The organism is Streptomyces sp. ALB3 (assembly GCF_044385685.1).
GTDB lineage: Bacteria > Actinomycetota > Actinomycetes > Streptomycetales > Streptomycetaceae > Streptomyces.
Map to the genome: position 1 here is coordinate 572,779 of NZ_JBISCE010000008.1, position 111,942 is coordinate 684,720.

The 111,942-nt window shown below is 72.1% G+C and carries 107 protein-coding genes, 1 tRNA gene and 1 pseudogene (2 of these 109 cut by a window edge); 72 read left to right on the forward strand and 37 right to left on the reverse strand.

The window, feature by feature from the left end; genetic code table 11:
* Together ACHFIV_RS09310 and ACHFIV_RS09315 are read left to right on the forward strand one after the other, a co-directional pair.
* Positions 1-291, forward strand: partial view of a QsdR family transcriptional regulator gene (locus ACHFIV_RS09310; RefSeq protein WP_398965466.1) — the 3' portion only. The gene continues 282 nt to the left of window position 1, outside the view; the window shows 291 of its 573 coding nt (coding positions 283-573); its start codon lies off the left edge, out of view; it ends in the stop codon at positions 289-291.
* A gap of 112 nt (positions 292-403) precedes the next feature.
* Complete coding sequence (locus ACHFIV_RS09315) at positions 404-1,753, forward strand: alpha/beta fold hydrolase (protein ID WP_398965467.1); 1,350 nt, start codon at positions 404-406, stop codon at positions 1,751-1,753.
* A 77-nt stretch (positions 1,754-1,830) separates the two neighbouring features.
* On the opposite strand, the gene ACHFIV_RS09320 is transcribed toward ACHFIV_RS09315, so the two are convergent.
* On the reverse strand, positions 1,831-2,496 hold the full coding sequence (locus ACHFIV_RS09320; protein WP_398965468.1) for a lysophospholipid acyltransferase family protein: 666 nt from the start codon (positions 2,494-2,496) through the stop codon (positions 1,831-1,833).
* A 432-nt stretch (positions 2,497-2,928) separates the two neighbouring features.
* Here ACHFIV_RS09320 and ACHFIV_RS09325 point away from each other — a divergent pair, with 432 nt between their 5' ends.
* A complete protein-coding gene (locus tag ACHFIV_RS09325; protein ID WP_398965470.1) occupies positions 2,929-3,843 on the forward strand; it encodes a hypothetical protein in 915 nt (304 codons plus the stop codon).
* A 120-nt stretch (positions 3,844-3,963) separates the two neighbouring features.
* Here the strand turns inward: ACHFIV_RS09325 and ACHFIV_RS09330 are convergent, their stop codons facing one another.
* Together ACHFIV_RS09330 and ACHFIV_RS09335 are read right to left on the reverse strand one after the other, a co-directional pair.
* Positions 3,964-4,380 carry a hypothetical protein gene (locus tag ACHFIV_RS09330; RefSeq protein ID WP_398965472.1) on the reverse strand — a complete coding sequence of 139 codons (417 nt, stop codon included), beginning with the start codon at positions 4,378-4,380 and terminating at the stop codon, positions 3,964-3,966.
* A gap of 127 nt (positions 4,381-4,507) precedes the next feature.
* Positions 4,508-5,227, reverse strand: a complete 720-nt coding sequence (locus ACHFIV_RS09335) for a DinB family protein (RefSeq protein ID WP_398965474.1) — start codon at positions 5,225-5,227, stop codon at positions 4,508-4,510.
* 322 nt (positions 5,228-5,549) lie between these two features.
* Here ACHFIV_RS09335 and ACHFIV_RS09340 point away from each other — a divergent pair, with 322 nt between their 5' ends.
* Positions 5,550-5,795 (forward strand): hypothetical protein, encoded by a 246-nt coding sequence (locus tag ACHFIV_RS09340; RefSeq protein WP_398965476.1) that lies wholly within the window; start codon positions 5,550-5,552, stop codon positions 5,793-5,795.
* Between the two features lie 45 nt (positions 5,796-5,840).
* Here the strand turns inward: ACHFIV_RS09340 and aceB are convergent, their stop codons facing one another.
* Both aceB and ACHFIV_RS09350 read right to left on the reverse strand, forming a co-directional pair.
* On the reverse strand, positions 5,841-7,460 hold the full coding sequence (gene aceB, locus ACHFIV_RS09345) for a malate synthase A (protein WP_398965478.1): 1,620 nt from the start codon (positions 7,458-7,460) through the stop codon (positions 5,841-5,843).
* Between the two features lie 254 nt (positions 7,461-7,714).
* Positions 7,715-8,320 (reverse strand): nucleotidyltransferase family protein, encoded by a 606-nt coding sequence (locus tag ACHFIV_RS09350; protein ID WP_398965479.1) that lies wholly within the window; start codon positions 8,318-8,320, stop codon positions 7,715-7,717.
* Positions 8,321-8,522: 202 nt separating this feature from the next.
* Here ACHFIV_RS09350 and ACHFIV_RS09355 point away from each other — a divergent pair, with 202 nt between their 5' ends.
* Entirely contained in the window at positions 8,523-8,831 is a 309-nt protein-coding gene (locus tag ACHFIV_RS09355) for a DUF5955 family protein (protein ID WP_398965986.1), read from the forward strand.
* Between the two features lie 208 nt (positions 8,832-9,039).
* Here the strand turns inward: ACHFIV_RS09355 and ACHFIV_RS09360 are convergent, their stop codons facing one another.
* A complete protein-coding gene (locus tag ACHFIV_RS09360) occupies positions 9,040-9,843 on the reverse strand; it encodes an IclR family transcriptional regulator (RefSeq protein ID WP_398965481.1) in 804 nt (267 codons plus the stop codon).
* Between the two features lie 347 nt (positions 9,844-10,190).
* Here ACHFIV_RS09360 and allB point away from each other — a divergent pair, with 347 nt between their 5' ends.
* The 3 genes from allB (at position 10,191) to ACHFIV_RS09375 (ending at position 13,074) form a co-directional block, all read left to right on the forward strand.
* On the forward strand, positions 10,191-11,519 hold the full coding sequence (gene allB, locus ACHFIV_RS09365; RefSeq protein WP_398965483.1) for an allantoinase AllB: 1,329 nt from the start codon (positions 10,191-10,193) through the stop codon (positions 11,517-11,519).
* 2 nt (positions 11,520-11,521) lie between these two features.
* Positions 11,522-12,637, forward strand: coding sequence for an allantoicase (alc, locus tag ACHFIV_RS09370; RefSeq protein ID WP_398965485.1), 1,116 nt, complete (start codon positions 11,522-11,524; stop codon positions 12,635-12,637).
* A 107-nt stretch (positions 12,638-12,744) separates the two neighbouring features.
* Positions 12,745-13,074, forward strand: coding sequence for a putative quinol monooxygenase (locus tag ACHFIV_RS09375; RefSeq protein WP_398965487.1), 330 nt, complete (start codon positions 12,745-12,747; stop codon positions 13,072-13,074).
* Positions 13,075-13,104: 30 nt separating this feature from the next.
* On the opposite strand, the gene ACHFIV_RS09380 is transcribed toward ACHFIV_RS09375, so the two are convergent.
* Together ACHFIV_RS09380 and ACHFIV_RS09385 are read right to left on the reverse strand one after the other, a co-directional pair.
* Entirely contained in the window at positions 13,105-13,941 is an 837-nt protein-coding gene (locus ACHFIV_RS09380; protein ID WP_398965489.1) for an aldo/keto reductase, read from the reverse strand.
* A gap of 211 nt (positions 13,942-14,152) precedes the next feature.
* A complete protein-coding gene (locus ACHFIV_RS09385) occupies positions 14,153-14,806 on the reverse strand; it encodes a TetR/AcrR family transcriptional regulator (RefSeq protein WP_398965491.1) in 654 nt (217 codons plus the stop codon).
* Positions 14,807-15,030: 224 nt separating this feature from the next.
* On the opposite strand from ACHFIV_RS09385, the gene ACHFIV_RS09390 reads away from it, so the two are divergent.
* Positions 15,031-15,951, forward strand: coding sequence for a DMT family transporter (locus ACHFIV_RS09390; protein ID WP_398965493.1), 921 nt, complete (start codon positions 15,031-15,033; stop codon positions 15,949-15,951).
* On the opposite strand, the gene ACHFIV_RS09395 is transcribed toward ACHFIV_RS09390, so the two are convergent.
* Positions 15,941-16,144, reverse strand: coding sequence for a hypothetical protein (locus ACHFIV_RS09395; protein WP_398965494.1), 204 nt, complete (start codon positions 16,142-16,144; stop codon positions 15,941-15,943). The two genes, ACHFIV_RS09390 and ACHFIV_RS09395, sit on opposite strands and share 11 nt — an antisense overlap.
* Before the next feature lie 145 nt (positions 16,145-16,289).
* On the opposite strand from ACHFIV_RS09395, the gene ACHFIV_RS09400 reads away from it, so the two are divergent.
* The 3 genes from ACHFIV_RS09400 to ACHFIV_RS09410 are packed head-to-tail and all read left to right on the forward strand — an operon-like array spanning position 16,290 to position 19,437.
* Complete coding sequence (locus ACHFIV_RS09400) at positions 16,290-17,507, forward strand: sensor histidine kinase (protein WP_398965496.1); 1,218 nt, start codon at positions 16,290-16,292, stop codon at positions 17,505-17,507.
* On the forward strand, positions 17,504-18,229 hold the full coding sequence (locus tag ACHFIV_RS09405) for a response regulator (RefSeq protein ID WP_398965498.1): 726 nt from the start codon (positions 17,504-17,506) through the stop codon (positions 18,227-18,229). The genes ACHFIV_RS09400 and ACHFIV_RS09405 overlap by 4 nt, the downstream gene beginning before the upstream one ends.
* A 35-nt stretch (positions 18,230-18,264) precedes the next feature.
* On the forward strand, positions 18,265-19,437 hold the full coding sequence (locus ACHFIV_RS09410) for a cytochrome P450 (RefSeq protein WP_398965499.1): 1,173 nt from the start codon (positions 18,265-18,267) through the stop codon (positions 19,435-19,437).
* A 25-nt stretch (positions 19,438-19,462) separates the two neighbouring features.
* On the opposite strand, the gene ACHFIV_RS09415 is transcribed toward ACHFIV_RS09410, so the two are convergent.
* Positions 19,463-20,467, reverse strand: a complete 1,005-nt coding sequence (locus tag ACHFIV_RS09415; RefSeq protein ID WP_398965501.1) for a Gfo/Idh/MocA family protein — start codon at positions 20,465-20,467, stop codon at positions 19,463-19,465.
* Between the two features lie 93 nt (positions 20,468-20,560).
* On the opposite strand from ACHFIV_RS09415, the gene ACHFIV_RS09420 reads away from it, so the two are divergent.
* From ACHFIV_RS09420 to ACHFIV_RS09470, 11 genes are all read left to right on the forward strand, one after another.
* Entirely contained in the window at positions 20,561-21,322 is a 762-nt protein-coding gene (locus tag ACHFIV_RS09420) for a GntR family transcriptional regulator (protein WP_398965503.1), read from the forward strand.
* A gap of 211 nt (positions 21,323-21,533) precedes the next feature.
* Positions 21,534-22,547 (forward strand): sugar ABC transporter substrate-binding protein, encoded by a 1,014-nt coding sequence (locus ACHFIV_RS09425; RefSeq protein WP_458575925.1) that lies wholly within the window; start codon positions 21,534-21,536, stop codon positions 22,545-22,547.
* Entirely contained in the window at positions 22,544-23,593 is a 1,050-nt protein-coding gene (locus tag ACHFIV_RS09430) for an ABC transporter permease (protein ID WP_398965504.1), read from the forward strand. Before ACHFIV_RS09425 ends, ACHFIV_RS09430 begins: the two co-directional genes overlap by 4 nt.
* On the forward strand, positions 23,590-24,450 hold the full coding sequence (locus tag ACHFIV_RS09435; protein WP_398965505.1) for an ATP-binding cassette domain-containing protein: 861 nt from the start codon (positions 23,590-23,592) through the stop codon (positions 24,448-24,450). The genes ACHFIV_RS09430 and ACHFIV_RS09435 overlap by 4 nt, the downstream gene beginning before the upstream one ends.
* 132 nt (positions 24,451-24,582) lie before the next feature.
* The gene (locus ACHFIV_RS09440) at positions 24,583-25,740 is read left to right on the forward strand and encodes an ROK family glucokinase (RefSeq protein ID WP_398965506.1); all 1,158 of its coding nucleotides are present in this window, start codon (positions 24,583-24,585) and stop codon (positions 25,738-25,740) included.
* Positions 25,741-25,806: 66 nt separating this feature from the next.
* A complete protein-coding gene (locus tag ACHFIV_RS09445) occupies positions 25,807-26,451 on the forward strand; it encodes a hypothetical protein (protein WP_398965508.1) in 645 nt (214 codons plus the stop codon).
* 36 nt (positions 26,452-26,487) lie between these two features.
* On the forward strand, positions 26,488-28,389 hold the full coding sequence (gene pcaDC / locus ACHFIV_RS09450) for a bifunctional 3-oxoadipate enol-lactonase/4-carboxymuconolactone decarboxylase PcaDC (protein WP_398965510.1): 1,902 nt from the start codon (positions 26,488-26,490) through the stop codon (positions 28,387-28,389).
* 12 nt (positions 28,390-28,401) lie between these two features.
* Entirely contained in the window at positions 28,402-29,049 is a 648-nt protein-coding gene (locus tag ACHFIV_RS09455; RefSeq protein ID WP_398965512.1) for an MBL fold metallo-hydrolase, read from the forward strand.
* A gap of 34 nt (positions 29,050-29,083) precedes the next feature.
* Entirely contained in the window at positions 29,084-29,863 is a 780-nt protein-coding gene (locus ACHFIV_RS09460) for an exodeoxyribonuclease III (RefSeq protein WP_398965514.1), read from the forward strand.
* A 76-nt stretch (positions 29,864-29,939) separates the two neighbouring features.
* Positions 29,940-30,689, forward strand: a complete 750-nt coding sequence (locus tag ACHFIV_RS09465; protein WP_398965515.1) for a Clp protease N-terminal domain-containing protein — start codon at positions 29,940-29,942, stop codon at positions 30,687-30,689.
* 5 nt (positions 30,690-30,694) lie between these two features.
* Positions 30,695-30,773: transfer RNA gene (locus ACHFIV_RS09470), tRNA-Arg, on the forward strand.
* A gap of 115 nt (positions 30,774-30,888) precedes the next feature.
* Here ACHFIV_RS09470 and ACHFIV_RS09475 read toward each other — a convergent pair.
* Entirely contained in the window at positions 30,889-31,668 is a 780-nt protein-coding gene (locus ACHFIV_RS09475) for an SDR family NAD(P)-dependent oxidoreductase (RefSeq protein ID WP_398965517.1), read from the reverse strand.
* A 107-nt stretch (positions 31,669-31,775) separates the two neighbouring features.
* Between ACHFIV_RS09475 and ACHFIV_RS09480 the strand changes: the two genes are divergently transcribed.
* From ACHFIV_RS09480 to ACHFIV_RS09500, 5 genes are all read left to right on the forward strand, one after another.
* The gene (locus ACHFIV_RS09480; protein ID WP_398965519.1) at positions 31,776-32,237 is read left to right on the forward strand and encodes a DUF6278 family protein; all 462 of its coding nucleotides are present in this window, start codon (positions 31,776-31,778) and stop codon (positions 32,235-32,237) included.
* A 103-nt stretch (positions 32,238-32,340) separates the two neighbouring features.
* Entirely contained in the window at positions 32,341-33,084 is a 744-nt protein-coding gene (locus ACHFIV_RS09485) for an amino acid ABC transporter ATP-binding protein (protein ID WP_398965520.1), read from the forward strand.
* An 11-nt stretch (positions 33,085-33,095) separates the two neighbouring features.
* Positions 33,096-34,010, forward strand: a complete 915-nt coding sequence (locus ACHFIV_RS09490; protein ID WP_398965522.1) for a glutamate ABC transporter substrate-binding protein — start codon at positions 33,096-33,098, stop codon at positions 34,008-34,010.
* A 16-nt stretch (positions 34,011-34,026) separates the two neighbouring features.
* Entirely contained in the window at positions 34,027-34,671 is a 645-nt protein-coding gene (locus ACHFIV_RS09495; protein WP_398965523.1) for an amino acid ABC transporter permease, read from the forward strand.
* The gene (locus ACHFIV_RS09500; protein WP_398965525.1) at positions 34,668-35,540 is read left to right on the forward strand and encodes an amino acid ABC transporter permease; all 873 of its coding nucleotides are present in this window, start codon (positions 34,668-34,670) and stop codon (positions 35,538-35,540) included. Before ACHFIV_RS09495 ends, ACHFIV_RS09500 begins: the two co-directional genes overlap by 4 nt.
* A gap of 290 nt (positions 35,541-35,830) precedes the next feature.
* On the opposite strand, the gene ACHFIV_RS09505 is transcribed toward ACHFIV_RS09500, so the two are convergent.
* Positions 35,831-36,577 carry a hypothetical protein gene (locus ACHFIV_RS09505; RefSeq protein WP_398965526.1) on the reverse strand — a complete coding sequence of 249 codons (747 nt, stop codon included), beginning with the start codon at positions 36,575-36,577 and terminating at the stop codon, positions 35,831-35,833.
* 105 nt (positions 36,578-36,682) lie between these two features.
* Here ACHFIV_RS09505 and ggt point away from each other — a divergent pair, with 105 nt between their 5' ends.
* From ggt to hydA, 12 genes are all read left to right on the forward strand, one after another.
* Positions 36,683-38,488: a gamma-glutamyltransferase gene (gene ggt / locus ACHFIV_RS09510; protein WP_398965528.1), complete on the forward strand. Its 1,806-nt coding sequence runs from the start codon at positions 36,683-36,685 to the stop codon at positions 38,486-38,488.
* A gap of 160 nt (positions 38,489-38,648) precedes the next feature.
* A complete protein-coding gene (locus ACHFIV_RS09515) occupies positions 38,649-39,323 on the forward strand; it encodes a glycoside hydrolase family 75 protein (protein ID WP_398965530.1) in 675 nt (224 codons plus the stop codon).
* Between the two features lie 168 nt (positions 39,324-39,491).
* A complete protein-coding gene (locus tag ACHFIV_RS09520; protein ID WP_398965532.1) occupies positions 39,492-39,779 on the forward strand; it encodes a helix-turn-helix domain-containing protein in 288 nt (95 codons plus the stop codon).
* Between the two features lie 19 nt (positions 39,780-39,798).
* Positions 39,799-40,179, forward strand: coding sequence for a PPOX class F420-dependent oxidoreductase (locus tag ACHFIV_RS09525; RefSeq protein ID WP_398965533.1), 381 nt, complete (start codon positions 39,799-39,801; stop codon positions 40,177-40,179).
* 134 nt (positions 40,180-40,313) lie between these two features.
* Positions 40,314-41,684 (forward strand): hypothetical protein, encoded by a 1,371-nt coding sequence (locus ACHFIV_RS09530; RefSeq protein WP_398965535.1) that lies wholly within the window; start codon positions 40,314-40,316, stop codon positions 41,682-41,684.
* A gap of 283 nt (positions 41,685-41,967) precedes the next feature.
* Positions 41,968-42,150 (forward strand): hypothetical protein, encoded by a 183-nt coding sequence (locus ACHFIV_RS09535; protein WP_398965537.1) that lies wholly within the window; start codon positions 41,968-41,970, stop codon positions 42,148-42,150.
* The gene (locus tag ACHFIV_RS09540) at positions 42,147-42,875 is read left to right on the forward strand and encodes a hypothetical protein (protein WP_398965539.1); all 729 of its coding nucleotides are present in this window, start codon (positions 42,147-42,149) and stop codon (positions 42,873-42,875) included. Before ACHFIV_RS09535 ends, ACHFIV_RS09540 begins: the two co-directional genes overlap by 4 nt.
* Positions 42,872-43,792 (forward strand): DUF6895 family protein, encoded by a 921-nt coding sequence (locus ACHFIV_RS09545; protein ID WP_398965540.1) that lies wholly within the window; start codon positions 42,872-42,874, stop codon positions 43,790-43,792. The genes ACHFIV_RS09540 and ACHFIV_RS09545 overlap by 4 nt, the downstream gene beginning before the upstream one ends.
* A gap of 4 nt (positions 43,793-43,796) precedes the next feature.
* Positions 43,797-44,822: a serine hydrolase domain-containing protein gene (locus ACHFIV_RS09550; RefSeq protein WP_398965541.1), complete on the forward strand. Its 1,026-nt coding sequence runs from the start codon at positions 43,797-43,799 to the stop codon at positions 44,820-44,822.
* 137 nt (positions 44,823-44,959) lie between these two features.
* Positions 44,960-45,802 (forward strand): nitrilase-related carbon-nitrogen hydrolase, encoded by an 843-nt coding sequence (locus ACHFIV_RS09555; protein WP_398965542.1) that lies wholly within the window; start codon positions 44,960-44,962, stop codon positions 45,800-45,802.
* Complete coding sequence (locus tag ACHFIV_RS09560) at positions 45,799-47,082, forward strand: aspartate aminotransferase family protein (RefSeq protein WP_398965543.1); 1,284 nt, start codon at positions 45,799-45,801, stop codon at positions 47,080-47,082. The genes ACHFIV_RS09555 and ACHFIV_RS09560 overlap by 4 nt, the downstream gene beginning before the upstream one ends.
* 112 nt (positions 47,083-47,194) lie before the next feature.
* On the forward strand, positions 47,195-48,592 hold the full coding sequence (gene hydA, locus ACHFIV_RS09565; RefSeq protein ID WP_398965544.1) for a dihydropyrimidinase: 1,398 nt from the start codon (positions 47,195-47,197) through the stop codon (positions 48,590-48,592).
* A 124-nt stretch (positions 48,593-48,716) separates the two neighbouring features.
* Here hydA and ACHFIV_RS09570 read toward each other — a convergent pair whose 3' ends face one another.
* Complete coding sequence (locus ACHFIV_RS09570) at positions 48,717-49,547, reverse strand: alpha/beta fold hydrolase (RefSeq protein WP_398965546.1); 831 nt, start codon at positions 49,545-49,547, stop codon at positions 48,717-48,719.
* 541 nt (positions 49,548-50,088) lie between these two features.
* Here ACHFIV_RS09570 and ACHFIV_RS09575 point away from each other — a divergent pair.
* Together ACHFIV_RS09575 and ACHFIV_RS09580 are read left to right on the forward strand one after the other, a co-directional pair.
* A complete protein-coding gene (locus ACHFIV_RS09575; protein ID WP_398965548.1) occupies positions 50,089-51,090 on the forward strand; it encodes a TIGR03842 family LLM class F420-dependent oxidoreductase in 1,002 nt (333 codons plus the stop codon).
* Between the two features lie 81 nt (positions 51,091-51,171).
* Positions 51,172-52,725 (forward strand): NCS1 family nucleobase:cation symporter-1, encoded by a 1,554-nt coding sequence (locus ACHFIV_RS09580; protein WP_398965550.1) that lies wholly within the window; start codon positions 51,172-51,174, stop codon positions 52,723-52,725.
* 73 nt (positions 52,726-52,798) lie between these two features.
* On the opposite strand, the gene ACHFIV_RS09585 is transcribed toward ACHFIV_RS09580, so the two are convergent.
* Entirely contained in the window at positions 52,799-53,560 is a 762-nt protein-coding gene (locus ACHFIV_RS09585) for a hypothetical protein (protein WP_398965551.1), read from the reverse strand.
* A gap of 229 nt (positions 53,561-53,789) precedes the next feature.
* Between ACHFIV_RS09585 and ACHFIV_RS09590 the strand changes: the two genes are divergently transcribed.
* Both ACHFIV_RS09590 and ACHFIV_RS09595 read left to right on the forward strand, forming a co-directional pair.
* Positions 53,790-54,149 (forward strand): hypothetical protein, encoded by a 360-nt coding sequence (locus ACHFIV_RS09590; RefSeq protein ID WP_398965553.1) that lies wholly within the window; start codon positions 53,790-53,792, stop codon positions 54,147-54,149.
* 183 nt (positions 54,150-54,332) lie between these two features.
* Positions 54,333-55,814, forward strand: a complete 1,482-nt coding sequence (locus ACHFIV_RS09595; protein ID WP_398965555.1) for an amidase — start codon at positions 54,333-54,335, stop codon at positions 55,812-55,814.
* Here ACHFIV_RS09595 and ACHFIV_RS09600 read toward each other — a convergent pair.
* Together ACHFIV_RS09600 and ACHFIV_RS09605 are read right to left on the reverse strand one after the other, a co-directional pair.
* Positions 55,792-56,601, reverse strand: a complete 810-nt coding sequence (locus tag ACHFIV_RS09600) for a class I SAM-dependent methyltransferase (RefSeq protein ID WP_398965556.1) — start codon at positions 56,599-56,601, stop codon at positions 55,792-55,794. The two genes, ACHFIV_RS09595 and ACHFIV_RS09600, sit on opposite strands and share 23 nt — an antisense overlap.
* Positions 56,598-57,578 carry a carboxymuconolactone decarboxylase family protein gene (locus ACHFIV_RS09605; RefSeq protein ID WP_398965558.1) on the reverse strand — a complete coding sequence of 327 codons (981 nt, stop codon included), beginning with the start codon at positions 57,576-57,578 and terminating at the stop codon, positions 56,598-56,600. The genes ACHFIV_RS09600 and ACHFIV_RS09605 overlap by 4 nt, the downstream gene beginning before the upstream one ends.
* 168 nt (positions 57,579-57,746) lie before the next feature.
* Here ACHFIV_RS09605 and ACHFIV_RS09610 point away from each other — a divergent pair, with 168 nt between their 5' ends.
* The 5 genes from ACHFIV_RS09610 to ACHFIV_RS09630 all read left to right on the forward strand — a co-directional run bounded on the left by ACHFIV_RS09610 (position 57,747) and on the right by ACHFIV_RS09630 (position 65,191).
* Positions 57,747-58,883, forward strand: a complete 1,137-nt coding sequence (locus ACHFIV_RS09610; protein ID WP_398965560.1) for a sensor histidine kinase — start codon at positions 57,747-57,749, stop codon at positions 58,881-58,883.
* Positions 58,880-59,572: a response regulator gene (locus tag ACHFIV_RS09615; protein WP_398965562.1), complete on the forward strand. Its 693-nt coding sequence runs from the start codon at positions 58,880-58,882 to the stop codon at positions 59,570-59,572. Before ACHFIV_RS09610 ends, ACHFIV_RS09615 begins: the two co-directional genes overlap by 4 nt.
* Before the next feature lie 99 nt (positions 59,573-59,671).
* Entirely contained in the window at positions 59,672-61,894 is a 2,223-nt protein-coding gene (locus tag ACHFIV_RS09620) for an NADP-dependent isocitrate dehydrogenase (RefSeq protein WP_398965563.1), read from the forward strand.
* A gap of 91 nt (positions 61,895-61,985) precedes the next feature.
* Positions 61,986-63,659, forward strand: a complete 1,674-nt coding sequence (locus ACHFIV_RS09625; protein WP_398965565.1) for a PucR family transcriptional regulator — start codon at positions 61,986-61,988, stop codon at positions 63,657-63,659.
* Between the two features lie 113 nt (positions 63,660-63,772).
* Positions 63,773-65,191 carry a diaminopimelate decarboxylase gene (locus ACHFIV_RS09630; protein WP_398965566.1) on the forward strand — a complete coding sequence of 473 codons (1,419 nt, stop codon included), beginning with the start codon at positions 63,773-63,775 and terminating at the stop codon, positions 65,189-65,191.
* On the opposite strand, the gene ACHFIV_RS09635 is transcribed toward ACHFIV_RS09630, so the two are convergent.
* Positions 65,157-66,221, reverse strand: a complete 1,065-nt coding sequence (locus ACHFIV_RS09635) for a biotin/lipoate A/B protein ligase family protein (RefSeq protein ID WP_398965568.1) — start codon at positions 66,219-66,221, stop codon at positions 65,157-65,159. The genes ACHFIV_RS09630 and ACHFIV_RS09635 overlap by 35 nt on opposite strands.
* A 452-nt stretch (positions 66,222-66,673) precedes the next feature.
* Between ACHFIV_RS09635 and ACHFIV_RS09640 the strand changes: the two genes are divergently transcribed.
* The 8 genes from ACHFIV_RS09640 (at position 66,674) to ACHFIV_RS09675 (ending at position 75,472) form a co-directional block, all read left to right on the forward strand.
* Positions 66,674-68,179, forward strand: a complete 1,506-nt coding sequence (locus tag ACHFIV_RS09640; RefSeq protein WP_398965570.1) for an ABC transporter substrate-binding protein — start codon at positions 66,674-66,676, stop codon at positions 68,177-68,179.
* The gene (locus ACHFIV_RS09645; protein ID WP_398965572.1) at positions 68,176-69,129 is read left to right on the forward strand and encodes an ABC transporter permease; all 954 of its coding nucleotides are present in this window, start codon (positions 68,176-68,178) and stop codon (positions 69,127-69,129) included. The genes ACHFIV_RS09640 and ACHFIV_RS09645 overlap by 4 nt, the downstream gene beginning before the upstream one ends.
* A gap of 62 nt (positions 69,130-69,191) precedes the next feature.
* On the forward strand, positions 69,192-70,013 hold the full coding sequence (locus ACHFIV_RS09650; RefSeq protein ID WP_398965991.1) for an ABC transporter permease: 822 nt from the start codon (positions 69,192-69,194) through the stop codon (positions 70,011-70,013).
* Entirely contained in the window at positions 70,010-71,161 is a 1,152-nt protein-coding gene (locus tag ACHFIV_RS09655; protein ID WP_398965574.1) for an ABC transporter ATP-binding protein, read from the forward strand. The genes ACHFIV_RS09650 and ACHFIV_RS09655 overlap by 4 nt, the downstream gene beginning before the upstream one ends.
* Before the next feature lie 77 nt (positions 71,162-71,238).
* Positions 71,239-72,195: an ABC transporter ATP-binding protein gene (locus ACHFIV_RS09660; RefSeq protein ID WP_398965994.1), complete on the forward strand. Its 957-nt coding sequence runs from the start codon at positions 71,239-71,241 to the stop codon at positions 72,193-72,195.
* Between the two features lie 94 nt (positions 72,196-72,289).
* Positions 72,290-74,155, forward strand: a complete 1,866-nt coding sequence (locus tag ACHFIV_RS09665; RefSeq protein WP_398965576.1) for a gamma-glutamyltransferase family protein — start codon at positions 72,290-72,292, stop codon at positions 74,153-74,155.
* A 45-nt stretch (positions 74,156-74,200) separates the two neighbouring features.
* On the forward strand, positions 74,201-75,052 hold the full coding sequence (locus ACHFIV_RS09670) for an inositol monophosphatase family protein (RefSeq protein WP_398965578.1): 852 nt from the start codon (positions 74,201-74,203) through the stop codon (positions 75,050-75,052).
* 90 nt (positions 75,053-75,142) lie between these two features.
* Positions 75,143-75,472: a hypothetical protein gene (locus tag ACHFIV_RS09675; RefSeq protein WP_398965580.1), complete on the forward strand. Its 330-nt coding sequence runs from the start codon at positions 75,143-75,145 to the stop codon at positions 75,470-75,472.
* Positions 75,473-75,494: 22 nt separating this feature from the next.
* Here ACHFIV_RS09675 and ACHFIV_RS09680 read toward each other — a convergent pair whose 3' ends face one another.
* Positions 75,495-76,331 (reverse strand): nucleotidyltransferase family protein, encoded by an 837-nt coding sequence (locus ACHFIV_RS09680; RefSeq protein ID WP_398965582.1) that lies wholly within the window; start codon positions 76,329-76,331, stop codon positions 75,495-75,497.
* Positions 76,332-76,415: 84 nt separating this feature from the next.
* Between ACHFIV_RS09680 and ACHFIV_RS09685 the strand changes: the two genes are divergently transcribed.
* Complete coding sequence (locus tag ACHFIV_RS09685; RefSeq protein WP_398965583.1) at positions 76,416-77,831, forward strand: phytoene desaturase family protein; 1,416 nt, start codon at positions 76,416-76,418, stop codon at positions 77,829-77,831.
* A 188-nt stretch (positions 77,832-78,019) separates the two neighbouring features.
* On the opposite strand, the gene ACHFIV_RS09690 is transcribed toward ACHFIV_RS09685, so the two are convergent.
* The 3 genes from ACHFIV_RS09690 to ACHFIV_RS09700 form a co-directional block, all read right to left on the reverse strand.
* Entirely contained in the window at positions 78,020-78,358 is a 339-nt protein-coding gene (locus ACHFIV_RS09690; protein ID WP_398965585.1) for a P-II family nitrogen regulator, read from the reverse strand.
* Positions 78,359-78,388: 30 nt separating this feature from the next.
* On the reverse strand, positions 78,389-79,675 hold the full coding sequence (locus ACHFIV_RS09695) for an ammonium transporter (protein ID WP_398965587.1): 1,287 nt from the start codon (positions 79,673-79,675) through the stop codon (positions 78,389-78,391).
* A 197-nt stretch (positions 79,676-79,872) separates the two neighbouring features.
* Entirely contained in the window at positions 79,873-81,105 is a 1,233-nt protein-coding gene (locus tag ACHFIV_RS09700; RefSeq protein ID WP_398965589.1) for a right-handed parallel beta-helix repeat-containing protein, read from the reverse strand.
* Positions 81,106-81,545: 440 nt separating this feature from the next.
* On the opposite strand from ACHFIV_RS09700, the gene ACHFIV_RS09705 reads away from it, so the two are divergent.
* Positions 81,546-83,018 carry an AlkA N-terminal domain-containing protein gene (locus tag ACHFIV_RS09705; protein ID WP_398965591.1) on the forward strand — a complete coding sequence of 491 codons (1,473 nt, stop codon included), beginning with the start codon at positions 81,546-81,548 and terminating at the stop codon, positions 83,016-83,018.
* 17 nt (positions 83,019-83,035) lie between these two features.
* The gene (locus tag ACHFIV_RS09710) at positions 83,036-83,554 is read left to right on the forward strand and encodes a methylated-DNA--[protein]-cysteine S-methyltransferase (protein WP_398965593.1); all 519 of its coding nucleotides are present in this window, start codon (positions 83,036-83,038) and stop codon (positions 83,552-83,554) included.
* A 47-nt stretch (positions 83,555-83,601) separates the two neighbouring features.
* Here ACHFIV_RS09710 and ACHFIV_RS09715 read toward each other — a convergent pair whose 3' ends face one another.
* Positions 83,602-84,186 carry a TMEM165/GDT1 family protein gene (locus ACHFIV_RS09715; RefSeq protein ID WP_398965595.1) on the reverse strand — a complete coding sequence of 195 codons (585 nt, stop codon included), beginning with the start codon at positions 84,184-84,186 and terminating at the stop codon, positions 83,602-83,604.
* 318 nt (positions 84,187-84,504) lie between these two features.
* On the opposite strand from ACHFIV_RS09715, the gene ACHFIV_RS09720 reads away from it, so the two are divergent.
* The 3 genes from ACHFIV_RS09720 (at position 84,505) to ACHFIV_RS09730 (ending at position 86,198) form a co-directional block, all read left to right on the forward strand.
* The gene (locus ACHFIV_RS09720; protein ID WP_398965597.1) at positions 84,505-84,915 is read left to right on the forward strand and encodes a (2Fe-2S) ferredoxin domain-containing protein; all 411 of its coding nucleotides are present in this window, start codon (positions 84,505-84,507) and stop codon (positions 84,913-84,915) included.
* Positions 84,912-85,808 (forward strand): glycoside hydrolase family 16 protein, encoded by an 897-nt coding sequence (locus ACHFIV_RS09725; RefSeq protein WP_398965599.1) that lies wholly within the window; start codon positions 84,912-84,914, stop codon positions 85,806-85,808. Before ACHFIV_RS09720 ends, ACHFIV_RS09725 begins: the two co-directional genes overlap by 4 nt.
* Before the next feature lie 189 nt (positions 85,809-85,997).
* Positions 85,998-86,198, forward strand: coding sequence for a DUF2191 domain-containing protein (locus ACHFIV_RS09730; RefSeq protein WP_398965601.1), 201 nt, complete (start codon positions 85,998-86,000; stop codon positions 86,196-86,198).
* Between the two features lie 4 nt (positions 86,199-86,202).
* Here ACHFIV_RS09730 and ACHFIV_RS09735 read toward each other — a convergent pair whose 3' ends face one another.
* A complete protein-coding gene (locus ACHFIV_RS09735) occupies positions 86,203-86,739 on the reverse strand; it encodes an NUDIX domain-containing protein (protein WP_398965603.1) in 537 nt (178 codons plus the stop codon).
* An 89-nt stretch (positions 86,740-86,828) separates the two neighbouring features.
* Here ACHFIV_RS09735 and ACHFIV_RS09740 point away from each other — a divergent pair, with 89 nt between their 5' ends.
* Entirely contained in the window at positions 86,829-87,944 is a 1,116-nt protein-coding gene (locus ACHFIV_RS09740; RefSeq protein WP_398965604.1) for a glycerate kinase, read from the forward strand.
* Between the two features lie 36 nt (positions 87,945-87,980).
* On the opposite strand, the gene ACHFIV_RS09745 is transcribed toward ACHFIV_RS09740, so the two are convergent.
* Positions 87,981-88,703, reverse strand: a complete 723-nt coding sequence (locus tag ACHFIV_RS09745; RefSeq protein ID WP_398965606.1) for a PucR family transcriptional regulator — start codon at positions 88,701-88,703, stop codon at positions 87,981-87,983.
* A gap of 217 nt (positions 88,704-88,920) precedes the next feature.
* On the opposite strand from ACHFIV_RS09745, the gene ACHFIV_RS09750 reads away from it, so the two are divergent.
* The 5 genes from ACHFIV_RS09750 to ACHFIV_RS09770 are packed head-to-tail and all read left to right on the forward strand — an operon-like array spanning position 88,921 to position 93,745.
* On the forward strand, positions 88,921-89,718 hold the full coding sequence (locus ACHFIV_RS09750; RefSeq protein ID WP_398965608.1) for an ABC transporter ATP-binding protein: 798 nt from the start codon (positions 88,921-88,923) through the stop codon (positions 89,716-89,718).
* Complete coding sequence (locus ACHFIV_RS09755; protein ID WP_398965610.1) at positions 89,706-90,491, forward strand: ABC transporter ATP-binding protein; 786 nt, start codon at positions 89,706-89,708, stop codon at positions 90,489-90,491. The genes ACHFIV_RS09750 and ACHFIV_RS09755 overlap by 13 nt, the downstream gene beginning before the upstream one ends.
* On the forward strand, positions 90,488-91,378 hold the full coding sequence (locus ACHFIV_RS09760; protein WP_033303859.1) for a branched-chain amino acid ABC transporter permease: 891 nt from the start codon (positions 90,488-90,490) through the stop codon (positions 91,376-91,378). Before ACHFIV_RS09755 ends, ACHFIV_RS09760 begins: the two co-directional genes overlap by 4 nt.
* Positions 91,371-92,495, forward strand: coding sequence for a branched-chain amino acid ABC transporter permease (locus ACHFIV_RS09765; protein WP_398965612.1), 1,125 nt, complete (start codon positions 91,371-91,373; stop codon positions 92,493-92,495). The genes ACHFIV_RS09760 and ACHFIV_RS09765 overlap by 8 nt, the downstream gene beginning before the upstream one ends.
* Positions 92,492-93,745: an ABC transporter substrate-binding protein gene (locus ACHFIV_RS09770; RefSeq protein WP_398965614.1), complete on the forward strand. Its 1,254-nt coding sequence runs from the start codon at positions 92,492-92,494 to the stop codon at positions 93,743-93,745. Before ACHFIV_RS09765 ends, ACHFIV_RS09770 begins: the two co-directional genes overlap by 4 nt.
* Positions 93,746-93,799: 54 nt before the next feature.
* Here ACHFIV_RS09770 and ACHFIV_RS09775 read toward each other — a convergent pair.
* Positions 93,800-94,363, reverse strand: a pseudogene (locus ACHFIV_RS09775) (discoidin domain-containing protein); the annotation flags it as partial.
* Positions 94,364-94,541: 178 nt separating this feature from the next.
* Between ACHFIV_RS09775 and ACHFIV_RS09780 the strand changes: the two are divergent.
* Complete coding sequence (locus tag ACHFIV_RS09780; RefSeq protein WP_398965616.1) at positions 94,542-95,903, forward strand: glycoside hydrolase family 5 protein; 1,362 nt, start codon at positions 94,542-94,544, stop codon at positions 95,901-95,903.
* A gap of 110 nt (positions 95,904-96,013) precedes the next feature.
* On the opposite strand, the gene ACHFIV_RS09785 is transcribed toward ACHFIV_RS09780, so the two are convergent.
* From ACHFIV_RS09785 to ACHFIV_RS09830, 10 genes are all read right to left on the reverse strand, one after another.
* Positions 96,014-98,149 (reverse strand): SpoIIE family protein phosphatase, encoded by a 2,136-nt coding sequence (locus ACHFIV_RS09785; RefSeq protein ID WP_398965618.1) that lies wholly within the window; start codon positions 98,147-98,149, stop codon positions 96,014-96,016.
* Between the two features lie 105 nt (positions 98,150-98,254).
* Positions 98,255-98,461, reverse strand: a complete 207-nt coding sequence (locus tag ACHFIV_RS09790; protein ID WP_398965620.1) for a hypothetical protein — start codon at positions 98,459-98,461, stop codon at positions 98,255-98,257.
* Positions 98,462-98,594: 133 nt separating this feature from the next.
* On the reverse strand, positions 98,595-99,413 hold the full coding sequence (gene pssA, locus ACHFIV_RS09795) for a CDP-diacylglycerol--serine O-phosphatidyltransferase (RefSeq protein ID WP_181011249.1): 819 nt from the start codon (positions 99,411-99,413) through the stop codon (positions 98,595-98,597).
* Positions 99,414-99,435: 22 nt separating this feature from the next.
* Positions 99,436-100,083 (reverse strand): phosphatidylserine decarboxylase, encoded by a 648-nt coding sequence (locus ACHFIV_RS09800; RefSeq protein WP_398965622.1) that lies wholly within the window; start codon positions 100,081-100,083, stop codon positions 99,436-99,438.
* 181 nt (positions 100,084-100,264) lie between these two features.
* On the reverse strand, positions 100,265-101,470 hold the full coding sequence (locus tag ACHFIV_RS09805; protein WP_398965624.1) for an acyl-CoA dehydrogenase family protein: 1,206 nt from the start codon (positions 101,468-101,470) through the stop codon (positions 100,265-100,267).
* A gap of 2 nt (positions 101,471-101,472) precedes the next feature.
* Positions 101,473-102,000 carry a MaoC family dehydratase gene (locus tag ACHFIV_RS09810; protein WP_398965625.1) on the reverse strand — a complete coding sequence of 176 codons (528 nt, stop codon included), beginning with the start codon at positions 101,998-102,000 and terminating at the stop codon, positions 101,473-101,475.
* Between the two features lie 2 nt (positions 102,001-102,002).
* The gene (locus ACHFIV_RS09815; protein WP_398965627.1) at positions 102,003-102,977 is read right to left on the reverse strand and encodes an HpcH/HpaI aldolase/citrate lyase family protein; all 975 of its coding nucleotides are present in this window, start codon (positions 102,975-102,977) and stop codon (positions 102,003-102,005) included.
* A complete protein-coding gene (locus tag ACHFIV_RS09820; protein ID WP_398965629.1) occupies positions 102,974-104,986 on the reverse strand; it encodes a protein meaA in 2,013 nt (670 codons plus the stop codon). The genes ACHFIV_RS09815 and ACHFIV_RS09820 overlap by 4 nt, the downstream gene beginning before the upstream one ends.
* Positions 104,987-104,994: 8 nt before the next feature.
* The gene (ccrA, locus tag ACHFIV_RS09825) at positions 104,995-106,332 is read right to left on the reverse strand and encodes a crotonyl-CoA carboxylase/reductase (RefSeq protein WP_398965631.1); all 1,338 of its coding nucleotides are present in this window, start codon (positions 106,330-106,332) and stop codon (positions 104,995-104,997) included.
* Positions 106,333-106,697: 365 nt separating this feature from the next.
* Positions 106,698-107,489, reverse strand: coding sequence for a GNAT family N-acetyltransferase (locus tag ACHFIV_RS09830; RefSeq protein WP_398965632.1), 792 nt, complete (start codon positions 107,487-107,489; stop codon positions 106,698-106,700).
* A 124-nt stretch (positions 107,490-107,613) separates the two neighbouring features.
* On the opposite strand from ACHFIV_RS09830, the gene ACHFIV_RS09835 reads away from it, so the two are divergent.
* Positions 107,614-108,402 carry a restriction endonuclease gene (locus ACHFIV_RS09835; RefSeq protein WP_398965633.1) on the forward strand — a complete coding sequence of 263 codons (789 nt, stop codon included), beginning with the start codon at positions 107,614-107,616 and terminating at the stop codon, positions 108,400-108,402.
* A gap of 17 nt (positions 108,403-108,419) precedes the next feature.
* On the opposite strand, the gene ACHFIV_RS09840 is transcribed toward ACHFIV_RS09835, so the two are convergent.
* A complete protein-coding gene (locus tag ACHFIV_RS09840; RefSeq protein WP_398965634.1) occupies positions 108,420-109,235 on the reverse strand; it encodes a TetR family transcriptional regulator in 816 nt (271 codons plus the stop codon).
* A 148-nt stretch (positions 109,236-109,383) separates the two neighbouring features.
* The gene (locus tag ACHFIV_RS09845) at positions 109,384-111,165 is read right to left on the reverse strand and encodes a 3-hydroxyacyl-CoA dehydrogenase family protein (RefSeq protein ID WP_398965636.1); all 1,782 of its coding nucleotides are present in this window, start codon (positions 111,163-111,165) and stop codon (positions 109,384-109,386) included.
* 345 nt (positions 111,166-111,510) lie between these two features.
* Between ACHFIV_RS09845 and ACHFIV_RS09850 the strand changes: the two genes are divergently transcribed.
* Positions 111,511-111,942, forward strand: partial view of an adenylosuccinate lyase gene (locus tag ACHFIV_RS09850; RefSeq protein ID WP_398965638.1) — the 5' portion only. 141 nt of this gene lie beyond the right edge of the window; only the first 432 of its 573 coding nucleotides appear in the window; the start codon lies at positions 111,511-111,513; the stop codon falls past the right edge of the window.

Below are 111,942 nucleotides of genomic sequence, written 5' to 3' on the forward strand. Positions count from 1 at the left end.
CTGCGCGCCTCCGCCCCCTTCGAGGTCTTCCTGCGTGCCGAACCCGAGACGGCGAGACGGCTGCTGACCGGCGGGTGCGTGCACCGGCGGGCGGTCCTGGCGCAGCGGAGCATCCTGCTGGAAGCGGGGGAGAGGGACTCTCCCTGGCCCAGCTCCGGCATCGACGACCTGGCCTATCTCTACGTCCGGGTCTTCGAGTCCGCCCTGTACGCCGAACTCCTGAGCAACCGCCGGCCGGACCTCGCGCTGGCCGAACGCACTGCCCGCGCCGTCCTGCGCCCAACCCGCTGAACGCCCTCGGGCGCGATCTGAGACAGCCGTCTCACCCTCGGCCCGATGACTGGTGGGCCCGCCCGCACCCGCCGTAGCTTCCGACTCCGACGACGGCAACTCGGAGGACAGGATGACCGGTTCCCAGCCGGCCCGGACGGGCCGGACGACGCTGCTCGCTGTGTTTCTGGCGCTCGTCGGAGCACTCGCCGCCCTCACCGCTCCGGCGCAGGCCGCGGCCACACCGCGCACGACCGTCAATCCCGTGGTCTTCGTGCACGGTCAGGAGGGCTCGGCCCAGCAGTGGCAGTCCCAGGCCAAGCGGTTCTCCGGCAACGGCTACCGCGACGACCAGCTGTACGTCCACGAGTACGACACCTCGATCGCGACCGACGACCACGCGATCGCCGGGCTGGAGGAACTGGTCCGCTCCGTCCGGGCGCGTACCGGCGCGGAACAGGTCGACCTCCTCGCCCACTCGCGGGGCACGCGCGTGGCGCACGCCTACCTCGCCGAACCGGAGCGCGCGGCGCAGGTCGCCAAGTACGTGAACCTGGACGGCCGTACCGCCGCCGCGCCGCCGGGCGGCGTCCCCACCCTCGCGATCTGGAGCAGCCTCCAGCCGAACGGGTCGATCGGCGGGGCGCTCAACGTCCACGAGCCGCAGGCGGGCCACACGGAGAGTGCCACGTCCGCCGAGAGCTTCGCCCACGTCTACGCGTTCCTCCGGGGCAGGGCGCCCCTGACGACGCGGGTGCTGCCCGAGCCGCCGGCCTCCGTGGAAATCGCGGGCCGCGCCGTGCACTTCCCGCAGAACAGGGGGCTTCAGGGACGCCTGGAGGTGTGGCGACTCGACCCCGCCACCGGCGCCCGGGCCGGACTGCTCCCGCAGCACGTCGTGCGGGTCGGCGAGGACGGCGCGTTCGGCCCGCTCGGGGTGAGCGGACGCGGACACTACGAGCTGGCGTTCCTCCGCTCCGGCGAGCGCACCAACCACTTCTACTTCGAACCGTTCGAGCGCAGCGACCGCTTCGTGCGCCTGCTCGTCTCCCCGCCGGGCGGTGTCGCGGACTCCATCGACGCCTGCCCCGCGCAGACGGCGCTCACCATCGTCCGCGCACGTGAGTGGCGGGCCGGCACGGCGGACGACGATCGGCTCCGCATCGCGGGGTCGGACGTGCTCAACCCCGCGGTGTCACCCCAACTGCGGCAGATTCTCGGCCTGTTCGCCTTCGACAAGGGCTGCGACGGAGTCAGCCACCTCGACGCGGCGCTGCCACCGTTCGACCGCGTCCCCTTCCTGACGGCCATCGACCTCTCGCTTGCGGCCGAGGCCCGGGCCCGGGGGACGATCCCTGTCACGCAGACGATGCGCGGGACCGGAGGGGTGGTCGAAACCATCGCGGTGGCGAACTGGCCGTCCGACCGCCACACCGTGTCACTGCTCTTCAAGGACTACGTGGACATCCCCTCCGGCGGGTGACCCGGCAGCCGTACGACCGTGCGCTGTTCCCCGGGCCGCACTCCCGGGGGCAGCGCACCGCCGTGCCCGGGAGGCGCTCACCGGGCGGTGAGCGCGGCAGGTTCCCCGAGCCGGGCGGCGGCCGTGCGCCAGGCGGCCGTCACCGCCGTGCGGGCCTGCTCGGTCCGGGCGGCACCCTCTGCCACCGGCCTGACCGGTTCTCCCACGTGCACGTGCAGCTCCGGGCGTCGCAGCGGCGCGGTGAACAGGCCCGCGAGCTGCTTGGGCACGCTGCCCGACGTGATCCGGCGGGCGCCGGCCTGGCCGACGGGCACCACCGGGGCCCCGGTGCGCAGCGCGAGCCGGGACAGGCCGCTGCGGAAGGCGCCTGGCGCCGCCTCCGCGGCGTCCGCCCGGTACGGGATGCCGCCCTCGGCGTAGATGAGGACCAGGCGTCCGCGTTCGAGCGCTTCCGCGGCCGCGTCCAGTGCGTCGGCAGCGCGTCGGTCACCCCGGTGGACAGGGATGTGCCCTCCGTGGGCGAGCGCGCGGCCGAGCACCGGGACGCGCCACAGTCCGGCGGCAGCCATGACGACCGGACGGACCCCGAGGCGGTGCAGCGCGGCGAGCACGACGGCGGGATCGGCGAGCGAGGTGTGGTTCGCGGCGATGATGCTGCCGGGGGCGAGTACGGCGCCCGCGTCGGCTGTGACCGTGAGGCGGCCGACGGCGGGCACCAAGAGGTCCGCGAAGCGACTGAGCATGTCCGGTCTCCTGAGCTCGACGATGCAGGTCCTCATCGTCGGACGCGGGACCGCCCGGAGACCTGAGTAGCCGCACTCATCTCTCCCGGGCCCCGTGCCCATGAGCGGGCACGGTCCCCTCCAGGGGCGTCTCCGCGGAGTACCGCCGGTCGGTCCCGGCGGTCACCCGCCGGGTGTTCCTCCGCCCTCTTCCTCTCCTTCCGCCCGCCCGCCGGACCGCAACGGTCCTCGGGTGCGGGACTGCGCCCGATCACGTCATTTCGGCCAATCGGACCGAGCGATATGGCCGTTGCGCCCGAACGGCTCGGGGGAGGGAGTAGTTTCGGCGCCGTTGCCTGGCCTCTTCGGAGCACGCACGGCCCGGACCGGCAAGGGGAAGAGCCCTGCCGAAGAGCGGTCCGGCGGGCCGATTACAGACAGGGGGAGGTGCGCGTGGGTATACGCGACGCGACGGTGACCGACGCACGGCACGACGGAGCCGGGGGCTGGGCCGGCGGGCGGCTGGCGGAGGTGTCCGGGAGGGAGAAGGCGTCGCCGTTCGCCGGCGGACAACGCCTCACGCGCGCGGGCGCGGGCCCGGAACCCGTGGCGGACCCCGAGTCCGCCGCGGGCCCCGACGCCGTCGCGGACGACGCGAGATCGGCCGGGGCGGCGGCAGGCGCGGGCTCGCCGGACGCGGCGCCGGCCGGCCGGCCCGTCTTCGTGGACACCACCGGCAGACGCGGCAGGACCTGGCGGCTCACAGGGAGCATCGCGGCTCTCTGCTGCGCCTGCTATGCCGCCATGGTGGGCGTCGCACTGGTCGGAGGCGACTCCGACGCGCCCTTTCTGCAGCTGCCCCGGGTCATGGGTCCGGAGAGGGAGGCGGGCGACGGACCGGCACGGACACAGGGCGACATCCGTGCCGTCGCCGAGCCCGCGCCCGGCACGTCGCGGGCACCGGTCGCCTCCGCTCCGGGTCGCCCGTCGCTGCCCGTGCGCTCCCACGCGGCGTCCTCAGGTCCCGCGGGCGTTGCCGCCGTCGGCGCCGGACCCACCGAGCCACCCTCCGGGCAGCGGACCTCCGCCGCGCCGCCCGGAGACAGCGCACCCGGAGACAGCACGCCCGGGGACACCACGCCCGGTGACAGCACGCCCGGGGACACCACGCCCGGAGACACGGGCGGCGCGGAACCCACGCGCGGGCCCTCTTCCCCTCCTCCGGGGGCCGGCAGCGGACCCGGGGCGGGGTCCCCGCCCTCCGGCGAGCACGAGGGGCACGGGGGGCACGAGGGCACGACTTCCCCGGGCGGGCCACTCGGTGATCTGCTGGGCGGGCTCCTCGGGGGACTGCTGGGAGGCGCCTGACCCCTCCGGACGGCCCCGTCGCCGAGCAGCCGCCCGGCGGAGGCGGCCGGAGCCGCCCGGTCGCGCCCCGGCCCCACCCCACCGCGCGTACGGGGGAGCCCGGTCTGCCAGCCCCGTCGGCTACGCCGGTGGCCGCACCCACGGTGCGAAGCGCTGACCGGGGGCCGCGTCCTCGCGCCAGTACCTGAGGACGGTCTCGTGCACGGCCTCGAACCGTTCCGCGGCGACGAGGCAGCTGACGGGTTCCTGGCCGCCCGCGTCCGCTTCGAACGCGACGAGGACCGGTGGTGCCTCCCCGAGCCGCCGCGCCGCTCGTCCACTCTCCTCGCTCGTCGGCGCACGGAACACCGGATCGTGGAACACCGCCGGACAACTGACGAAGAGGGGATCGCCGAAGACCAGCTCCAGGCCGTGGTGGTGGGTGAGGTCGTACCCGGCAGCCAGGCGGAACTGAACGGTGTCCCAGGTGATCACCTCCCAGTCCCACCAGGACCCCTCCGGGAGCTCGATGCCGTCGTACCGGCGTTCGCTGCCCACACCCTCATCCCCTCGGTCCGCTCCACGAGGCGTCAGGCTGCGTGGAGACTGCTCCGTACGGCCCCGCCCCCCGGCGGCGGAGGGCGGTCGCGTTCCGTGGCCCACGGCGCCGGTCGCGGGAGGTCTCTCAGCCGGGAGCGGCGAAGTGGGCGCGCCGCAGGTCGCGGAGCAGGGCGATCTCCGCCATGTGGTGGATGAACTCCAGGTTGGCGCCCGCCAGCACGGTGACGAACGGGTCGCCGGGGTCGGAGCCGTACGGGTACTGCGAGAAGCCGACCGTGTCGAGCTGGCACTCCGTCACAGCGCCGACGCTGTCGCGCCAGCGGTCGATCAACGCCCAGAAGCGGTCGAGGGCCACGGCGGCGGAGGGAGTGAAGTCGACCAGTGCGTGCGGGTCCTGACGCCGTTCACCGAAGGTCCACTCCCACTGACCGGCGAAGCAGGAGTGCAGATGTCCCAGCCGCCACGCGATGGTGGTGACCGGTGTCGCGTCGGGCTCGGGCGTGCCGGTGTGGGCGAGGACCTCCTCGACCCGCTCGGCACTGACGCTCCAGTCCTCGGCGATCCTGGCGACCGTCATGCCGCCGGCGGCCTGCCGTGCGATCTCGGCGTACTCGTTCGCCGGGATGTCCGGGGCGCCCTTGTCGAGCACCCACGCGCCCGGTCCGTACGCCCTGGGTGTCACGGCCTCGCCCCGGCGGCGCACCGACCAGCAGCCGGCCACCGGCTCCCACAGGTACTCGTCGTCCCCGAGGCCCGTCAGCCGCACCTGGGCCATCTCCCTCGCCTGGTCGAACTGGTCGAGCAGCAAGCCCAGTCGGCCGCTGGTCCCACCCTTGATCTCCACGCCTGGTGTCCTCGACTCGCGTCCGGTGCGTCACTGTGCTCAGGCGGAAACTAGCCGTTCACCTCCCGGGGGCGCCACCAGGTTTCGCCGCCCCGTGCTGCCAATACCCGGGCCGGTGCGCCAGCTGAAATGAACGTGTTCAATAATGGTCTCCACGGCCGGTCGCACGACAAGGGCGGCTGACCGCACCGCAGGTGCCTTGCCGAGAGGACCAACCATGAGACGTACCCGCCGGCGCCGTGCGGCCCGGCTCGGAGCCGCCGTGTACGTCTCCGCGATGGCGGCCGGCGGGCTCGTCGTCGGAGCTTACGGCCCCACCCCCGTGGATTCGCTGCTCTCCGGGCTGTCCCAGCCCGGGCTGAACGTCCTGTACGTCTTCGTCCTCCTCCCGCTCGCCGCCGTGTTCGACGGCGGGAGCGCGGGCGACGGCGGCCCGGTCAGCCACGCCCTGGCGTGCGGACTGGGGGCGGCTGTGAACGTCCTGCTGCTGCGCACCGTCGTGTGCTTCGCCCTCGCGGTCCGCGCCGACCTCCCCGCATGCCGCAAGCGCCGCACCCCGGTGCGGTGACTCCGGGGCGCGGCGCTTCGTGGTGCGGCGCTCGGTGGTGTGCGGTCAGCCCAGCTGCTCGTAAGCCGGCAGCGTCAGGAAGTCCGCGTAGTCCTGGTCCAGCGAGACCTGGAGCAGCAGATCGTGGGCCTGCTGCCACTTGCCGGACTCGAAGGCCTCCTCGCCGACCTCCGCACGGATCACGGCCAGTTCCTCGGCGGCGACCTTACGGGCCAGGTCCGCCGTGGCGTGCTCGCCGTTCTCGAAGACCACGTCCGCGTTGATCCACTGCCAGATCTGCGAGCGCGAGATCTCGGCGGTGGCGGCGTCCTCCATCAGGTTGAAGATGGCGACCGCGCCCATGCCGCGCAGCCACGCCTCGATGTAGCGGATGCCGACCGCGACCGCGTTGCGCAGGCCGTCGTACGAGGGCTTCGCGTCCAGGGTGTCGATGGCGATCAGGTCGCCGGCCGCCACGGAGACGTCCTCGCGCAGGCGGTCCTTCTGGTTCGGCTTCGCGCCGAGGACCGCGTCGAAGGACTCCATCGCGATCGGGACCAGGTCGGGGTGGGCGACCCAGGAGCCGTCGAAGCCGTCGTTCGCCTCGCGGTCCTTGTCCGCCTTGACCTTCTCGAAGGCAACCTTGTTGACCTCGGGGTCACGCCGCGACGGGATGAAGGCCGCCATGCCGCCGATGGCGTGCGCGCCGCGCTTGTGGCAGGTGCGGACCAGGAGTTCGGTGTACGCCCGCATGAACGGGGCGGTCATCGTGACCAGGTTGCGGTCCGGCAGGACGAACTTCGAGCCGCCGTCCCGGAAGTTCTTGACGATGGAGAAGAGGTAGTCCCAGCGGCCCGCGTTCAGCCCGGAGGCGTGGTCGCGGAGCTCGTAGAGGATCTCCTCCATCTCGTACGCGGCGGTGATCGTCTCGATCAGGACCGTGGCACGGACCGTGCCCTGCGGGATGCCGACGTAGTCCTGGGCGAAGACGAAGATGTCGTTCCAGAGGCGGGCCTCCAGGTGCGACTCCGTCTTCGGCAGGTAGAAGTACGGGCCCTTGCCGAGGTCGATCAGGCGCTGCGCGTTGTGGAAGAAGTAGAGGCCGAAGTCGACCAGGGCGCCGGGCACCGGGGCGCCGTCGAGCTGGAGGTGGCGCTCGTCCAGGTGCCAGCCGCGCGGGCGCGTGACGACGGTCGCGAGCTCCTCGGCGGGCTTGAGGGCGTACGACTTGCCCGACTTCGGGTCGGTGAAGTCGATGTTCCGGGTGTAGGCGTCGATCAGGTTGAGCTGGCCGGTGATCACGTTCTCCCACGTGGGGGCGGACGCGTCCTCGAAGTCGGCGAGCCAGACCTTGGCGCCCGAGTTCAGGGCGTTGATGGTCATCTTGCGATCGGTCGGGCCGGTGATCTCCACCCGGCGGTCGTCCAGCGCGGCCGGAGCCGGGGCGACCTTCCAGGTGTCGTCCACGCGGACCGCTTCCGTCTCCGGCAGGAAGTCCAGCGTGGAGGTGCGGGCGATCTCGGCGCGGCGCTCGCCGCGACGGGCGAGCAGTTCGTCACGCCGGGGCGTGAACCGCCGGTGCAGCTCGGCCACGAACGCGAGGGCCGCATCGGTCAGGACCTCGTCCTGCCTCGGCAGGGGCTCGGCATCGACGATGGCCAGCGGGGACGGCGCTGGTGCGGACATGAGCTGTCACTCCTTCAGCGGGTGGTGCGGCGGCATCCCACGGCCGCCGGGTCGCCCGGGACGGCACGGGGTGCCAGGGCTCCGAGATACGGCCATGGGTACCGCCGAGGACCGGAAGCGGAACCATGGGCTTCTGAACAGTGGATATTAGTTTCCTCATGGTGGAAGTTCAATGGTTTGTTGATGTCGAGATTCTCCGGGTCGACAGACGTGCCGCCGTGGTGGCCCGGCGTGCCGGTTCCGGCACGGTCCGTTCACTCCAGGCGCGTCAGGTCCTCCGCCACGTCGATGTCGTACGCCTGAGCCACATCGGAACACTCCACGAGCGTGATCGCATCGCCGTGCGCCCGCAGGTACGCCCGCGCCCCCTGGTCGCCCACCGCGGCCGAGGAGATGTCCGCCCACCGGCCGGCGCCGAACAGCACGGGATGGCCTCGCTGCCCGTCGTACGCCGCTGCCACCAGGGCGTCCCGGGAGCGGTATGCCGAGCGGACGCGGGTCACCGCCTCGGCTCCGATGCCCGGCTGGTCGACCAGGAGCACGAGGGCCGCGTCCGCGTCCGTGCCGGCGAGGCCGTCCAGTCCCGCGCGGAGTGAGGAGCCCATGCCCTGCTCCCAGGCCGGGTTCGCCGTCACCGTGCACGCGGCGAGGTCCGCCAGGGCCCGGACCTCCTCGGCGGCGGCGCCCAGGACGACGTGCACGGGTCCGCACCCGCCGTCCCGCAGTGCCCGCACCGCGTGCTCGACCAGGGGGCGGCCGCGATGCTCCAGCAGGGCCTTCGGACGGCCGCCGAGGCGCCGGCCGCCACCGGCGGCGAGCAGCAGCCCGGCGATCACGGGGGTTCGTCGTGTGTCAGCCATGCGCCCTGGATACCACCGAGCCGCTCGGACGGGAGGAAAGGGGGTCACCCCCCAGGAGTACCCTCATTCCTTGTCCGCACAGTGGCGCACGCCGCCTTTTGTGGCGTTAACTTGTCCACGGTTCCTGGTGTGTGGCCGCCGCCGGGGACGGGGCGACACACCGGCACAACGACGTGCGAGGGGGAGTGCTTTGTTGCGAAGCGTGGGGCGGGAGCGGTTGACCGGGAGCGGCGAGGACCCGAGAGTGACGGAGCTGCGTACGGCGGTCTCCCGGCTCCGCCGCGAACTGGCCGGACATCCCGTGGAGTTCCGTGACCGTGGAATCGCCGAGGACGAGCTGGCCGCGCTGGACAGCATGGCGGTCAGCGGCAGGCCCGAGATCCCCCGCCTTCGCCGTTCGCTCCTGCTGGTCGCGGGGGCGATCGGCTCGGTGAGCGCCCTCGCGCCCGGTCTGCGCGAGGTGCGGAGCGCCGTCGACCTCTTCGGGGAGCCGCCGCGCCCCCGCTCGTGACGTCGTGCCGGTGTCCGCTGTGCGTCCGGTGCGGAGCCGGCGTCCACGTGCCCGCGCGCCGCGATGGCCGGCCGGGCCGCGCCGAGTCAGCCGGGCCGGCCACGGCCGCCGGGGCGGCGTCCGTGGCTGCCGCTGAAGGGCGGACGCCTGGCGACGCCCCGCCCGGCCTCGTGTACCCGGCTGCCGAGGACGTGGGCGGTACCCGGCGTCAGCCCGCCGGGCCCGCGCTGCTCGCCAGTGCCTCGGAGAGCTCCTTCGCGATCTGCTGCAGGATCGGCACGATCCGCTCGGTCGCCGTCTCCGTGACACGGCCGGCGGGCCCGGAGATGGAGATCGCGGCCGAGGTGGGGGAGTCGGGGACGGAGACCGCGAGGCAGCGGACGCCGATCTCCTGCTCGTTGTCGTCCACCGCGTAGCCCGCCCTCCGCACCTGTTCGAGCGCGTCGAGGAAGCCGTCCGGCGTGGTGATCGTCTTCTCGGTCGCCGCCGGCATGCCCGTGCGGGCCAGCAGGGCCCGCACCTCGTCCGCCGGGGTGTGGGCGAGCAGAGCCTTGCCGACACCGGTGGAGTGGGGGAGTACCCGTCGGCCCACCTCGGTGAACATCCGCATCGAGTGCTTCGACGGCACCTGGGCGACGTACACGATCTCGTCGCCGTCCAGCAGCGCCATGTTCGCCGTCTCACCGGTCTCCTCGACCAGCCGCTGGAGGTACGGTCGCGCCCAGGTGCCCAGCAGCCGGGCCGCGGACTCGCCGAGACGGATCAGCCGGGGGCCCAGCGCGTAACGCCGGTTGGGCTGCTGGCGCACGTACCCGCACACCACCAGGGTGCGCATCAGCCGGTGGATGGTCGGGAGCGGGAGTCCGCTGCTGGCGGAGAGCTCGCTGAGCCCGACCTCACCCCCGGCGTCCGCCATGCGCTCCAGCAGATCGAAGGCGCGCTCGAGGGACTGCACACCGCCGCTGGGACCGGCGGGTTTGGAGTCGGATGTGCTGGCGTGGGACGGCGGCACGTCAACGGTCCTTTCGAAGCGGAGGCAAGGCAGCAGCCTACCGGGCTGTTCCCGATCGGCCCACTGCTCCCGGTGCGGCGTCCTCGCCGGTCAGGGCCTGTTTTGTCCTGGTGTCGGCGCTCCGGGCGCTGTTCGGCCCGGAGCGCGGTGACGCTGCTCCTGGTCTATTCTACGTTCCGCATGCCGAAAACGAAGTTTTACTTCGTGGAAATATCCAACCCGGGCCGCTCCTGGCCGGCCGGCCGCCACGGCGGTGGGGCCGGGTCTTGACGGGCCGCTTCCACGAGTGAAGACTCCTTCAACAAATCGTTGAATCTGCGTGAGGAGCACAGGTGCCCGGTGTGGACATGAAGCTGGTACTCCGCTCGACGCGCGTCGTCACCCCCGAGGGAACCCGCGCCGCAGCGGTCCTCGTGTCCGGCGGGGAGATCGAGGCGGTCCTGCCGTACGACACCGAGGTGCCCTCCGGCGCCCGGCTCGAGGACTTCGGCGACGACGTCCTGCTGCCGGGCCTCGTCGACACCCATGTCCATGTGAACGACCCCGGCCGCACCGAGTGGGAAGGCTTCTGGACCGCCACCCGTGCCGCGGCGGCCGGTGGCATCACGACCCTGCTCGACATGCCGCTGAACTCCCTCCCGCCGACCACCACGGTCGAGCACCTGCGCGTCAAGCAGCAGGTGGCCGCCCCCAAGGCACACATCGACACCGGTTTCTGGGGCGGTGCGATCCCCTCCAACACCAAGGACCTGCGCCCGCTGTACGAGGCCGGCGTCTTCGGCTTCAAGTGCTTCCTCTCCCCCTCCGGTGTCGAGGAGTTCCCCGAACTGGACCAGGAGCAGCTGGCCCGGTCCATGGCCGAGATCGCGGGGTTCGGGGGCCTGCTCATCGTGCACGCCGAGGATCCGCACCATCTGGCAGAGGCCCCGCAGCGGAGCGGGGAGAGGTACGCCGACTTCCTGGCCTCGCGTCCCCGCGACGCGGAGAACGCCGCGATCGAGGGCCTCATCGCGCACGCCCGCCGGCTGAACGCCCGCGTCCACGTGCTCCACCTCTCCTCCAGCGACGCCCTGCCGCTGATCGCCGCGGCCAAGCGCGAGGGCGTGCGCGTCACCGTGGAGTCGTGCCCGCACTTCCTCACCCTGACGGCCGAGGAGGTCCCGGACGGTGCCACGGAGTTCAAGTGCTGCCCGCCCATCCGGGAATCCGCCAACCAGGACGCGCTCTGGGCCGGGCTCGCCGACGGCACCATCGACTGCGTCGTCTCCGACCACTCGCCCTGCACCACGGACCTCAAGACCCCCGACTTCGCTTCCGCGTGGGGCGGGATCTCCTCGCTCCAGCTGGGCCTTCCCGCCGTCTGGACCGAGGCGCGACGACGCGGTCACACCCTCGACGACGTCGCACGCTGGATGTCCGCGGCCCCCGCCTCTCTGGCCGGCCTCACCCGCAAGGGCGCCATCGAGGCCGGACGCGACGCCGACTTCGCGGTCCTCGCCCCCGACGAGACCTTCACCGTCGACCCGGCAGGGCTGTTCCACCGCAACCAGGTCACCGCCTACGCCGGGAAGACCCTGCACGGCGTCGTCAGGTCCACCTGGCTGCGCGGCACGCGGATCGCGGCCGACGGCGTGCTCGCCGAGCCCACCGGGCGTCTCCTGGAGAGGAACCAGTGACCATGACGACGACACCGCGCTTCACCGGCGACGCGAACCCGTACGGGGGCGGCGACCCGTACGCCGACTACCGCACGGCCGACTTCCCGTTCACCCACCTCGTGGACCTCGCCGACGGGCGCCTGGGCGCCGGGGTCGTCGCCGCCAACGACGAGTTCTTCGCCGAGCGCGAGAACCTGCTGAAGCCGGAACCGGCGGAGTTCGACCCCGAACGCTTCGGGCACAAGGGCAAGATCATGGACGGCTGGGAGACCCGCCGCCGACGTGGTGCGAGCGCCGCCGAGCCGCACCCCGCCGAGGGTGACCACGACTGGGCCCTGGTGCGTCTCGGCGCGCCCGGGGTGGTGCGCGGGCTGATCGTCGACACGGCCCACTTCCGCGGCAACTACCCGCAGTCGGTCTCCGTCGAGGCGACCTCGCTGCCCGGCTCCCCGTCGCCCGGGGAACTCCTCGCGCCCGACGTCGAGTGGACAACCCTCGTGCCCCGCACGGCCGTCGGCGGGCACGCGGCCAACGGCTTCGCGGTCGACGTGGTGCGGCGCTTCACCCATCTGCGGGTCAACCAGCATCCCGACGGCGGGATAGCCCGCCTCCGGGTCCACGGCGAGGTCGCGCCCGACCCCGCGTGGCTGGCGGCCCTCGGCACCTTCGATCTGGTGGCCCTGGAGAACGGCGGCGAGGTCGAGGACGCCTCCGACCGCTTCTACTCCCCGGCCACCCACACCATCGCGCCGGGCCGCTCCCGCAAGATGGACGACGGCTGGGAGACCCGCCGCCGGCGTGACAAGGGCAACGACTGGATCCGCTACCGGCTGGCAGAGCGGTCGGAGATCCGGGCGGTCGAGATCGACACCGCCTACCTCAAGGGCAACTCGGCGGGCTGGGCGGCGATTTCGGTCAGGGACGGCGAGGACGGCGAACGGTCGGAGATCCTGCCCCGCACCCGTCTCCAGCCCGACACGAACCACCGATTCGTCCTGCCGGAGCCCGTGCGCGGCACGCACGTGCGGATCGACATCTTCCCGGACGGCGGGATCTCCCGGCTGCGGCTCTTCGGCTCGCTGACCGACGAGGGGGCCGCACGGCTGGCAGCCCGTCACGAGGAGCTCGGCGGATAGCCGCCGTCCCGGCGCCCGCGGCCCACGGGCCGGTGCGCCGGTTCCTGCCCGGCCCGCAGGGATATGGGACCCTGGTCGGGACGCCGCCGTCCCGACCAGGAGTCGCCATGATCTTCATCGCCGTCAAGTTCACCGTGCGTACAGCCGAGCGGGACAACTGGCTGCCGGCCGTCGAGGACTTCACCCTCGCCACGCGTCAGGAGCCGGGCAACCTCTTCTTCGACTGGTCCTACAGCGTCGAGAACCCGGACCAGTTCATCCTGCTGGAGGCGTTCGCCTCGCAGGAGGCGGGCGAGGCGCACGTCAACTCCGAGCACTTCAAGGCGGCTGTCGACACCATGTCGGAGCTCGTCAGCGAGGTCCCGGAGATCGTCAACGTCGAGGTCCCCGGGGACGACTGGTCCCGGATGTCGGAGGTCACGCCGCGCAACCGGTGAACGCCGGCGCCGTCCATCCGTCCGCCGGCGTCAGAACTCCTCGTGGGTCCCGGGGTCCCCGCCGAAGCGGTGCTGCGGCCGGGCTCCGATCCGGTCGAGCTCCCGCTGGGTGAGCTCGAAGCCGAAGATGTCGAGGTTCTCCCGCTGCCGCCCGGGGTCGGCGGACTTCGGGATCGGTACCGCCCCCAGCTGGGTGTGCCACCGCAGCACGACCTGGCCCGGGGTCACCCCGTGGGCCTCGGCGGCGGCGATCACCTCCGGAGCCTCCAGCACCTGACGCCCCCGGGCCAGCGGACTCCAGCTCTCGGTGACGATGCCCTTCGCGGCGTGCACCGCCCGCAGGTCCTCCTGGGGGAGCAGGGGGTGCATCTCGATCTGGTTGACGACGGGAAGCACACCCGTCTCACGCTCCAGCCGGTCCAGGTGCCCGGCCGTGAAGTTGGAGACGCCGATGCAGCGCACGAGGCCCTCCTCCCTGAGCTTGATCATCGCCCTCCACGTGTCGACGTACCTGTCCACCCGGGGCAGCGGCCAGTGGATGAGGTACAGGTCGACGTACTCCAGCCCGAGGTTGCTCCGGGACTCCTCGAAGGAGGCCAGCGTCTCCTCGTAGCCGTGGTGGCGGCCGGGCACCTTGGTGGTGACGAAGAGTTCCTGGCGGGGCACTCCGGAGCGGGCGATTCCGCGTCCTGTGCCGGTCTCGTTCCCGTAGTTCAGCGCGGTGTCCACCAGGCGGTAACCGAGCGCCAGCGCGCCGGCCACGGCCTTCTCGGCCGCCTCGTCGTCGAGCGGCCAGGTGCCGAGGCCCACCGCGGGGACGGTGTTCCCGTCGTGGAGGTTGCGGACCGGGGGCGGTGTCTGGCTCATGGTCTCCCATTTCGTTCGCGTACCGTCCCCGCCAGCCTAGGACCGGTGGCAGGGCGGGGCGCGCGAGACGCGGCCCCGCCAGGGGGACGCGTCGAACCGCCCACCGCCCTTCCGTACCCGGGTGGGCTCGATCAGTCAGCCCCTGCCGGCCCGTAGGACGCGCGCGGTCCGGAACCTGTGAACCAGGGGTGAGACGGGAGGGCGGTGCCGGTCAGACCCGCCCGGGCACCGCCGGCAGGTCGGAAGGGGTGGTGGCGGCGGCGTGGAGGCGCCCGAGGATGGCCCGCGTCGCCTTGGTGTAACCGGGGCTGTTGTTGTGCAGCACCGACTCCGCGTTGGCCAGTTCCATGAAGGCGATGAGCTCGAAGGCGAGCTGCGAGACGTCCGTGTCCGCGGCCAGTTCGCCCCGTGCCCTGGCCTCCTCGACGGTCTCCTCCACGAAGGTGACCCAGCCGGTCTGCGTGGACGCCAGGGCGTCGTGCACCTTGCCCTCCCTGGAGTCGAACTCGGCGATGGTCGCGTAGAAGAAGCAACCCCCGCTGAACACCCGGCGCTGCGAGTAGGAGAGCCAGCTCTCGCACATCCGCCAGACGCGGCCCAGGCCGGGCGGGACCGCCCTGGTCGGTGTGAGTACGTGCTCCACGAAGACGGCGACGGCCGCACGCACGGTGGCGAGCTGCAGCTCCTCCTTGGAGCCGAAGAGGGCGAACACCCCGCTCTTGCTCAACTTCAGCTCCGTGGCCAGCCGGCCGAGCGACAAGCCCTCCAGCCCCTCGGTCGAAGCGACGTGGACCGCGCGCCCCAGGACCAGCTGCCTGGTCTGGTTCCCCCGCTCGACCCGTCCGTCCAGCCGCGCTCCACCCATGTGCCAACTCCGTGTGTCCGAGCGTCCCAGGACCGACATTCTAGGAGGAGCCGGTACCGGCGGGGGGTCACTTCGACCGCCTGCGACCCCTGCGAACAGGTGGCCGAGCCACCCCGTGGACAGCGGTCGCCGGACGGGCCGGCCGTTCGGTACGGTGACCGCTCCCCGTGTGAGCCGGCGAGGTCTCCACAACGTTCCCTCCGTGGAGAACCAGGAGCACCGACGTGTCCGCTGCCGCCCTGCCCGCTCTCGCCCCGCCCCGCCGCGCGTGGGTCACCGACCTGCCGCTCCTGCTCGTCGCCGCCGTCTGGGGGGCCAGTTACCTCGCGGCCAAGGGCATCACCACGACACACACCGTGATCGCCGTCCTCGTGCTCCGCTTCGCGGTCGTGCTGCCCGCCCTGGCCGTCGCCGGGTGGCGCGGGCTGCGGGCGCTGAGCGGCCCGCAGTGGCGGGGCGCCGGCCTCCTGGGGCTCGTGCTCAGCGGCATCTTCCTGCTGGAGACGTACGGCGTCGTCCACACCTCGGCGACCAACGCGGGGCTCATCATCAGCCTCACGATGATCTTCACCCCGCTGGCCGAGGCGGCGGTGACCCGGGTCCGGCCGCCGACAAGCTTCCTCGCGGCGGCCGGCCTGTCGGTCGCCGGTGTGGTCCTGCTGACACAGGGCGGCGGTTTCACCAGCCCCTCGGCAGGCGACCTCCTGATGCTGCTCGCGGCCCTGGCGCGTACGGTCCACGTGCTGGCGATGGCACGCATCAAGGCGGTCCAGGACGCCGACTCGCTGTCCCTGACCACGGTGCAGCTCGGCAGCGCGGTCGCGGTGTTCGCCGTACTGGCCGCTGTTCCCGGGACCGGCCCGGCGCCGTGGACGGTGGCGGCGGACTTCGGTGCGGCCGAGTGGGCGGGCCTGCTCTTCCTGTCCGTCTTCTGCACGCTGTTCGCGTTCTTCGTGCAGATGTGGTCGGTGCGCCGCACGTCGCCGTCCCGGGTCAGCCTCCTGCTCGGCACGGAGCCGCTCTGGGCCGCCGCCGTCGGCATCGCCCTCGGGGGCGAGCGCCTGGGCGCACCGGGGGTGCTGGGCGCGGTACTCGTGCTGACGGGCACCGCGTGGGGGCGTCGACGGGCCGAGGTCACGTCCTGACCGAGTCCGCCGCGACCATCACGGCGCCGCCCGCCACCACCAGCACGATGTTGACGAAGAGCCCGTGGTCGTCGAGGAAGTCGAGCTTCGCCACCACGGCCCACAGCCTGAACCAGCCCGTCCATTCGTGCAGCAGCCCCGCGGCGCCCTGCGCGAACACGATGAACCCGGCCGTCTCCACGAATTTCTTCATGGCCCGAGCCTGGCGCCGGCCACCGGGGGACCGCGTCGGCCACCGGTCTGCAGGGTGCCGACGAAAGTCTCGGATCGTACGACTTCGGTAGCCCTTCTGCCCCGCAGGACCCGGCAGCGCCTCCCAGCTGCGTAGATTTGTCGATATGACCCGTACGGAATACCCCTGGCTGCTGCCCTCGGCGCTGGCCGGTCACGAGCTGCCCGGGCACCCGGGCAGAGCCCGCAGGACCGTACGGGACTGGGCCGTCGACATCGCGCTCTTCCTCTGTGCCGCCGCGGTCGGGACGGCCGCCCTGGCGGCCATCGAGGCCGATCACACCACCCCCGACGCCGTCGTGTTCGCCGACTCCCTGCTCGGGGCGGCCGCGTGCTGCGCGCTCTGGGTCCGGCGACGGTGGCCCGTGGCGGTCGCCTGCGGACTCACGGTGCTGAGCCTCGTGGAGCCGGTCGCGGCCGGGGCGATGCTGATCGCCGTGTTCAGCCTGGCGGTGCACCGCCCCTTCAAGCAGGTGGCCGTCGTCGGCGTCGGCACCCTCGTCGTGGCCCCCGTGCAGCCGATGCTGCGTCCGGACCCGGGCACGTCCTTCGTCGCGTCCACCGTCATCGGGGTCCTGCTGGTCCTGCTGATGCTGAGCTGGGGCATGGTCGTACGCTCGCGGCGGCACCTGGTCGTCACCCTGCGTGAACGCGCGCACCGGGCCGAGGCCGAGGCCGCGCTCCGGGCGGAGAAGGCCCAGCGGCTCGCGCGGGAGGCCATCGCACGCGAGATGCACGACGTCCTCGCCCACCGGCTGACGCTACTCAGCGTCCACGCGGGCGCCCTGGAGTTCCGGCCCGACGCGCCCCCGGCGGAAGTCGGCAGAGCGGCCGGGGTCATCCGGGACAGCGCCCACGAGGCGCTCCAGGACCTCCGCGAGATCATCGGTGTACTGCGCGCCCCGGAGGAGGGCGACGAGGGCAACCGGCCGCAGCCGACCCTCGTCACCCTGGAGGCGCTGATCGACGAGTCCCGGTCGGCCGGCATGGAGGTCTCCCTCGACACCACCGTCGCCGACCCGGCTCAGGTGCCCGCGGCCACCGGGCGCACGGTGTACCGCATCGCGCAGGAGGCACTCACCAACGCCCGGAAGCACGCCCCGGGAGCGCCCGTCCGCGTCGCCGTGACCGGCGGGCCGGGTGACGGGCTGACCATCGAGGTCGGCAATCCGGCCCCCACCGAACCCTTCGAACCGGTCCCCGGGTCCGGCCAGGGACTCATCGGCCTCACCGAACGCGCGAGCCTGGCGGGCGGAAGCCTGGAGCACGGGCCCCGGCCCGAGGGCGGGTTCACGGTCCTGGCCCGGCTACCGTGGCCGGCATGAGCGATCCCACGGTTTCGGAGGCACCACCGGTCCGGCTGGTCATCGTCGACGACGATCCGCTGGTGCGGGCCGGACTCGTCCTGATGCTCGGGGGCGCCGACGGCATCGACCTCGTCGGGGAGGCCGCCGACGGCACACAGGTGGCCGCCCTCGTCGACCGGGCGCACCCCGACGTCGTGCTCATGGACATCCGGATGCCCGGCATGGACGGGCTGGCCGCGACCGAGGCGCTGCGGCGCCGGCCCGGCGCCCCCGAGGTCATCGTCCTGACCACCTTCCACGCCGACGAGCAGGTACTGCGCGCCATCCGCGCGGGGGCGGCGGGATTCGTCCTGAAGGACACCCCGCCCGCGCAGATCGTCGAGGCCGTCCTGCGGGTCGCCGCCGGTGAGCCCGTCCTGTCGCCCGCCGTCACCCGCAGGCTCATGGCCCGCGCGGCGGGAGAACCGACGGACCACGACCGCCGGGCCCGCAGGGCACTCGCCCGGCAGCGGTTCGCCGGACTCGGGGAGCGCGAGCAGGACGTCGCCTCGGCCGTCGGCCGGGGCGCTTCCAACGCGGAGATCGCCGCGGCGCTCCATCTGAGCGTCGCCACCGTGAAGACCCACGTCTCCCGGATCCTCGCCAGGCTCGGTCTCAACAACCGTGTCCAGATCGCCTTGTTGGTGCATGACGCGGGTCTCCTCCATGAGGACGAGGACGGCTCGCGAAGCGGCGCCTAGGCTGAACGGGTCAGACCGGATGAGGGGGCGGGACGATGACACTGGTCGATCTGCGCGGGGCGGCGGACTTCGGCGCGCATCCGTATCAGTACTACGCGAAGCTGCGCGCCGACGGACCGGTGCACCCGGTCCGTACCGACGACTTCGAGCGGGTCTGGATGATCGTCGGTTACGAGGAGGCCCGCGCGGCCCTCGCGGACCAGCGGTTCAGCAAGGACTGGCGCACGGCGAGGGACTGGTCGGTGTCGAGCAACCCGATCAACGCCAACATGCTGGAGATGGACGCCCCGGACCACACCCGGCTGCGCCGGCTCGTCGCCCGCGAGTTCACCGCACGGCGGATCGAGGCCCTGCGCCCGCGGGTCGAGGAGATCACCGGGGACCTCCTCGACGCGATGGTGCCCGCCGGGAGCGCCGACCTCATCGACGCGTTCGCCTTCCCGCTGCCGATGACCGTGATCTGCGAACTCCTCGGCGTACCCGACATCGACCGGGACGCCTTCCGCCTGATATCCAACGCCATCGTCACGCCGGTCTCGCCGGAGAAGGAGACCGAGGCGGTCCGCGCCATGGGCGCCTACCTGGAGGAGCTGATCGAGGACAAGCAGGGCGCCCCGGGCGACGACCTCATGAGCGCCCTGATCCAGGCACGTGACGACGAGGGCGACCGACTGGCACCGGACGAGCTGATCGGCATGGCCTTCCTGCTCCTGGTGGCCGGACACGAGACCACGGTGAACCTGATCTCCAACGGCGTACGCGCCCTGCTCGACCACCCGGAGCAGCTGGCCCTGCTCCGGGCCCGGCCCGAGCTGATGGACGGTGCGGTCGAGGAGATGCTCCGCTACGACGGGCCGGTCGGGACGGCGACCTTCCGCTTCACCCGGGAGCCCGTCGGGATCGGCTCGGTCGTCATCCCGCGGGGTGAGGCGGTGCTGGTCGCCCTGGGCGCCGGGGACCGCGACCCCGGCCGGTACCCGGATCCGGACACCTTCGACATCCGGCGTGAGGCGCAGGGGCATCTGGCCTTCGGACACGGCATCCACTTCTGCCTGGGCGCTCCGCTGGCCCGCATGGAGGGCCGCATCGCGATCCGCGCCCTGCTGGAGCGCTGCCCCGGGCTCGCGCGGGACCCCGGGGGCGGGGAGCCCGAATGGCTGCCGGGGATGCTCCTCCGGGGGGTCCGCCGCCTGCCGGTGCGCTGGTGAGGGGGCGGCACCGGGGGGTGGGGCGTCACGCCCCGGCGATCTCCGACATCCGTACGGGCCGGTGCCGCGCCCGCGACAGTTCGCACGCCTCGGCGACGCGCAGCGCGTGCAGCGCCTCCCGGCCGTCGCACGGGTTCGCCAGCTCCCCGCGTACGACGCCGAGGAAGGCGTCCAGTTCGGCCTCGTACGCCGGGGCGAACCGCTCCAGGAAGCCCGGCCACGGCTTGGCCGGCGCGGGAGGGCCCTGCGGCTCGGCGGAGGTGAGGGGGGTGCGGTCGTCGAGGCCGACCGCGATCTGGTCCCGCTCGCCCGCCAGCTCCATGCGCACGTCGTAGCCGGCCCCGTTGCACCGGGTGGCCGTCGCCGTGGCGAGTGTGCCGTCGTCCAGGGTGAGCAGCACCGCCGCCGTGTCCACGTCGCCGGCGTCCCGGAACATCGCCGGGCCCGCGTCCGAGCCCATGGCGTAGACCTCCGTCACCTCACGGCCCGTCACCCAGCGCAGGATGTCGAAGTCGTGCACCAGGCAGTCCCTGAACAGACCCCCCGACAGGGGCAGGTACGCCGGTGGCGGGGGAGCAGGGTCGGACGTCGCCGCCCGGACGGTGTGCAGCCGGCCCAGGGACCCGCTCCGCACGGCGCTGCGCGCGGCGGCGTACCCCGCGTCGAACCGGCGCATGAAGCCGAGCTGGAGCACACTGCCCGCCCGCTCGACCTCCCTCAGCGCGCCCAGGGTCCCCGCGAGGTCCAGTGCGACCGGCTTCTCGCAGAACGCGGGCAGACCGGCCCGTGCCGCCCGGCCGATGAGATCCGCGTGTGCCGAGGTGGCCGAGGCGATCACCACCGCGTCCACCCCCGCGCCGAGGACCACTTCGGCGGACGCGACCGCGGTGGCGCCCGTCCGCGCCGCGACGGCCGAGGCGCGGGCCGCGTCGGGATCCGTCACCACCAGCGAGGCGACCGCGGGGTGGCGTGCCAGGACGCCCGCGTGGAAGGAACCGATGCGGCCCGTGCCGATGAGTCCGATGCGCATGGACCCAACGTGCCGCCCCCCGGACGCACTGTCAACTATATGTCCTGACAAATCGAAGGGTGCCGCGCGACCGCACGGGGTACGCTCCGACCCGTGCCCAAACCCACCGCCGACTCCGCCGCCCTGGGGCTGGGCGTGGACCGCACCAGCCCCGTCCCGCTCTACCACCAGCTGGCCCAGCAGCTGGAAGCGGCCATCGAACAGGGACGGCTCGCACCCGGCAGTCTCCTCGGCAACGAACTGGAACTTGCCGCGCGGCTCGGACTCTCCCGGCCCACCGTCCGCCAGGCCATCCAGTCGCTCGTCGACAAGGGCCTGATGGTCCGCCGGCGCGGCGTCGGCACCCAGGTCGTGCACAGCCGCATCAGGCGTCCGCTCGAACTGAGCAGCCTTTACGACGACCTGGAGACGGCCGGCCGGAGCCCGGCGACCCGGGTCCTGCGCAACACGGTCGAGCCGGCGGCGCCCGAGGTCGCAGCCGCACTCGGTGTCGAGCAGGGCAGTGACGTCCATCTCGTCGAAAGGGTGCGCTACGCGCATGACGAGCCCGTGGCCCTGCTGCGCAACCACCTGCCGCCGCACCTGCTCGACCTCGGCACCGAGCGGCTGGAGTCCACCGGCCTGTACCGGATGATGCGCGCCACGGGCATCACCCTGCACAGCGCCCGGCAGACCGTGGGCGCGCGCGCCGCCACCGCGGAGGAGGGCGAACTGCTCGCCGAACCCACGGGCGCCCCGCTGCTGACCATGGAGCGCACCACCTTCGACGACGGCGGACGGGCGGTCGAATTCGGCTCGCACGTCTACCGGGCCTCGCGGTACGCCTTCGAGTTCCAGTTGCTGGTGAGGCCCTGAACCCAGGGGCCGGCGGGCTCCGGTCAGAACGTTCGGACACAAACATTGACGCGGTCATGCTAGGTCGTTAGAACGGCGGGAGGGCGCGGCCCGCGCCCCTGCCGGGCGATGCCGGTCCGGGCTCGGGGATACTTGGCCCGCCGGGCGGCGAGTCCGCTCTCCCCGGCTTCACCAGGCAGCACAGCGAGCAGCACTAGAAGGGCACGGCGTCGTGGCAAGGGTTCGGACAGGGGTACGCGCGATGGGCGCCGTGCTGGCAGCGGTGCTGGCGGCCTCCCTCGCGGGATGCAGCAGCACCGGCGGCAAGCGGGCGGAGGAGCGAGCCGCCCAGCAGGCCGCCGAGGGCCGGTCCGCGGTGAACACGCCCCGATGGACGTTCGCCATGGTCACCCACTCGGGCGACGGCGACACCTTCTGGGACATCGTCCAGAAGGGCGCCGAGCAGGCGGCCGTCAAGGACAACATCAACTTCCTCTACTCGCACGACGCCGAGGGCCAGCAGCAGGCCGAGCTCGTCCAGACCGCCATAGACAAGAAGGTCGACGGCCTGATCGTCTCGCTGGCCAAGCCCGACTCGATGAAGACCGTCGTCGCCAAGGCGGTCAAGGCGGGCATCCCCGTGATCACGGTGAACTCCGGCTCCGCCGAGTCCAAGGCCTTCGGGGCGCTCACCCACATCGGCCAGGACGAGTCCATCGCGGGCGAGGCCGTCGGCGACGAACTCGACAAGCGCGGCCGCAAGAAGGTGCTGTGCGTCCTGCACGAGCAGGGCAACGTCGGTCACGAGCAGCGCTGCGGCGGTGCGAAGAAGACGTTCGGCGGGACGATGCAGAACCTCTACGTCGACGGCACCAACATGCCCGACGTCCAGGCCTCCATCGAGGCCAAGCTCGACTCCGACCGGAGCATCGACGCGGTCGTCACCCTCGGCGCCCCCTTCGCCGCCGCGGCCGTCAAGGCGAAGCAGACCGCGGGCAGCAAGGCCGAGATCGACACCTTCGACCTCAACGCGAGTGTCGCCACCGGCCTGCAGAACGAGTCGCTCGGCTTCGCCGTCGACCAGCAGCCCTACCTCCAGGGGTACGAGGCCGTCGACCTGCTCTGGCTCCACCGCTACAACCAGAACGTGCTCGGCGGCGGCCGGCCCGTCCTGACCGGCCCGCAGATCATCACCGCCGACGACGCCGACGAACTCGCCGAGTACACGAAGCGGGGGACGCGATGACAGCGGCCGGGCAACCGGTGGCGCCCCGCACCGACGAACGCCTGATGCGCATCTCCCCGCTGCGCAGGCTGCTCGGCCGGCCCGAGCTGGGCTCGGTCGTCGGGGCCGTGGCCGTCTTCTTCTTCTTCGCGATCGTCGCCGACAGCTTCCTGCAGGTCTCCAGCCTCGGCACGGTGCTGTACGCGGCCTCCACGATCGGGATCATGGCGGCGCCCGTGGCGCTGCTGATGATCGGCGGGGAGTTCGACCTCTCCGCCGGTGTGATGGTGACCAGCTCCGCGTTGATCTCCTCGATGTTCAGCTACCAGATGACCGCCAACGTGTGGGTGGGCGTCTTCGTGTCGCTGCTGGTCACCCTCGGATTCGGCGCGTTCAACGGCTTCATGCTGACCCGTACGAAACTCCCGAGCTTCATCATCACGCTCGGCACCTTCCTCATGCTGACGGGCCTCAACCTCGGCTTCACCAAGCTGATCAGCGGCACGGTCTCGACGAAGGCCATCGGGGACATGGAGGGCTTCGACTCCGCCCGCAAGGTCTTCGCCTCCTACCTCACCATCGGCGACGTGGAGCTGAAGGTCACGATCCTGTGGTGGGCGGCGCTCGTCGCGATCGCCACCTGGATCCTGCTCCGCACCCGCTTCGGCAACTGGATCTTCGCCGTCGGCGGTGAGGCCGACGCGGCACGCGCGGTCGGTGTCCCGGTGATCCGCACCAGGATCGGCCTCTACCTCGGTGTCGCCTTCGCCGCATGGGTCTCCGGGCAGCACCTGCTGTTCTCCTACGACGTGGTGCAGTCCGGCGAGGGCGTCGGCAACGAGCTGATCTACATCATCGCGGCCGTCATCGGCGGCTGTCTGATCACCGGCGGCTACGGCTCCGCGATCGGAAGCGCGGTCGGCGCGGTCATCTTCGGCATGACCAGCAAGGGCATCGTGTACGCGGAGTGGAACCCGGACTGGTTCAAGTTCTTCCTGGGAGCGATGCTGCTCCTGGCCACCCTGCTCAACGCATGGGTACGCAAGCGTGCGGAGGCGACGAAATGACGGCCACCCAGGCTCCGGCCCCCCGGGACACGGCCGGCGCGGCGCTCGTCGAGCTCGACGACGTCAGCAAGTACTACGGCAACATCAAAGCCCTGGAGAACGTCTCGCTGGAGGTCCACGCGGGGGAGATCACCTGCGTCCTCGGTGACAACGGCGCGGGCAAGTCCACCCTCATCAAGATCATCGCGGGGCTGCACCGGCACGACGCCGGAACGTTCCTGATCGAGGGCGAGGAGGCCGCCCTCGTCAACCCGCGCGACGCCCTGGACAGGGGGATCGCCACCGTCTACCAGGACCTGGCCGTCGTCCCCCTCATGCCGGTCTGGCGCAACTTCTTCCTCGGTTCGGAGCCGACGAAGGGCGCCGGCCCGTTCAAGCGCCTCGACGTGCGGCGGATGCGCGAGACGACCCGCGCGGAGCTGCTGCGCATGGGGATCGACCTGCGGGACGTCGACCAGCCCATCGGCACCCTGTCCGGCGGCGAACGCCAGTGCGTGGCCATCGCCCGCGCCGTCTACTTCGGCGCCAAGGTCCTCGTCCTCGACGAGCCGACCGCGGCGCTCGGCGTCAAACAGTCGGGGGTCGTGCTCAAGTACGTGGCCGCCGCCAGGGACGCCGGGCTCGGAGTGGTCCTCATCACGCACAACCCGCATCACGCCTACCTCGTGGGTGACCGTTTCGTGCTGCTCAAGCGCGGCACGATGTCCGCAAGCCACACCAAGGACGACGTCACCCTGGACGAGCTGACCCGCCAGATGGCCGGTGGGAGCGAGCTCGACCAGCTCGGCCACGAGCTCGAACGGGCCCCTTCGCCCGGGCACCTCGGCGGTCACGCGGTCGACGGCGACGCCCCGTAGAACACGTTCCGCGCCCCCCGCCCCCGGCCCGGAGACCCGGTCCGGGGGCGCGGGAATGGCAGAATCGTGCGTGGCGGGCGCCGTCCGCCGCCGGACGGACCACCGACCGGCCCCCCGACCTGCGCAGGGACGATGAGCACGTACCGCGACTTCACACACCGCGGCTCCGCCCGCGCGACCGTCCTGCGGACCGTCGGCACCAGGGAGCGGCGCTCGCACCTGACGGCGCCCAGGGTCCCCACCGTCGGCATCGACATCGGCGGGACGAAGGTGATGGCCGGCGTCGTCGACGCCGACGGCAACATCCTGGAGACGCTGCGCACCGAGACGCCCGACAAGTCGAAGAGCCCCAAGGTCGTCGAGGACACCATCGTCGAACTGGTCCTCGACCTCTCCGACCGGCACGACGTGCACGCCGTCGGCATCGGCGCGGCGGGCTGGGTCGACGCCGACCGCTCCAAGGTGCTGTTCGCCCCGCACCTCGCGTGGCGCGACGAACCGCTCCGTGACGCCATCGCCTCCCGGCTGGTGGTCCCGGTGATGGTGGACAACGACGCCAACACGGCGGCCTGGGCGGAATGGCGTTTCGGCGCCGGCCGCGGCGAGGACCACCTCGTCATGATCACGCTGGGTACCGGCATCGGTGGCGCGATCCTGGAGGACGGGCACGTCAAGCGGGGCAAGTACGGCGTCGCGGGTGAGTTCGGCCACATGCAGGTGGTGCCCGGCGGGCACCGCTGCCCGTGCGGCAACCGGGGTTGCTGGGAGCAGTACAGCTCGGGCAACGCACTCGTGCGCGAGGCCAGGGAGCTGGCCGCGGCGGACTCCCCGGTCGCGCACGGCATCATCGAGCGGGTCAAGGGCAACATCCCCGACATCACCGGACCGCTCATCACCGAGCTGGCCCGTGAGGGCGACGCGATGTGCGTCGAGCTCCTCCAGGACATCGGCCAGTGGCTCGGCGTGGGCATCGCCAACCTCGCCGCCGCCCTCGACCCCTCCTGCTTCGTCATCGGCGGCGGTGTCAGCGCTGCCGACGACCTGCTGATCGGCCCGGCCCGCGACGCCTTCAAACGTCACCTCACCGGCCGCGGCTACCGCCCCGAGGCCCGGATCGCCAAGGCGCAGCTCGGCCCCGAGGCGGGCATGGTCGGCGCGGCCGATCTGGCCCGCCTGGTCGCGCGGAGGTTCCGGCGGACCAACCGCCGCCGGGTCGAGCGCTACGAGCGGTACGCGCAGTTCTACGACCAGGCCGCGAGCACCATCCGCGGCACCCGCACCGCCGACTGACCGGCGGGCCGCGCGCCACGGCACCCGCACCCCGCTCCGTACCGCAGCTTCGAGGGATCACCGACCATGACCGCAGCCGAGCACCACATCGTGCCGCGCCAGCCCCCCACGTCCGGCTCCTCCGGTTCCTCCGGGCCGTCCGGCTCCACGGGCCCCGCCGGATCATCCGGGGACGGGACCCCTCCGCAGGACCGGCGGAGGGTGGTCCGGCGGCGCCTGATCACCCTGACCATCATCGTCCTGCTCATCGGCATCCCGGCCGGCTACCTGGTGATCTCCGCGGGGCAGAGCCGCCGCTCCGGCAAGGACAAGGAGGCCGAGGCCGCCGCCCAGGGGCTGCGCGAGGACTGGCCGTCCGGCATGCAGCGCCGGATCTTCGAACTGCCCATCCCGGGCAACGCGGTCGGGGTGCAGTACTACGAGACGAACAACTGGAAAGCCAGCCGGATGTACGTGAAGTTCCGTACGACCTCCGCCGGACTGGACCGCTTCCTGAGCGGGGTCGGAACCGGCCGCGCCGCGCTGGAGACCGGAAAGGTCACCATCGGCGAACGGGACATCAAGATCACCGGATGGTACTTCGGACCGGGTGTCCACTGGGCGGGGACGGTGCACAAGAACAAGGACCCGCGTCCCACCCAGAGCATCACCGTGAACATGACCGATCCGGCGGCCCCGGTCGTCTACGCGGTCTCCGCGGCGACCCCGTGACCGGGAGCGGTCGGGCCGCTCACTACCCTGGAGCGAGTGAGTGAAGTGAGCGAGACGACCCCGCAGCCCGCCCGGCCCCCGCGGACGGCCGACCCCGAGCCCCTGCAGGGCGAGGTGATCCGGCAGCTGCACCCGGCTCCCCAGCCCGTGCCCGGGCAGCCGTACGCGCAGCCCCCAGGCCCGACAGCCGTCCAGCCCTCCCTGGCGGCGGGCCCGTCTCCGCAGCACGCCTCCGCCCCGTCGTCGCACCCCGCCCCGGGGCAGCCGCAGCCCGCGACAGCTCCGCACCACGCCCAGGGGGGCGCCGGTCCGCAGTACGCCCCGCCGGCCACCGGTCCGCAGTACGCCCCGCCGACCGCCGCCGGTCCGCAGCACGCGGCGTCGGCGCCCGGCCCGCAGTACACGCAGCAGGCCCCCGGACCGCACCACCCGCGGCCGGCGCCCGGACCGCAGCAGGACCGGCCGGTCCCCGGGCGGCCGTACACCGAGGCGCAGGTCCCGCAGCCAGGCCCCGCCCAGTCGCACCCGCAGCCCGCGACGGCGCCGCCGCCCGCCCAGCCGCAGGTCACGGGCCCGCCCCAGGGCGCGGGAGGCGTGCCGCAGGGCGGCACGGCCGCACAGGGGCCGCAGCAAGGCCCCGGGCCGCGGACGGCGCGGGCACAGCAGTCCGGCAGGCTGCTCCAGTACCGCTTCGACGGACCGGAGGACGCCCCCGTCCTGGTCATCGGGCCTTCGCTCGGGACCACGTGGCACATGTGGGACCGCCAGATACCCGAGCTGTCCCAGCACTGGAGGGTGTTCCGCTACGACCTCCCGGGGCACGGCGGGGCCCCGGCACACCCCGCCGCCGCTGTCGCCGACCTCGCCGACCGCCTCCTCGCCACGCTGGACAGCGTCGGTGTCCAGCGCTTCGGCTACGCGGGCTGCTCCATCGGCGGCGCCGTGGGGGCCGACCTCGCGCTACGCCACCCGCACCGGGTCGCCGCACTGGCGCTCGTCGCCGCGTCGCCCCGCTTCGGCACCGCCGACGAGTTCAGGCAGCGCGGTGTGATCGTCCGGAGCAACGGTCTGGAGCCGATCGCCCGCACCTCCCCGGAACGCTGGTTCACCCCGGGCTTCGCCGCCGCCCAGCCGGCCATCGTCGAGTGGGCCGTCCAGATGGTCCGCACCACCGACCCCGGCTGCTACATCGCCTCCTGCGAGGCCCTGGCCGCCTTCGACATCCGTACGGAACTGCCCCGCATCGGCGTCCCGACCCTCGTCCTGGTCGGGGCCGAGGACAAGGTCACCGGCCCGGCCGAGGCGCGGACCCTGGTCGCGGGCATCCCGGACGCCCGCCTCGCCCTCGTGCCCGGTGCCTCCCACCTGGCCCCGGTCGAACAGCCGGCCGCAGTCACCGACCTGCTGCTCATGCATTTCTCGACCTCGTGGCAGGACACCCTGGCGTCCATCCCCGTGCCGCCGTCCCCGGGTTTCTCCGCCCCGTTCGCCCCGGTCGTCCCCGTCGCCGAGATCGCTGCCGCGGCCGACCTGCCCGACTCCTCCTCCACGGGACGCGACGACCGGTACGACCGGGGGATGAAGGTCCGGCGGGAAGTGCTGGGCGACGCCCACGTGGACGCCGCGACGGCCGCGTCGGACGGCTTCACCGACGACTTCCAGGAGCTCCTCACCCGCTACGCGTGGGGCGAGATCTGGAGCAGGGAGGGCCTCGACCGCAGGGCCCGCAGCTGTGTATCCCTCACGGCGGTCGTCGCGTCCGGACACCTGGGCGGCCTCGCGCAGCACGTCAGGGCGGCTCTGCGCAACGGGCTCACCCCCGTCGAGATCAAGGAAGTGCTGCTCCAGACCGCCGTCTACTGCGGCATCCCGGCGGCGGGCGCGGCGTTCGAGATCGCCCAGTCCGTGATACAGGAGGAAACGACCCCGCCCGCGTAGCAGGATGGGACCATGAACGCTTCGTCTCTCACGCTCACCAAGAACGCCCACTCCTGCGTCCGCCTGGAGCGGAACGGGCAGTCACTCGTCATCGACCCCGGCGGCTTCACCGAGGACGGCGCCGCGGTCGGCGCGGACGCGATCCTGGTGACCCACGAACATCCGGACCACTTCGACGAGGCACAACTGCGCGCAGCGCTGGAGTCCAACCCCGCCGCACGGGTGTGGACCCTGCGCAGCGTGGCCGACCAGCTGTCCGCCGCGTTCCCTGGGCGGGTCCACACGGTCGGCCACGGCGACACGTTCACCGCCGCGGGACTCGACGTGCAGGTGCACGGCGAACTGCACGCGGTGATCCACCCGGACATCCCGAGGGTCACCAACATCGGTTTCCTCGTGGACGGTTCGGTCTTCCACCCGGGCGACGCCCTCACGGTGCCCGACCATCCGGTGGACACGCTGATGCTGCCGGTCATGGCCCCCTGGAGCAAGATCTCGGAAGTCATCGACTACGTACGCGAGGTGAAGCCTCGCCGCGCCTTCGACATCCACGACGCCCTGCTCACCGACCTCGCCCGTCCGATCTACGACAAGCAGATCGGCGCCCTGGGCGGGACGGACCACGGCCGGCTGTCCCCGGGTGACGAGACCCGCCTCTGACCCGGCTGTCAGTGGGAGCGGTTAGGTTGGCTGCATGCGTATCGCCACGTGGAACGTCAACTCGATCACCGCCCGGCTCCCGAGGCTGCTGGCCTGGCTGGAGAGCAGCGGCACCGACGTGCTGTGCCTCCAGGAGACCAAATGCACCCTGGAGCAGTTCCCCGCCGACGCGCTGCGTGAGGCGGGCTACGAAGCCGCCGTCAACGCCACCGGCCGGTGGAACGGTGTCGCGCTGCTCTCCCGTGTCGGCCTCGCGGACGTCGTGACGGGCCTGCCCGACGGTCCCGAGTACGAGGGCGTGCAGGAGCCGAGGGCGATCTCGGCGACCTGCGGGCCCGCCCGGGTCTGGTCCGTCTACGTCCCGAACGGCCGCGAGGTCGCCCACGACCACTACGCCTACAAGCTCCGCTGGCTGGAGGCCCTGCGCAAGGCCGCCGCCGTGGACGCGTCGGGGCCGCTGCCGTTCGCGGTCCTCGGGGACTTCAACATCGCCCCCACGGACGAGGACGTCTGGGATCCCGCGGTCTTCGAGGGCGCGACACACGTGACCCCGGCCGAGCGGGCGGCACTCGCCGCGCTGCGCGAGGAGGGGCTGTCCGACGTGGTGCCGCGTCCCCTCAAGTACGACCACCCGTACTCCTACTGGGACTACCGCCAGCTCAGCTTCCCGAAGAACAAGGGCATGCGCATCGACCTCGTCTACGGCAACGCCCCCTTCACCGCGGCGGTCAAGGACAGTTACGTCGACCGCGAGGAGCGCAAGGGCAAGGGCGCCTCCGACCACGCCCCGGTGGTCGTGGACCTCGACCTCTGACGGCCGGGGGCGCGTACGGGCACGCAAGTGTCAACTCCGGGTTGACGACTCTTCGGTGTCAACCTAGGGTTGCCTCATGACGAAGCCGTTGCGCCCCGACCCGCCCATCCGTCTCGACGACCTGATCGAGGCGATCAAGAAGACCCATGACGACGCGCTGGAGCAGCTCACCGGAGCGGTGGTCGCGGCCGACCACCTGGGTGAGATCGCCGACCACCTCATCGGCCACTTCGTGGACCAGGCGCGCCGCTCCGGCGCGTCCTGGACGGACATCGGCCGGAGCATGGGCGTCACCCGGCAGGCCGCTCAGAAGAGGTTCGTGCCCAAGAAGCCCGGCGAGGCCTCGGACCTGGACCCCGGCCAGGGCTTCGGCCGGTTCGACGAGCAGGCCAGGAACGTCGTGATGGCCGCGCACAACGAGGCGCACACCGCCCGCAACGACGAGGTGGGTGTGGGGCACCTGGTCCTGGGGCTCCTGGCGGACCCGGACTCCCTCGGTGCCCGGGTGATCGCCGGCCAGGGGGTGTCACCGGAGGCGGTCCGGGAGGCCGCGGCCCTCGCCCTGCCCACAGCGGCCGGCGAGGTCCCCGAGCTCATCCCGTACGACGCGGAGGCCCGGAAGGTCCTGGAGCTCACCTTCCGGGAGGCGCTGCGCCTCGGCCACGACTTCGTCGGAACCGGGCACATCGCGCTGGCCCTGCTGGAGTTCGAAGGCGGCGTGGGCGTGCTCGCGGGGCTGGGCGTCGACAAGGACGTGGCGTCGGCCGACGTGGCCGCCGCCGTCGCCGCCGAAACCGGGGAGCCGGTTCCGGACACCCGGGACTAGGGTGGGGGCCGAGCGCCCGGTGCGCAGGCGACGGATACTTCTTTCCGCAAAAAAGAGGACCCAGGTTCGAATCCTGGCGGTCCGGCCCCGGCCGGACCGTGGTGCAGCGGCCCAGCATCTTGTCTCCGTCGCCGACTTCGACCTCGGGCGCTCGCGCGGTGCCGCCCCACACCGGGGCGGCACCGCGCGGCACAGGGCCTCAGTGCACCGAGAACCCGCCGTCGACGAACAGTGACTGCCCGGTGACGTAGGACGAGGCGGCCGACGCCAGGAACACAGCGGCACCCGCGAAGTCCTCGGCCAGTCCGTTGCGTCCCACCATCGTGCGTGCGGCCAGCGCCGCCACCCGCTCCGGGTCGGACGACAGCCTCTCGTTGAGCGGAGTCATCACGAATCCGGGCACGAGCGTGTTGCAGGTGACACCGTGCGGCGACCAGGCCTCGGCCTGCGAGCGGGCCAGTGACTCCAGCCCGCCCTTGGAGACGCCGTACGCACCACTCTGCACGAACGCCCGGTGTGCCTGCTGGGACGTGATGTGGATGATCCGGCCGAAGCCGCGCGCGGCCATCCCGGGTCCGAACCGGCGGCCCAGCAGATAGGGCGCCTTGAGGTTCACCGTCATCGTGGTGTCCCACACGTCCTCGTCGAGCTCGCTCATCGGCGGACGCAGGTTGACGCCCGCGCAGTTGACGAGGATGTCGGGCTCGCCGAACGCGGCGGCCGCCGCGTCGCCGGCCGTGCGCACGCCCTCGGCCGTACCGAGGTCGGCGCTCACCCACGCGGCCCGGCATCCGGCGGCTCCGAGTTCGCCTGCGGTGCGCACCAGTTCCGACTCCCCGCGTGCCACGACCACCACGCTCGCGCCGGCGCGGGCGAGCGCCTCCGCGATGCCCCGGCCGATGCCCGAGCTGCCGCCGGTCACCACGGCGACCCGGCCCCGCAGGGAGAAGAGTTCGGAAAGATAGTTCTGCGACGTCATCCTCGTACCTTAGAGAGATGACCAGGTCATGAACGGGGCGGGTCCCGGAAGCGGTCCAGTCGCGCGCCCTGCGGTGCGTAACGCGTCAGGGATGGGATCCTGGTGGCATGAACATCCCTTTCCTGGACAACTGGCGTAAGCGCCAGGGCGGTACACGGCAGGTGGCGCTCGCAGCCGCCGTCGAGACCGATCCGGACGGTGTCGCCGAGCTGTTGGCGGAATGCGAGTTGCTGCGCGCCCGGGCGGGACAGTGCGGCCTCGAACTCGACGACAGCCCCGCCTCGTTGTCCGCGCTCGACCAGTTGCCGCCCGTCTGGCGCGACGATCCGGAAGAGCTGCCCTGGGTGGGTAACGACGCCGGCCTGTACCTCGGCACCGTACTGGTGCGTACCGTCCCGGGGGCCGCCTGGGACATCCTGGCGGGCGGGCAGCCGGTGGTGCGCCTGGCGTCCGGGCGCGAGATCGATGTGGTCGCGGCCGGCCTGGACTGGGCGATGTCCGGCAGCCCCGAGCTCTCCGAGATGTACGCGGAGTCGGCGGAGAGCGGACCCGAGGCCAAAACGCGATAAACAGCCTTATGCGCTGTCGGTGCGTGTCGGCGCCGAAGCGCGTGTCCGCCCCGGATAGTTTGCGCTGACCTCGACACAAAGCGATAAGTGGGTAGGGCAGCGTATGGCCGTCGATCCGTTGATCGAGCTGCGGGACGTGAACAAGCACTTCGGTACGTTGCACGTGCTGCAGGACATCAATCTCACCGTCGGCCGCGGGGAGGTGGTGGTGGTCATCGGCCCCTCCGGATCGGGTAAATCAACGCTCTGCCGGACGATCAACCGGCTCGAGACGATCGAGTCCGGTCATATCGCCATCGACGGGAAGCCTCTCCCCGAGGAGGGGAAGGGGCTCGCGCAACTCCGGGCCGAAGTGGGCATGGTCTTCCAGTCGTTCAACCTGTTCGCCCACAAGACCGTGCTGGCGAACGTCTCGCTCGCCCAGCTCAAGGTCCGCAAGCGAAGGAAGGACGAGGCCGACCAGCGCTCCCGGGAACTGCTGGAGCGGGTCGGGCTGGCCTCACAGGCGGACAAGTTCCCCGCCCAGCTCTCCGGCGGACAGCAGCAGCGCGTCGCCATCGCCCGTGCCCTCGCCATGGACCCCAAGGCGCTGCTCTTCGACGAGCCCACCTCCGCCCTCGACCCGGAAATGATCAACGAGGTGCTCGAGGTCATGCAGCAGCTGGCCCGTGAGGGCATGACCATGGTGGTCGTCACGCACGAGATGGGCTTCGCCCGGTCGGCCGCCAACCGTGTGGTCTTCATGTCCGACGGACGCATCGTGGAGGACCGCACCCCCGAGGACTTCTTCACCGCGCCCGAGAGCGACCGCGCCAGGGACTTCCTGTCCAAGATCCTCAAGCACTGACAGGGGGCACCGTGTTGCGTACGAGGAACATCACGGCCGTGCTGGCCTGCCTTCTGCTCGCCCTGCTCGCCGCCGGCTGCGGCCGGGAGGGAAGCCCGCCGGTCAAGGGACCCAAGGCCGGGGAGCTGCCCCGGTACACGGTCGACACCGGCTTCCGGCTGCCGGAGTCGAAGACCTGGACGAAGGCGAAGAGGCGCGGCTACCTCGTCGTCGGCGCCAAGGAGGACCAGCCCTACCTCGGCGAGAAGGACCCCGCCACGGGAGTCTACTCCGGCTTCGACATCGAGATCGCCCGCATGATGGCGGCCTCCCTGGGCTTCCAGCCGGACACGATCCGCTTCAGGACCATCGCCTCCGCCAACCGGGAGACCGCGCTCCAGAACGGGCAGATCGACTACTACGTCGGCACCTACACCATCAACGACATGCGCAAGAAGCTCGTCGGCTTCGCCGGGCCGTACTACATGGCCGGACAGGGACTCCTGGTGCGCACGGACGAGAACGACATCGACGGACCGCAGGACCTCGCGGGCAAGACCGTCTGCTCGGCCGCCGGGTCGACTCCCTTCCAGCGCATCGCCGCCGACTTCCCCGAGGCGGATCTCGTCGCCTACGACACGTACTCGATCTGCGTCGACAACCTCCTGACGTTCCAGGTCGACGCCGTCACGACCGACGACGCGATCCTGCTGGGCTTCGCGGCCAAGGCGCCGGAGGAGATGAAGGTGGTCGGCAGGCCCTTCTCGGAGGAGCCGTACGGCATCGGCGTGCCGCGCAGTGACAACGCGCTGCGTGCCGCGCTCAACGACGCGTTGGAGGCCGACGAGAAGAACGGCAACTGGAAGAAGGCGTTCGAGGCGACCCTCGGCCTGTCCGGGGTGCCCGCGCCGAAACCTCCGCCCATCGACCGCTACCCGTCGAACTGAGGGGCCGGCCACCACCATGGACGTACTGACAGAGAACTTCTCGCTCTACGGCAAGGGCTTCCTCGGCACCCTCGAACTGACCGTCTACGCCTCGGTCCTGGCGCTGGCCCTCGGCTTCGTGATGGCGTCCTTCCGGGTCGCGCCGGTCGGCTCGCTCCGGGTGATCGGCACGGTCTGGGTCGCGGTGCTCCGCAACACCCCGCTGACACTGCTGTTCTTCGCCGTCCTGCTCGGCCTGCCGCGCTTCGGCCTGGTCCTGCCGTTCCAGGTGTTCGCGGTCCTCGCCCTCGGCTGCTACACCTCGGCGTTCATCTGCGAGGCGCTGCGCTCCGGCATCAACACCGTGCCCACCGGGCAGGGTGAAGCGGCCCGCAGCCTGGGGATGTCCTTCGGGCAGACGCTGAACAACGTGGTCCTGCCGCAGGCCTTCCGCTCGGTGATCCCGCCGGTCGGGTCGACGCTCATCGCTCTCGCCAAGAACTCCGCGATCGCGGGGGCGTTCAGCGTCACCGAACTGCTGGGCACCTACAAGACCCTCAACGAACTCGGCTACAGCATCATCTGGTCCTTCATCTGGATCGCCGTCGGATACCTCATCATCACCCTCGCCATCAGCGCGCTCTTCACCGTGTTGGAGAAGCGCTGGGGAGTCGCCCGATGACCCACAGCACCGCCTCCGCCACCGCGCTCTACGACATCCCCGGGCCCCTCACCCGAAAACGGCATTTCCTGTACGGAGTCCTCTCCACAGCGGTGATCCTCGCGCTGTTCGGGTGGATCCTCTACCTGCTGTTCGACACGGACCAGTTCACCAGCGAGAAGTGGACGCCCTTCACGTACACGGGCATCCAGGAACTGCTCCTGCGCGGACTCGGCAACACCCTCAAGGCCTTCGCCTACGCCGCGGTCCTCTCCCTCGCGCTCGGGGCGGTGCTGGCCGTGGGCCGCCTCTCCGCACACAAGCCCGTGCGCTGGGTCTCGACGCTGCTGGTGGAGTTCTTCCGGGCCATGCCCGTGCTGGTGATGATCTTCTTCATCTTCGTCGCGCTCAAGGTCCAGCCGCTGCCGGCGCTGGTGGCCGGGCTGACCCTCTACAACGGGTCGGTGCTCGCGGAGGTCTTCCGCACGGGGATCAACTCCGTGGAGCGGGGGCAGCGGGAGGCGGCGTACGCGCTGGGCATGCGCAAGACGCAGGTCACCACCCACGTCCTGGCCCCGCAGGCCGTCCGCGCCATGCTGCCCACCATCATCAGCCAGCTGGTGGTGGCGCTCAAGGACACCTCGCTCGGATACCTGATCACCTACGAGGAGTTCCTCCACGCGGGCAAGCTGATCGCGTCGAACCTGGACTACGGTCTGCCGTTCATCCCCGTCGTCATGGTGATCTCGCCCATCTACATCGGCCTGTGCATGCTGCTCTCGTGGTTCGCCACCTGGGTGGCCAGACGGGAGCGGCGCAACCCGAAGACGGAGGGTACGGGCGTCGCCGCCGCCGAGCCGGGAACCCTGCTGCCGGGCCGCCCGCGGTAGCCGTCGGCGAGTCCGCCCGGCAGCAGCCGGTGATCACTCCTCGCACCGCGGGCACGGGACGCGATCCGTACCCGTGCGCGGTGGGGGAGAAGGTCAGCTGTGTGCCGGCCGGGTCACCGCCGACGTGACGAGGACCGGTGAAGGCCACCGGGCGACCTGTGACCGGCCGGGGGACGCCGTGGGCGTGGAGCGCGGCTCCACGTCCACGGTCCGGCGGCCGTCCTGGTCCCCGCGCCGGGAGCACGACGGCAGGAGGCGGGCGCCGGGACCGTGCGCCGCGTCACCCGTGCTCAGCCTGCGGCACGGTGCGAGGTGCGGGGCGCGGCGGGAGGCGGAGCCTGCGCCGTGCGCGTCACGTCACCGATCAACTCGACCACATCGGGCCCGTACGCCTGGGAGTTGACCACCTTCAGGAGGAGCACGAAGGAGTTCCCGCGGTGCTTGCGCTGCAGCTTCTCGTAGTTGCGCACGAGGTACCGGGAGGCGGCCTGGTTGGTGATGGCGCGCTGACCGCACATCAGGAAGACCGGACGGGCGTCCTGGCCCCCCGTGAGCCTCGCGAGCAGCACGTGTTCGGACGTGCCCGGCTCCAGCCGGTAGCGCTCCGAGCCCACCTGGAAGGCCGCGCGGTCAGGGCCCGGTTCCGGCCCGGTGTCGATCTTCACGCCCGGCAGCAGGGACTGCAGGTGCGCGGCCATGCGCCGGTTGGACACCGGCCCGCCCACGCAGAATTCGGTCCGCTCGCCGAAGCCCTGCTGGGCGGTGTCGTGCGACACGATCTGGGCGTGGGCCGCGCAGTCCTTGATGAGCGCGGACAGTTCGAGCAGGGCGAAGACGTCGTGGCGGTGGACCGCGCCGTCGCCGCCGGCGTCACGGTTGACGACGAGGAGGCACTCGGAATTCCCCGGCAGGCCGAAGAAGGCCTGTTTGCGGCGGAGTCTGCGGCGCCAGAGGTAGGTGCGGGCGAGCCAGCCGAGAGAGGCGCTGATTCCGGCAGCTATGAGACCGAGCACGATGTTGCGTACGTCGTCATTCATGAGCGGGCATGGTAGCGGTCCGTCCGGACGTGTGGCCGAGGCGGTCCTGACGGTGCGGGTGGTGCGGAGTTACCCTGCGCGGACGATCCTTCACAGGAGGTACGGATGCGTCGTTCCGTCGGCCGGAATGTGTCGTTGCCCATCGTGATCGCCGTCATCGGCTCGCTCGGTGCCGCGGCCCCGGCGGCCTCGGCACCACCGGGCCCGCCCCCCAAGTCGCCGGTGGCGGTCGGGTACGGCGGAGCGGTGTCGAGCGTCGACGCGGACGCCTCGGCGGCCGGTATCGAGGTACTGCGCAAGGGGGGCAACGCCGTTGACGCGGCCGTCGCCACCGCCGCCGCTCTGGGAGTCACCGAGCCGTACTCGGCGGGCATCGGAGGCGGTGGGTACTTCGTCCACTACGACGCCAGGACGCGCAGCGTGCAGACGGTCGACGGGCGCGAGACCGCCCCCCGCAGCGCGGACTCCTCGCTCTTCCTGGAGAACGGGCAGCCGATCCCCTTCAACGACGCCGTCACCAGCGGGCTCGGGGTCGGTACCCCCGGCACCCCCGCCACCTGGGAGAAGGCGCTCGACGCCTGGGGCAGCAAGCCCCTGCGCCGGCTGCTGGAACCGGCCGAGCGGCTCGCCCGTGACGGATTCGTCGTCGACGACACCTTCCGCTCTCAGACCGCGGCCAACCAGGCGAGGTTCGAAGACTTCCCCGCCTCCGCGAAGCTCTTCCTGCCAGGCGGGCGACTGCCGGTGGTCGGATCCGTCTTCAAGAACCCCGACCTCGCCCGTACCTACGCGTCCCTGGGCCGCGAAGGCGTCGACGAGCTGTACAGGGGCGGACTGGCCCGGGACATCGTGTCGACGGTACGCACACCTCCGGTGGACCCGGCAGCGTCCCGTGTGGTGCGTCCAGGCGACCTGACGGCCGGGGACCTGAGGTCCTACAGGGCACTGCGGCAGGCCCCGACGAGAGTCGGCTACCGGGGGCTCGACGTCTACGGCATCGCGCCCTCCTCCTCCGGAGGGACGAGCGTGGGTGAGGCACTCAACATCCTCGAGTCCACGGACCTCTCGAAGGCGACCGAGGCCCAGTACCTGCACCGTCTCATCGAGGCGAGCAGGATCGCGTTCGCCGACCGGGGCCGCTGGGTCGGCGACCCGGCGTTCGAGGACGTGCCGACGCGGGAGCTGCTCAGCCAGCGGTTCGCCGACTCGAGGGAATGCCTCATCAAGGACGACGCGGTCCTCACCAGCCCGCTCGCGCCGGGCGATCCGCGTGACCCGGTCCGCTGCGGCACCGGGGGCGAGGCGGCCCCGACGACGTACGAGGGTGAGAACACGACACATCTGACCACCGCCGACAAGTGGGGCAACGTCGTCGCGTACACCCTGACGATCGAGTCGACGGGCGGCAGCGGCATCACCGTGCCCGGGAGGGGCTTCCTGCTCAACAACGAACTGACGGACTTCTCCTTCGCCCCGGCGAATCCGGCGGTCCACGACCCCAATCTGCCCGGCCCGGCCAAGCGTCCGCGGTCGTCGATCTCGCCGACCATCGTGCTGGAGCACGGGAAGCCCGTGCTGGCCCTGGGGTCCCCGGGGGGAGCCACGATCATCACCACGGTTCTGCAGTCGCTGACCGGCCACCTGGACCGGGGGCTGCCGCTGGTCGAGGCGATCGCCGCGCCCCGCGCCAGTCAGCGGAACTCGGCCACGACCGAGATCGAGCCCGGCCTCCGGGACAGTCCGGTGAGCGGGGAGCTGGAGGCCCTCGGACACGTGTTCAAGGTGAACCCGGAGATCGGGGCCGCCACGGGCATCCAGCGTCTCCCCGGGGGCCGCTGGCTGGCAGCCGCCGAAAAGGTGCGGCGGGGTGGCGGCTCGGCCATGGTGGTACAGCCGAGCGGCCGTCAGTGACCGGTCGGCACAACTGCGGGCCCCGGGGCCGGGAGGGTGTGCTCCACCGCGCCCTCCCGGCCCCGGGGCCTTGAAGCGGCCGGACCGCATCCCTCCGTGCCGCACGGCAAGGAGGAGCCCGTCAGGGCTCTTCGCGTCCAGTGAAAGGGCATCCACCACGGTGCGTACGCGAATGCTGGTCCTCTCCGCGCTCTCCGGCGCCGCCCTGCTCGCCTCCACGCTCCCCGCCGCGGCGGCCGGGAGGGAGGACGGCCCGGTCACCGCCGCCGAACTGCTGGCCGAGGTGAAGAACTGCACGAGGGTCTCCCAGGGGAAGTACCGGACGGACCGGACCACCGCGGCCACGGTCCCGGTCTGCGGGACCGGCGAGGCCGTGTTCTGGGAGGCCGACATGGACATCGACTGCGACGGCCGCGTCACGACCGTCTGCAACACGGGCACCGACCCCTCCTTCCAGCCCCGGACCGCGTTCCAGGGGTCGGACGGCAAGCCCCTCGACTCCGCCCGGGTGCCCTTCGTCGTCGTCCCCGGCGCCGGCCCGCTCTGGAACTTCGCCACGTCGGGGATCAAGGGCGGTGGCGCGGCGGCCGTCGTCCACGACGGCAAGGTCCGCTACGCCGTCGTGGGGGACACCGGGCCCAGCGGAATCATCGGCGAGGGTTCGTACGCCCTGGCCCAGGCACTCGGCATCGATCCGGACCCCAGAACCGGCGGTACGGCGTCCGGTGTCACCTACATCCTCTTCAAGGACTCCAAGGTCTCGCCGATCGAGAGTCCGGCCGCCGCCGTGAGTGCCGGTGAGGCGCTCGCCCGGGAGTTCGTCGGAGGCACCTGAGGGGGCGGCGGTACACGGAGCGCGGATGTGCCGGGAAGACGCGGGGCCGTCGCCGGTGACCGCTGCCGTGTGCCCGGGGCCGCACCCTGCCGCCGTCACCCGTGCACAGGCTCCGTGAACACGGTCTGCCCATTATCATACCGGTCGAACTGGTATTAGAATGACGGCATGGTACGGAATCCTCTGACACCCGAAGAGCGGCGCCGCGGCGAGCGGCTCGGCGCACTGCTGCGCGAGGCGCGTGGCGGGCGCAGCATGGTCGCCGTGGCGGCGAGCGCGGGTATCTCGGCCGAGACGCTCAGGAAGATCGAGACGGGCCGGGCCCCCACCCCCGCCTTCTTCACGGTGGCGGCGCTCGCCGGAGCCCTGGGGCTGTCGATGGACGAACTGCTCCCACGGTGCGCGCCGGCCCCGGGGCCGGCGCCGGAACCGACGGAGCTGCCGCTCTCGGCGTAGGCCGAGTAGGGTCGCGCCCGTGATCCTCCAGGAGTTCGCCCGCAGCGAGTACGTCAGCCTCACCACGTACCGGAAGGACGGCACGCCCGTCGCCACACCCGTCTGGGCGGCGGTGGACGGTGGCGTGCTGTACGTCTGGACCCGGTCCGACTCCTGGAAGGTCAAGCGGCTCCGCAACGACAGTCGGGTCCGTGTCACGGTCTGCGACGTCCGCGGCCGGGTCGCGGAGGGCGCGCCGAGCGCCGAGGGGACCGCCCGCCTGCTCGACGCCGCGGGTACCGCGGCGGTGCGCAGGACGCTCGCCCGCAAGTACACCTGGAAGTTCTGGCTCGTGGACTGGCCCGCCACGGTCGTACGGCTCGGCAAGCGGCCCCATACGGGCATCGCCGTCACGCTCTGAGGGGCGCGCCGGTCCCGGGCGCGCCCCGGCCGCACCGTGCCGGAAAAGAGCGCGTAGTCCTTCCGTAACACGCCTGCGGTCGAATGCCCGGCGGACTGGAATGCCCCAGTCCCGGGCTACCGGTGAGGGCGACGGTGACAGTGCGGCAACAAGCGGTGGAAGTAAGGGCGTTCGCGCGGTACCTACGAGAACTGGCTGCCCTGCTCGATCCCCGGGAGGGCTGGTACGGAGTCTTCCGCGCACGCGATCCCGAAGGCATGAGCGCGTGTTTCGACGGGTCCGAGGTCCCGCCCTGGGATGTGGTCGAGTCGTTGCTGCAGGACCTCGCCGCGGTGCGCGGCGCCGCGTCCGCCGCGCAGGAGTCCGTCCGGGCCGCCGCGCTGTACGCCGCGTCGACCGCCGCCCACGACAGGCGCCCGGGCGGACGGCAGGCTCTCCTCGGCCGGCTGGACTCGATGCTCCGGGAGCAGTCGTACGCAGCCGGGCGGATGAGGGTGGCGCAAGCGGAGGGGGCCCGTGCGCCGGAGAGCGGGAGAGAGGCGATGGCCTGGGCGCGGGACGACCATCTCCGGGCCACTGCGCGCTGCGCCGAGCTCCGCGGCCGGCTGGCCGCGCTGGGCGGGGCGGTGCCGGACGACCGGCCGCCGGGGCGGGGAGAGGGAAGCCCGCCGGGCGGGGAGGGGCCGGCCCCCGGCCCGCCGCCTGCGGGCGGACCGGGGGAGACCGGCGGTGCGCCCCCCGCCCCGGATGTCACGACCGCCCCGGCGAGGAAGCGCGGGAAGCCGCGCGGCGCACGCTTCGCGGGCCTCGAGCTCGACGACGACACGGAGGCGAGTCCGGTCCCGCCCGCCGTGCCCGGCCTGGGCGTGCCCTCGCCGGGCTCGGCCGTCCCGAGGGGCGCCCGCTTCGGCGGTGCCCGCGCCGCCGAGGGCGCCGGGCGTCCGGCGGCACCCGGACCCGTAGGACCCGACCTCGCCGCACACCGGGCCGCCGAGGACACCGTGGCCGCGCTCCTGCGGCTGCGCTCGGAGGGACGCACCGGAGAGGCGCACGCCGTGCTCTGCGAGGCGGCGGGCCGGCCCCCCGGATACCTGCCGGTACTCGCCGTGGCTCTCGGCCGGGCCGGTCTGGCCGCCGACTGGGCGACCCTGCTGTGGGAGGTGTCCTCCCTGGCGCCCGCCGAACTCGCCGCCGCCGCAGGGGCGCTGGCCGCCGCCGGCCGCGCCGACGACTGCGGTCTGCTGCTCCGGCAGGGGGTGGCCCGGCCCGCGGAGGAGATCGCCGACGCCGTGTCCGCCCTCCACGGGGCGGGCCTGGAGGCCGAGGCGCGGGCGTTGCTGGGCGCGTTCGTGCGCGTACGGAGTCCGCAGGACGCGGCGCGCGTCGCCGAGCGCGGGCCGCGCCACCTCGTCCCCCACCTGCTCGCCGCTGCGCGCGAGGTGTCCACGGCGAGGGAGTGGGACCTGGTCCACGCGCTCCGGGTGGCGGGCGTGGCGGCGCCGTAGGAACGGTGCGGTGAGTGGCGCCGGACAAGCGGGCGAGCGGGCCGCCCGACGGCGGGTCACGCGCGGACCGGCTGTCGCGAGGGGGCGCGCCGGGGGGCCTGGACGTGCGGTCCGGCACCGGCCGGGGTCCGTGACCCGTGCGCGCCCGCCCTCGCGGAGCGTGTGGCCCCTACATGTCGCCAGTGCCGACGGGGTTGAGGAGATAAATCTCATTCCACCCTTTATCGTCGATCGAGGCATACCACACAAGTGGTACATGTCTCCCCAGTGATGTGGAGGAACCATGCTTACGCAGGAAACCACTCTCACCGCGACGCCGACCCAGACCGCCACGCTGGGCGCTCTGATGACGGAGCCCGAGGCCACCGTCAGCGACGCCCCGCTCTACACCCCGGAGGCCGCGGGCCTGCTGCTCGCGCTGCTGCTCCTGTCTCCCAAGGAGCCGAAGGAGCCCCGGGGCAAGTGAGTTCCCACTCCGCATTCGCCGCGGCGTCCGACGCCCTGGCGGCCTGTGTCCTCGGTGCCCTCAGCGGCACCGGGGGCGCTGTGCAGCTGGCCCGGTACGTCGACGACGCCTCCGACACCCTCGCGGCACTGGCCGCGGTGCGGGTACTGGGCGCCGACACCTTCAGCCCTCACCTCCTGACGGACCACCCGTTCCCGGCGCAGGACGCGGCCGTCGTGGCCAAGGCCTTCGACGCCTTCCCCGCGTCCGACACCTCGGACGAGGTGACGGTCGCCCACCGCGACCACGCCACCGTCGTCCTGCTCGCCCGTCTCTCCGGGGACGACACCCTGCGCACGGTGGCGCCCGAACCGGCGCCCACCCCCGACCTCGCGGACACCGCCGGGTGGAGCGAGTGGTGCGTCCGGATGGCCCAACTCGCCCCGCTGGCCACGCTCGGCCTCGACGGCCCGGTCCACGAGGCGGCGCGCGGCGGCGTCCTGGCGCTGTGCCGGGGCGTCAGCCGCTCGATGCTGCGCCGCGACTTCCCCACCGCGGCCCGCCTCGTCCGCTGGCTGGCCCGGCTGTCTCACGAGGGCGTCGAACTGCCCCTGGACCCGCACCTCGCCGCGGAGCACGTGCTCCTGGTGGGCGGCGCGGGCCCGCGTACCGCTCTGGACCTGGCGATCGCCCGCCACCTCATCGAACGACGGCCCGGCACGGACGCGAAGGCGGCACACGCATGACGACGATCCCCGAGCCGGTCACCAGGGCAGCCCGGAGCATGGCGGACCGGGCACTGTCGTGGCTGCACGCCAACCGCGAACTGGGCGGCCTGCCGCCCGACACCACCGAGACGATGGCCGACCCCGACAGCGTCTACAAGCCGCTGGGGGAGACCACCCTCGCCGCCTCCCTGATCCTCCGCGACGGTGTCGCCGGCCCGGGCCGCCTGGTCGCGGCCCAGAGCCTGATGGACTTCACCTGGGAGCAGTTCAGGCGCGGTGACATGATCTACGAACGCCAGCTCCGCCACACGCTGATGACGGACCCGCTGGAGATGTACGCCCCTTTCGTCCGCTGCGGTTACCGTCACGAGGGGCTCGACGCGCTCCTCGCGCACCGGTCCCGCATGCGGTCGGTGAACAGCGTCGAGGTGCTGCCGAACCGCCGGCTCGCCGTCGCCAACGCGGCCCGCGTCGTGGGGCTGGAACACGCCGAGGACATGAAGGAGCTGGCCGGCGCCACCTGGCTCGGTTCGACTCCGGAGCCGTGGGCGATCAACTGGATCACGGCCTACGCGATGACCCACACCGTCTTCCACCTCACCGACTGGGGCGGCAACCCGGGCGGGCTGCCGCACCGCCTCGCCTCGTACCTGCACGCCTGGCTCCCCGTGTGGATCGACGTCTGGCGCGAGGTGGGCCAGTGGGACCTGGTGACGGAACTGCTCATCGTCGGGGCCTCGCTCGAGGAGCCGTACTGCCCGCCGGACGACTGGGAGGCGATCGCCGGTCTCCAGCACGACGACGGCTTCGTCCCCCGTGACAGCGATCCGGTGGACGACGACCCCCGGCAGCGGTTCACCGACCATCAGCACACGGTCGTCGTCACCGCCGTGGCCGGCTCCATCGCGCTCGCCCGCGCTGCGGGGCGTCGGTGAGGCCGTGACGGAGGTGCTGGCCGCACGCCTGCGGCCCCTGCTGGCCACGGCGAAGGGGCCGGGGGCGGCGGTCGCGGCGGTACGGGGCACGGAGCGGGCGGTGCTCTGCAACGGCCCGGTGGGGGAGGGGACCCGGTTCGAGACGGGCTCCCTGACGAAGACCTTCACCGCTCTGCTGCTCGCCGAGCTGGCCGCCCGGGGCGAGGTCCGCTACGGCGACCGCGCCGACCGCTTCCTCCCCTTCCGGCTGCCCGGTCCGCCACTCACCCTCCTCCACCTCGCCACCCACACCTCCGGTCTGCCCCGGCTCCCCCCGGGGCTGCTCACCCGGGCGGTCCGCAGCGGATGGCTCAGCAATCCGTACGCCGGCTTCACCGAGGACGACCTCCTCGACTCCCTGCGCCGCACCCGGCTGCGTCACCGTCCCGGCACCCGCGTGCTGTACTCCAACTTCGGCGGAGGCCTGCTCGGCCACGTGCTCGCCAGGGCTGCCGGTGGCACCGGAGGTGACTACACCGCGCTGCTGGCCGAGCGCGTGACCGGCCCGCTCGGCCTCTCCGACACGGACTGTGACGCCAACCGGCCGCAGGCGACCGGGCATTGGCGCGGGCGCCCACGCCCCGCGCTGCTGATGCCGGGTCTGGTCGCGGCGGGCGCCGTGCGCTCCAGTGCCCGGGACCTGCTGCGTGTCCTGACCGCCCTCCTGGACCCCGACACCGCCACGGACCCGGCGCTGCGCACCGCGCTGGCCGAGGTGCAGCGCCCCCGGCTGAGTGTGCCGAGGACCGGTTCCAGGCTGTGCCTCGTCTGGAACCTCCGCCCGCGCCCGGGCGGCGCCCTGCTCCACCACTCCGGGGGCACCCGCGGCTTCACCGCCTTCGCCGGCTTCCTCCCCGGCTCGGGCACCGGTCTCGTCGCCCTCACGAACACGGCTCCCACCCCGCTCGCACCCTTCATCCAGTCCGCCTACGGGGTACTCCGCGGGCTGGACGACACGCCCTCCGGAAGGGTGTGGACCGCTCGGGTGTGAAACAAGATCGACTCCGCTGGTTCACGGCGATGGTCTTGCCCCGTTGTGTGCCGGGGCTTACGTTCTCCTCCTACGCACCGTGTCTACGGGCGTAGAGAACGTAGAGGCTCTCTGACGCCGCGTCGAAGGAGCAGCTCATGTCCCACGTCGTACGCGCCGCACTCGTCCAGGCGACCTGGACCGGCGACACCGAATCCATGATCGCCAAGCACGAGGAACACGCGCGCGAGGCCGCCCGGCAGGGTGCGAAGATCATCGGCTTCCAGGAGGTGTTCAGCGCCCCCTACTTCTGCCAGGTCCAGGAGCCCGAGCACTACCGCTGGGCCGAACCCGTGCCGGACGGGCCGACGGTCCGGCGTATGTGCGACCTGGCCCGTGAGACGGGCATGGTGGTCGTCGTCCCGGTGTTCGAGGTCGAGCAGTCCGGCTTCTACTACAACACCGCGGCGGTGATCGATGCCGACGGCTCCTACCTCGGCAAGTACCGCAAGCACCACATCCCCCAGGTCAAGGGCTTCTGGGAGAAGTACTACTTCAGGCCCGGGAACGCCGGCTGGCCGGTCTTCGACACCGCTGTCGGCAAGGTGGGCGTCTACATCTGCTACGACCGGCACTTCCCGGAGGGCTGGCGGCAACTCGGGATCAACGGAGCGCAGTTGGTCTACAACCCGTCGGCCACGTCGCGGGGGCTCTCTGGTCATCTGTGGCAGCTGGAGCAGCCCGCGTCCGCTGTCGCCAACGAGTACTTCGTCGCCGCGATCAACCGGGTCGGCCAGGAGGAGTACGGCGACAACGACTTCTACGGCACGAGCTACTTCGTCGATCCCCGCGGGCAGTTCGTCGGTGACGTGGCGAGCGACAAGGAGGAGGAACTCGTCGTACGCGACCTGGACTTCGGGCTGATCGAGCAGGTCAGGCAGCAGTGGGCCTTCTACCGGGACCGCAGGCCGGACGCCTACGACGGGCTGGTGGAGCCGTGACCGGACTGCACGAGCGGCACCTCGCCGTCAGCCCCGAATGGCTGGCGCTCTACTACCGGCATCCGCTGGAGCTCACCCACGGCGAGGGCCGCCACGTCTGGGACGCGGACGGCAACCGCTACCTCGACTTCTTCGGCGGCATCCTCACCACGATGACCGCCCACGCCCTGCCCGAGGTGACCAAGGCCGTCTCCGACCAGGCCGGACGGCTCATCCACTCCTCGACGCTCTACCTCAACCGCCCGATGGTCGAACTCGCCGAGCGCGTCGCCGCGCTCTCCGGCATCCCCGACGCCAGGGTCTTCTTCACCACCTCGGGCACCGAGGCGAACGACACCGCCCTGCTGCTCGCCACCGCCTACCGTGGGTCGAACCAGATCCTGGCGATGCGCAACAGCTACCACGGCAGGTCGTTCTCTGCCGTGTCCATCACCGGCAACAGGGCGTGGTCGACGACGAGTCTGTCGCCCCTGCAGACGTTGTACGTCCATGGCGGGGTCCGCAACCGGGGACCGTACGCCGAGCTGAGCGACGAGCGGTTCATCACGTCCTGCGTCCGTGATCTGGAGGACCTTCTCGGGCACACCAGGGGAGCCGCAGCGCTGATCGCCGAACCGGTGCAGGGCGTCGGCGGGTTCACCGCACCGCCCGACGGGCTGTACGCGGCCTTCCGCGAGGTCCTGGACCGGCACGGCATCCTGTGGATCTCCGACGAGGTGCAGACCGGCTGGGGGCGAACGGGCGACCACTTCTGGGGCTGGCAGGCGCATGCTGACAACGGGCCGCCGGACATCGTCACCTTCGCCAAGGGAATCGGCAACGGCATGTCGGTCGGCGGGGTCATCGCCCGGGCCGAGGTCATGAACTGCCTGGACGCCAACTCCATCTCGACGTTCGGCGGATCACCGGTCACCATGGCGGCCGGACTCGCCAACCTCTCCTACCTGCTGGAGCACGACCTCCAGGGCAACGCCCGACGGGTCGGCGGCCTGCTCATCGAGCGGCTCCGGGCGGTCGGCGCCCGCTCGCAGGCCGTCCGGGAGGTGCGGGGCAGAGGGCTCATGATCGGCATCGAGCTGGTCAGGCCCGGCACCGACGAGGCGGCCCCGGAGGCCGCGGCGGCCGTGCTCGAAGCGGCGCGCGCCGGCGGCCTGCTCATCGGCAAGGGCGGTGGCCACGACACCAGCGTCCTGCGGATCGCGCCGCCGCTGTCGCTCACGGTCGCCGAGGCGGAGGAGGGCGCGGAGATCCTGGGCGAGGCACTGCGGGCAGCTCTCTGAACGCACGCCCCGCGGCGGGAGGCCCCCGCCGCGGGGCAGCTCGTCCCCACGTACGTCACCACGCACCCGGTCCCCGTGTGCAGTCCGGTTCCGCCACCGCGAGGAGGGGCACATGAGCCGCACCGTCATCCACGGCGGACTCGTCGTCACCGCGTCCGACGAGATCCACGCCGACGTACTCATCGAGGGCGGGCGCGTCGCCGCCCTCGCCGCCCACGGCACCGACGCCGCGGCGAGCTGGAGCGCCGACCGCAGGATCGACGCCACGGGGAAGTACGTCATCCCCGGTGGTGTCGACGCCCACACGCACATGGAGATGCCGTTCGGGGGGACCTACGCCGCCGACACCTTCGAGACCGGCACCCGGGCCGCGGCCTGGGGCGGTACCACGACGATCGTCGACTTCGCCGTCCAGAGCATGGGCCGCCCGCTGCGTGAGGGACTCGACGCCTGGCACGCGAAGGCCGACGGCAACTGCGCCGTCGACTACGCCTTCCACATGATCCTGTCGGATGTGAACGAGTCCTCGCTCAAGGAGATGGACCGTCTGGTGGCCGAGGGCATCACCTCGTTCAAGCTGTTCATGGCCTACCCGGGGGTGTTCTACAGCGACGACGGCCAGATCCTGCGCGCCATGCAGCGGGCCTCCGGCAACGGCGGCCTGATCATGATGCACGCGGAGAACGGCATCGCCATCGACGTCCTGGTCGCGCAGGCGCTCGCCGAGGGGCGCACCGATCCGCGTCACCACGGTGACGTGCGCAAGGTCGCCCTGGAGGCCGAGGCCACACACCGCGCGATCCAGCTCGCCAGGGTCGCGGGGGCGCCGCTGTACGTCGTGCACGTATCCGCCGACGAGGCCGTCGCCGAGATCGCCGCCGCCCGCCACAAGGGGCTCCCCGTCTTCGGCGAGACCTGCCCGCAGTACCTCTTCCTCTCCACCGACAATCTCGCCGAGCCCGGCTTCGAGGGCGCGAAGTACGTCTGCTCGACCCCCCTGCGCCCCCGGGAGCACCAGGAGGTGCTCTGGCGCGGGCTGCGGAACAACGAGCTTCAGGTCGTCTCCACCGACCACTGCCCCTTCTGCTTCTCGGGTCAGAAGGAGATGGGCCGGGGCGACTTCTCGAAGATCCCGAACGGCATGCCGGGGGTGGAGAACCGGATGGACCTCCTCCACCAGGCCGTCGTCGACGGCCACCTCTCACGCCGGCGCTGGATCGACATCGCCTGCGCGTCCCCGGCCAGGATGTTCGGGCTCTATCCGAAGAAGGGGACCGTCGCACCCGGCGCCGACGCCGACATCGTGATCTACGACCCGGCCGCGGAGCAGACCATCTCCGCCGCGACCCACCACATGAACGTCGACTACTCCGCCTACGAGGGCAGGCGGGTGACGGGGCGGGTCGAGACGGTGCTCTCGCGCGGGGTCCCGGTGATCGAGGACCGTGCCTACGTGGGGCACGCGGGCCACGGGACGTACCTGCCGCGTGGGACCTGCCAGTACCCGTGACGTCCTCGGCGGCCCCCGTACGTGCCCTCCGCGCGGGTGTGCTCGGGGACGTGCGCGACACTCGCCGCCGCGTGGGTCCGCAGGCGCACCGGGCCGTCCACGTCCTCATCGGCGGGCGGAGGGCCTACTCCTCGACGAACGCCAGGAGGTCGGGGTTGAGGACTTCCGGGTGCGTCGAGAGCATGCCGTGCGGAAGGCCCTCGTAGCTCTTCAGCCTGCCGTCCGGCAGGAGCTCCGCCGACAGGGGGCCCGCGTCCTCGTAGGGCACGATCTGGTCGTCGGTGCCGTGGGCGACCAGGACCGGGACGTCGATCACCTTGAGGTCCTCGGTGAAGTCGGTCTCCGAGAAGGCCTTGATGCACTCGTAGTGGGCGTTGGCCGCGCCCCGCATGCCCTGCCGCCACCAGTTGTCGATCAGCCCTTGCGACACCTCGGCGCCGGGGCGGTTGAACCCGTAGAACGGCCCCGAGGGCACGTCGATGTAGAACTGCGCGCGGTTGGCGGCGAGGGAGGCGCGGAAGCCGTCGAAGACCTCGACGGGCAGCCCGCCCGGGTTCGAGTCCGACTTCACCATCACCGGGGGCACCGCGCTGACGAGCACGGCCTTCGCCACCCGCCCCGGCTCCGCCCGGGCGACGTACCTGGCCACTTCGCCGCCACCCGTGGAATGGCCGATGTGCACGGCGCCCCGCAGGCCGAGCGCCTCGACCACGGCCCTCACGTCGGCGGCGTAGGTGTCCATGTCGTGTCCGGAGGAGCTCTGCCCGGAACGTCCGTGGCCCCGCCTGTCGTGAGCGATCACGCGGTAGCCCCGGGCGAGGAAGAACAGCATCTGGTTGTCCCAGTCGTCGCCGCTGAGCGGCCACCCGTGGTGGAACATGACCGGCCGGGCGTCGCGCGGGCCCCAGTCCTTGTAGAAGATGTCCGTGCCGTCGATCGTGGTGACCGTGCCCATGGCCGATCCTTCCGTGTGAACCGCTCGTGCAGGGAAAGGGACGTGCGGGAGGCGCCGGCCGCGCGGCAGGCGGGAGGACCCGCCGACGAGAAGGCCCTCACCGCGACCAAACGTGATGAACAATACCGTCATGCGGTAAAAGTCTCATTTTGCCCGTATTTTGTGGGTGGACCGTGCACACCGCCGTCCGCCGGCCAGGGACACGTCGGACAACGGCTCGCCCCCGCCGCGGACACACCCGCGTCCGCGCTCCCCGCGGCCGGTGGAGCTCCGCGCGTAGAGTCCCCCTTCCCAAAGCCCGTCCACGGGTCCAGGATTGTCCCCCCGCGACTCGCGTGCCGGGGAGCCGCGGTACCGGGCCGGGCGCGGTTCGATGTGGAAAGCTCTGCCGGAGCGGGTCACCGAGGGCCGCGCCGGCAGCTCTTCCACCGACCTGCGCCGGGTGCGCGGCGGACGCCGGCAGGCAGCTCGCCCGCCGGTCCGGTCACGGCGTACGCGATCCGCGCGCCACGTGTCAGTACTTCGACAAGGAGCATCTGTCATGGATTTCGGACTCGTCCTCCAGACCGACCCGCCCGCCTCGGCCGTGGTCGGACTCATGCGCCGCGCGGAACGCAACGGGTTCCGCTACGGCTGGACCTTCGATTCCGCCGTGCTCTGGCAGGAGCCCTTCGTCATCTACAGCCGCATCCTGGAGCACACCGAGCGGATGACCGTCGGGCCGATGGTGACGAACCCGGGGACCCGCACCTGGGAGGTCACCGCCTCCACCTTCGCCACGCTCAACGACATGTACGGCAACAGGACCGTCTGCGGGATCGGGCGCGGCGACTCCGCGATGAGGGTGGCGGGCCGCAGACCCAACACCCTGGCCAGGCTGGGTGACGCCATCGAGGTGATCCGCGACCTGGCCGAGGGACGCGAGGCCACCGTCGACGGGCAGCAAGTGCGGATCCCCTGGGTGAAGGACGGCAGTCTGCCCGTCTGGATGGCCGCGTACGGGCCCAAGGCCCTCGCGCTGGCAGGGGAGAAGGCCGACGGCTTCATCCTCCAGCTGGCCGATCCCTACCTCGCCGAATGGATGATCAAAGCGGTGCGCGACGCGGCCGCCGCCGCCGGCCGCGACCCGGACTCCGTCACCATCTGCGTGGCCGCGCCCGCCTACGTCGGCGAGGACCTGGCCCACGCGCGCGAGCAGTGCCGGTGGTTCGGCGGCATGGTCGGGAACCACGTGGCCGACCTCGTCTCGCGGTACGGGGAGCACTCGGACCTCGTGCCCGACGCCCTCACGGCGTACATCGCCGGCCGCTCGGGATACGACTACAGCCATCACGGCCGCACCGGGAACCCCGACACGGCCTTCGTCCCCGACGAGATCGTGGACCGGTTCTGTCTGCTGGGGCCGCCCGAGGCCCACATCGAGAAGCTCCGCGTCCTGCGCGACCTGGGCGTCGACCAGTTCGCCGTCTACGACATGCACGACGCCCGCGAGGCGACCATCGACGCGTACGGCTCCACCGTCATCCCCGCGCTGTCCGCCTGACCTCCTGGCCGCGCCAGACCGCCCGCGTCCCGCACACCCGCACCCCGCACGGCACCTCTCCCGAGCGAAGGGTTCCGCCACATGACCGCCACGGTCCCGCCCGTCCCACCGTCCGCCGCCGGAGGGCCGACAGCCGACCCGTCGGGGCGGATCGAGCTCGAGCCCGGGTCCGCCCCCGGTGACTCCCGGTTCGTCAACGACGACCTGCTGCCGGTGCCCCTGGCCCGACGCCGCTGGACGACGTACAACTTCGCGGCCCTGTGGGTCGGGATGGCGCACAACATCCCGTCCTGGCTGCTTGCCTCCGGACTGGTCGCGCTGGGCATGGACTGGAAGCAGGCCGTCTTCACGATCGCGCTGGCCAACGTGATCGTGCTGGCACCGATGCTGCTGACGGGGCACGCCGGACCCAAGTACGGCATCCCCTTCCCCGTGCTCGCCCGGGCCTCGTTCGGGTTGCGCGGCGCCAATCTCCCGGCGCTGATCAGGGCCGCGGTCGCCTGTGCCTGGTTCGGGATCCAGACCTGGATCGGCGGCGTCGGGATCTTCACCCTGCTCGGCAAGATCTTCGGCGGCTGGGCGCGCGCGGGCGAGATCGGCGGGCAGCCGTGGACGCTCTGGCTCTGCTTCCTGCTCTTCTGGGCACTCGAACTCGCCATCATCTACCGGGGTATGGACGCCCTGCGCCGGTTCGAGAACTGGGCGGCGCCCTTCGTCATCGTCGGCGCGGTGGTCCTGCTGGTCTGGATCGCGGTCAAGGCGGGCGGGTTCGGCCCGCTGCTGGACCAGCCGTCCGCGCTCGGCTGGGGCGCCGACTTCTGGCCGGTCTTCTTCCCGTCCCTGATGGGCATGATCGCCTTCTGGTCCACACTCTCCCTGAACATCCCCGACTTCACGCGCTTCGGTGCCGGTCAACGCGCCCAGATCCGGGGCCAGTCACTCGGTCTGCCGACCACGATGACGTTCTTCGCCCTGGTCTCCGTCCTCGTGACCTCCGGCTCGCAGGCCGTGTACGGGGAGGCGATCTGGGACCCGGTGCAGCTCGTCGCGAAGACCGACAACGTCTTCGGCCTGCTCTTCGGCCTGGTCACCGTGCTGGTGGCGACCGTCTCCGTGAACATCGCGGCCAACGTCGTCTCACCGGCGTACGACCTGGCCAACCTCGCCCCGAAGCGCATCAACTTCCGTACGGGCGCGTTGATCACGGGCGTCGTCGGGGTCCTGATCATGCCCTGGAAGCTCACCGGGACGCCCGAGCTGTACATCTTCACCTGGCTGGGCCTGGTGGGAGGTCTGCTCGGCACGGTGGCCGGCATCCTGATCGCCGACTACTGGATCATCCGGCGCACCGTCCTCGACCTCGCCGACCTCTACCGGCCCGGGGGCCGCTACTGGTACACGGGCGGCTGGAACTGGCGCGCCGTCGTGGCCTTCGCCGTCGGCGGTGTCCTCGCCGTGGGCGGCTCCTACTCCACCGTCGGTGCGGACGGCACCGCGCAGGGCCCCTTCCCCACGGACGGCCTGATCCCCGCCCTGGCACCGCTCGCCGACTACGGCTGGGCCGTCGGCCTCGTCTCCTCCCTCGTCCTTCACACCCTCCTCAGCCTCCGGTCCCGAGGGGAGCGCGCACGGTGATCTCCGCGCGGCGGGGTACCCGCGCCGGAGCGGGAGAGGACGCGCCCGGCGCGTACGGTGCTGAGCCGGGACGTCAGGACTGGGACGGGCCCCGGCCGAGCACGGCGCTGACGTCCACCGTCTCGTCGGCCGGCGGCGTGGCCGTGGGCACCGGCCTGTCGAAACCGGTGAGGTCCACGGCCGCGTCCGCACCGTCGCCCCGCACGGTGATCCGCACCGGATGGTGCTCGCCTCCGGTGTCCACGTACGCCGTGACCGTCCGGCCGTGGCCGGACACCGTGACCGGAACGGTCCGCACGCCGTCGACCCTCGTCACCTCTCCCTTGGTGTGGTCCCCGCCGGCGGCGCCGGCGTTGTCGGAGACCAGCTCGCGGAAGGTGTCCAGGTCGCACGCCTCCACGACCGGGCGCAGTCTCGAATCCGAGGCGGAGCCCTTCATGTAGCGACCGGCGAGGATGTCCTCGAACGTCTGCCCGCCGATCGGGACCTGGTTCTCCCAGAAGTCGGCGTCGGGCTTCAGCCAGACGTCGTCGCCCCGTTTGACCATCTCGACCGAGCCCTTGCCCTCACCCAGGTCGACACCGCCGACGCAGTTGCCGTCGCGGTCCACGCGGAGGTCGGCCGTCATCGGGGCCCGGCCCTCGCCGAGATCTCCCTGTGCGCGCAGATGCACGGACCGGGCGGCGAGCAGGGCCTCACGGGAGCGGTCGGCGATCTGCTCGGCGGGGAGTGATTCGATGTCGTCGTCCGCCTGTGCGGCCGTTCCGCCGGTCACGGCCAGTACGAGTACCGCCGCGCAGGCGGCAGCACGCGTGGCGATGCGCTGTCCTGTCACCGCGCCTCCTCGGAAACGTCCCTGTTCAGGGCCTTCACGAGCGGAATTCACCCCTGAAGGCGAGCGTACGCCCGCGCACGGTTGCGTGCCCGGCGGGGCGGGTGTACGGAGGGTGAGGTTCGGCGCTGTTTTCGGCTACGGAGGGTGGGGGAGCACTGCCCTGAAGATCACCGGACTCGACCGGTACCAGGGCTCGACCGGAACCAACGAACCGGAACCAAGGGGAGACATGAAGAAGCTGTTCAAGGGGAGCGCCGTCCGCGCGGTGTCCAGGGGTGCGGCAGCCGTCGGCCTGACCGTCGCCCTGGCCGTGCCGGCCACAGCCGCGGTGGCGCTCCCGCCCGCCGCCGCCATTCCGCCCGGGTTGTCGTGCGACACCGGCAAGCACGCGATCGACGACTACACCGGGTACGCGCTCTGCAGGAACAACGGCTCGGCCACGCAGACCTTCTGGGTGCATCTGGTCTGCGGCTGGTCGCCCGACGTGGACGGCGAGCACGTCACGCTGCGGCCGGGCGACTCCGGGCAGTCGACCGCCCACTGCGCCGGCCTGGGCACGGGGATCGGTGAGATCCACGTGAGGCCGTAGCCCCCCGTCCCGGCCGCCGTCTCCCGCACGGACCTCCCGCAGGGCGGTGGGAGACGGGTCGTGATCGGCGTGCGGCGTGCTTGAGCGGGTCCCCGCGTCTCGTTACTCTCCAGTAGACCCGCTCGGCGGCAAACCGGGCGGACCCGGGGCGGGTGCTCCGGCCGACGCGAAGAGGCGGTGGCGATGTCCTCAGCAGATCCCACGCAGCGGACCGGACCGGTCAGGCCGGCGGAGCCGTCCGCGCGGCCAGGACTCGCGGACTGCGCGCGGGATCTGGCCGAGGGCCGGACGACGTCGTCCGCTGTGGTGGCCGCGGCACTCGCGCGCATCGAGGCGAGCCGCCCCACCCTCAACGCCTTCCGCCAACTGCGTGTGCAGGACGCGCTCGCCGAGGCCGCCGAGGCCGACCGGCGGCTGGAGGCGGGAGAGCGGCTCCCCCTCCTGGGGGTGCCGGTCGCCGTCAAGGACGACACCGACGTCGAGGGCATGCCCACCTACTTCGGCTGCGACGGAGCGCTGCCGCCCGCCACCGCCGACAGCGAAGCCGTCCGCAGGCTCCGGGCGGCCGGCGCCGTCGTCGTCGGCAAGACGAACTCCTGCGAGCTCGGGCAGTGGGCCTTCACCGAGGGCCCCGCGTTCGGCGTCACCCGCAACCCCTGGAGCACCGGCCACACGCCCGGAGGCTCGTCCGGCGGCTCGGCGGCGGCGGTGGCCGCCGGACTCGTCCCCGCCGCTCTGGGTTCGGACGGCGCGGGCTCCATCCGCATCCCCGCCGCCTGGACCCACCTCGTCGGCATCAAACCCCAGCGCGGCCGCGTCTCGGTCCACCCCCACAGCGACGCCTTCCAGGGCCTCACGGTCAACGGCCCCCTCGCCCGCACGGTCACCGACGCCGCCCTCCTCCTGGACGCCGCGGCAGGACCGCACCCGCGGGACCCGCACCGTCCACCGGCCGTCGACGCCTCCGCCGCCGCCCGCCGTGACCCGGGAAGGCTGCGCATCGGCCTCTCCCTGAGGCCTCCGCCCACCCTCACCCGCAACGCGCTCCACCCGGAGGTCCTGCGTGCCGTCACCGCGCTGGCCGAGGCCCTCGCCGGGCTCGGCCACCACGTCGAGGAGGCACGTCCCCGCTACGGTCTGATCGGCCTCTCCTTCGTGCCCCGTGCCACCGCCGGAATCGCCGAGCTCGCCGCGCTGCACCCCGAGCCCGGGCTCCTGGACCCGCGCACCCGCAGTGCCCTGCGCACCGGGACGCGTCTCGGCGGCCGGATCGTACGGGCGGCCCGCGCGCGGGAGGTCCGCCAGCACGCCAGGATCGGCGCCTTCTTCGACACGGCTCGCGGAGGGGCCGGTTACGACGTGCTGCTCACCCCGACCACGGCGGTCCCGCCCCCCAGGATCGGGGCGTTCGACCAGCTGAGCGCCTGGCGCACCGACCTCGCGATGACCTCGGCCTGCCCCTACGCCTGGCCCTGGAACGTCCTCGGCTGGCCCGGGGTCAACGTCCCGGCGGGCTTCACCCGCGACGGTCTGCCGCTCGGCGCCCAGTTGCTGGGCCCCTCCCGGAGCGAGGCGCGGCTCATCTCGCTGGCCGCCCAGCTGGAGGCCGACCGGCGCTGGTACGAGCGATGGCCGCCGCCGGTCAGTACGGCCGGCGGGCGGTGACCAGCCACACACCGGTACGCAGCAGGACGCCTTCCGGCGTCTCGTACGGCAGGAACACCTCCGTCATCGCGGCACGCGTGTCCTCGGCGACCGGTGGTCCCTGGGTCCGGGAGACGAAGAAGTCCGCCGCGTCCGCCGCGTCCTCACCCCATCGGGCCGCGGCGGTCACCGGCGCGACGGTGACCTCCTCGAAACCCGCCGCTGCCAGCATCCGCCCGGTCCGCCCCGGATCCGACAGGGACGCCATGGACCGCGCCACCGAGGTGCCGACGGCATGGTCCCCGCCCGCCAGGGAGGCCAGCCGAGCCAGCGCCCCGCTCTCCTCCCCGTCAGGCGGGGCGGGCCGGGGGCAGACGAGGGCCAGACGGCCGCCGGGCCGCAGAGCCCGGCCGATGCGGGTGAACGCGGCGACGTGGTCGCTGAAGAACATCACTCCGCCCCGGCTGATCGCCACGTCGTAGCCACCGGGTTCGAACGGGTGGACCTCGGCGTCGCCCAGTTCGAAGGTCAGGTCGCCGTCCCTCGCCGGGTCGGTCAGCGCACGGGCCCGCTCGACGAGAGGCTCCGAGATGTCGGCGCCGGTGACCCGGCCCCGTACCGCGAGACGTGCCGCCGTCCGGCTCGTGGCGCCGCTGCCGCACCCGATGTCCAGGACCCGGTCGGTCTCGCCGATGGCGGCGGCGCCGAAGAGAGCGGTGTCGAACGGCGCCAGCATCGCGTCGTACCGGCCGGGGTGAGCGGCCCAGTGCCGACCGAGAGGACCGTTCCACGCCTCGGCGGCCTTCACGCCCGCTCCCCGGCAGATGTCCGCAGGACCGCTTCGACGCGCTCGACCGCGCAGATCGCGCCGAAGGCGATCAGATGGACCAGGCAGTGATCCGTGAACGGCGGGACACGCCAGGCCGCCACGTCCTCGTCGGTGATCCTGTACGGGGCCCGCGCGGCGAGCAGCGCGAGTCTGGCTCCCGGCCGGTCCGCCCGTTCCGGCAGGCGGGCGGCCAGCGGCAGCGGCGAGACACCGTCCCAGCCCGCCACCGACTCGCGCACGAACCCGGCGTCCTCCTCGCTCAGCAGTCCCGCCCCCTGGCGCGCGGCCGTACGCAGCGCCCCGTAGGCCGTCCCGACCGCGCTGTCCGCCGCCCAGGCCGGTGCCTCGCCCGCGGTGGTGAGCAGCGGCAGGGAGGTGCCGGGCCGCAGCTCGCGTCGCAGGGTGGCAGCCAGTGAACGGCCCGCGGTGCTCCGCACCAGCCGGTACTTCTCCGCACCGCCGGGCAGCATCCGTTCCGACAGAAGGGAGGACACCACCCGGTTGATGAAGTGGAACGCGAGCGCGGTCCCCACGTACTCCGCCGCCTCCCGCGCCGGGAACGGCTGAGGGGTGCTCATGTCCTTGCCCCAGGCGAGCAGGCGGCGGTCGCCGGGGTCCTCCGGCTCGTCACCGCGCAGGACCGTCTCGGCCAGCCGGTGGTCCCCGGTGGCATGGAGCAGCACGGCGTGCGCGGTCGCGCAGAACGGACACCGGTTGGCCAGGGAGACCCCGGCCGCCACCAGCTCCTTGCCGGTGCGCGACGCACGCCCCGCGAGCAGCGACTCCCGCATCAGTGACCAGGTGGCCGTGAGCAGGGGAGGGGAGGCGGACAGGACGACGAACGTCGTGGCCTCCTTGATGCCGAAGTCGGTGGCCAGCTGCGCGTACACGTCCGCCACCTCTCCGGTGGCGGCCTTCGGTGGTTCGGGCGAGGTGTATCGGAAAGGTCCGGTCATGGCGACGATGCTCGCCCGCGCGGGCCACCCGGGTCGTCGTACGGCGGAATGCAGTCGGGCCTGCCCCGGGACGACGGGAAGGCGTCCGCACTACTCCCCGGGGAGCAGTGGACACCCCGTCCTCCAGGACGACGCGCCCACCGGTGTACGGGAGTTAGTCTGCCGCTCATGCGGGGGCACATCAGCCGGCGGACAGTGCTGGACACAGCGGCCGCGGCGGCCGTCGGGGCGGCCGTCGTCACCGCGGCGTGCCTCGCCTCGTCTCCCGGGGCCCTCGACGTGCTGCTCGTCGTGGCGGGCTCCCTGGCGCTCGCCGGGCACCGCAGGGCGCCACGGGCGGTGCTCGTCGTGACCACGCTGTGCATGTCCGCCTACGCCGTCCACGCGCACCCGGGCAGCTGGGTGGCCCTTCCCGTGGTGGTGGCCGTCCACGCGGCGGCGCGCAACGGGCACCGGGCGCAGGCGGTCGGCGCCGGGGCGGTGTTCCTCCTCGGCTACACCGTGGTCCTGTTCGTCTCGGTGCCGGGCGTCCAGGACACCGTCGAGCGCGTGCTCCTCCTGCTCGGCTGGTTCCTGTGCGCCGGCGTCACGGGCCTCATCGACAAGAACTGGCAGGCCTACCTGCGCCAGACCGAACAGCGCGCGCTGGACGCCGAACGCACCCGGGAGGAGACGGCCCTGCGACGGGCCGGCGAGGAACGGCTGCGCATCGCCCGCGACCTGCACGACACGCTCACCCACTCCATCTCGATCGTGAAGCTCCAGGCCGGGGTCGCCGTCCATCTCGCGCGCAAGCGGGGCACGGAGGTGGAGCCCGCGCTGCTCGCCATCCAGGAGGCGAGCGGCGAGGCGATGCGGGAGCTCCGCTCGACGCTGGAAGTGCTCCGCACGGACGTGGTGGAGCCCGGTACCGGCCTCGACCGGATGGACGAGCTCGCCGGGCGCGCCCGGGCCGCGGGCATCGCGCTGGCCGTCGCCGTGGAGGGTGACGTACGGCCTCTCCCGGCCGACGTCGGCGGCGCGGCCTACCGCATCGTGCAGGAGGCCCTCACCAACGTGGCCCGGCACGCCGACCGGGCCGGGACGTCCGTGCGGCTCACCTACGCGGACTCGGCGCTCGTCGTGGCCGTCGAGGACGAAGGCCCCTGCCGGCCCGGCGACCGCGTCACTCCCGGCACCGGGCTGACCGGCATGCGCGAGCGTGTCACCGCTCTCGGCGGCACTCTCGAAGCCGCGCCCCGCGCCCGAGGGGGCTTCTCGGTCCGTGCCGAACTTCCCGTGGCCCCCCGGAGGGCGACAGGATGATCCGTGTCGTGATCGTCGACGACCAGGCCCTGATGCGTGCCGGATTCCGTGCGCTGCTGGACGCGGAGGAGCGCATCGAGGTGGTCGGGGAGGCCGCCGACGGGCGGGCGGGTGTGGAACTGGTCCGCGCGCACACCCCGGACGTGGTGCTCATGGACGTGCAGATGCCCGTCATGACCGGCATCGACGCCACGCGGAGGATCGCCGCCGACCCGGCGCTCGACGGCGTGCACGTGGTCATCCTGACCAACTACGGCCTCGACGAGTACGTCTTCGACGCCCTGCGCGCCGGTGCCGCCGGATTCCTGCTCAAGGACACCGAGCCGGCGGAGCTCCTGCGGGCGATCGAGGTCGCCGCGAGCGGGGAAGCGCTCCTCTCTCCCGCCGTCACCCGCCGGCTGATCGGTGAGTTCGTCTCCAGGCCTCCCGACCGTGCGACCGCTCCCGGGCTGGAGACGCTCACCCGCCGTGAGCGCCAGGTGACCGCTCTGGCCGCCCGCGGGCTCACCAACGAGGAGATCGCCGTCCACATGGTGGTCAGCCCTTTCACGGCCAAGACCCACATCAGCCGGGCCATGACGAAGCTGGGCGCCCGTGACCGGGCCCAGCTGGTGGTCTTCGCCTACGAGTCCGGGCTGGTCGAAGCGCGCAGGCCCCCCGCCGCGCAGCGCCGCTCCGGCCCGGAGTGACCGGTCGGGCCGGAATGCGCGCGGGCCCCTGTGGAGAGGGGGCCGGTCACGAGATATCTTGATGTCAAGCAATGTTGCAGACGTGGAGCGGAGCACCCGGTGACTGACTCGACCATCATCTATACGCACACCGACGAGGCCCCTGCCCTGGCGACGTACTCGTTCCTGCCGGTCGTCGAGGCGTACGCCTCGACCGCGGGTGTCACGGTGGAGCGCCGCGACATCTCCCTGGCGGGGCGGATCATCGCCGGCTTCCCGGAGCGTCTCAAGGCCGACCAGCGTATCGATGACGCGCTCGCCGAGCTCGGCGAGCTGGCCAGGACTCCCGGCGCGAACATCATCAAGCTGCCCAACATCTCGGCCTCGATCCCGCAGCTGAAGGCCGCGATCGCAGAGCTCCAGGAGCAGGGCTACGCGCTTCCGGACTACCCGGACGACCCGCGGACCGACGAGGACAAGGACGTCCGCGCGCGGTACGACAAGGTCAAGGGCAGCGCGGTGAACCCCGTCCTGCGTGAGGGCAACTCCGACCGCCGCGCCCCCGCGTCGGTCAAGAACTACGCCAAGGCGCACCCGCACCGCATGGGCGCCTGGACCGCCGACTCGAAGACGAACGTCGCCACCATGGGCGTCGACGACTTCCGCTCGACCGAGAAGTCCGTCGTCATCGGCGAGGCGGGCTCGCTGCGCATCGAGCTCGCGGGCGACGACGGCACCACCACCGTGCTGCGGGAGTCCGTCCCGGTCCTGGCGGGCGAGGTCGTGGACGCGGCCGTCATGCGTGTCGCCGCGCTGCGCGAGTTCTTCACCGCCCAGGTGGCACGCGCCAAGGCCGAGAACGTGCTGTTCTCCGTGCACCTCAAGGCCACGATGATGAAGGTCTCCGACCCGATCATCTTCGGCCACGTGGTCCGCGCCTTCTTCCCGAACACCTTCGCCAAGTACGGCGACGCGCTCGCCGCGGCCGGCCTGAGCCCGAACGACGGCCTCGGCGGCATCCTCAAGGGCCTCGACTCCCTGCCGGACGTCGGCGCCGAGATCAAGGCCTCCTTCGAGGCCGAGCTCGCCGAGGGCCCCGCCCTGGCGATGGTCGACTCCGACAAGGGCATCACCAACCTGCACGTGCCGAGCGATGTCATCGTCGACGCGTCCATGCCGGCCATGATCCGTACGTCCGGCCACATGTGGGGCCCGGACGGCAACGAGGCCGACACCCTGGCGGTCCTGCCGGACAGCAGCTACGCGGGTGTCTACCAGGTCGTCATCGACGACTGCCGCGCCAACGGCGCCTTCGACCCGTCGACCATGGGTTCCGTACCCAACGTCGGTCTGATGGCGCAGAAGGCCGAGGAGTACGGCAGCCACGACAAGACCTTCGAGGTGCCCACCACCGGCACGGTGCGGGTCCTCGACGGCAACGGCGACGTCGTACTGGAGCAGGCCGTCGGCGCCGGTGACATCTTCCGGATGTGCCAGACCAAGGACCTCCCGATCCAGGACTGGGTCAAGCTCGCCGTCACCCGCGCCCGCGCGACCGGCAACCCGGCCGTGTTCTGGCTCGACGAGGGCCGCGCGCACGACGCCAACCTCATCGCCAAGGTCAAGACCTACCTGGCCGACCACGACACCGACGGCCTGGACATCTCCATCCGGACGCCGGAGGAGGCCACGGCCTTCTCCCTGGAGCGCATCCGCCGCGGCGAGGACACCATCTCGGTCACCGGCAACGTGCTGCGTGACTACCTCACCGACCTGTTCCCCATCCTCGAGCTGGGCACCAGCGCCAAGATGCTCTCCGTCGTCCCGCTCATGAACGGCGGCGGTCTGTTCGAGACGGGTGCCGGCGGCTCCGCGCCCAAGCACGTCCAGCAGCTGGTCAAGGAGGACTACCTGCGCTGGGACAGCCTGGGCGAGTTCCTGGCCCTCGCGGTCAGCTTCGAGCACCTGGCCACCACCACGGACAACCCGCGCGCCAAGGTCCTCGCCGACACCCTGGACCGGGCGACGGGCACCTTCCTCAACGAGGACAAGTCCCCGAGCCGTAAGCTCGGCGGCATCGACAACCGCGGCAGCCACTTCTACCTGGCGCTCTACTGGGCCCAGGAGCTGGCACGGCAGACCGACGACGCCGCGCTCGCCGAGGCGTTCGGACCGCTCGCCAGGACGCTGTCCGAGCAGGAGCAGACCATCGTCGACGAGCTGGTCGCCGTCCAGGGCAAGCCGGCCGACATCGGTGGCTACTACCAGCCCGACCCCGCGAAGGCGGAGGCCGTCATGCGTCCGTCGGCCACCTTCAACGAGGCCATCGCGACCCTGGGCTGAGTCCCGGCGCGTACGACCGCCCCGGCAGGCGTCCCGCCCGCCGGGGCGGTCGTGCGAGCGGTCCCTCCGGCCCCCCTCGTATCCTCGGCGCATGACGCCAGGCACCTCGGGGGACCGCGCGGACCACGTCACGCTCCGCCAGATCCTCGCCCACGACGAGGACGGCGTCCTGCGCCTGCTGCTCGCCCCCGCCGGCCAGGACGTCGCGGTCCACGGCGTGCTCATCGGCGACGAGGGAGCCGGCCGTCCGTACGACGGGCGGATCGTGCTGGCCGCGGGACTCGCCCCGGACCTGCCGGACGCCCCCGCCGCCGTGCGGGCGGCCGCCCGGCGCGGTGCGGCGGCGGTGGTGCTGCGGGAAGCGGTGGAAGCGCCCGTACCGGCGGAGGCCCTGGCCGCGGCCGGTGAGTGCGGGATCGCACTGCTCGTCCGCGCGCCGTGGGCGGACTGGGGCGACACCCTCGCCCTGCTGCGGTCCGCCACCGCTTTCGCGTCGGCGGGCCGCGGCGGCCTCATGGCGGACCTCGCCCCCGGCGGAGGACTCGCGGCTCTCGCCACGGCGACCGCCCTGCGCTGCCGGGCCTCGATCACCGTGGAGGACACGCAGTTCCGGGTCCTCGCCCACTCGGCCACGGGCCCTGACGCGGACGGGGTGCGCCGGTCGACCATCCTGGGCGGACGGGTCCCCGACCGGCGCGTGGCCGAACTGCGCCGCAGCGGGCTGCTGCGGGCGCTGTGGACCTCCCAGGACGTCATCCACCGGCCCGCCGACGGCGAAAGCCCCGAACGCCTCGTCGTCGCCGTGCGCAGCGGGGGCGAGGTGCTCGGCTCCCTGTGGGCCGCCGCCGACGGGCAGCGGCTCTCGCCCGACGCGGCCCCGACGCTGCGCCGCGCCGCGGCCCTCGCCGTGCCCCATCTGCTGCGGTACCGGCTGCGGGAGAGCGGCACCGTACGCCGCGAGGAGCACGCCCTGCGCGGGCTGCTGCGCGGAGACGGCGACCGGCGGGCGCACCTGTGGTCACTCTCCCTGCCGCCGGACGCCCCCTGCGCCGTCGTCGTCGCCGCACGGGACCCCGGGGCGGCCCCGTCGTCCGACCGGGTGCTGGAGGCGCTGGCCGTCCAGGCCACCGTGTTCCGCCCCACGGCCCGCGCCCTGCGGGAGGCGGACGAGGTCGCCGTGCTGCTGCCGGTCGAGGACGGTGGCAGCTCCCGGGAAGCGCTCGGCCTGGCCGCAGAGCTCGACGCGCTGGCGGCCGGCGTCCCGGACGCCGCACCCGTCCGGATCGGCGTGGGCCACACCGTGTCGGGGCTGGAGGCGTCGCTCTCCTACGGGAAGGCCCTGCTGGTTCTGCGCGCGCTCCGGGACCGGGAGGCGAGGGGAGCCGACCCGGCCCCCCTGCGGTACGCCGGGCCCGACGACGTGGCCACGACCATCGACGCCCTGCGCATGCTCGACGCGGCGCGCCCCGTGTGGGAGTCGGGCACCGGCCCGCTGCACGAGCTGATCCGCGCGGACCTCGCGGCGGGCGGCAGTCTGGTGCGTTCCCTAGCGGCCTGCCTGGAGACCGCGGGGGACATCCCCCGGGCCGCGCGGCGGCTGGTCGTCCACCCCAACACCCTCCGGTACCGGCTGCGCCGCGCCCGCGAACGCCACGGCATCGACCTCGACGACCCCGACACCCGGCTGGTCCTGGCCCTGGCGGTGCGCCTGGCCGGAGCGCTTCGGGGGGATTCGGGCCGGTGTTCGTCCGCCGGGCCAACGTGACCGGCGGTACTCCGTGTCCGGCGACGAAGACGGCCGGGGGGCGCGGGCGCCACCCTTTCACCAGCCCGCCGCACGCCCGGAGGCAGGGCGCAGCCGCTCTCGGAAGGACCCTCATGACATCTGCCGGCGCCACGCCCCCCGAACCGGCGGCCCTCTCCGCTGCCACCCTCCTCACCCCGGCCCGGCGGGTCGCCGCCGTGCTGAACCGGGCCGTCGCCGCCGGGCTCGTCGGCGAGGAACAGCCGGTCGCCGGATTCCTCGACACGGACGGGATCCGGGCGTCGGTGGCGGACCTGGCCGCGGCCTTCGCCCACGCCCCCGACGTCCTGCACACCTTCGCCGTGAAGGCGGCCTCCCTGGTACCCGTCCTCCGGCTGCTGGCCGAACTCGGCATGGGCTGCGAGGTGGCGAGCCCGGGAGAGCTGCGCCTCGCGCTCGACGCCGGTGTCCCACCCTCGCGGATCGTCCTCGACTCGCCCGCCAAGACCCGGGGGGAGATCAGCGAGGCCCTCGCCCTCGGCGTCGCCGTCAACGCCGACAACCTCGACGAGCTGCGCCGCATCGACGCGCTCCGTGCCGGCGGCAGTGCGTCGGTCGTCGGACTGCGGGTCAACCCGCAGGTCGGCGGCGGCACCATCGGGGCGATGAGCACCGCCACCGCCACCTCGAAGTTCGGTGTGGCGCTCCGCGATCCCGGTGCGCGCGACCGCGTGGTGAAGGCCTTCGCCGAACGCCCCTGGCTCACCCGCCTCCACGCGCACGTCGGCTCCCAGGGATGCCCGCTCGCCCTCATGGCGGAAGGGGTCGCGGAGACGTACCGGCTGGCCGAGGAGATCAACCGGACGCTCGGCACCAGGCAGATCACGAGCCTGGACATCGGCGGCGGACTGCCCGTGAACTTCGACGACGACGCGACCCGCCCGGCCTTCGCCGACTACACCCGGGCCCTGGGCACGGCCGTCCCGGACCTCTTCGACGGCCGCTACGCACTCGTCACCGAGTTCGGGCGCTCGCTGCTGGCGAAGAACGGGTTCATCGGCGCCCGCGTGGAGTACGTCAAGGAGGCCGGAGGCCGGCGTATCGCCGTCACCCACGCGGGGGCGCAGACCGCCACGCGCACCGTCCTGATGCCTGGCGCGTGGCCGCTGCGGGTCGGCGCCTTCGGCGCCGACGGCAGCCCCCGCACCGGCGCCCGGCTGCGCCAGGACATCGCCGGCCCCTGCTGCTTCGCCGGTGACGTCGTCGCCCACGGACGGGAACTCCCGGAGCTCGAGGAGGGCGATCTCGTCGTGCTGTACGACACCGGCGCCTACTACTTCTCGACGCCGTGGGGGTACAACAGCCTGCCCAGGCCCGCCGTGCACGGCTTCACGGCCGACCCGTCCGGCGGCGTGCGGCTGACCACGGTCCGCGCGGCCCAGACGCTCGACGAGATCGCGGCGGAGAGCGGCCTCGCCCATGCCGGTGCGCTTGTCTCCCTCGGTGCCCGGACGGGCGCTACGGCACCCGCGCCGTCCACTCCGCGCTGCTGAACTTCGTGGCGGCCAGCTCCTCGGCACGTGCCAGTTCCCCGCCGGTGACGCTGCCGCGAGTGAGGCCGTAGCGGTCACGGAAGGACCGCACCATGCGGTCGATCACCGCCTCCCGGGGCAGGCCGGTCTGGCGGCGCAGCGGATCGACGCGCTTCCCGGCGGATCTGGTGCCCTTGTCGGACATCTTCTCCTTGCCGATGCGGAGGACCTCCAGCATCTTCCCGGCGTCGATGTCGTAGGACATGGTCACGTGGTGCAGGACCGCGCCCGGCCCGCCGTCCGGGCCGACCACACGCTTCTGGGCGGCTCCGGCGATCTTCCCGACGTCCGTCGCGATGTCGTTGAGGGGCTGGTACCACGCCTTGACCCCCATGTCGCCGAGCGCGTCGAGGACCCACGCGTCGAGATAGGCGTAGGAGTCGGCGAAGGAGAGCCCCGAGACCAGGGAGGAGGGGACCGAGAGGGAGTACGTGATGGTGTTCCCGGCCTCCACGAACATCGCTCCTCCGCCCGAGACGCGGCGCACGACCGTGACACCGTGGCGGGCGGCGCCCTCGGCGTCGACCTCGTTGCGGAGGGACTGGAAGCTGCCGATGATCACGGCCGGGGCGCCCCACTCCCACACGCGGAGCGTCGGGGGCCGTCGTCCGGCGGCGACCTCGGCGGTGAGTACCTCGTCGAGTGCCATGTGCAGCGCGGGGGACTGCGGGCCCTCGTGGATGTACTGCCAGTCGTAGTCGGTCCAGTCGGTGGCGTCCGCCAGTGCGCGCCGGACGGCGACCGCGACGCCCTCCGCGGTGATGCCGTACATCACCGTGCCCTCGGGCAGCGCCGCTTCGATGCGGGCGGTCAGTCCGGCCGCGTCGGTGTCGGCGGGAGCGCCCTCCAGAGCCTCGTCGATCGCGGTGATGGCCTCGTCGGGTTCCAGGAAGAAGTCGCCCGCCACCCGCACGTCGCGCAGGATCCCGCCGTGGTTCTCCAGGTCCACCACGACGAGTTTGCCGCCAGGAACCTTGTATTCGCCGTGCATCGCTCCGGCCTCCGCTGAAGTGTGAGCCCCCGCTTTCGCATGTTCAGCGCTCCGGCGTCCCGTTCTCTTCCTGGCCCGGCGGGTGGCGGGGAAAGCGCGGTCGGCACCGTGCTCCCGCCCGTGCGGAGCGTGCTCGGAGCAGGACGGAGAGCCACAGGGCCGCTTCCGCGTGCGCCGTGCGGCCCCGGAGGAGCGGCCGGCCGGGTCGCGCCGCCCGGACGTCACCGCTCCGTTATCCGATCGTCAGCGAAAACCTGTCCGCCATGTGAGCCGAGGGCTTGCCTTGCGGACTGTATGCGAAATACGGTCGGCGGTATTCCTTGATCACCCCTGGCGGGAGGTAGGCCCTCGTGCGCCGAAAAGCGGTTGCCCTGGTGGCGGTTGCGTTGGTGTCCCTCACCTCGGGCTGTGCGTCGTTGCAGTCCTCGGCGACCGAAGTCGGTGGTGTGCGCATGACCGACGACCGGTCCGTACGCGACGGCGGGACACTCACCGTCGCCCTCAACTCGGACCCGGACAAACTGGACCCCACCCTCGCGCAGACCCTCGTAGGCCGCACGGTCTTCGCGAGCATGTGCGAGAAGCTCTACGACATCGACGAGGACGGCACCGTGGTGCCCCAGCTCGCCGCGTCGCTCCCCGTCACCTCGGCCGACGGACGCACGGTCACCTTCCGGGTCCGCCCCGGGGCGAAGTTCAGCGACGGGACCCGGCTGGACGCCGAGGCGGTCGTCACCTCACTGCTGCGCCACCGTGATCTCCCCGGATCCGCGCGCGGCACCGAACTGGCCCCGGTCACCAAGGCCGAGGCCACCGGACCGCTCACGGTCCGCCTCACGCTGGACCACTCCTTCGTCCCGCTCACCGGTGTGCTCGCCGACCGGGCCGGGATGGTGATGTCACCGGCCGCACTGGAGAAGCACGGGAAGAACTTCACGAACAACCCTTCCTGTGTCGGCCCCTTCCGCTTCGTCGAGCGCGTCGGCGGCGACCGGATCGTGCTGGAGAAGGACCCCAACTACTACGACGCCGACCGGGTCCACCTGGACGGCGTGGTCTACAAGCCCATACCCGACGGCAACGTCAGGCTCGCCAACCTGCGCTCGGGCGACCTCCAGGTCGGGGACCAGATGGCCCCCGTCGACGTACGGAGCGCCCTGACCGAGCCGGAACTCCAGCTGTTCAACTCGCCCTCGCTGGGATACCAGGGGATCGGCCTCAACGTCGGCAACGTGAAGGGGCTGGGTCAGAAGCCCGGGAAGATCGACACCCCCGTCGCCAGGGACGTCCGCGTCCGGGAGGCCTTCGAGCTCGCGATCGACCGCGATCTCCTGAACACCGTCGTCTTCCAGGGCATGTACGAGCCCGCCTGCGGCCCCATCTCCCCCCAGTCGGCCATCGCCCCGGGCGTCAGGCCGCAGGACTGCCCGAAGCGCGACGTCGGCCGTGCGAAGGAGCTGCTGAAGGAGGCCGGAGTGAGAACCCCGGTGAGGATAGAGCTGAAGACGTCCACCACACCGGAACAGGGACGCGTCGGACAGGTGCTCCAGGCCATGGTCAAGGAGGCCGGCTTCGAACTGTCGCTGCGCCCCACCGAGTACGCCACGATGCTCGCGGAGACCGACGCCGGCGACTACGACGTCTTCACCAGCGGCTGGTCCGGCCGGCTCGACCCCGACGGCAACGTCTCCAACTTCCTCAAGACCGCCGGCGCCATGAACGCCTACGGTCTGGGCGACCCGGAGATCGACAGGCTGATCGCCGAGGGCCGCAGCGTCGCGGACCCCGCCCGGCGCACACGGATCTACGAGGAGCTCACCCGGCGCGTCCAGGACGCCCACGCCCTGATCTACCTCTACCGGCAGAAGAACTACGTCGTCGCCGGCAAGGACGTCGCGGGCATCCGCGTCTACGGCGACGGACTGGTCCGGGTCAAGAACGCGGGGTACACCCGATGACGAAGTACCTGCTGACGCGCCTGCGTCAGTCCCTCATCACCCTCTTCCTCGTCAGCGTCGTCGTCTTCGCCGGCATCCGGGCCCTGCCCGGCGACCCGGCACTCGCGCTCGCCGGCGAGGAACGCAGCCCCGAGGCGCTCGCCGCCGTCCGCGAGAGCTACGGCCTGAACGACAACGTCGTCATCCAGTACGGACGGTTCATCGGGCACGCCCTGACCGGCGACCTCGGCACCTCGTCCCGTACCGGTCTCCCCGTCGCCGACGCGATCGGGCAGGCCCTGCCCGTCACGCTGGAACTGGCCGCGCTCTCCCTGCTCCTGGCGATCGTGGTCGGCATCGGCGCGGGAGTGGTCGCCGCGGTGCGGCGCGGGAAGCCCGAGGAGTGGCTCGCCAACGCCATCGCCCTGATCGGCCTCTCCATCCCGACGTTCTGGCTCGGCATCGTGCTCGTCCTCGGATTCGCCATCGCCGTCCCCGTGTTCGCGGCCTCCGGCTACGTACCCTTCGGCACCGACCCCGTCGACAACCTGCGCCGCATGGTGCTGCCCGCCGTCGTGCTCGGCTCCGGGCTCGCCGCGGTCGTGATGCGGCAGACCAGGGCGGCCATGCTCGACTCCCTCTCCGCCGACTACGTGCGGACCGCCCGGGCCAAGGGGCTGTCCCAGGGCTCGGTCATCGGGGGGCACGCGCTGCGCAACTCGCTGGTCACCGTCGTGACCGTCCTCGGTCTCCAGCTGGGACACCTCATCTCCGGCGCCGTCGTCACCGAGCAGATCTTCGTCCTCCCCGGTTTCGGGAAACTCACCATCGACGCCGTCTTCACCCGTGACTACGCGACACTCCAGGCCGTGGTGCTCTGCACCTCCGCCGCGTACATCCTCATCAACCTGCTGGTCGACGTGGTCTATTCGGTCATCGACCCGCGCATCCGGCTCGGAGGTGCCCGGTGACCACCGCGCCCACAGTGCTCCCCACCCCGCCACCGGCGAGCAGCCGGAAGCCCGGCGGCAAGCTGCGCGCCCTGCGCACCAACCGGCTCGCGCTCACGGGCGCCGTCATCGCCGCCGTCTTCGTCCTGGCGGCCCTGTTCGCGCCGCTCATCGCCCCGTACGATCCGTCACAGCCGGATTTCGGGAACGTACTGGCCGAACCGGGCGCCGCGCACTGGCTCGGTACGGACGACCTCGGCCGCGACCAGCTGTCCCGCATCGTCCACGGTGCCCGCGCTTCGATGCAGGTCGGCCTCGTCGCCGTCGTGCTGGCCTTCCTCGTCGGCGTACCGCTGGGGCTGCTCGCGGGCTACTACGGCCGGTTCGCGGACACCGCCGTCTCCCGGCTCACCGACACCATGCTGGCCTTCCCCTTCCTGGTGCTCGCCGTCGGACTCGCCGCGATCCTCGGCCCGTCGCTCACCAACGCGACCATCGCCATCGGCATCTCGCAGATCCCCGCCGTCATCCGGATCACGCGGGCCGAGACCCTGCGGCTCAAGCACGTCGACTACGTCGCCGCGGCCGTCGCCAACGGGGGCGGCGACGGCACCGTCCTCTTCCGGCACATCCTCCCCAACGCCACCTCCGCCCTGATCGTCCAGGCGACCGTGGGCATCCCCGCCGCGATCATCGGCGAGGCGCTGCTGAGCTTCCTCGGTCTCGGGGTCCAGCCCCCGGACCCCTCGCTCGGCGTGATGCTCTCCGGCGCCCAGTCCTTTCTGGCGCCGGCACCCTGGCTGGCGGTCTTCCCCGGCCTCGCGATCGTCGCGGCGACGCTCGCCTTCAACCTGCTCGGCGACGGGCTGCGTGACGTCCTGGACCCCCGAGGAGCAACCCGATGACCGCGACCGCCCCCGAACCCGTCCGGAAGGCGGCGGCCGCACCCGTGCTGAGTGTGCGCGGTCTGTCGGTCTCCTTCCGCTCCGACACCCGCACGGTGCACGCCGTCGACGGGGTCTCCTACGACCTGGCGCCCGGCGAGGTCCTCGCCGTGGTGGGGGAGTCGGGCTGCGGCAAGTCCGTCACCTCCATGGCGGCCATGGGCCTGCTCCCGCCGACCGCCCGGATCGACGGCTCGATCAGGCTCTCCGGCCGCGAGCTGGTCGGCGCCTCGGAGAAGGAGCTGCGACACGTCCGCGGCAAGGAGATCGCCATGATCTTCCAGGAGCCGATGACCTCGCTGAACCCGGTCCTCACCATCGGCCGGCAGATCGGCGAGGTACTGCGCAGGCACCAGGGGCTGAGCCGGAAGGAGGCCAGGGCGCGCGCGGTGGAGCTGCTCGAACTCGTCGGGATTCCGGCGCCGGCCCGCCGTGTCGACGAGTACCCGCACCAGCTCTCCGGCGGTATGCGGCAGCGCGTCATGATCGCCGTCGCGGTGGCCTGTGACCCGGCAGTCCTCATCGCCGACGAACCGACGACCGCACTGGACGTCACCGTGCAGGCGGGCATCCTCGAAGTGCTGCAGTCCCTGCGCGAGCGTCTCGGCACCGCCATCCTCCTCGTCACCCACGACCTCGGTGTCGTCGCCGACGCCGCCGACCGGGTGCTGGTGATGTACGCCGGCCGTGCCGTCGAACAGGCCCCCGTGCACGACCTGTTCGCCTCCGGCCGCCACCCCTACACGCGCGGTCTGCTCGGCGCCGTGCTGCGGCCCGGCGGCGAGGGCAAGCGGCGGCTGCCGGAGATCCCCGGCCTGGTCCCGAGCCTGGACAGCCAGCCCGACGCCTGTACGTTCGCACCCCGCTGCTCCCGCGCGGACGACACCTGCACGAGCAGCCGCCCCGGCTTCCGCGCCATCGACCGCGAAGCCGGAGCGGACGCCTCCCACCGGGCGGCCTGCTGGCACCCGTACGCGGACGGCGAGGCGGCCGACCCGCACGCCGCCGGGCCCGCGGGGACTGATCCGACACCGGCCGCCGCCGGCAGCGAGGCACCCGTGCGGACCGACGCACTCGAAGCGCGAACCGACCAGGAGGCCGGAAAGTGACCACCGCACAGGCCGTCCCCGCACCGCACAAGGACGACGGGGAGGCCCCGCGCCCCCCGGTGCTGGAGATCAGCGGCATGGAACGGCACTTCGGTGCCTCCGGCGGCGGCACCGTCCGGGCCGTCGACGGCGTCTCGATCACCATCGGCCGCGGCGAGGTCGTCGGCCTCGTCGGCGAGTCGGGCAGCGGGAAGTCGACGGTCGGACGCTGTGCCGTGCGCCTCGACGAACCCACCGCGGGCAGCGTCCACATCAACGGGACAGATGTCAGCCACCTCTCCCGGCGCGCGCTGCGCCCCCTGCGCAAGGACTTCCACCTGGTCTTCCAGGACCCCTCGTCCTCGCTCGACCCGAGGATGACCGTCGGACAGATCATCGCGGAGCCCATCCGGCTGCACCGCCGCGCACGGGGAGCGGCCGTACGGGAACGGGTCGAGGAACTGCTCGGACAGGTCGGACTGCGCCCCGAGCACGCCGACCGGCACCCCCACGAGCTGTCCGGCGGGCAGCGCCAGCGCATCTCGATCGCCCGCGCCCTGTCGTGCGACCCCGACCTGGTGGTCGCCGACGAACCCACCTCGGCGCTCGACGTCTCGGTCCAGGCGTCCGTGCTCAACCTCCTGGCGGACCTCCAGCGGGACCGGGGCTTCGGCTGCCTGTTCATCACCCACGACCTGGCCGCCGTCGAATTCCTCGCCGACCGGATCGCCGTGATGTACCTCGGGCAGATCGTCGAACAGGCCCCGACCGCCGAACTGTTCGCCGCCCCCAAGCACCCCTACACCCAGGCCCTGCTCTCGGCCGCCCCGGTACCCGACCCGGTCGTCCAGCGCTCCCGCGAACGCATCGTGCTCCACGGCGAACTGCCCAGCCCCCTCGACCCTCCGTCCGGCTGCCGCTTCCACACGCGCTGCCCGCTCGCCGTCGACCGGTGCCGCACGGAGACACCCGCCCTGCGCGAGATCCCCGGTGGGCGGCAGGTCTCCTGCCACCTCGTGACCGACGACGGCGCCGCCCCGGACGCGGCTGCCTGACCTGCCCCTTCTCAGGACCCGTCCGCGTACGTACCATCCGCGGACGGACCACGGACCCGACGAACCCAGTACGCCGCAGCAAGGAGCCCCACCCGTGTTCACCACCCGCCCCACCCTCCAGGGCACCTTCGGCATGGTGTCCTCCACCCACTGGCTCGCCTCGCAGTCCGCGATGGCCGTCCTGGAGGACGGCGGCAACGCCTACGACGCGGCCGTGGCCGCCGGATTCGTCCTGCACGTCGTCGAGCCGCACCTCAACGGTCCGGCCGGCGAGGTCCCGATGATCGTGGCGCCGAAGGACGGCGAGGTGCGGGTCCTGTGCGGCCAGGGCCCCGCCCCCGCGGGCGCGTGTGCCGCGCACTACCGCTCGCTCGGCCTCGACCTGGTCCCCGGCACCGGCCCGCTCGCCGCCGCCGTGCCGGGCGCCTTCGACGCCTGGATGCTGCTGCTGCGCGACCACGGGACCAAGACCCTCGCGCAGGTCCTGCGCTACGCGATCGGATACGCCGAGGACGGACACGCCCCCGTCGAGCGCGTCGGCCAGACCGTCGAGACCGTCCGCGAGCTCTTCGAGACCGAGTGGCCCTCGTCCGCGGAGGTCTACCTCCCCGGCGGGGAGGCGCCCGAGCCAGGCAAGCTGTTCCGCAACCCGGCCCTCGCCGCCACCTGGCGCCGCCTGACGGCCGAGGCCGAGACAGCGGGCGGCGAGGACCGCGTCGCCCAGATCGACGCCGCCCGCGACATCTGGCGCACCGGGTTCATCGCCGACGCCCTGGTCCGCCAGGCCGCCGTGCCCACCATGGACACCAGCGGCACCCGCCACACCGGCACCCTCACCGCCGCGGACCTGGCCGGCTGGTCCGCGACGTACGAGGCGCCCGTCACGTACGACTGGAACGGCTGGACGCTGGCCAAGGCGGCCGGCTGGAGCCAGGGCCCCGCCTTCCTCCAGCAGCTGGCGCTCCTCCCCGCCGAGCTACCGGCGTACGGCTCCGCCGACTACGTCCACCTGCTCATCGAAGGCTGCAAGCTCGCGATGGCCGACCGCGAGGCCTGGTACGGCGACGCCACCGGCGTACCGCTCGACACGCTGCTCTCCTGGCCGTACAACGACGAGCGCCGCGCCCTGATCACGGACACCGCGTCCCTGGAACTGCGCCCCGGCAGCCCCGGGGGCCGCACCCCCGTCCTGAGCGCCCACGCGCACGCCGTCGCCTCCGGCGAGTCCGGCTTCGACGCCATGGGCATCCCGGTGGCCGGAGCGGGCGAGCCGACGGTCGCCAAGGAGGGCGCGGGCGAGCCCACGGCCACCGTGGACCGCGCGGGCGAGCCGACGGTGGCCGGGAACGGCGCGACCCGTGGGGACACCTGCCACCTCGACATCGTGGACCGCTGGGGGAACATGGTCGCCGCCACGCCCAGCGGCGGCTGGCTGCAGTCCAACCCGGTGGTGCCCGAGCTGGGCTTCCCGCTCGGCACCCGGCTGCAGATGGCCTGGCTCGACGAGGGCCTGCCCAACACACTCACCCCCGGCCGCCGCCCGCGCACCACGCTGACCCCGTCCCTCGCCCTGCGCGACGGAGTCCCGGTCATGGCCTTCGGCACCCCGGGCGGCGACCAGCAGGACCAGTGGCAGCTGCACTTCTTCCTCGCCGTGGCACTGCGCGCCGAGGTCCGCGGGAGCCTCGACCTCCAGGGCGCCATCGACGCCCCGAACTGGCACAACGACAGCTTCCCCGGCTCGTTCTTCCCCCGGGGGATGCGCCTCGGCAGCGTCACCGTCGAGGAGGGCATGGACCCGGAGGTCATCGGCGAGCTGCGCCGGCGCGGCCACGACGTCACGGTGGGCGACCCGTGGTCCGAGGGCCGGATGTGCGCCGTCGCCAGGGACCCGGAGACCGGCGTCCTGTCGGCCGCCGCCAACCCCCGGGGGATGCAGGGCTACGCGGTCGGCCGCTGACGACCTGCCCTGGGTGTCCCCGGCGGGCCGTGCTTAGCTGGAGTCATGATCGATGACTTTCTGTACGGGACCTCCGGGCACTCGGGGCCGGCGGCCGAGGTGGAAGCGGCGGTCCGGGCGGCGGCCGCCGCCGAGATCCTGCCGCGCTACCGTCAGCTGGCCGCGCACGAGATCGTCGAGAAGAGCGGTCCGCACGACCTGGTCACCGCCGCGGACCGGCTCGCCGAGGAGCACCTCGCCGCGTCCCTGACCCGCTTGCTGCCCGGTTCGGTCGTCGTCGGTGAGGAAGCCGTCCACGCCGACCCCGCCGTCCTGGACGCCCTCGGCGGGGACGCGCCCGTGTGGATCGTCGACCCCGTCGACGGCACCCGCCAGTTCGTCCACGGCGAACCCGGCTTCTGCACCCTGGTGGCCCTCGCCCGGCACGGAGAGGTGTACGCGTCGTGGACGTACGCCCCCGTGCTCGACGAGATGGCCGTCGCCGTACGGGGCCGTGGCGCCACGCTGAACGGCACGGCTCTGCGCAGCGGATCTCCCGCGCCCGGCGCGGTGCTCAAGGTGGCCATGTCCCACCCCGACTACACCTCCGACGCCCAGAAGCGCGCCCTGCTGGGTCTGCGCACCGACGGCATCGACGCCCGTGCGTGCGGCTCGGCGGGCCTGGAGTACCTCGCCGTCGCCTGTGGAGCGCAGGACGCAGTGGCCTTCAACTGGGAGTTCGCGTGGGACCACGCGGCGGGCCTGCTCCTGGTCACCGAGGCGGGCGGTGCCCAGTCGACGCTCTCAGGCGCCCGCTACCGCATCACCGGTGGCAACGACCTGCCGTTCACCGCCGCCAGGGACGAGGCGACGGCGGAGCGGGTGCTCCACGCGCTGCGGACCGGCCGGCAGGGCTGAGCCGGTCTCTTCCCCGCAGGAGGCGTGCCCCCCCGTGGGGTCTGGCGGCGGGCGTGCCTCTCCCGCGGTGGGACCGCCGTCCTTCTCCCCGTGCCTCCGCGCACGTCCGCCCGGGCGCGCGGCGGTGGCCGTCCCGACGGGCCTGCGGACCGGATCGGCCGGTGCCGGCGGCTCGATCCGGCCCCGGGCCCCAGTGGTCCCCGACCGGACGAGCAGGGCCTGGCCGACCGCCGGGCTCATCCCACGGACGGTCGCAAGACCCTGGTCGAGCCGTCCGCCGCGGGACGGGCCGCTCTCGAGGCGAAACGCGGGCGCAGGGCCGGCTGGCTCGCCCAGGCCAACGAGGACGAGCTCAGCGGCGAGGAACGGGAGGTCCTGGCGCGCAGCGCCGCCCTGATGGAGCGGCTCGCCGCGCGCTGAGGCCGCCCCGGGGTGTCGATTCTCAGCCGCCGTCCGCCGGGAAGTCCTCGTCCAGTACCGCTCGCACGTCACGGACGACGTCCGCCGCCGTCTCCACCGCCGCGGGGTCCAGCCCCCGCAGGGCCGCGGACGTCCGGAGCGCGAAGTCCGCGGGAGTGTGGGGCAGGGCGGCGGCGGAGGCGAGCGCCCCCTTCTCGTTGAGGCACCACACGCGGTGGTGGGCGTGCAGGGCCTGGGCCAGGATCCCGAACGCCCTGGACAGGCAGAGGGCGACATGAAGGGTGTCCCCGGTCGGGGCCGACTTGCGGGCTGCCGCCACGGTGAAGTCCGCCTCCCATGCCGCACCGGTCAGTGAGCGGCGCAGCGCCTCCGGGTAGGCGTGCGCGGCGGCCCGAAGGCGCGTCAGCCGGCCGCTCCGGTCCTCCAGGATGAGGCCGAGGGCGACTTCTCCCGCATAGCAGGGGGACCAGAACCCCAGCGGGTGGCCGGGCTGGACCGCGACCTCGAAGCGACCCGCGCGGCAGTCCGACCACACGGTCTCGACCCGGTCCATGTCGCGCAGGATCCAGTCGACGGCCACGCCGTCCACCGTCAGCCATGCCCCGCCGTTCACCCAGGGCCCCCATTCGCCGGGTCCCGCCACGGCGGCGGGTGAGCCCTGGACCTCGGACGCCAGCGCGACGAGAGCGGGCAGGTCCGGGGTGCCCCGGTAGTAGACGCCCAGATCCCAGTCGGAGTCGGGGCGGTGGGTGCCGCGGGCCCGGCTTCCGCCCAGGGCGACGGCCTCGACGCCCGGGAGCCGGGCGAGCCGGGAGGCCATCGCGGTGACGGCGGGAGAGGGTGCGCATGCGGCGTTCATCGGGCGGAGATTACCCGGGGGCACGTTGTCGGCGCGCCCCAATATCCTGGGTGCCCGGCCATCGGCTGACAAAGGAGTCCGAAGGTGCCATCGATGCTGGATGCCGTCGTCGTGGGCGCGGGCCCCAACGGGCTGACGGCCGCGGCCGAGCTGGCCCGTCGCGGATTCTCCGTGCACGTGTTCGAGGCGGGGGAGACCGTCGGCGGGGGTGCCCGCACCGAGGAGCTGACCCTGCCGGGCTTCCGCCACGACCCGTGTTCCGCCGTGCACCCGCTGGGTATCGGTTCGCCGGCTTTCGGGGCGATGCCGCTCGCCCGGCACGGTCTCGAATGGCTCCAGCCGCCGCTGTCGCTCGCCCACCCCTTCCCGGACGGCTCCGCAGCCGTACTCACCGGGTCCGTCGGGGAGACCGCCATGTCGCTGGGGCCGGAGGACGCGGGAGCCTACCGCAGGCTGGTCGCGCCCTTCACAGGGCACTGGGACACCCTCGCCGAGGACTTCCTGCGCACCCCGTGGGACGGCCTGCCCCGGGATCCGTACCGCTGGGCGCTCTTCGGGACGAAGGCGGTCCAGCCGGCCGCGCTGCTGTCCCGGCGCTTCCAGGGGGAGAAGGCGCGCGCTCTGATCGCGGGCCTCGCCGGGCACGCGATCGCACCCGCCGGGGGCCTGGCGACCGGCGGAATCGCCCTGCTCTTCGCACTGGCGGCGCACGAGAACGGCTGGCCGGTGCCGCGAGGTGGCTCGCAGGCCATCTCCGACGCCCTCGCCGCCTTCCTGCGCGCACAGGGTGGCACCATCAGCACGGGCGTCGAGGTGAAACGACTGGACGAGCTCCCGCCCGCTCGCGCGTACGTCTTCGACACCTCACCGACCGCGCTGGCCCGTATCGCCGGGCTGGGCGGCGCCTACGACCACTATCGCTACGGCCCGTCCTGCTTCAAGATCGATTACGCGCTCTCGGGTCCGGTGCCCTGGACGGCCGAGGAGGCCCGGCGGGCCGGCACGGTCCATGTCGGCCCCACCGCCGCCGAGATCGACGCCGCGCTGCGTGCCGCGGTGGCGGGCCGGGCCCCGGACGTCCCCTTCCTGATCACCGCGCAGCCGAGCATCGTCGACCCGAGCCGCGCCCCCGAGGGCCGCCATGTCTTCTGGGCGTACGGACACGTCCCGGCCGGCTGGGAGGGCGACGCCACCGAGGTCGTCGAGCGTCAGCTGGAGCGGTTCGCGCCCGGGTTCCGGGATCTGGTGCTGGCACGCGCGGTCGCCGGACCGCCCCGGCTCGCCGTGCGCAACGCCAACTACGTCGGTGGCGACATCGCCACCGGGGCGTTCTCCGGGCTGCAGACCGTGCTCCGGCCCAAGCTGGCCCGTGTGCCCTACGCCACCGCGCACCCCGCGGTCTTCCTCTGCTCGTCCGCGACCCCGCCCGGCCCCGGGGTGCACGGGATGTCGGGGCACCACGCGGCGAAGGCGGTGTGGCGGCGCCTGCGGAGCACCTGAACGGGCGCCTGCTCACCGGGGCCCCACGGCAACGAACGCGCCCGGCCGCGAGATCCGGCGGAACCCCGCCGCTCACTGCCCCGCACGCCGGCTGGCAGACGCGGGAGCCGGACGCCGGCCGGACCGCCGCCTCCCGGCGCGAACCGGCCGGCACGGGTCCGCCCCCGCGTGCCCGCGCGGGAGCGCCCTCAGAGGGCTTCCGGGCCCCGCTCACCCGTGCGGACCCGCACGGCGGTCTCCACGGGCAGCGCCCACACCTTGCCGTCGCCGATCTTGCCGGTGCGGGCGGCGCGGACCACGGCTTCCAGGACCGGCTCCGCGTCGGCGTCCTCGACGAGGACCTCTATACGGATCTTGGGCACCAGGTCCACGCGGTACTCGGCGCCCCGGTAGACCTCGGTGTGACCGTGCTGGCGTCCGTATCCGCTGGCCTCCGTGACCGTCATGCCGTGCACACCGAGGTCCCGCAGCGCGGTCTTCACCTCGTCGAGGCGGTGCGGTTTCACGACCGCCGTGATGAGCTTCATCGGGCTGTGCTCCAGTCCTGGATCGAGTGTTCAGTGGCCCGGGGCCTGCGCCGCGGCATGACCCAGACCGGCGTGATCGTAGGCGCTCTCCGCGTGCACGGTCTGGTCCAGGCCCGCCAGTTCCTCCTCCTCGGCGGCCCGCACACCCATCAGCCGGTCGATCGCCTTGCCGATTCCGTAGGTCACCAGGAAGGTGTATTCGGCCACGGCGAGCACGGCGACCGCCTGCCGGACGAGCTGGCCGGCTCCGCCGCCGAGAAGGAGCCCCTCCGCGCCCCCGGTCATCACGGCCGTCGCGAACAGTCCCACGAGCAGCGTGCCGATGACGCCCCCCACGAAGTGCACACCGACCACGTCCAGGGAGTCGTCGTAGCCGAACCGGAACTTCCACGCCACCGCGTACGAGCAGACGACACCGGCCGCGAGCCCGACGACGACGGCGCCGAGGACGCCGACGGTCCCGCACGCGGGTGTGATCGCGACCAGGCCCGCGACCGCTCCGGACGCCGCGCCGAAGGTGGTCGGGTGGCCGTCGCGCCGCTGCTCGACGAAGAGCCAGCCGAGCAGACCGGTGCACCCGGCGACCAGGGTGTTGAGGACCGAGGCGGCGGCCAGCCCGTTGGCGCCGAGTGCCGAGCCGCCGTTGAACCCGAGCCAGCCGAACCAGAGCAGACCCGCGCCGAGCACCACCATCGGCAGGTTGTGCGGTCGCATCGCGTCCTTCCTGAACCCGATGCGCGGTCCGGTCACCAGGGCGAGAGCCAGTCCGGAGGCTCCGCAGGTGATCTCCACGACGAGCCCTCCGGCGAAGTCCAGGGCGCCGAGCGAGTCCTTGATCCATCCGCCGGGGCCCCACACCCAGTGGGCGACGGGAACGTATACGAGCAGCGTCCACACCGGCACGAAGACCAGCCAGGCCGCGAACTTCATACGGTCCGCGATCGCTCCGCTGACGAGTGCCGCCGTGAGGATCGCGAAGGTGAGCTGGAACGTGGTGAAGAGCAGGGTGGGGACGCTGCCGGTGAGGTCGTCGGGACCGATGCCGGCCATGCCCACGTGGTCCAGCCCGCCGATGAACCCGGCGAAGGTGTCGTCGCCGAACGCCAGCGAATAGCCCGCGACCAGCCAGACGACCGTGACCAGTGCGATCGAGACGAAGCTCATCATCAGCATGTTCAGGACGCTCTTCGTGCGGACCATGCCGCCGTAGAACAGGGCCAGGCCCGGCGTCATCAGCAGGACGAGAGCGGTGGCGGCGAGGAGCCAGGCGGTGTCGCCGGTGTCGAGGCCTGCCGAGGCCAGGGTCGCGATGGTCAAGAGGGGTCCCTCCTCGGGGCGGCGTGGGGTCCGGCCCGAGGAGAGTCGCGGGTGTGCGTTTCGCAGAGGGCGCCGTCGTGTTTCCGTCGTGTTTCATTGCCGGAAGGTGACCGAGAGCTCACCGCGCACGGGGTGACGGCCCCCGCCGGTCCGCCCAGAGCGGGCGGACGGACCGGCGGAGGCGGCTGCGACCGGGGCTACGGAGTCACCCTGCCGCCGCCGAAGGTCACGACGAGCGAGCCGTCACCGGCGAAGGACCAGTCCATCGCGCCGGAGTACGCGGAACAGGCCGAGCCGTTCGACCCCGTCCAGAACTGGTTGGAGCTGTCGGCGTCGCCGACGGTCTTGTCGTTCGAACCGTCGTCGCTGCGGCACGAGACGTTGTCGCGGAAGACGGAAGTGCCCTTGTCGAACGAGAAGTTGCGTTCCTCGTTGTCGATACTGACGTTGTCCGACACCTTCATCGAGCCGGGATTGCTGTTGTAGGTGAACCCGTGGTGGCCGTTGTCGTAGGCGATGTTGCGCCGGACGAGGTGGTCGACCTTGATGCCGTCGCCGCCCAGCTTGTAACCGTTGCGGTCGCCGTCGGAGTTCACCGTCCCGTCGGAGAGGGTGCCGTTCTCGTAGGCGAGGGAGTCCTCGATGGTCACCGGGCCGATGGGCCCCGTCTCGGACTTGGTGTAGAGATCCCAGCCGTCGTCGATGTTGTTGTGGGCCACGGTGTAGCGGAAGACGTTCCCGGGGCCCGAGGTGAGCTTGGAGGCGAAGCCGTCGGCGTCCTCGCCGTCGGAGTCGGCGTTGTCGTGCGACTCGGAGCTCAGGACGAGGTTGTTCGCCGGCCACTCGTCCTCGGGGGTGTCGGACGCGATCCGTGAGATCTGCAGGCCCGAGTCACGGTTGAAGCGCGTCACGACGTGTTCGATGACGTTGTTGCTGCCGCCGACGAAGATGCCGTTGTCTCCGGCGTGCTCGACGACGATGCCGTCGATGTGCCAGTAGGTGCCGTTCACGGCGAGCCCGCGGTTCGCCGGGTCCTCGCTCATGGCCGCGAAGTTCAGGACCGGCGTCTCGCCGGGGTAGGCGGCGAGCGTGGTGCGCGCGCCGGCGGTGCCGTCGTTGCCGGGCGGGATGGTGACGGTCCCGGTGTGCGCGTACGTCCCCCCGCGCAGGTAGATCGTCCCCCCGGAGGTGACGCGGCTGATCGCCGAGGAGAGCGTCGTCGGGTCCGACTCCGTACCGGCCGCGTCATCGCTGCCGTCCGGTGCCACGTACAGGGCGCCGGCGGCGACCGCGGCCGGAGCACCGGCCGCACTCGCGCCGAGGGGAGCGGCGCCGGGGGTGGACGTGGCCTGCGCCATGGTGCCGGACAGTGCGACGAGTGAGCCGGTCAGCAGGCTGACACACGCGATGACGTGCTTCTTCTTCTGCATCGTTCGTCTCCAGGTGGGGTTGGTTCGAGCGGCCAGCGGGCGTCGGGACGGTGTGTCCGGTGCCTCCTAGCGGAGGAACCCCGTCCGGTTGAGGGACCGGCCGGAGGGAGGGGAGCCGGGTGGCGCATGGGGGTGGCCCTTCCTGTCGCGGCTCGGGCGCGGCCACAGGGTCTGTCCGGGTATCTGAACAGGGGGTGCGGCCGACACCACACTGGGTGAGGGGCAAGCGCTTTCCATGGACCGTAGGGGCGTGTCGTGATCGCGTCAATACTTCTGTACGTGATTGGAGTTCAGCGTGCTGAACGCATGAGTGACGTGCGCGCCCGTACGGAACCCGGGGGAGAGGTCCTGCGGGACGGCTGGGGAGGGCTGAGGGCAATGCGAGGCCGATGTCGGATTTCCGCCAGCCGTCCCGCCCCTCCGTGCCCGATGCTTGGAGCATGCACACCGACACCGAGCGCTGCGTGCGGGCCGTACAGTCGAAGGACGCCCGCTTCGACGGATGGTTCTTCACCGCGGTCCTGACCACCCGCATCTACTGCCGGCCCAGCTGCCCGGTCGTGGCGCCGAAAGCCCGGAACATGACCTTCTACCCCAGCGCCGCCGCGTGTCAGCAGGCCGGATTCCGGGCCTGCAAGCGGTGCCGGCCCGACACCAGCCCCGGCTCCCCCGAGTGGAACGCCCGGGCCGACTCCGTCGCCCGGGCCATGCGTCTCATCCAGGACGGAGTCGTCGACCGGGAAGGCGTGCCGGGGCTCGCCACCCGGCTCGGCTACTCCGCCCGCCAGGTCGAACGACAGCTCCTCGCCGAGCTCGGAGCCGGACCGCTCGCGCTGGCCCGGTCCCAGCGTGCCCAGACCGCGCGGGTACTCATCGAGACCACCGGGCTTCCCATGGCCGAGATCGCTTTCGCGGCCGGGTTCTCGTCGATCCGTACGTTCAACGACACCGTGCGGGAGGTCTTCGCGCTCGCCCCGGGCGAGCTGCGCGCCCGTTCGGCGGGAGGGCGCCGCGCGCCGGGGACTCCCGGGGTGATCGCCCTGCGGCTGCCCCACCGCGCTCCGCTGACCCCCGGCAACCTCTTCGGGCACCTCGCCGCGACCGCCGTTCCCGGCGTCGAGGAATGGCGCGACGGCGCCTACCGCCGCACGCTCAGGCTCCCGCACGGCCACGGCATAGTGGCGCTGTCCCCGCGGCCCGGCCACATCGACTGCCGGCTCTCCCTCACCGATCCGCGCGACCTCACCCAGGCCATCAGCCGCTGCCGCAGACTCCTCGACCTGGATGCCGACCCGGTCGCCGTCGACGACCAGCTGCGCTCCGACCCACAACTCGCCCCCCTGGTCGACGCGGGCCCCGGCCGCAGGGTGCCGCGTACGGTCGACGCCTCGGAGTTCGCCGTGCGCGCGGTGCTCGGCCAGCAGGTCTCCACGGCCGCCGCCCGCACCCACGCCGCCCGTCTCGTCCGCGCCCACGGCACGCCCGTGGACGACCCGGAGGGCGGCCTGACCCACCTCTTCCCCACCCCCGAGGCTCTGGCGGACCTCGACCCCGGGGCGCTCGCGCTGCCACGCAGCCGACGCTCCACGCTCACCACGCTCGTGACCGCCCTCGCCGACGGCTCCCTGCGACTGGGGGAGGGCACGGACTGGGAGAAGGCCCGAGCGGACCTCGCCGCGCTGCCGGGCTTCGGCCCCTGGACGGTCGAAGTCATCGCCATGCGCGCCCTGGGGGACCCGGACGCCTTCCTCCCCACCGACCTCGGGATCCGCAGGGCGGCCGGACGACTCGGCCTCCCGGCGACCCCCGCGGCCCTGACCGCACGCGCCGCCCGGTGGCGTCCCTGGCGCGCCTACGCCGTGCAGTACCTGTGGACCGTCGACGACCACCCCATCAACCACTTGCCCGCCTGAGGGCGTGAGGACGAACCATGACCACCACTCCCACGGTGTCCCGGCAGCACACAGTCATCGACAGCCCGTACGGGGCGCTCACCCTGGTGGCGACCGCCGGGGTGTTGTCCGGCCTGTACATGACCGGTCAGCGGCACCGCCCGCCCGAGGAGAGCTTCGGCGTGCCCGACCCGGGCCCCTTCACGGAGGCCGCCCGCCAGCTGGACGCCTACTTCGCGGGTGAGCTGACGGAATTCGACCTCCCGCTGCGTCTGGAGGGCACCCCGTTCCAGCGCAGCGTCTGGGCCGAACTCGTGCGTATCCCGTACGGCGAGACCCGCACCTACGGCGACCTGGCGGACAGCCTCGGCAAGGCCGGTGCCTCACGCGCGGTGGGGCTGGCCAACGGAAGGAACCCGGTCGGGATCATCGTGCCCTGCCACCGCGTGATCGGGGCCTCGGGAAGCCTGACGGGGTACGGCGGCGGTCTGGACCGCAAGCAGCGGCTTCTCGCCTTCGAGCGGGGAACGGAGAGCGAGGTGCCGGCCCTGTTCTGAGGAGGACGCCCGGGCCCGGGGCGGGCCCCCGGGCCCGCCCCGCACGCTCAGCCCGTGAAGATCTCGACGGCCGACCAGACCGCCAGGCCGAGCATGCACAGACCGCCGATGCGCTGCACCGTCTTCAGCGGCACCCGCTTGGCGATGAACCGCCCCGCCAGCAGCGCCAGCGCGGACACCGACATGAGGGCGGCGGCAGCCCCCACGGCCGTGGACCAGGCGCCGTTGCTCGCGGCCAGGTTCGCGGTGGTGATCTGGGTCAGGTCGCCCCACTCGCTGATGAACACCGCCATGAAGGCGGTCGAGTAGACCGGCCAGAAGCCGGTGACCGTCTTGATCTCCTCGTCCTCGCCGTCGTCACCGCCACCACTGCGCAGCAGCATGAACGCGCCGAAGGCGAAGAGGGCGGCGGAGACCAGCTTGACGGTCCAGTCGGGCAGCAGGCCGATCAGCCCGCCCGCCCCGACCGCGATGGCCACGTGCACGATGAACGCGGACGACGTGCCGAACCAGACGTAGAGCGGGCGCATACGTGTACCCATGGCCAGCGACGCGAACATCGTCTTGTCGGGGAGCTCCGCGAGGAAGATCAGCCCGAAGGCGGTGAGGATCGCCAGGGGGTCGAGATGCATTCCGGGTGGCTTTCTGTGAGAGCCGGGCCCCGGGGCCTTCCGCGAAGTGCCACTCGGGCTGTTACGGAGGACCACTCGGCCCGGCATGACCGCAACACCCGCGGGGCGCGGGCGTGTCATACCTGACCGAAGGTCTCGCCCACCCGTAACCGTCTACGAGCCCGGCCACCGGGAACCCGGAGGCTCCAGTGTGTCGACGACCGGTTTGCGGGGCTACTCCCCTTCGCAGCCGCCAACGATACCCCACCGGACCAGCGGGGGAGCAGCTCGGTAGAGTCCTACGGTGATGATCCACGCCGCCCCCGGGAGGGTCCCCGCATGAGCCGTCGACCGCGCAAGGCCGCCGGTCCGGGGCCGTCCCGCCCCACGGTGAGCGTCTGCCGGGGCTGCTGCTGCGGCACCCCGAAGATCCCCGGTGTGGACCACGCCGGGCAGCTCGCGGAGCTGCGCCGGTCCGTCGACGGCGCCGCGACCGTGCGAGCGGTGGAATGCCTGGACGCCTGCGAGCAGGGCAACGTCATCGTCGTGCAGCCCTCGGCCGAAGGCCGCCGCGCAGGCGGCCGCCCCGTCTGGCTGGGGCTCGTCAACGACCCGCACGCCGTCGCCGACATCGCCGCGTGGGCGGCGGAGGGCGGGCCGGGCATCGCGGACCCGCCGGAGATCCTGGACCTGTACGCGTTCCTCCCCTCCCGCCGGATCAGGGCCGGACTGGACGGCGAACAGGCTTGAAGGCGAAGGACCGGACACGCGGCGGGAACGCAGCGGCGGACCGGCGGACCGGCGCGGCACTCCTGCTGGTCCTCGGCGTGCTGCTGGGCGCCTGCGGGCCCGCCCCCGCGCGCACGGAACCTCCCACGGCCGGGGAAGAGCCCTTCTGGCAGGCCGAGTTCGACGGGCCCGCCGCCACCCGTCCCCCGGAAGAGGACTGGACGACCCAGACCGGTAACCGGGACGCCGAAGGGTGGGGCAACAACGAGCTGCAGTACTACACGGACGACCCGGCCAACTCCGCGCTCGACGGCGAGGGGCACCTCGTGATCTCGGCCCGGCCGGCCCCCGCCGGGTCCGCACTCCCCTGCTACACACAGGAGTTCTGCCCCTGGACGTCGGCCCGCCTGACCACCGAGGGGAAGGCCGCGCTCAGGCACGGACGTGTGGAGGTCCGCGCGAAGACCCCCACCGGAACCGGACTGCTGCCGGCGATCTGGATGCTGGGCGACAACGGAGCCGAGTGGCCCGGACAGGGTGAGATCGACATCTGCGAGGTGGTCGGCGGGGAACCGCGAACGGTGTACGGCACCGCGCACGGGCCGGCCTACTCCAACGAGAACGGCATCGGCGACTCCCTCACTCTCGCGGCCGACGCCTCGCAGGCGTTCCACACCTACGCCGTCGACAAGCGACCACGCCGCGTCACCTGGTCCGTCGACGGCGAGCCGTACTTCACGTTGACCCCGTCGCAGCTGCCCTCGCCCCGCGACTGGGTCTTCGAACAGGACATGCACCTGCTGCTCGACGTCGCCGTCGGCGGCGACTGGCCCGGCCCTCCCGACACCTCGACGCCGTCCCCCGCGACGATGACGGTCGACTACGTGCGCTTCTACGGCGAGGGCCGCGCGTGACGGTCCGCCCCCGGGCACCTCGCACCCTCGGCGGAGACCCGCTCCGGGAGCGCGTGCAGGGCCCTCCCGACGGGCTCACGGACGACCTCCCCGGCCGGTCCGCCGCCGGGGGTCCCGCCGGCGCGCACCACGACGCGGTCCGGTCCGCCACCGATGACATCTCCGCTCGCGTCCCCTAGAGTCCGGGACATGGCCAAGGTCAACGTCAGTCTGGACGCGGAACTCGTCGTGGAGGTCATGGTGCTCGCGGGCGCAGGCAACCCGCAGGACGCCGTCGAACTCGTCGTGCGGGACTACATCGCGCGCGGCCACCGCACGGAGGCGCGGGCCGCCGCGCAGGACGACGCCCGGCGGGACGCCGGCGCCAGGCCGCAGGAGCCCCAGGGTTGACCCCTCACACCCGGACCCGTACACCGTCCTCCAGCTCCGCCGCGCCCGCCCCGGAGTCCAGCACCTCCAGCGCCGCCGCCACACGCGTGCCGAGGCGGCCGAGCAGGTAGCCGGCGAGGTCGGCGCGGTCCACCAGCCGCCAGGAGAGCAGTTCGTCCTCCTGGATCCGGATCGCGTCGAACTGTTCCTGGCTCAGCACACCGCCGTCGTAGACGTAGGCGACGATCGGCGGGCGGGACGGGCCGCGCACCCAGTCGACCGCGAGCAGCCTGCCCGGCGCGAGATCGAGGCCGATCTCCTCCGCCGTCTCGCGGCGGGCCGCCTGCCGGGGGCTCTCGCCCTCTGCGGACTCGACGGTGCCACCGGGCAGCGCCCAGCCCTCCCGGTAGTCAGGCTCCACGAGCAGGACCCGGCCCCGCTCGTCCCGGAAGAGCGTGGCCGCCCCGGCCAGTACACGGGGGAGGCCTGCGATGTAGGTGGCGTAGTCAGTGGAGGTCACAGAGGCAGCGTAGAGGCCGGCCGCGCGGTTTCGGACAGCCATGGGCAGATCAGGGGTGGTCCGGATAGGGTCGTGGCGGCGCGACTGCCTGTTCGAAAGCAAAGGGATACAAGGTGACGGACGGAGCAGTGATGGAGACCCCCCACGTGCTCGTGGCGGCGGACAAGTTCAAGGGCTCCCTGACGGCCGTGGAGGTCGCGGAGCGGGTGACGGCCGGGCTGCGGCGCGTCGTACCCGGAGTGCGGGTCGAGACGCTGCCCGTCGCGGACGGCGGCGACGGCACGGTCGCGGCGGCGGTGGCCGCCGGATTCGAGCGCCGCGAGGCGCGGGTGACCGGCCCGCTGGGGACCCCGGTCACGGCGGCGTACGCGGTGCGCGACACCACCGCCGTGGTGGAGATGGCGGAGGCCTCGGGCCTCCAGCACCTGCCCGCGGGCGAGTTCGCCCCGCTCACGGCGACCACGTACGGCTCCGGTGAGCTGCTGGCCGCCGCGCTCGACGCGGGCGCACGGACGATCGTGTTCGGCGTCGGCGGCAGTGCCACGACGGACGGCGGCGCGGGCATGCTCGCCGCGCTCGGGGCCCGTCTCCTGGACGGCGACGGCAAGCCGGTCGGCCCCGGCGGCGGCGCGCTCGCCGGCCTGGCCGAGGCCGATCTCTCGGGACTCGACCCCCGGCTCGCGGACGTCGACCTGATCCTGGCCAGCGACGTGGACAACCCGCTGACCGGGCCGAAGGGCGCCCCTGAGGTCTACGGGCGGCAGAAGGGCGCCACCGAGGACGACATCGCGGTCCTCGACGCCGCACTCGCCCACTACGCGTCCGTGCTGGGGCCCGAGACCGCCGAACTCCCCGGAGCGGGCGCCGCCGGGGGCATCGGCTACGGCGCCCTGGTCGCGCTGGGCGCACGCTTCAGGCCCGGCATCGAGGTCATGCTCGACGTCCTGGGTTTCGCCCCCGCGCTGGCCCGGGCGACGCTGGTCGTCACCGGGGAGGGCTCGCTCGACGCGCAGACCCTGCACGGCAAGGCTCCGGCCGGCGTCGCGGCCGCCGCCCGTGCCGCGGGTGTGGAGGCCGTCGCCGTGTGCGGACGCCTCGCCCTGCCGCCGGAAGCGCTGGGCGGGGCGGGCATCCGCCGGGCCTACGCCCTGACGGACCTGGAGCCGGACCCCGCCGTCTGCATGGCGCAGGCCGGGCCCCTGCTGGAACGCGCGGCCGAGGCGATCGCCCGCGACTTCCTCTCCTGACGCACCGCCGTGAGGGGGAGCCCACCGCCCACCCCCTCACGGCTGGGGCGCCGTCATCCTGAACGCGTCCAGCGCGAGCGTCATCTCGATCAGTTCGCGCGGCCGTGACAGCGACCGCGACGTCAGCCGCTCCAGCCGCCGCAGGCGGTTGAGCACGGTGTTGCGGTGGCAGAAGAGCCGTCCCGCCGCCCGCCCCGCCGAGCCTCCGCACTCCAGCCAGGCGTCGAGCGTCCCCACCAGCAGCGCCCGGTCCGCCGGGGCAAGCGCAAGCAGCGGGCCGAAGACGTCCGCGACCAGCCGGGCCGACAACTCGGGCTGGCTGACCAGCAGCGCCGCGGGCAGCCGCTCCTCCAGCCGGACGATGTCCGTCGTACCCGGCGGGCAGGTCAGCAGCGCCAGCTCGGCCAGCCGGCGCGCGGCCCCCAGCCCCTCCAGGCCGTCCGCCACCGGACCGATTCCGCCGGGGCCCGGATACCACCGTGTAAGCAGGGCGGCGAGCGTCGCCGGATCCCGGTCACCCAGGGCGACGAGGACGACCTCGCGGTCGGCGAGCCTCCGCCGGAAGAACCGCAGTCCCTCCGCCTCCGCCGCGACGCCCGGCGGCCCGCCCGCGCACGGACCCAACACCGCCACGGCGTAGCGGCCCCGCTCCGGCAGGCCCAGGCCGCTCGCCGCGCGCGCCGCGAGGTCCGGCTCCGGCCGGCCCTCCAGCAGGGCGTCGAGCAGTGCCGGGCCACGCTCGTCACCGCGCCGCCGCATGTCCTCGCTCCGTTCCGCAGCCCCACCCGCTCATGGCAGGTGACGATGCCACCGGACGTGCGGGGGACGACGTCCCGGCGCCTCCCTCTGTGCACCCGCACAACCGGGCCGTTCGAAGACTGGTCACCCGCAGCGATTGCGCCCGGGGCCGTGGACGCGCGCCGCGCCCGCTGCTGGTCTGTGGCACCACAACGACCAGTCGGAAGGAGGAGGACGCATGGCAACGCTCGAGATCCGCGAACTGTCCGTGGGCTACGGCCCGGTACGGGCACTGCGCGACGTCTCCGTCGACGTGCCGGCCGGCGCGATCACCGCTGTACTCGGCGGCAACGGCGCCGGCAAGACCACGCTGCTGCGGGCCGTATCGCGGACCCTCGGCTTCCACCGCGGCACGGGCACGGGCACCATTCGCTTCGACGGCCGTCCCCTGGACGGGCTCCGTCCCGCCCAGGTGGTGGCGGCGGGAGTGATCCAGGTACCGGAAGGGCGGCAGGTGTTCGCCCGGATGACGGTGGCGGACAACCTGCGGGCGGGCGCACTCGGCGCACGCGGCGGGCGCAAGGCGGCGGCCGCCGCCCTCCACCGTGTACACGAACTGTTCCCGGTGCTCGCCCAGCGCGCCCACCAGCGGGCCGGCCTGCTGTCCGGCGGTGAGCAGCAGATGCTGGCGATGGGCCGGGCCCTGATGGCCGCCCCCCGGCTGCTGCTGCTGGACGAGCCGTCCCTCGGCCTCGCCCCGCTGATGGCGGCGAAGATCGCCGAGACGGTCCAGGAGATCAACGCGGGCGGCACCTCGGTCATGCTCGTCGAACAGAACGCGGCCATCGCGCTGCGGCTCGCCTCCACGGCGTACGTCCTGGACGTCGGCGAGGTCGCCCTGGAGGGACCGGCCGCCGAACTCGCCGCCTCGGACGAGGTGCGCCGCCGCTATCTCGGCGTCGTCGACGAGACGGCGGCCGAGGACGCGGCGCAGGCGGAAGGCGTCACGCGCGCCCTGAGCAGGTGGTCCGCGTGACGACGGCCCCGGCCCCCCTCGCCGTGCGCGACGTGACCGTGCGCTTCGCCGGGCTCACCGCCCTGGACGCGGTGTCCTTCACCATCGAGCCGGGCAGTGTGCACGCGGTCATCGGTCCCAACGGCGCGGGCAAGTCCACCACCTTCAACGTGCTCTCCGGCGTCTACCGCGCCACCTCGGGCAGCGTGCACCTGGGGGACACCGAACTCACCGGCCTCTCCCCGCACCGGATCGCCGGCCTCGGCGTGGCCCGTACCTTCCAGAACCTGGCCCTGCCGCCGCACGCCACCGTCGCCGAGAGCCTGATGCTCGGCCGGCACCGGCTCACCCGCGCCGGCTTCGTGGCCTGCGGACTGAGGCTGCCCTCGGCGACGCGCGAGGCCCACCGCCATCTCGAACGGGTGCGTGAGATCGCGGAGTTCATCGGCCTGGACAAGGAACTCGACTTCCCGGCCGCCGCCCTCCCGTACGGGAAGCAGAAGCTCGTCGAGCTCGGCCGCGCCCTGTGCATGGAGCCCGAGGTCCTGCTCCTGGACGAGCCCATCGCGGGCATGACCGCCGACGAGCGCCGCCGCACCGCGGCCGTCGTCGCCGGTGTGCGCGACAGCCTCGGCATCTCGATCGTCATGGTCGAACACGACATGGGGGTGGTGATGCGGCTCGCGGACGCCGTGACCGTACTCGACTTCGGACGCAGGATCGCGGGTGGCACGCCCGCCGAGGTGCAGAACGACCCGGCCGTCGTGCAGGCCTACCTGGGGGCACAGGAATGACCACCTTCATCGAACTCCTCCTCGGCGGCCTGTCCATCGGCTCGGTCTACGCACTGATAGCCCTGGGCTTCGTCGTCATCTTCAAGGCGACCGAGGTCGTCAACTTCGCCCACGCCTCGCTGCTCCTGGCCGGCGGGTACGTCACCGCCGTGCTCCACGACGACATCGGCTTCTGGCCGGCGCTCGGCGTCGGCATCGCGGGCGCGGCCGTCGTCGGCTCGGCGGTCGAGTTCTTCGTGATGCGCCGCTACCGGGGGAGCGACCAGAGCGTCCTCGCCATCGTCACCATCGGCGTCGACATCCTCCTCACCACCGAACTCGTCCGGCGGATGGGGACGGACGTCATGTCGCTGGGCGACCCGTGGGGCGACGACGTCGTCACCATCGGGGGCGTCACCCTGGCCGAGACCCGTATCGCGGCGTTCCTCGTCGCGGGACTGCTCATCACGGTGTTCCTGCTCGCCTTCCGCTTCACCTCGTGGGGCGTCTCCATGCGGGCCGCGGCCGAGAACCCGCAGACCGCCGCGCTGATGGGCATCAGGCTCGGCAGGGTCTCCCTCTCCGCCTGGGCGGTCGCCGGTGCACTCGCCGCCGTCGCCGCGCTCTTCCTGACCGTGTTCCCGACCCCCGGCCTGGAGCGGGCCACCTCGCTCGCCGCGCTCAAGGCGTTCCCCGCCGCGATCCTGGGCGGCCTCGACTCGACGACGGGGGCGCTCGTCGGAGGGCTCGTCGTCGGAGTCACCGAATCACTCGCCACGGGCTACCAGGGCGACCTCTCCTTCCTCGGACGCGGCATCGGTGATCTCGCGCCCTATCTGGTGATGGTGGTCGTCCTGCTGATCCGGCCGGCGGGACTCTTCGGTACGAAGGAGCTGTCCCGTGTCTGAAGCCACCAAGGACGCCGTCGCACCGGCCCCTGCCGGGGCCACCGCCACCGGGGCGTCGCTCACCGGCCGGCTGCGCCGGCCCTCGCCGTACCTCTGGCTCGCCGGCTCGGTCCTGCTCCTCCTCTTCCCGTTCTACCTGGACCGCTTCTGGCTCCAGGCCGGACTCTTCGCGATGGCCGCCGCGATCGGTGCGATCGGGCTCAACCTGCTCACGGGCTCCACCGGCCAGCTCTCCATGGGGCACGCGTTCTTCCTCGCGGTCGGCGCGTACGGCTACTGCATCCTCGGCGGGGAGAGCAGCACGGAGAACGGGCACGCCCTCACCGGCCTCGGCCTGCCCACCTGGCTCGCGGCCGTCCTGGCCGTGCTCCTGGCGGGCGCGGCGGGCGGGCTCTTCAGCCCCATCGCGGGGCGGCTGAGCGGCGCCTACCTCGGTATCGCCACGCTCGCGCTCATCTTCATCGGCCAGCACGTGCTGTTCAACGCGGGCTCGCTCACCGGCGGCTTCAACGGCCGCCCGGTACCGCCCCTCTCGCTCTTCGGCTTCACGTTCGACGACGCCGAAGTGGTCGTCGCCGCCGTGCCCTTCCAGTCGTCGGAGAAGCTCTGGTACCTGGGGCTGGCCGCCCTGCTCGCCAGCGGGCTCTTCGCCCGCGGCGTGCTGCGCGGCAGGCCCGGCCGGGCGCTCAACGCCATCCGGGACCACCGGATCGCCGCCGGGGTCATGGGCGTGCCGGTGGCCAGGTACAGGGCCGGTGTCTTCGTCCTGTCCTCGATGTACGCGGGCCTCGCGGGCGTCCTGCTCGCGCTGGTCTTCCAGCGGACCGTGCCCGAGTACTTCGGCATGATCCTGTCCCTCGAATACCTCGCCATGATCGTCATCGGCGGGCTGGGCAGCGTCGCGGGTGCCGTCGTCGGCGCCGCGTTCGTGTCGCTGCTCCCGCAGGTGCTCACCCACTACAGCGACTCCCTCCCCCTGGTGTCCGCCCCCGGTACGGGCGGCATCGCACCGGGCGAGGCGTCCCGCTACCTGTACGGCGCCGCGGTCGTCGCGGTCGTCCTGTTCCTGCCCGGCGGCATTGCGCGTCTGAAGACTCCAGGGGAGAAGAAGAAATGAAGCTACGTGTTGTCGGAGCCGTTGTCGCGGCTCTCACCCTCACCCTCGCGGGATGCAGCGAGAAGGCGAAGTCGTCCGAGGAGGGCGCCGCGGACAAGAACGGTGTGAAGGCCGGGGAGGGCGTCACCGCCTCGAAGATCACCCTCGGCGCCCTGACCGACATGACCGGGGTGTACGCCTCGCTGGGCAAGAGCGTCACCCAGGCCCAGCAGCTGTGGGTGGAGGAGACCAACAAGGCCGGCGGCATCTGCGACCGGCAGATCGAACTGACCGTCCGCGATCACGGATACGACCCGCAGAAGGCGATCGGCGCCTACACCGAGCTCGAACCGGACGTGCTGGGCTTCACCCAGTTCATCGGCTCCCCGTTCGTCTCCGCCGTCGAGTCGCGCATCGACGGGCAGGACAAGGGGATCGTGCTGCCCCAGGCGTGGTCGGCGAACCTCGTCGGATCCAAGTACGTCCGAGTCATCGGCGCCACCTACGACGTCGAGACGATCAACCTGGTCGACTTCCTGCTCGACGAGAAGCGCATCGCCAAGGGCGACAAGATCGGCCACGTGTACTTCGAGGGCGACTACGGTGAGAACGCCCTGGCCGGCTCGAAGCACGCGGCCGGGGAGGCGGGCCTCACCGTCGTCGAGCAGAAGATCAAGCCGACCGACAACGACATGACCGCCCAGGTCTCCGCGCTCAAGCAGGCCGGGGTGAAGGCGGTCATCGTGAGCGCGGGGCCGCGTCAGGCGGCCTCCCTGGTCGGCGTCGCCGCGGCCACGGGCTTCGACGTCCCGGTCGTCGGCAACAACTCGGCGTACGCGCCGCAGCTCCTGGCGACCCAGGCGGGCGCCGCCCTGCAGAAGGACTACTACATCGGCTCCTCCACCCTGCCCATCGGTGACCCGGCGGCAGGCCCGGCGAAGCTCTCCAAGGCCTACGCGGCCAAGTACCCGAAGGACGGCCTCGACAACGGCGTCATCGCCGGGTACAACGCCGCGACCGTCTTCGGCGAGGCGCTGAAGAAGGCCTGTGAGTCGAAGGACCTGACCCGAGACGGCGTCGGCAAGGCCCTGCTCACCATCAAGGGCTTCGGCGCCGACTTCGGGATCTCGCACGACTTCACCGACCCGTCGGCGCCCTCCACCCGGGAGACCGTCGTCATGAAGCCGGACGCCAAGACCCCCGGTGGCCTCAAGGTGGTCCGCCCGGCCGAGGTGGCCCCGGCCGCCGAGTCCTTCACGCCCAAGCCCTGACGCTCCCCGCGCTGCGACGGGCCCGGCCTCGGCCGGGCCCGTCGCAGCGCGCGGTCAATGGGTGTAGGCCTCCAGTTCGGACAGCTGGCCGGCGGGCCAGCCGGTGTTCGCGGTGAACGTCAGCCGCAGATACCGGACGGGCGCACCGGAGAGCGCCACCGTGGCGGTGTTACCGCTCGACGGGTCGAAGGTGTAGCCGGCCGGTGCCTTCAGCGTGGTGTAGGCCGTGCCGTCGGTGCTGCCCGTCACACCGATCGTCTGGCTGCGCGTCGCCCAGGCGGTGGCCGGAGGCAGCTTCAGCACCAGCCGCTCGACCGCCTTGGCGGCACCGAGGTCCACGGTGACGGACTGGGGGAAGGCGTTGTTGCGGCTCTCCCAGTAGCTGCCGGCGTTGCCGTCCACCGCGTTGCCCGCGCCGTAGACGTCGGCGTGGCTCGTCTCCGTGACCGGGCGCCCTTGTGCCAGGTTGCCCGTCTCCTCGGGCGGGTCCGTCGGGTCCGGGGGGTCGGTCGGGTCCGTGGGACCGCCCCCTCCGGGTGTCCCGCCGTTGGTCCACACCGGGTCGGGCCACACACCCGTGCAGGCCGGCGGGTTCGCGTACCAGCCCGAGTTGAATGACTCACCTGCGGGAATACCTGTCTTCATGACGGGGTCCGTGTCTTCAAGTAGTGAAGATTGTCATGCCCATTGACAGTCGTTCCGTGGCGCTGGCTTCATGTGTCCTACGGAATGGGAGCGCTCCCATCACCGCTGCCCGCCTCACCCCCCTGAAAGGCGACAACGGATGAAGCCACGGATGAGACAACGGCTGGTCAGGGCGGCGGCAGCCGCGGTCACCGCGACCGCCCTGCTGATGACGCTGTCGGGACCGGTCGCCGCGCAGACCGCGGGCACCCCGGCGGCCGTACCCGCGCCGGCGGTGGCGCCCGCGGCCGGCACCGGTACGGACTGGCTGCACACCGAGGGCAACCGCATCGTCGACCAGCAGGGCAACCGGGTATGGCTGACCGGCGCCAACTGGTTCGGCTTCAACGCCACCGAGCGGGTCTTCCACGGGCTGTGGTCCGCGAACCTGGACACGATCACCCGGCAGATGGCGGAGCGCGGCATCAACATCGTCCGCGTGCCGATCTCCACACAGCTCCTGCTGGAGTGGAAGAACGGCCAGGCGGCGGTCCCCGGGGCGGTGAACACCTGGGCCAACCCGGAACTCCAGGGCAAGACGACCCTGGGTGTGTTCGACGCGTTCCTCGGGGTGGCGGAGAAGTACGGCATCAAGGTGATGCTCGACGTGCACAGCGCGGAGGCCGACAACTCCGGCCATGTGCACCCGGTGTGGTGGAAGGGCACGATCACCACCGAGCAGTTCTACTCCGCCTGGGAGTGGGTGACCGCCCGGTACAGGACCGACGACACCCTGGTGGCGATGGACGTCAAGAACGAGCCCCACGGCAAGCAGTCCGACAGTCCCCGGGCCAAGTGGGACGGCTCCACCGACCAGGACAACTTCAAGTACACCTGCGAGACCGCCGCAAAGCGCATCCTCGCGATCAACCCCGAGGTCCTCGTCATGTGCGAGGGCATCGAGATCTACCCGAAGGACGGCTCGAACTGGTCGTCCACCTCGGCGGCCGACTACCACGGCATGTGGTGGGGCGGAAACCTGCGCGGGGTGAAGGACCACCCGGTCGCCCTCGGCGCGCAGCAGGACCAGCTGGTCTACTCCCCGCACGACTACGGGCCCCTGGTGCACCAGCAGCCCTGGTTCCAGGGCGCGTGGGACCGCACCACCCTGGAGCGCGACGTCTGGGACCCCAACTGGCTCTACCTGCACAAGGACGGCACCGCCCCGCTGTTCATCGGCGAATGGGGCGGGCACCTCGACAACGGCCCGAACCAGAAGTGGATGACCGCCCTGCGCGATCTGATCGTGGAGAACGGCATCCACCAGACCTTCTGGTGCATCAATCCCAACTCGGGGGACACCGGAGGCCTGCTCGGCTACGACTGGGCGACCTGGGACGAGGCCAAGTACGCCCTGCTCAAGCCAGCCCTCTGGCAGTCGGGCGGTAAGTTCGTCGGCCTCGACCACGAGGTCAGGCTCGGCGGCACGGCGGCTACCACCGGCATCAGCCTGAACGACCTCTACGGAGGCTGAACCAAGGCCCGCGCGCAGCCGCCCCTGAACGCCCTGGGGTGCCGATGACACCCACCGCCTCGGCACCCCAGGGCTCTCCAACCCCCGCCCGACGCACGGTCCGGACGCCGTCAGCCGTCCGCCGGCAGGGCGTTGATGAGCAGCAGCGCGATGTCGTCGGTGCCGGGTGTGGCCCGCTTCGCGTACCGGACGAGCGTGTCGGCGACGGACTCCATGTCCTGGTCCAGGGCGAGGGCGAAGTGCGCGGCCAGTTCCGCGGTGGCGTCGTCGAAGTCCACCCCCGGCGCCTCCACGAGTCCGTCGGTGTACAGGGCGAGCGCCGCGCCGGGAGGCATCTCGATCCGTGTCGTCGGGTACCGGGAGGCCGGGTCGATGCCGAGCAGGAGTCCGGGCGGCAGGTCGAGGACCTCCGTCTGCCCGTCGGGCTGCCGCATCAGTGGTCCGGGGTGGCCCGCGGTGGCCAGGCAGGCGCTGTGGCCGGCCAGGTCGAGGTGCCCGTAGAGGCAGCTGGTGAACAGGCCGGGGTCGAGGTCGGTGAGCAGGCGGTTGGTCCGGGCGAGGACCTCGTCGGGCGGGGCTCCGGCTGAGGCGTGTACGGCCGTGCGGACCTGCCCCATGAGCGCGGCGGCGTTCTCGTTGTGCCCCTGTACGTCGCCGATGGCCACGGCGGCCGTGGAGTCGTCGAGCCGGATCAGGTCGTAGAAGTCCCCGCCGATGCCCATGCCCCTGGTCGACGGGAGGTAGCGGGCCGCCACGTCCAGGCCCGCGATGCCGGGGAGCCTCTGCGGCAGGAGATGGGCCTGCAGGCTGTGCGCGAGCCGGTCCTTGACGTCGTAGAGGCGGGCGCGGTCCAGCGCCTGGGCGAGGAGGCCGGCGATCGAGGACAGCAGGGCGCGCTCCTCCGGTTCGAAGGGATGCGGCCTGTCGTAGGCGAAGACCAGTGAGCCGACCGGACGCCCGGAGACGATCAGCGGGAGGAAGGCGCAGGCGTCCACGACGTCGCGGAGGCCCGCCGACGGGTAGGCGCGCCGCAGGTCGGCGAAGGTCGGGTAGAAGTCGGGGATGCCTGTCATCAGCACGTGCGCGGCGGGCGTGGGCGAGGTCAGGGGCGCGCCGTCGAAGCGGTCCATGAGCGCGGGGTGACCGCCCCGGCCGCCCTCGACCCGCAGCCTTCCCTCCACCGACGTCATCATGACCATGGTCTGGATGCGGAAGGCGGGCATCACCTGGTCGCCGGCCAGCTCGATCACGTCCTGCGTGCTCACCGCCTCGGTGAGCGCCGCCGCCAGATGCATCAGGTGGTACAGAGCGGTCGCCCGGCTCGGCACACCCGACGACGGGGGCAGCGCCGGAGCCGGGACGTCCGTGGGCCCCGGTTTCGAGACGGGCAGGACGCGCACGCTGATGCCGGTGTCCGTCGGGAACAGGTGGAAGCACAGCCACCGGTCCGGCGGCCGCAGCACCGTGAAGCTCGTCTGCTGCCGGCTGATCACGGCGGCCCGGTAGTGGTCCTCGACGGCGGGGTCGTGCAGCCAGGGCAGCGACACCCAGGGCAGCGTGCCGCACACGTCCTCCGAGCGTGTGCCCAGCAGGTCGGCAGCCGCGTCGTTGAGGAAGGTGACGGTCCCGTCGATCGCCAGCGCGCAGCTACCGCCGGGCAGTCTCCGGAGGAACTCCGCCGCCGCCTCCGCCTCCGCCCGGTCCGGCGCGGGCGGCTGCGGCGGAGGCAGCACCCGTGGCAGGGCGCCCGGGAGGACCGGGAAGCCGTTGTTCTCGGCCTGGTGCAGGAGCGTGGCGATCCTGTGGCACCCGCTGACGACGGCCTCGCGCTCGTCGGGCGAAACCTGCGGGGGGTGCGACCCGGGCCACAGCAGCACGAGTCCGCCCTGGTCCGCGCCGCCGGTACGGACGGGCGCGGAGGCCAGGGCGAACTGGTACGGCAGCACGAGTGCGGCGCGCGGATAGCGGCGTGCCAGCTCCTCCTGGCTGCCGAGCCAGATCAGGCAGCGCAGGCGGACCGCGTCGGCCACGGGCATCGGCGCCGACAGCGGGATCCGGGTCCACGGGACGGCCAGCTGGCCCGGCACCCCCGCGAGCACCGCGAGGTGCAGCGTGGTGCCGCCCCTCGGCAGCAGGTACAGCATCGCCACGGACGCACCGGTCTCGCGCACGACGCCGGCCACGGCGCTGTCCAGCAGCTCCGTGCCCGAACCCGTGGTGGCGACAGTGGCGGCGTGGTCCTGCACGCCTTCCAGCGTCCCCTGTGACAAGCGGCCGCGCACCCGCTGCGGGCCACGGCGTGTGCGGACCCACCCCCGACGCGACGGGAACGGGTGGCGCGGTCCGTCACCTCAGCCCGCGCCGTCGGCAACCGCTCCCTCAGTGCCGCGATCGACCCGTTGGGCGCGCACATCCAGCGCTTCCGCCGCTTCACCGGCGGCCGGGTCCTCGGGATCCTCGACATCGCGATGTCCGCCCCGCAGATCTTCGCCCCCGCGCTCGGGGCACTGCTCATCTCCGTGGGAGGCGACCCACAACCACTCGATACTGCTGGTCACGGCCTCCCTGGTGTGCCTGGGAGGAGCGCTGGCCATCCTGCCGGTGCGCAAGGTGCGCTGGACCCGGCCCACCCCACGCACGAGGGCCCGGATGCGGGGAGCATCCGGGCCCTCGTGGAGTGCGTTCGCGTCGCTACGGGAGCTGCGCCGCCCGTGCCTCGCGCCGGTTGTCACGGAAGGTGTTCACCCGCCGTGCCGTGGCGAAGAGCGGGATCACCGCCCCGAGGACGACCTGCAACGCGCAGCCCGTCTGCAGGAGCAGCTGGCCGCCGGGAGCGTCGAACGCCCACGCGGCGAGGAGCCCCATCGCGGCCACGATCCAGCTGAGCATCGCCACCGCGAGGACGCCTCGGGGCTTCGGGTACTCGACCCGGCTGACCATCAGCCACGCGACACCGATGATGGCGAGCAGCGTCGGCACGAAGGGCAGCTCCAGAAGCACGATCGAGACGACCGTGAGCGCTCCGAAGGGGCTCGGCATGCCCTGGAACATGCCGTCCTTCAAGGTCACGCACGAGAACCGCGCAAGCCGGAGCACCACCGCCAGCAGCACCACGATGGCCGCGAGCGCCGACACCCTCTGGTGTGCGTCGTCCGCGACCATGCCGTACACCAGGACGAAGTACGCCGGTGCGAGGCCGAAGCTGATCAGGTCGGAGAGGTTGTCCAGCTCCGCACCCATCGGGGAGGAGCGCAGCTTGCGCGCCACGAGACCGTCGAACAGGTCGAACACGGCGGCCATGAGCATGAGGATCACCGCGGTCGCCGCGGAGTGCCTGGCCATGCCCGACTCGTCGCTGCCCGTGAGGTGCGGGATGAGGATTCCCGTGGTGGTGAAGTACACCGCCATGAAACCGCACGTGGCGTTACCGAGCGTGAGGGTGTCCGCTATCGACAGCCGCATGGAGAGCGGCATGTCCTCGGCGTCGTCCTCCTCGTCGGCCTCCGGCACCCAGCCTGCCTGCGTCTCAGGATCAACTACGGTCAATTCGAGTCACCCCCGCGGTGGTGGCCTGCCCGACCTCGACCGCGACCTCGACACCTTCCGGGAGGTAGATGTCGACACGCGATCCGAAGCGGATCAGGCCGATGCGTTCGCCCTGCTCCACCTTCGTGCCCTGCGGGACGTAGGGGACGATGCGACGGGCGACCGCTCCCGCGATCTGCACCATCTCGATGTCGCCGAGCTCCGTGTCGAAGTGCCAGACAACGCGCTCGTTGTTCTCGCTCTCCTTGTTGAACGCCGGGACGAAGCCACCGGGGATGTGCTCGACCGAGGTCACGGTGCCGGACAGGGGTGCCCGGTTGACGTGCACATTCAGCGGGCTCATGAAGATCGCGACGCGGGTGCGCCCGTCCTTCCACGGCATGATGCTCTGCACCACGCCGTCGGCCGGCGAGATGACGCGACCCTGGGTGATCTCGCGCTCGGGGTCGCGGAAGAACCACAGCATGCCCGCCGCGAGCGCGGTGGTGGGCACGGCCACAGCGGCCCAGCGTCCGGACCGGCGGGCCCGGGCGATGCTGAGCGCCGCGGTGGCGACGGTCGGGAGGAGCCACGGCGAAGCTCCGCGCGCAAGGCGGACCCCGCCGCGTGGTGCAGAGTTCTGACTGTCGGGCATGGATGACCTTCGTAGCGGATGATGCCGCGCTGGCAACGGGGGGACGGCGGCTTTCCGGCGATGCTATCGGGTGCGAGCGGCAACTGGGCAAGCCAGCAGCCGAGTCGGACAGCTGAAAGGCTCCGCACCGAGGTGACCGGGTGTGATGTACTTCGCCACCAAATCACCTCGAAAGGGACATTCAGCCCTGGAACCGGTACTCCTCGAGCAGCCGGCGACCGATGATCATTTTCTGGATCTCGGCGGTACCTTCACCGATCAGCAGCATCGGGGCCTCGCGGTAGAGGCGCTCGATCTCGTACTCCTTGGAGAAGCCGTAACCGCCGTGGATACGGAAGGCGTCCTCGACGACTTCCTTGCAGTACTCGGAGGCGAGGTACTTCGCCATCCCTGCCTCCAGGTCGTTCCGCTCCCCGGAGTCCTTCTTGCGTGCTGCGTTCACCATCATCGCATGCGCCGCTTCGACCTTGGTGGCCATTTCGGCCAGTTTGAACTGGATCGCCTGGTGCTGGGCGATCGGCTTTCCGAAGGTCTGTCGCTGCTGGGCGTACGACACGCCCAGTTCGAACGCACGCTGTGCGACGCCGCAGCCACGCGCGGCGACATTCACCCGTCCGACCTCGACGCCGTCCATCATTTGGTAAAAACCCCGGCCGGTGGTGCCGCCCAGCACGCGATTGGCCGGAATGCGTAGTCCGTCCATGATGAGCTCGGTCGTGTCGACGCCCTTGTAGCCCATCTTGTCGATCTTCCCCGGGATGGTGAGACCGGGGCGGACCTCGCCGAAGCCCGCTTCCTTCTCCACCAGGAACGTGGTCATCGACTTGTGCGGAGCGGTGCCCTCGGGGTGTCCTTCGTCACTTCGGCACAGAACGGCGACCAGTGTGGACGTGCCACCGTTCGTCAGCCACATCTTCTGGCCGTTCAGGACGTACTCCTCACCGTCCCTCACGCCCTTCGAGGTGATCGCCGAGACGTCGGAGCCCAGGGCCGGCTCGGACATCGAGAACGCGCCCCGCACCTCTCCCAGCGCCATGCGCGGCAGGAAGGTGTCCTTCTGCTCCTGGGTGCCGTGCTGCTTGAGCATGTAGGCCACGATGAAGTGCGTGTTGATGATGCCCGACACGCTCATCCAGCCGCGCGCGATCTCCTCCACGCACAGCGCGTACGTCAGGAGCGACTCGCCCAGGCCGCCGTACTCCTCCGGGATCATCAGCCCGAACAGGCCGAGCTCCTTGAGCCCCTCGACGATCTCCGTCGGATACTCGTCGCGGTGCTCCAACCCGGTCGCGACAGGAATGATCTCCTTGTCGACGAAATCCCGCACGGTGGAGAGAATTTCCTGCTGGACATCCGTCAGACCGGCGGTCTGCGCGAGTCGGCTCATGGCTACTTCTCCACGTTCTTGCTCGGCGGCTGATCGATCTCGGGGCGGCCGGGCTGCTCTCCGCCGCGCTCCTTGATGTACGTCTCGGTGGGGACCATCACCTTGCGGCGGAACACGCAGACCAGCGTGCCGTCCTGCTTGTAGCCCCTTGTCTCCACGTGGACGATGCCCCGGTCGCTCTTGGACCTCGACGGCGTCTTGTCGAGCACGGTCGTCTCGCCGTAGATCGTGTCGCCGTGGAAGGTCGGAGCGACGTGCTTCAGCGACTCCACCTCGAGATTGGCGATCGCCTTTCCGGAGACGTCCGGAACGGACATCCCGAGCAGCAGCGAATAGATGTAGTTGCCGACGACGACGTTCTTTCCGAAATCGGTCGTCTTCTCGGCGTAGTTGCTGTCCATGTGCAGCGGGTGGTGATTCATGGTCAGCAGGCAGAAGAGGTGGTCGTCGTATTCCGTGACCGTCTTCCCGGGCCAGTGCTTGTAGACGGCACCGACCTCGAATTCCTCGTAAGTGCGTCCGAACTGCACGGTCAGGCCTCCGGTGCTTCGAACTTGGAGGTGCGCTGCATGCCGGCCGCGCGTCCCTTGCCCGCGATGACCAGGGCCATCTTGCGGCTGGCCTCGTCGATCATCTCGTCGCCGAGCATCGCCGAGCCCTTCTTGCCGCCCTCCTCCGAGGTGCACCAGTCGTACGCGTCGAGGATGAGCTCGGCGTGGTCGTAGTCCTCCTGCGACGGCGAGAACACCTCGTTCGCGGCGTCGACCTGACCGGGGTGCAGCACCCACTTGCCGTCGAAGCCCAGTGCCGCCGCGCGGCCCGCCACCTCGCGGTACGCGTCCACGTCGCGGATCTGGAGGAACGGTCCGTCGATGGCCTGGAGATCGTGCGTGCGGGCCGCCATCAGGATGCGCATCAGGATGTAGTGGTACGCGTCGGCCGGGTAGCCGGGCGGCTGCTGGCCGACGACCAGGGTCTTCATGTTGATCGAGGCCATGAAGTCGGCCGGACCGAAGATCAGGGTCTCCAGGCGCGGGGACGCGGCGGCGATGTCGTCGATGTTCACCAGGCCCTTGGCGTTCTCGATCTGCGCCTCGATGCCGATCCTCCCGGCCTCGAAGCCCATCGTCTTCTCGATCTGGGTGAGCAGCAGGTCGAGGGCGACGACCTGCTGGGCGTCCTGGACCTTCGGCAGCATGATGCAGTCGAGGTTCGGGCCCGCGCCCTCGACGACCGTGATGACGTCGCGGTACGTCCAGTGCGTCGTCCAGTCGTTGACCCGTACGACACGGGTCTTGCCGGTCCAGTCGCCGTTGTTCAGGGCATCGACGATGTGGTGCCGTGCGCCCTCCTTGGCGAGCGGCGCGCAGGCGTCCTCCAGGTCGAGGAAGACCTGGTCGGCGGGCAGGCCCTGGGCCTTCTCCAGGAAGCGCGGGTTCGAGCCGGGCACGGCGAGACAGGAGCGGCGCGGACGCAGCCGGTTCACGGGCGTCGTGGGCGTGGTCATGCGGGGACCTCCAGAGGTTCGAGCTTGTTCGCTTTCCGGATCTCGTCGACGATACGGCCGATGATCTCCGTGATGCCGAAGTCCTTCGGCGTGAAGACGGCGGCGACTCCGGCCGCGATGAGGGCGCTCGCGTCGGCCGGTGGAATGATGCCGCCCGCGATGACGGGGATGTCCGGCGCACCGGCGTCGCGCAGCCGGTTCAGCACGTCCGGCACCAGCTCGGCGTGCGAGCCCGACAGGATGGACAGGCCGACGCAGTGCACGTCCTCGGCCAGCGCGGCGTCGGTGATCTGCTCGGGTGTCAGCCTGATTCCCTGGTAGACCACCTCGAACCCGGCGTCCCTGGCGCGTACGGCGATCTGCTCGGCGCCGTTGCTGTGCCCGTCGAGACCCGGTTTGCCGACCAGCAGGCGCAGTCGGCCGACGCCGAGGTCGCCGGCGGTGCGGGAGACCCTCTCGCGGACCAGCGCGAGCGGGGTCCCCGCCTCCGCGGTGACGGCCACCGGTGCGGACGAGACGCCCGTCGGCGCCCGGAACTCACCGAAGACGTCGCGCAGGGCCCAGGCCCACTCACCCGTGGTGACACCCGCCCGCGCGCACTCGACGGTCGCCTCCATCATGTTCGCGGTGCCCGCCGCGGCCTTCTTGAGCGCTGTCAGCGCCTCGGTGGCCCGGGCCTCGTCGCGGTTGTCCCGCCACTCGTGGAGCGCGGACACGACCCGGGCCTCGTTGTCGGGGTCCACGGTCATGATCGCGGCGTCCAGGTCCGCCGTCAGCGGGTTCGGCTCGGTCGTCTCGTAGATGTTGACGCCGACGATCTTCTCCTCACCGCCCTCGATCCGGGCCCGCCGCGCGGCGTGCGAGGAGACGAGTTCCGACTTGAGGTAGCCGGACTCCACCGCGGCCATCGCGCCGCCCATCTGCTGGATCCGGTCGATCTCGGCCAGCGACTCCGTGACGAGCTCGGAGACCTTGGCCTCGATGACGTGCGAGCCGGCGAAGATGTCCTCGTACTCCAGCAGGTCGCTCTCGTGCGCGAGCACCTGCTGGATGCGCAGCGACCACTGCTGGTCCCAGGGGCGCGGCAGGCCCAGGGCCTCGTTCCAGGCGGGCAGCTGCACGGCGCGGGCACGGGCGTCCTTGGAGAGGGTGACGGCCAGCATCTCCAGCACGATGCGCTGGACGTTGTTCTCCGGCTGCGCCTCGGTGAGCCCCAGGGAGTTGACCTGCACGCCGTAGCGGAAGCGTCGCTGCCTCGCGTCCGCGATGCCGTACCGCTCGCGCGTGACCTGGTCCCAGATGCGGCCGAAGGCGCGCATCTTGCACATCTCCTCGATGAAGCGGACTCCCGCGTTGACGAAGAAGGAGATGCGGGCGACGACATCGCCGAACCTCTCCTCGGGCACCTGCCCGGAGTCACGCACGGCGTCGAGCACCGCGATGGCCGTCGACATGGCGTACGCGATCTCCTGGATCGGAGTGGCCCCCGCCTCCTGCAGGTGGTAGCTGCAGATGTTGATCGGGTTCCACTTCGGGATGCGGTTGACCGTGTACGTGATCATGTCGGTCGTCAGGCGCAGCGAAGGACCGGGCGGGAAGACGTGCGTCCCCCTCGACAGGTACTCCTTGACGATGTCGTTCTGCGTCGTGCCCTGGAGCCTGTCGGGGTCGGCCCCCTGCTCCTCGGCGACCACCTGGTACAGGGCCAGCAGCCACATCGCGGTGGCGTTGATCGTCATCGAGGTGTTCATCTGCTCCAGGGGGATGTCCTGGAACAGCCGCCGCATGTCACCCAGGTGCGAGACGGGCACGCCGACCCGTCCCACCTCGCCGCGGGCGAGCACGTGGTCGGGGTCGTAGCCGGTCTGCGTGGGCAGGTCGAAGGCGACCGAGAGACCCGTCTGGCCCTTGGCGAGGTTGCGCCGGTAGAGCTCGTTGGACGCCTCGGCGGTCGAGTGACCGGCGTACGTCCTCATGAGCCACGGCCGGTCCTTCTGACGTTCGGTCATCGTCGACCTCAGACGTTGCGGAAGCGGTTGATGGCGTCGATGTGCTGCTCGCGGAGCTCCGTGTCACGCACGCCCATGCCCTCGCGGGGTGCCAGCGCGAGGACGCCGACCTTGCCCTGGTGCAGGTTGCGGTGCACGTCGTACGCGGCCTGGCCGGTGTCCTCCAGGGAGTACACCTTGGAGAGCGTCGGGTGGATCTTGCCCTTGGCGATCAGCCGGTTGGCCTCCCAGGCCTCGCGGTAGTTGGCGAAGTGCGAGCCGATGATGCGCTTCAGGGACATCCACAGGTAGCGGTTGTCGTACTCGTGGTTGTATCCCGAGGTCGAGGCGCAGGTGACGATCGTGCCGCCCTTGCGGGTGACGTACACACTCGCGCCGAAGGTCTCACGGCCCGGGTGCTCGAAGACGATGTCCACGTCCTCGCCGCCGGTCAGCTCGCGGATGCGCTTGCCGAACCGCTTCCACTCGAGCGGGTCCTGGTTGTGCTCGTCCTTCCAGAACCTGTAGTCCTCGGCGTTGCGGTCGATGATCGCGGTCGCGCCCATCTTCCGGCAGATCTCCGCCTTCTGGTCACTGGAGACGACGCAGATCGGGTTGGCGCCGCCGGCCAGCGCGAACTGCGTGGCGTAGGAGCCGAGTCCGCCGCTGGCGCCCCAGATCAGCACGTTGTCACCCTGCTTCATACCCGCGCCGTTGCGCGAGACGAGCTGACGGTAGGCGGTGGAGTTGACCAGGCCCGGGGACGCGGCCTCCTCCCAGCTGAGGTGATCGGGCTTCGGCATCAGCTGGTTCGACTTGACCAGAGCGATCTCCGCCAGGCCGCCGAAGTTGGTCTCGAAGCCCCAGATGCGCTGCTCCGGGTCGAGCATCGTGTCGTTGTGGCCGTCGGAGGACTCCAGCTCCACCGACAGGCAGTGCGCGACGACTTCGTCGCCCGGGTTCCAGGCGTTGACGCCGGGTCCGGTGCGCAGGACGACGCCCGCCAGGTCGGAGCCGATGACGTGGTACGGGAGGTCGTGGCGCTTGCTGAGGTCGCTGAGCTTCCCGTACCGCTCCAGGAAGCCGAAGGTCGAGACCGGCTCGAAGATCGACGTCCACACGGAGTTGTAGTTGACCGAGCTGGCCATGACCGCGACCAGGGCCTCGCCCGGACCGAGCTCGGGCACCGGCACGTCCTCCACGTGGAGGGACTTGCGCGGGTCCTTGTCACGGCTGGCGACCCCGGCGAACATCTCCGCCTCGTCCTTGTGCACGGTCACCGCGCGGTACGACTCGGGGACGGACAGGGCCGCGAAGTCCGCGGCGGTGCTGTCCTGCGATTGGATCGCGTCCAGGATTTCCTTCACGGTGATGCCTCCGGCAGATCGGGTCTCCGGCGTCGAGGGAAACGCTCGGAGTACCCCTGTGGTCAGGGGGAGCGGTGCGGTGTGGAGGTGTGCCGTCGGTTCGGCGGGTGGTGCTGGGCCTGCTCGGTGGAGCAGAAGGGTTTGCCTGTGACGCAGGCGCCCGGGCGCGCGGACACGTGGTCTGCGGGGACAGCCGGCGTACGAGAGATCTCTGCACGCCGGCCGCCCGGACACCTTCAACGTATGGCACTGCGTGACAGCTGGCAAGGCACCCAGTGCCAACAATTTCTCTCAGTTGTCATCTCGTAGGCACGCATGAGCAACATCATGGGCTCAATGTCGTGTTGCTCCGCATTTCGCGGAGGCTACGGCGCGGTGCGGTACACGTACGGCGTCGTCGTGCTCAGAGCCGTGAAGCCGAGCCGCCGCAGGACGGGGGCGGACATGTCCGTCGCGTCGACCTGGAGGAAGCGGTAGCCGAGGCGGACGGCGATGCCGGCCCGGTGGGCGATCAGCGCCCGGTAGATCCCCTTGCCCCGCCAGGGGGCGGCGGTCCCGCCTCCCCACAGCCCGGCGAAGCCGGTACCGGGGTGCATCTCCATCCGGGCCGAGCTCACGGGCTCGTCACCCGCCATGGCGACCACCGCGACGAACGTGTCCGGGGCGGTGGCCAGCCGGGACAGGGTCTGATGGCGCAGCCGCGAACCGTCGGTGCCGAAGGCCAGTTCGTGGGCCCGCACCATCAGCTCGACCCCCGCCGCGTCGGTCACGGTCCGCAGCCGGACGCCCTCGGGGAGCTCCGGTGCCGTGGGCTGCTCCGCCGCGAGGGCCACGAGCAGGGTCTCCGGCGGCTCCGGCCGGAACCCGGCGGCGGACAGGAGGCCGCCGAGGCACGCGGGGCCGTCGTGCGCGTACAGCTTCCATTCGAACTCGTCGACGCCCCGGGCGGCATAGTGCTCCACCTGTGCCGCGATCTCCGACTCCGCGCGACCGGGGGAGAGGTCGGGGGCCGTCCACACGACGCCGTTCCAGTCGTCGGCGCCGCCGGTCTGCCGTACGACGTCCCCCACCCGTTCGACCCGGGTGCCGGGCCCGTCGGGCCGGGCGTGTTCGCGCATCTCGTGATCGAAGAGGGCCAGCATCTCGTCAGGTTCCATCCACGCATCCGAGCACGCCGGCCCCGGTCCGACCACCGCATTTACGGACCGGCGCGTGAACCGGCGGCCGGGGGGAAGGCGTAAGTGATCTTGATGTCGCCGCACGGACAGGGGTGGGAGCGCGATGGGCATACAGGTGCGCGGAAACGTCCGGAAGGGCCACGGGTCCGGGTTCGACGTCCGGAGGACGGCGTTCGGCTTCGCCTTCCTCGCCCTCCTGGTCTGCGGCGCCGGACTGACGGTGCGCACGGCCCTGGAGAGCGCCCAACGGCATCCGGTGGCCGCCGCGGCCGCGGGCGTCCTGCTGGTGGCGGGCATCGTGGCGCTGCTGCGCGTGCGCCGCAACCGCAGGGTGGCGGTCAGGGCGGCCGCGGCGGCTGTCGAAACCGCCTACGAGGTCGTGGACGCGGCCCTGGCGGAGCCGCCGGACAGAGGCCTGGACGCCGGCCTGGCGGGGGCGCCGGCCACCGGCACGGTCCCGGAGCCCGAACCGGCCGGGCAGGTCGACTACACGGCCATGGACCCGTACGACTTCGAGGAGGCCGTGGCGGGCCTCTGCCGGCGGGACGGCTGCGTGGACGCCGAAGTCGTCGGAGGCGCCGGGGACCTGGGCGCGGACGTGGTCGCCACCACGCCCGACGGCCGCCGTCTGGTCGTGCAGTGCAAGAGGTACACGAGCGACAACAAGGTCGGCTCGCAGGAGCTCCAGCGCTTCGGCGGTACCTGCTACGCGGTCCACGAGGCCGAGGTGGCCGTCGTGGTGACCACCGGGGAGTTCACCGATCCGGCGCTCGACTACGCGGCGCAGTGCGACATCGTCTGCGTCGGTCTCGACGAGCTCGTCGCGTGGAGCGAGGGCGCCGCGGCGCCGCCCTGGCACGCGGGGGCAGCGGTGCAGCCCGTCGAGGGCTGAGTCCGCCGTGTCCGCGCTCAGTGCTCCTTGAGCGCCTGCTGGATCGTGCGCATGACCTCGTCGAGCGGCGCGTCGGTGCGGGCGACGGCGACCAGCACCTCGCCCTCCCTGGACACCGAGGCGGGCGGGGTCCTCCCCGGCTCGCTCCCCGCGGTCCGCCCCGCTCCGATCCCCGAGCCGAAGGTCTCCCGCACGATCGCGAACGCGTGATCGAGCTGTGACTCCACATCGCCCTGGCCGTCCGCGCGCAGCCAGCGCCGCAGCACATGGTTGTGCGCGGTCACCACGGCGGACGCGGCGACCTCGGCGAGCAACGGGTCGTCGTTGCCCACCTGGTGGTCGCGCTCGTCGAAGTGGCCCAGCAGATAGCGCGTGAACAGGCGTTCGTAGCGGGCCACCGACGCGATCTCGGCCTCACGGAGGGTGGGCACCTCGCGGGTCAGCTTGTAGCGCGCCACGGAGACCGCGGGTTTCGCCGCGTACATCCTCATGACCTCCTTGATGCCGCGGCACACGGTGTCGAGCGGGTGCTCGTGCGCGGGAGCGGCGTTGAGGACGGCCTCGGCCCTGACGAGGGTGTCGTCGTGGTCCGGGAAGATGGCCTCTTCCTTGGAGCGGAAGTGGCGGAAGAACGTGCGCCGGGCGACACCGGCGGCCCCCGCGATCTCGTCGACCGTCGTCGCCTCGTACCCCTTGGTGGAGAACAGTTCCATGGCCGCTGCGGCCAGTTCGCGGCGCATCTTGAGCCGCTGGGCGGCGGCCCGGGTGCTCGCGGCGCTCTCCGGGGCGTCCGCCGAGGCGGAGGAACGGGGGGACTTGGCGGGTTGGGACATGAGGTGAACGTAACTCATCGGTGCAGGGGAGTGCGCCTGTGGGGGCGGGTCGCCCGGGGGCCCCAGCAACCCGCCCCACCCCGCCCCGGGGCCGGAGTGCCCGGCGGCAGATGCCGTGGCGTCGCGCACGGCATCTGCCGCCGGCCTCTCAGCGGCGGGCATATTCGCGGAAGCCGCGCCCCGTCTTGCGGCCGAGGCAGCCAGCGGCCACCAGGTGCTCGAGCAGCGGTGCCGGGGCGAGGCCCGGGTCGCGGAACTCGCTGTGCAGGACCTTCTCGATGGCGAGTGAGACGTCCAGGCCGACGACGTCCAGGAGCTCGAAGGGGCCCATGGGATAGCCGCCGCCCAGCTTCATCGCCGCGTCGATGTCGTCGAGCGTCGCGTAGTGCTCCTCGACCATCTTGATCGCGTTGTTGAGGTAGGGGAACAGCAGCGCGTTCACGATGAAGCCGGCCCGGTCGCCGCAGTCGACCGGGTGCTTGCGCACCTTCACGCAGACCTCGCGGACCGTGGCGTGCACGTCGTCGGCGGTCAGCACCGTGCGGACCACCTCGACGAGCTTCATCGCGGGGGCCGGGTTGAAGAAGTGCATCCCGATGACGTCCTCGGGCCGTGAGGTCACCCGGGCGACCGCCACGACCGGCAGCGACGAGGTGGTGGTCGCGAGCACCGCGCCCGGCTTGCAGACCTTGTCCAGGGTCTGGAAGAGCTGCCGCTTGATCTCCAGGTCCTCGGCCACCGCCTCGATCGCGAGATCGACGTCGGCGAAGGAGTCCAGGGAGCCGGCCGCGGTGATCCGGTCCAGCGTCTCGTCCCGGGCCTCCTCCGTCAGCCGCCCCTTGGCGACGGAGCGCCCCAGGGACTTGGCGATCCGCGCCTTGGCGGTGTCCGCCTTCTCCTGGCTGCGCGCGGCGAGCACCACGGCGTACCCGGCCTTCGCGAAGACCTCGGCGATGCCCGAGGCCATCGTCCCCGATCCGGCCACACCCACCGAGGACACCTCGCGCCCGGCGGCACCGCCCGCGCTTCCCGTGGGCGTCAGCGCGTCCGGAACCACGTCCTGCCCGCCGGGGGAGTCGTACGTGTAGAAACCACGGCCCGCCTTGCGGCCGGTCAGGCCCGCTTCGCTGAGCTGCCCGAGCACGGGTGCGGGGGCGTGCAGCCGGTCGTGGGACGCGGAGTACATGGCCTCCAGAACGGTCCGGGCCGTGTCGATGCCGATCAGGTCGAGCAGTGCGAGAGGGCCCATCGGCAGCCCGCAGCCCAGCTTCATGGCCGCGTCGATGTCCTCACGGGAGGCGTAGTTCGCCTCGTACATCGCCGCGGCCTGGTTGAGATAGCCGAACAGCAGACCGTCCGCGACGAAGCCGGGGCGGTCGCCGACCGCGACCGGCTCCTTGCCGAGCTCGCGGGCGAGCCGGGTGACGCTCTCCACGGCGGGCGGGGCGGTCAGCACGGAGGAGACCACCTCGACGAGCTTCATCGCGGGCGCCGGATTGAAGAAGTGCAGGCCGAGGACGCGCTCGGGATGCTGCGACTCGGCGGCCAGCCGGGTCACGGACAGGGCGTTCGTGCCCGTCGCGAGAATCGCGGCGGGGGAGACCACGGCGTCGAGTTCCCGGAAGACCTGCTGCTTGATCTCGTACGTCTCCGGCACGACCTCGATGACCAGCTCCGCCTCCGCGGCGGCCTGCAGATCGGTGAACGTGCGGAACCGGGCGAGGACGTCGTGCCGCTCCTGCTCCGTGATCCGCTCACGGAGTACGGCCCGCGCGGTGGATGCCTCCAGGGAGGCGACGGCCTTGCGGGCGGCGGCTTCGCTGACGTCGATGCCGATGACCTCGCGGCCCGCACGGGCCAGGACCTCGGCGATGCCGGTGCCCATGGTGCCGAGGCCGACGACGGCAATGGTGGTGAGCGGGGTGTCCATCACGGGACTCCAGGGTGAGTGACGACTGAGAGGAGCACGGCGGCGCGCGTGGTCGGAACCGACCGGCGCTCGGTGTGCGGACATGGCGAGTCGTGGTGCACGGTCCCGAGTGCGCACGGGCACGCGGGGGAGGGGTGACGGGCTCTGTCCCGAGCCGCGTCTCTCGAACTGCCGAACCGACAAGCACTCCGGGTGGCTGCGTCACCAGGCCACCGGAGCCGGCGGGGTGTGTGTCCCGCTCACCTGAGATTAACCGGCGAGTAACGAGCGCGCCAGCCCTGACGGTCTGTGCACTGGCACACAGTTGAGTGAACACACGCTGTGCGCACCGATAAACTCAGCGTCATGGATGAGGAGTTGCGCTCGCTGACGGACCGGATCGAGGCCGAGGCCGGTGGAACGGACGCCTTCCGCCGGCTGCTCACCGCCGAGGACGACGAGGAGCTGGCGCGGGTCCTCGTCGCACGCGAACGGCCGCTGTGGGCGCGGGAGATCGCGGCGTTCCGGCTCGGCTGCCGGGGCGACCGCCGGGCCTTCGAGACGCTGGTCCTCCTCCTCAACCACCGCGACCCCGAGCGCTGCGTGTCGGCCGCGCACGCGCTCCGGCTCCTCGGCGACCCCCGGACGCCGAGGGCCGCGGCCGCGCTCGCGACCAACGGCCTGCGTACGGCCTACGCCCTGCACCCGGTACGGCTGCTGACCGCCCTGCGGGCCCCCGAGTCCGTCCCCGCCCTGGTCAGCACGCTGCACCGGCTGCTGGCCCCCGACGAGCCGCAC

What these genes read in the sequence shown, in the direction of transcription:
- ACHFIV_RS09315 (WP_398965467.1), top strand. Translation starts at nt 404, where the DNA reads ATGACCGGTTCCCAGCCGGCCCGGACGGGCCGGACGACGCTGCTCGCT.
- ACHFIV_RS09320 (WP_398965468.1), bottom strand. Translation starts at nt 2,496, where the DNA reads ATGCTCAGTCGCTTCGCGGACCTCTTGGTGCCCGCCGTCGGCCGCCTC.
- aceB (WP_398965478.1), bottom strand. Translation starts at nt 7,460, where the DNA reads ATGTCCGCACCAGCGCCGTCCCCGCTGGCCATCGTCGATGCCGAGCCC.
- ACHFIV_RS09350 (WP_398965479.1), bottom strand. Translation starts at nt 8,320, where the DNA reads ATGGCTGACACACGACGAACCCCCGTGATCGCCGGGCTGCTGCTCGCC.
- allB (WP_398965483.1), top strand. Translation starts at nt 10,191, where the DNA reads ATGAAGCTGGTACTCCGCTCGACGCGCGTCGTCACCCCCGAGGGAACC.
- alc (WP_398965485.1), top strand. Translation starts at nt 11,522, where the DNA reads ATGACGACGACACCGCGCTTCACCGGCGACGCGAACCCGTACGGGGGC.
- ACHFIV_RS09375 (WP_398965487.1), top strand. Translation starts at nt 12,745, where the DNA reads ATGATCTTCATCGCCGTCAAGTTCACCGTGCGTACAGCCGAGCGGGAC.
- ACHFIV_RS09380 (WP_398965489.1), bottom strand. Translation starts at nt 13,941, where the DNA reads ATGAGCCAGACACCGCCCCCGGTCCGCAACCTCCACGACGGGAACACC.
- ACHFIV_RS09385 (WP_398965491.1), bottom strand. Translation starts at nt 14,806, where the DNA reads ATGGGTGGAGCGCGGCTGGACGGACGGGTCGAGCGGGGGAACCAGACC.
- ACHFIV_RS09395 (WP_398965494.1), bottom strand. Translation starts at nt 16,144, where the DNA reads ATGAAGAAATTCGTGGAGACGGCCGGGTTCATCGTGTTCGCGCAGGGC.
- ACHFIV_RS09400 (WP_398965496.1), top strand. Translation starts at nt 16,290, where the DNA reads ATGACCCGTACGGAATACCCCTGGCTGCTGCCCTCGGCGCTGGCCGGT.
- ACHFIV_RS09405 (WP_398965498.1), top strand. Translation starts at nt 17,504, where the DNA reads ATGAGCGATCCCACGGTTTCGGAGGCACCACCGGTCCGGCTGGTCATC.
- ACHFIV_RS09410 (WP_398965499.1), top strand. Translation starts at nt 18,265, where the DNA reads ATGACACTGGTCGATCTGCGCGGGGCGGCGGACTTCGGCGCGCATCCG.
- ACHFIV_RS09415 (WP_398965501.1), bottom strand. Translation starts at nt 20,467, where the DNA reads ATGCGCATCGGACTCATCGGCACGGGCCGCATCGGTTCCTTCCACGCG.
- ACHFIV_RS09430 (WP_398965504.1), top strand. Translation starts at nt 22,544, where the DNA reads ATGACAGCGGCCGGGCAACCGGTGGCGCCCCGCACCGACGAACGCCTG.
- ACHFIV_RS09435 (WP_398965505.1), top strand. Translation starts at nt 23,590, where the DNA reads ATGACGGCCACCCAGGCTCCGGCCCCCCGGGACACGGCCGGCGCGGCG.
- ACHFIV_RS09440 (WP_398965506.1), top strand. Translation starts at nt 24,583, where the DNA reads ATGAGCACGTACCGCGACTTCACACACCGCGGCTCCGCCCGCGCGACC.
- ACHFIV_RS09445 (WP_398965508.1), top strand. Translation starts at nt 25,807, where the DNA reads ATGACCGCAGCCGAGCACCACATCGTGCCGCGCCAGCCCCCCACGTCC.
- ACHFIV_RS09455 (WP_398965512.1), top strand. Translation starts at nt 28,402, where the DNA reads ATGAACGCTTCGTCTCTCACGCTCACCAAGAACGCCCACTCCTGCGTC.
- ACHFIV_RS09460 (WP_398965514.1), top strand. Translation starts at nt 29,084, where the DNA reads ATGCGTATCGCCACGTGGAACGTCAACTCGATCACCGCCCGGCTCCCG.
- ACHFIV_RS09465 (WP_398965515.1), top strand. Translation starts at nt 29,940, where the DNA reads ATGACGAAGCCGTTGCGCCCCGACCCGCCCATCCGTCTCGACGACCTG.
- ACHFIV_RS09475 (WP_398965517.1), bottom strand. Translation starts at nt 31,668, where the DNA reads ATGACGTCGCAGAACTATCTTTCCGAACTCTTCTCCCTGCGGGGCCGG.
- ACHFIV_RS09480 (WP_398965519.1), top strand. Translation starts at nt 31,776, where the DNA reads ATGAACATCCCTTTCCTGGACAACTGGCGTAAGCGCCAGGGCGGTACA.
- ACHFIV_RS09485 (WP_398965520.1), top strand. Translation starts at nt 32,341, where the DNA reads ATGGCCGTCGATCCGTTGATCGAGCTGCGGGACGTGAACAAGCACTTC.
- ACHFIV_RS09495 (WP_398965523.1), top strand. Translation starts at nt 34,027, where the DNA reads ATGGACGTACTGACAGAGAACTTCTCGCTCTACGGCAAGGGCTTCCTC.
- ACHFIV_RS09500 (WP_398965525.1), top strand. Translation starts at nt 34,668, where the DNA reads ATGACCCACAGCACCGCCTCCGCCACCGCGCTCTACGACATCCCCGGG.
- ACHFIV_RS09505 (WP_398965526.1), bottom strand. Translation starts at nt 36,577, where the DNA reads ATGAATGACGACGTACGCAACATCGTGCTCGGTCTCATAGCTGCCGGA.
- ggt (WP_398965528.1), top strand. Translation starts at nt 36,683, where the DNA reads ATGCGTCGTTCCGTCGGCCGGAATGTGTCGTTGCCCATCGTGATCGCC.
- ACHFIV_RS09520 (WP_398965532.1), top strand. Translation starts at nt 39,492, where the DNA reads ATGGTACGGAATCCTCTGACACCCGAAGAGCGGCGCCGCGGCGAGCGG.
- ACHFIV_RS09535 (WP_398965537.1), top strand. Translation starts at nt 41,968, where the DNA reads ATGCTTACGCAGGAAACCACTCTCACCGCGACGCCGACCCAGACCGCC.
- ACHFIV_RS09545 (WP_398965540.1), top strand. Translation starts at nt 42,872, where the DNA reads ATGACGACGATCCCCGAGCCGGTCACCAGGGCAGCCCGGAGCATGGCG.
- ACHFIV_RS09555 (WP_398965542.1), top strand. Translation starts at nt 44,960, where the DNA reads ATGTCCCACGTCGTACGCGCCGCACTCGTCCAGGCGACCTGGACCGGC.
- hydA (WP_398965544.1), top strand. Translation starts at nt 47,195, where the DNA reads ATGAGCCGCACCGTCATCCACGGCGGACTCGTCGTCACCGCGTCCGAC.
- ACHFIV_RS09570 (WP_398965546.1), bottom strand. Translation starts at nt 49,547, where the DNA reads ATGGGCACGGTCACCACGATCGACGGCACGGACATCTTCTACAAGGAC.
- ACHFIV_RS09575 (WP_398965548.1), top strand. Translation starts at nt 50,089, where the DNA reads ATGGATTTCGGACTCGTCCTCCAGACCGACCCGCCCGCCTCGGCCGTG.
- ACHFIV_RS09580 (WP_398965550.1), top strand. Translation starts at nt 51,172, where the DNA reads ATGACCGCCACGGTCCCGCCCGTCCCACCGTCCGCCGCCGGAGGGCCG.
- ACHFIV_RS09590 (WP_398965553.1), top strand. Translation starts at nt 53,790, where the DNA reads ATGAAGAAGCTGTTCAAGGGGAGCGCCGTCCGCGCGGTGTCCAGGGGT.
- ACHFIV_RS09595 (WP_398965555.1), top strand. Translation starts at nt 54,333, where the DNA reads ATGTCCTCAGCAGATCCCACGCAGCGGACCGGACCGGTCAGGCCGGCG.
- ACHFIV_RS09605 (WP_398965558.1), bottom strand. Translation starts at nt 57,578, where the DNA reads ATGACCGGACCTTTCCGATACACCTCGCCCGAACCACCGAAGGCCGCC.
- ACHFIV_RS09610 (WP_398965560.1), top strand. Translation starts at nt 57,747, where the DNA reads ATGCGGGGGCACATCAGCCGGCGGACAGTGCTGGACACAGCGGCCGCG.
- ACHFIV_RS09615 (WP_398965562.1), top strand. Translation starts at nt 58,880, where the DNA reads ATGATCCGTGTCGTGATCGTCGACGACCAGGCCCTGATGCGTGCCGGA.
- ACHFIV_RS09625 (WP_398965565.1), top strand. Translation starts at nt 61,986, where the DNA reads ATGACGCCAGGCACCTCGGGGGACCGCGCGGACCACGTCACGCTCCGC.
- ACHFIV_RS09630 (WP_398965566.1), top strand. Translation starts at nt 63,773, where the DNA reads ATGACATCTGCCGGCGCCACGCCCCCCGAACCGGCGGCCCTCTCCGCT.
- ACHFIV_RS09635 (WP_398965568.1), bottom strand. Translation starts at nt 66,221, where the DNA reads ATGCACGGCGAATACAAGGTTCCTGGCGGCAAACTCGTCGTGGTGGAC.
- ACHFIV_RS09640 (WP_398965570.1), top strand. Translation starts at nt 66,674, where the DNA reads ATGACCGACGACCGGTCCGTACGCGACGGCGGGACACTCACCGTCGCC.
- ACHFIV_RS09645 (WP_398965572.1), top strand. Translation starts at nt 68,176, where the DNA reads ATGACGAAGTACCTGCTGACGCGCCTGCGTCAGTCCCTCATCACCCTC.
- ACHFIV_RS09655 (WP_398965574.1), top strand. Translation starts at nt 70,010, where the DNA reads ATGACCGCGACCGCCCCCGAACCCGTCCGGAAGGCGGCGGCCGCACCC.
- ACHFIV_RS09660 (WP_398965994.1), top strand. Translation starts at nt 71,239, where the DNA reads ATGGAACGGCACTTCGGTGCCTCCGGCGGCGGCACCGTCCGGGCCGTC.
- ACHFIV_RS09670 (WP_398965578.1), top strand. Translation starts at nt 74,201, where the DNA reads ATGATCGATGACTTTCTGTACGGGACCTCCGGGCACTCGGGGCCGGCG.
- ACHFIV_RS09680 (WP_398965582.1), bottom strand. Translation starts at nt 76,331, where the DNA reads ATGAACGCCGCATGCGCACCCTCTCCCGCCGTCACCGCGATGGCCTCC.
- ACHFIV_RS09690 (WP_398965585.1), bottom strand. Translation starts at nt 78,358, where the DNA reads ATGAAGCTCATCACGGCGGTCGTGAAACCGCACCGCCTCGACGAGGTG.
- ACHFIV_RS09700 (WP_398965589.1), bottom strand. Translation starts at nt 81,105, where the DNA reads ATGCAGAAGAAGAAGCACGTCATCGCGTGTGTCAGCCTGCTGACCGGC.
- ACHFIV_RS09705 (WP_398965591.1), top strand. Translation starts at nt 81,546, where the DNA reads ATGCACACCGACACCGAGCGCTGCGTGCGGGCCGTACAGTCGAAGGAC.
- ACHFIV_RS09710 (WP_398965593.1), top strand. Translation starts at nt 83,036, where the DNA reads ATGACCACCACTCCCACGGTGTCCCGGCAGCACACAGTCATCGACAGC.
- ACHFIV_RS09715 (WP_398965595.1), bottom strand. Translation starts at nt 84,186, where the DNA reads ATGCATCTCGACCCCCTGGCGATCCTCACCGCCTTCGGGCTGATCTTC.
- ACHFIV_RS09720 (WP_398965597.1), top strand. Translation starts at nt 84,505, where the DNA reads ATGAGCCGTCGACCGCGCAAGGCCGCCGGTCCGGGGCCGTCCCGCCCC.
- ACHFIV_RS09730 (WP_398965601.1), top strand. Translation starts at nt 85,998, where the DNA reads ATGGCCAAGGTCAACGTCAGTCTGGACGCGGAACTCGTCGTGGAGGTC.
- ACHFIV_RS09735 (WP_398965603.1), bottom strand. Translation starts at nt 86,739, where the DNA reads ATGGCTGTCCGAAACCGCGCGGCCGGCCTCTACGCTGCCTCTGTGACC.
- ACHFIV_RS09740 (WP_398965604.1), top strand. Translation starts at nt 86,829, where the DNA reads ATGGAGACCCCCCACGTGCTCGTGGCGGCGGACAAGTTCAAGGGCTCC.
- ACHFIV_RS09745 (WP_398965606.1), bottom strand. Translation starts at nt 88,703, where the DNA reads ATGCGGCGGCGCGGTGACGAGCGTGGCCCGGCACTGCTCGACGCCCTG.
- ACHFIV_RS09750 (WP_398965608.1), top strand. Translation starts at nt 88,921, where the DNA reads ATGGCAACGCTCGAGATCCGCGAACTGTCCGTGGGCTACGGCCCGGTA.
- ACHFIV_RS09760 (WP_033303859.1), top strand. Translation starts at nt 90,488, where the DNA reads ATGACCACCTTCATCGAACTCCTCCTCGGCGGCCTGTCCATCGGCTCG.
- ACHFIV_RS09770 (WP_398965614.1), top strand. Translation starts at nt 92,492, where the DNA reads ATGAAGCTACGTGTTGTCGGAGCCGTTGTCGCGGCTCTCACCCTCACC.
- ACHFIV_RS09780 (WP_398965616.1), top strand. Translation starts at nt 94,542, where the DNA reads ATGAGACAACGGCTGGTCAGGGCGGCGGCAGCCGCGGTCACCGCGACC.
- ACHFIV_RS09800 (WP_398965622.1), bottom strand. Translation starts at nt 100,083, where the DNA reads ATGCCCGACAGTCAGAACTCTGCACCACGCGGCGGGGTCCGCCTTGCG.
- ACHFIV_RS09805 (WP_398965624.1), bottom strand. Translation starts at nt 101,470, where the DNA reads ATGAGCCGACTCGCGCAGACCGCCGGTCTGACGGATGTCCAGCAGGAA.
- ACHFIV_RS09815 (WP_398965627.1), bottom strand. Translation starts at nt 102,977, where the DNA reads ATGACCACGCCCACGACGCCCGTGAACCGGCTGCGTCCGCGCCGCTCC.
- ACHFIV_RS09820 (WP_398965629.1), bottom strand. Translation starts at nt 104,986, where the DNA reads ATGACCGAACGTCAGAAGGACCGGCCGTGGCTCATGAGGACGTACGCC.
- ACHFIV_RS09830 (WP_398965632.1), bottom strand. Translation starts at nt 107,489, where the DNA reads ATGGAACCTGACGAGATGCTGGCCCTCTTCGATCACGAGATGCGCGAA.
- ACHFIV_RS09835 (WP_398965633.1), top strand. Translation starts at nt 107,614, where the DNA reads ATGGGCATACAGGTGCGCGGAAACGTCCGGAAGGGCCACGGGTCCGGG.
- ACHFIV_RS09840 (WP_398965634.1), bottom strand. Translation starts at nt 109,235, where the DNA reads ATGTCCCAACCCGCCAAGTCCCCCCGTTCCTCCGCCTCGGCGGACGCC.
- ACHFIV_RS09845 (WP_398965636.1), bottom strand. Translation starts at nt 111,165, where the DNA reads ATGGACACCCCGCTCACCACCATTGCCGTCGTCGGCCTCGGCACCATG.